We start from the raw sequence: 115343 nt of genomic DNA, 5'->3' as shown, positions 1-115343 counted from the left end.
TCTTTTGTTACGTGTGCGTGCGGCATCATAAGCTTTACGTGCGATACGTTCAACCTCGTAACGGTGGTAGTTCATCAGATCTGACGCAAAGGTGTTGTCCTCATTACGGTTTTTTTCACCAAAATACACATCACCTGTCAATTCACGGAAGAAAAGGATATCTGTACCTTGAAGAATTTCAGGCTTTAAACTCGAAGCATCCAATAACTCGTCGAATAAAAGGATTGGACGAAGATTTGCATAAAGACCTAGTTCTTTACGGATTTTCAACAAGCCTTGTTCAGGTCTTACTTTAGCAGAAGGATCATTATCATACTTGATATGGCCAATGGCGCCGAAAAGGATCGCATCAGAAGCTTTTGCTTTCGCTAATGTTTCATCAGGAAGAGGATTGCCCGTAGCTTCAATTGCAGTATGGCCCATGATAGCTTCATCAAAGCTGAATTCATGACCATAATTTTCACCGATTTTTTCTAAAACTTTTTTACCCCAAGTTGTTACTTCTTGGCCGATGCCATCTCCAGGTATGATTAAAATATTTTTCTTCATTGTATTTTTAGTATTGAGCTATCAGCGATATGTATATTGAAACTTTGGAAGATAGGCCTAAGCCCTATTGTATTGTCTTTATTTTTGACTTTTGATTTCCAGTGTTTTGTCGATAGCTTGATTCTTTTTTTATTTTTTTGTTCTTGTTTTCGAATTAATTGAAGTTATCCACATTTTTCATGTGGATAAAGCTTCTTTTTTGTGGATAACTTCGGATACAGCCTTTACTTCTCCTTTTTCCAACACGATTTTATTGTCAATGCACGTTGGTAGTTGTGTCTGGAAGTGCCCTACATAAATGAGCGTCTGGCCACTTTTACTGAGGTCATCAATGACATCGTTGAAATACTGGGTCTGCTCTTTATCTAAGCCTTGACAAGGTTCGTCCAAAATCAGCAATTCTGGATGCTTCACGATCGTGCGAGCCAATAGGACCAAACGTTGTTGGCCTAATGGTAACGACCCCAAGGTTTTGTGTTTAACCTCTTTAAGGTCAAAAAAATGGAGAATTTGCCCGAGCTTTTGCTGTTGTTCAAATCCTAATCGCTGGTATAGGCTCATGGAATCAAAAAATCCAGAAGCAATAGTCTGCCCAACGTTGGCATTCATATCATAGTACCAATGCAATTCTGGCGATATAATACCCAAATGTTCTTTGATATCCCAAATGCTTTCTCCAGATCCTCTTTTTTTGCCAAAAAGATGGATGTCGTTGGCATAGGCCTGTGGATGATCGCCGTTGATTAAACTGAGCAACGTGGATTTTCCTGAACCATTATGCCCTTGTAGCAACCATTTTTCGCCGGCTTTTACTTCCCAGTCAATATTCTTTAAGACTTGTTTTTCGCCATAGGAGATATTGATCTTGTTCATTTTTACCATGATCGGAGAAGTTACTTCAGGGGCTCGTTGCAGAAAATAGGGGAGTGCCTTTCTTGTGCGGGGCAATCCTCTGGATAACGCATTGCTATTTTGGCGAATAACAATCTTACCATGCTGGATCTCCGCAAAACGATTGATACATTCCGGTTGTTCGTCATCATTACTTATCAACAACAAGGTAACTCCTTTATCCGCAAGCTGATCGAAAATCTGATTGAGATCTTCCCGAGACTGTGCATCTAGTCCTGTATAAGGCTGGTCGATAATGAGCACCTGAGGTTGAAGCCACAAGGCCTTGATCAATTGCAGTCTTTTGTGTTCGCCACTCGAAAGTTCAATCAACTGCTGGTCTTTGAAATTTTCGAATCCAAAAATGTTCAGGTAAGAACGTACGTTTTCAAAAGAAAGCTGTTCTTCTTGCGCAAAATGTTTCAACTCAGCAAAAACCGTTAATGTATCGTTTTTTGCAAATTTGTTGTAGCGCTGTTGGTAATAGAAATTGCGATCGCCTTCAAGATTGGTAAATTGAAACCAATTGGAAACGTAGTGAATTTTTGCCGGCAGTGGGCTTGTTGGATTAAGGTGGAATGTGATCTCGCCTTCATACTTCAATTGCCCGGCAATCGCTTTTGCAAGTGTGGTTTTTCCTGTACCGCTAGGACCGCCTAAGATCCATTGTTGGCCAGGAAAAATTTGCCAATTTAAGTCTTGCAGTACGGTATCTTTACCGTACTGAATGGTTAAATTGGCAATATGGACGACAGGATCTACCATTGTCTGTTTGCTTCAAATGCTTCGATTGAATCTTTCTGGTTAAGGATAAAATCAATGTCATCATATCCATTGATCAAACATGATTTTTTGTATGGATTGATTTCAAACTCAAATTGATCACCTGTCTCTGTCAACATGACTGTTTGTTTTTCAAGATCAACGATAATCGCTGTTGTCGGATTTTGGTGCACCAATTCGAAGATTTTTGCCAAAAACTCTTCGGGTACCTGAATCGGTAATACACCATTGTTAAGGGCATTTCCTTTGAATATATCGGCAAAGAATGAGCTGATGACCACATCAAAACCATAGTCTTGAATAGCCCATGCAGCATGCTCGCGGCTTGAACCACAACCAAAGTTTTTACCGGCAACCAATATTTTTCCTGTATAGGTCGGGTTGTTCAATACAAAGTCAGTTTTGGGCTGATTGTCTGTATCAAAACGCCAGTCGCGGAATAAATTATCACCAAAACCTTCGCGCGTAGTTGCTTTTAGAAAGCGTGCGGGTATAATTTGATCGGTATCAATATTTTCGATAGGTAGAGGGACTACCTGTGACGTTAAAGTTTCAAATTTTTTCATTTTTTTCTGCTTAGATCAACTCTCTTACATCTGTTACTTTACCTGTTACTGCCGCAGCTGCTGCTGTCAAAGGAGATACCAGCATGGTGCGGGCATTCGGTCCCTGACGCCCTTCGAAATTTCTATTTGAAGTCGAAACACAATATTTACCAGCAGGGATTTTATCTTCGTTCATACCTAAACATGCCGAGCATCCTGGTTCACGTAACTGGAATCCTGCCGCTTCAAATATTTTATCCAAGCCTTCTTCTTTAGCTTGTTTTTCTACTTGTTTTGAGCCCGGTACAATCCATACTTCAACGTCTTGTGCTTTTTGCTTGCCTTTAACAAATGAAGCTACTTCACGTAAATCTTCAATACGGGAATTGGTACAACTTCCGATGAACACATAATCAACACGGTTGCCTAAGACTGTTGAGTCATCTTTGAAGCCCATGTAATCCAATGCTTTTTGGTACGATGGTCTTTCTGATTCCGCTTGTGCGCTAGTTGCTGGAATATGCTCCGCAATACCCATACCCATGCCTGGGTTAGTACCATAAGTAATCATTGGCGCAATGTCTGCAGCATCAAAAGTCAACACTTTATCAAAGATGGCATCTTCGTCAGAATACAATGTTTTCCAGTACGCTAGGGCTTTATCCCATTCCTCACCTTTCGGCGCGAATTCACGGCCTTCTACATAGTCGAAAGTGATCTGATCCGGAGCAATTAAGCCTCCACGTGCACCCATTTCGATACTCATGTTACAAATGGTCATACGTGCTTCCATGCTTAATGAACGAATTGCTGAACCGGCATATTCAATAAAGTAACCTGTACCGCCCGCAGCAGAGATTTTGGAGATGATATATAGGATGATATCTTTTGCCCCAACACCGTTTTGAAGGGTACCGTTGACTTCAATTTTCATTGTTTTTGGCTTCGACTGCAATAAACATTGTGTTGCGAAGACCTGTTCAACTTGAGAGGTTCCAATACCAAAAGCAATAGCTCCAAAAGCACCATGCGTGGAGGTATGACTATCGCCACAGACCATCGTTTTACCTGGTAGGGTGATACCCAGCTCCGGACCAATAACGTGTACAATCCCTTGGTATGGATGCCCCAAACCATATAGTTCAATACCAAATTCAGCACAATTTTTGGTGAGCATATCAACTTGATAACGGGATAGCTCTTCTTTGATCGGTAAATGTTGATTGAGTGTCGGTACGTTGTGGTCGGCAGTAGCTACCGTTTGCTTTGGACGAAAAACTGGGATTCCTCTTTTACGCAAGCCATCGAAAGCTTGAGGTGAAGTAACTTCATGAATCAAGTGGGTGTCGATATAAATAATATCCGGAAACCCTTCTTCACGCTTGACGACGTGAGCATCCCAAATCTTTTCTACTAATGTTTTTGACATTTTTTATTCTCTCTTATGTTATTTTTATATGAATCAAGGTGATATTGTAAATGTCTCAATATCACCTTGATTTCAATATACTAAATTACGAAATATTCATGATTTTTGGAGCATGTATAATCTCGTATGGACTTTTAAACAGTTTTGATCGCTTTCATTGCAGTCATCGCTTTACGCAATTTGCGACCAACGATTTCTACAGGGTGATCACGCAAAATTTCATTGATGACAACCAATTGTGCGTTATCAACTGCAGCATCTTTGTTGTCGTTAAAGTTTTTACCGACTAAATCCGTATCAACAGTTTTCATGAAGTCTGCCAACAAAGGTTTACAAGCTTGGTCGAATAGGTAACAACCGTATTCTGCTGTATCAGAGATAACACGGTTCATTTCGAACAACTTCTTGCGAGCGATTGTGTTAGCGATCAATGGTGTTTCGTGCAATGATTCGTAGTATGCTGATTCTGGTTTGATACCTGCTTCAACCATTGTTTCGAATGCCAATTCAACACCTGCACGGATGAAAGCAACCATTAGCGTATAGTTGTCGAAGTATTCTTGTTCGTTGATTTTAACATCACCAGCAGGTGTTTTTTCGAATGCAGTTTCACCTGTTTCGGCTCTCCATTTCAATAAATTTGCATCACCATTTGCCCAATCTTCCATCATGGTCTTGCTAAAGTGACCTGACATGATATCATCTTGGTGTTTTTGGAATAAAGGACGCATGATATCCTTCAATTCTTCTGAGATCTCAAATGCTTTTACTTTTGCAGGGTTGCTCAAACGGTCCATCATTCCGCTTACACCACCATGTTTCAAGGCTTCCGTAATCACTTCTACACCGTATTGTACCAATTTCGATGCGTAACCAGCTTCGATACCTTTCTCGATCATTTTGTCGAAAGACAAGATCGATCCTGTTTGCAACAATCCACAAAGAATTGTTTGCTCACCCATCAAATCTGATTTTACCTCAGCTACGAATGAAGATTTCAATACACCAGCCTTGTGTCCACCTGTCCCTACACAGTACGCTTTTGCTTCAGCCCAGCCTTTTCCTTGTGGATCATTTTCCGGGTGAACAGCGATTAAAGTAGGAACACCAAAACCACGAAGGTACTCTGCACGAACCTCAGAACCTGGACATTTTGGAGCAACCATGATGACAGTAATATCTTTACGGATTTGCATACCTTCTTCAACGATGTTGAAACCGTGTGAATACGATAACGTGGCGCCTTCTTTCATCAAGGGCATTACAGCGTTGATTACTGAAGTATGTTGTTTATCTGGAGTCAAGTTGATAACTAAATCCGCAGATGGGATCAATTCTTCGTAAGTGCCTACGTTAAAGTTGTTGTCCGTAGCGTTTTTCCAAGAATCTCTTTTTTGTTCAATAGCTTCTTTACGCAAAGCATAAGAAACGTCCAGTCCGCTATCTCTTAAGTTTAAACCTTGGTTCAAGCCTTGCGCACCACATCCTACGATTACGATTTTTTTACCTTTTAAAGCGTTTACACCATCCGTGAATTCGGTGTTGTCCATGAATTCAGCGTGACTTAATTGTTCTAACTGCTCTCTAAGCGGTAAGGTGTTGAAATAATTTGCCATTGTTTTACTTTCTTTCTGTTATGGGTTGTTGATTATTTATTTTAATTATTGTACTAATCTGCGTTGAGCCATTGCGTAACCGAAATGAACGTTATCGTGTCCTGATGTCAGGGCTATAACTTCTTCAATGGTATCCATTGGATAGCCATAGGTTGCTGTTGAAAAAGAGGTGATTTCTCCGAAAACACCGTTTTCATAGTCAGCAGCAATTTGCTCAATACTGCGGATTGCGATTTCTTTCAATTCATCAACCTCTGCTTGTTCAACAAAGCGGGTTGGCTTGGTGTCTTTTTTATAATCTTCGTTATAGTTCACCCAAGTCGTATCGGCCTTGATTCCTGTACGGACATAAACCAAAGTCTGTGTGCTGACGACAATGTGGGCAAAATTCCAGATGATATTGTTGTTAAATCCCGCGGGAATTTTGTTAAGCTGTTCAATGGAAAGACCGTCAAGTAATTCAATGAATTTCTGACGTGACTTTAAGATAAATTTAAATGTCTCTTGCATAATACTATTAAAGCTTACATCGTAAATACGTCATCTCTTTTGTCGAGATACTCGTTTTCTACAATTTCTATCGATGGTTCCTTGGCTTCAAACTGAACCAATTTGGAATGGAAACCTGCACTATCTTTAATGATGGCGATACGTGCGCCACGGACAAATTCGATCAAACCATATTTGGTCAATTCTTCTGTCAACTTATCGATCTCCTCGCGGTGACCTGCAGTTTCAAAGACGATATAGTCGTTGCGGATCACAACAACATTGGCACCATATTGACGTAGCAAACGTTCTACATATACCTTTTCATTGACCACATCGGCAGGGACCTTATATAAGGCTTGTTCTTGCCATATTACTTCATCATTGGTATTGTAGTAGGCTTTAAGAATGTCAATTTGTTTTTCTAACTGACGGCAAAGCTTACGCAGAACATCTTCAGCCTCCGTGATTACGATGGTAAAACGATGTATTCCTTCTACTTCAGAAGGGGAAGTATTCAAGCTTTCAATATTGATTTTTCTTCTTGAAAAAATTGTTGAGATCCGACCGATAAGACCGATTGAATTCTCTGTATATAGGGTGATGGTATATTCTTGTTTTTCCATGTTAAATTCTACTTTAAACGTATCTCAGATACCGATGTTCCTTGTGCAACCATTGGAAATACATTGTTTTCCTTACCTACCATCACTTCCAGTAGATATGCTCCGTCGTGATCAATCATGGTTTTCAGGGCACTACGTAGGTCTTTACGTTCCGAAATCTTCTGACCGTCGATGTAATAGCCTTTCGCTACAGCAACAAAATCAGGACTCGTGATATTCACGAATGAATAACGTCTGTCGTGGAACAATTGCTGCCACTGGCGTACCATGCCCAAGAATTCATTATTGAGGATCATGATTTTGACTTTTGCGCCAAATTGCATTATCGTTCCGAGCTCCTGGATCGTCATTTGTATACCACCATCACCGATGATTGCTACGACAGTTTTCTCTGGCGCGCCATACCAGGCACCGATTGCTGCCGGAAGACCAAAGCCCATCGTTCCTAAGCCCCCTGAGGTTACATTCGATTTGCTGTTGTTGAATTTAGCATAGCGACAAGTTACCATTTGGTGTTGACCGACGTCCGTTGTAATGATCGCATCACCGCCTGTCAATTCATTCAACACATGGATGACCTCACCCATGGTCATAATATCGGTTTGTGGGTGAAGTTCATTTTGGATGACTTCTTTGATTTCTTCTTTTTCAAGTTCACGGAATTGTGCAAGCCAAGCGGAGTGATTTGTAGCGTTTACCAATTCCGTCAGCATTGGAAGTGACTCTTTACAGTCGCCCCATACAGGTACGGTTGTCTGTACGTTTTTGTCAATCTCTGCTGGGTCTATATCCAAATGGATTACTTTTGCTTGTTTGGCATATTTGTCCAAACGACCTGTTACACGGTCATCGAAACGCATACCAATGGCTATTAAAACGTCACATTCATTGGTCATGACATTTGGCGCATAGTTACCATGCATACCCAACATCCCTACGTGAAGTTTATGATCCGTTGGAAGTGCACTTAAGCCCATGACAGTCGATGCCGACGGAATGCCAGTCTTCTCGATAAAAGCTTTGAATTCTTCCTCTGCTTTTCCAAGAATGATGCCTTGTCCAAAAAGAACAAATGGTTTTTTTGCTTTGTTGATTAACTCGGCTGCCTGCTCAACATATTCTTTACGAACTTGTGGTGCAGGTCTATAGCTACGTACGTGGTTGCATTTTTCATAACCGAAGTAATCGAACAATTGTAGCTGTGCATTTTTAGTGATATCGATCAATACCGGTCCTGGACGACCTGTGCTGGCAATATAAAATGCTTTTGCGAGTGCAGCTGGAATTTCAGTTGCGTCGGTGACTTGGTAGTTCCATTTGGTGACTGGTGCCGTGATATTGATGACATCTGTTTCCTGAAAAGCATCTGTTCCCAAGAGTGAAGCAAAGACCTGACCCGTGACACAGACGATAGGGTTACTATCGATCATGGCATCAGCCAGTCCAGTAACTAGGTTTGTTGCTCCAGGACCACTTGTCGCAAAGACGACGCCTGTACGACCTGAAGTTCTTGCATAACCTTGCGCCGCGTGGATCCCACCTTGTTCATGGCGCACTAAAATATGCTTCAGACGATCCGTATAATCATAAAGGGCATCATAGATCGGCATAATTGCGCCTCCAGGATAACCAAATACGGTATCAACTCCTTCGCTCAATAAGGCCTCCAATACAGCTTTCGATCCCGAAATTTGTGTCGGAGTTTGCTGCGCTGTAGCGGCCTTATTTTCTGTTATTTCCAGTGTACTCATTACGTTGATTTTTTTATTGTTGATTATTCAGTCTTTTTAGTATTTAGATATTAGATCTGAGACATTAAGCATCGATTGTTTAGGTCTTTATCTGCTTAATGTCTCTGTTTTTTATTTTCTACTGATCCGTTACGCAGCCTTCTGAGGCATCGGCAACAGTTTTAGCGTATTTGTATAAAACTCCTTTGTTAACTTTTAACGCTGGTTGTACCCAAGCGGCACGGCGTTGCGCGATCTCTTCATCGGAAAGTAGCACATTGATACTGTTATTTACTGCATCGATCTCGATAATGTCATCATCATGTACAAGACCGATTAATCCGCCTTTGTAAGATTCTGGTGTGATATGCCCTACGACAAAACCATGTGTTCCACCTGAGAAACGGCCATCGGTAATTAAAGCAACAGATTTACCAAGACCGGCACCAATAATCAAGGAGGTTGGTTTAAGCATTTCAGGCATGCCTGGTGCTCCAACAGGACCTTCATTTTTGATCACGACAACATCTCCTGGTTTGATTCTACCAGATGCAATACCGGCCACTAAATCATGCTCTCCATCGAATACGCGTGCAGGACCAGTGAATTTTTCACCTTCTTTACCGGAGATCTTGGCAACAGAACCTTTCTCTGCTAAGTTCCCATAAAGAATCTGTAAGTGTCCTGTAGCCTTGATTGGATCGCTCAATGGTTTGATAATCGGTTGGTCATATTCCATGATTGATTTAACATCAGCCAAGTTCTCAGCGACTGTTTTTCCTGTTACCGTAATACAGTCACCATGAAGTAAACCTTCATTTAAAAGATATTTCATGACAGCAGGAGTTCCACCAAATTGCTGAAGATCTTGCATCAAGTATTTACCGGATGGTTTGAAGTCAGCTAATACAGGGGTTTCGTCACTCATGCGTTGGAAGTCATCTTGCGTGATGTCTACGCCTACGGCTTTGCCTATTGCAATAAAGTGAAGTACAGCATTGGTACTACCACCCAAGATAACAATGGTACGTAGTGCGTTCTCAAATGCTTTACGTGTCATGATATCAGAGGGCTTGATATCTTTCTCAAGCAGCGTGCGGATATGTTGGCCTGCCTCTAAACATTCATTTTTCTTTTCTTCCGAGATCGCTGGATTGGAAGATGAGTAGGGTAAGCTCATTCCCAAGGCTTCAATTGCCGAAGCCATGGTATTTGCTGTATACATTCCGCCACAAGCACCAGCACCAGGGCAGGTATGTTTGATAATGCCTTCATAGTCTTCATCGGAAAGATTTCCGCAGATGCGTTGTCCCAATGCTTCAAATGCAGACACAATGTTTAATTCTTCACCTTTATAGTGGCCTGGAGCGATAGTACCGCCATATACCATTAAAGAAGGACGGTCTAAACGGGCCATTGCCATAATTGCACCGGGCATGTTTTTGTCACAGCCAGGAATAGAGATCAAGCCATCATAATACTGTCCACCACAGATCGTTTCGATACTATCAGCGATCACATCACGACTTACCAACGAATAACGCATCCCATCGGTACCATTGCTCATACCGTCACTGACGCCAATGGTTCCAAAGGTCAAACCTACTAAATCATTGTTCCAAACGCCCTTCTTGACAATTTGTGCCAAATCATTTAAGTGCATATTACACGTATTACCATCATATCCCATGCTGGCAATACCGACCTGTGCTTTGTCCATGTCGGCATCCGTAAGACCGATACCATAAAGCATTGCTTTTGCAGCAGGTTGCGTTTCGTCTTGTGTAAATGTACGGCTGTATTTGTTCATTGCGTTTTCGCCGTTAGATGATGACTTCATAATTTTCGTTCTCTAATACTAAATTTTTATATCTTCTTTGGATTGATGCACCTATGCTGTGTTCCCAGGCTTCTTTGTAGATGACATCATCGACTTGTTTGATTCCGATAATTTCTGCCGCAGTCCCGCATAAGAAAGCGCTGTCAGCAGTGTAAATATCTTCTACCGTCAATTGCTTTTCAATGACTTCAAAGTTTAATTTTTTACAGATGTTTTTTACAGTCTGACGTGTAATGCCCGGGAAAATATTCTTCACTGGCGGCGTATAGATTTTGAAATCCTTTTCGATGAAAATATTTTCACTGGATGCTTGGGCAACGTAGCCTTCGTGGTCGAGCATTAACGCTTCGTCGTAACCCTTCCTGATGGCTTCTGTTGTCGCAAGGATGGAGTTTACATATTGCCCAGAGATCTTTGAGTCAATTTTAAACGACTTTGGATTAGGTCTTTTGATATCAGAGATACATACCTTTAATAGGTTTTGACCAAGATATGGCCCCCATTCCCATGCTGCCATCATGATGGTTGCTTCGGTTGATGAGGTTAGGTGCATATTTGAACCGGTCAATACCAATGGACGTATATAAGCTTCTCTTAGGTTGTTGTTGGCCAAGAGCTCATAACAGATGTCGATCAGCTCTCGGTTGCTCCAACGATAGGGAATATTAACGGCTTCACACGATCTCTTTAAGCGATCGAAATGCTTGTCAGCTTTAAAGATACGTGGTCCATTGTGGGTATTATACGCACGTAAACCATCGAACACCGCATACCCATAATGCAGTGACTGTGCAAAGGGATCCAATGCTGCTTCGGAAGCTTTTACAAAAGCTCCATCTAAATAGATCAACGTGTTTTTATCGTAATATTTCATAACCCAAAATTTACCGAAGTATAATAGTTCCCTTTGTTGTGGTATTGGTGGTAAATCATGCTATCTCAAGCTTCTATAAAAACTTTCGATTTTCATTTCCTCAAGGTAGCAGGAATTACAATAATTGGCAATAGGCAAAGTGCTAATTTTGTATTTAGAATAAAATTTCATTAAATCTGTTTTTGTGAAATTTTATTTTTTAATAATTCGTTTTATTCGGTTTTATATTTTGTCAGTCGTATACCATATTTAAAATTGGTCTACAGGTGTAAAAAATTATTTTTTGTTACAATGGCCAATTTTCTTCCTAAAATGAAGAAAATGTCAAAAAAACTTTAAAAAAAAAGCTTCCGATATTTCTATCGGAAGCTTTTTAGATTTTATAAAATCGATTTGATTTAATCTCCGATAATTCCTTCAGCAAGCACGGTAATGACATTGTCTTTTGCTTCCACAACACCACCTTTAATGAACACTTCTTGTTCACCTTTACCTTGTTGAATAATTACTTTTCCATCTTCCAAAGTAGAAACAATGGCAGCGTGGTCTTTCAAAATTTGAAAAGAACCCGCAGTGCCCGGTACAGTAACAGAAGTTACTTCGCCTTCGAATGCTAATTTGTCTGGAGTGATAATTGTTAATTTCATTATTCTTAGATATAATCTAGATTAAACTGCTTCTGCTAATAATTTTTTACCTTTTTCGATAGCATCATCGATGTTACCTACTAAGTTGAAGGCAGCTTCAGGGTACTCATCTACTTCACCGTCAATGATCATATTGAAACCTTTGATGGTATCTTTGATGTCTACCAATACACCTTTTAAACCTGTAAATTGTTCTGCAACGTGGAAAGGTTGAGATAAGAAACGTTGTACACGACGTGCGCGGTGTACAGTTTGTTTATCTTCTTCAGATAATTCGTCCATACCTAAGATGGCGATGATATCTTGCAATTCTTTATAACGTTGAAGAATTTCTTTTACACGTTGTGCAGTATTATAGTGTTCGTTACCTAAAACGGCAGGAGAAAGGATACGTGATGTAGAATCCAAAGGATCCACAGCAGGGTAGATACCTAGCTCAGCGATTTTACGAGACAATACTGTAGTTGCGTCCAAGTGAGCGAAAGTTGTCGCTGGAGCAGGGTCAGTTAAGTCATCGGCAGGTACATATACAGCTTGAACCGAAGTGATTGATCCGTTTTTAGTTGAAGTGATACGCTCTTGCATTAAACCCATTTCAGTTGCCAATGTTGGTTGGTAACCTACGGCTGAAGGCATACGACCCAATAGGGCAGATACTTCAGAACCCGCTTGTGTAAAACGGAAGATATTATCGATGAAGAATAATACGTCACGGCCTTGACCTTCGCCATCACCGTCACGGAAGTATTCCGCAACTGTCAAACCTGATAAAGCAACACGCGCACGTGCACCAGGAGGCTCGTTCATTTGACCGAATACGAAAGTACATTTAGAATCTTTCATCAATTCGTGGTCAACAGTATCCAAAGGCCATTCGCCTTTTTCCATGCCTTCCATAAAGTGCTCACCATATTTGATGATACCAGACTCCAACATCTCGCGCAATAAGTCATTACCTTCACGTGTACGTTCACCTACACCGGCGAATACAGAAAGACCACCGTGACCTTTTGCGATATTGTTGATTAATTCTTGGATTAATACAGTTTTACCTACACCGGCACCACCGAATAAACCAATTTTACCACCTTTAGCATATGGCTCTAAAAGGTCAATAACTTTGATACCAGTAAAAAGTACTTCGGATTCAGTTGACAAATCTTCGAATTTAGGAGGTACGTTGTGGATAGGACGACCATTCTCTTTATTCAAATTTTGGATCCCGTCTATGGCATCACCAACTACATTGAATACACGACCTTTGATTTCTTCACCAACAGGCATTTTGATAGGAGCACCAGTATCGACAACTTCCATTCCGCGAACTAAACCTTCAGTTGCGTCCATGGCAATTGTACGTACACGATCCTGACCTAAGTGTTGTTGAACTTCTAATACAACACGTTGTCCATTTTCTTTTTGAATGTACAATGCATCGTAAATTTTAGGTAGATTTTCACTGTCGGCGAAGTTGACGTCAACAACTGGGCCGATAATCTGCGCTATTTTACCAATCTTGGGCATATTATAGGGACTAAATATTTATTAATCAATTTTATATAAGAGACATAAAAGGCCTCTTTTTTGGTCAGCAAAAATAAGGTTATTCGTTTTTAAAAACAAATAGAATTTGCAATTAAATTACAATTTTATTAATGTAGGTCAAAATGTTATCGATTGTAATTCTGTATGTTTCGATTTCTATACCTGCAAATATAGTTTTTCTCTTTTATCCGGCGATGTATTTTTGAAGTTTACAGCTTTACTTCGCTGAATCTTTTATTCGTTTAGGAATGGAACCTGATTAAATAAAATCGACCTGTAATGGAGTGCCTCTAGGATTCGTTACAGGTCGATCGAAATAAATCTGCTATTTTATGAAAAGCAGGACTAGATTTTTTTGTTTAATTCGTCCTGCAACTGGCGCTTGAGCAATTGTTCCTTTTCCATGGATTTTTTGCGGAAAGTAGCGAATTCCTCTTGCGATTGCTCGGCGGTTTTTTGGAATTCCACCGTGTCCACTTTCGCTTTCCGATAAGAAAATAAAAAGATAAATGCTGCTACTGCCAATACCGCAATGATCGTCCAAACAACAGTATTGTAAAAAGTTTTGGATGTATTGATTCCCAAGAAAGAGAAACTTTCTGTTTTTTCCTTCTCCTGTGCCAACTGATCCTTTAAAACCTGAATTGAATCTTGTAAAGTTTTGGTATTGGACGTATAGTTGCTTGAAGATGATTTTAAAGAGCTGATTTCCTTGTGGAGTTTTGCTACGGTATCAATTACATTTCGTTTCACAATATCAAGGTTGGTTTTTCGTACCATCTTGAAATCATAGTTGTTTTTCGAAATATAATTCAGGTGGTCAAATTGATTCGCCAAACTTCCTTTTTTTAATCCATCCGGACTGTACTTGAAGGCATTATCCTGTTGTGCTGCTGTAGTGGCGGGAGCCGCAGCAGGAGTTTGCGCCTTCAATAGCGTATGGGATGAAATAAATAAAATCGTAAAGAATATAAATGCTAATCTCAATTTGCTCATGTTGTTTATTTTATAAAATGCGTTAATCTAGCTTATCCTAATTGTAAAACTAGGATATACCTGTGATAAATATAAGGAATTATTGAAAAAACGAAAATGTTAAGTGAAATATATTCCAATACATACCTGATTTTCCGTCACTTTATTATGATTCGATCGACCAACTTGGCAAATACCGTAAAAAGGACATAATCTTTTCTTTATAGATTGCCGTGTTTAGTTTGAAATAGTAAGCTCCTTTTTTTGAGTTTTCCTTATCCTTTTCCTCCAGTTTGATGATGAGGTCTGAGGAAAGCAGTTTTCGGCTGAAATTGCGCTTATCCAACTCGATATTGTAAACGCCCTCGTAAAGTGCTGCAATCTGGGGAATCGTGAATTTCTCAGGCAGCAGTTCAAATAATATCGGATACAAGGCTGCTTTCATGCGTAGGCGGTGCTGTGCCGAAGCGATCATCTGATCATGATCGAAGATCAGTGTTGGATGCTTCTGTAATGGAAACCATTGAGCTTCGTAATCGTCACTGAGGATATGTTTATATTGCTGCGTATCAATCAGCGCAAAATAACAGATACTGACAACCCTGTCGCTAGGTTCACGCTTAGGTTCACCGAATACACTACATTGTTCCATGTATACATTTTCAAGTCCTGTTAACTGTTTGAGCACCCGGCTCGCCGCCTCTTCCGGACTTTCGTCAGATTGAACGAAACCACCCATCAGACTCCATTTATTTCTTTCTGGTTCGAAATCACGTTTAATTAAAAGTACTTCAAGGGATTCGCCGTTAAATCCAAATATGATACAGTCTACTGCCAAAAGGATCCCTGAATCTTTTTTATAATATTCCATCGTCTATCGTTTTATCTTTTTATCTGACACCACCCCATTTATTCCACGAGCAAAACTATGTAAAAAAGTAAATAGCTAAAAATAAGTATAATAATTGTCTGACACATCCCTTTAAAAGGGCTTTTATACGCCTATGTCAGGAATTCGGGTTAACCATAATTTGCTGCTATGAAGTTAGCTCTATTTTTTAAATATGAAAATTTTCTTTCATATTTAAAAAAATAAATGTTTATTTGACACTAATTATTTTTTCAAGGCGAACTTCAGAAAGGGGGGGATTGAAGAATAAGGCATTAGAGACAATTATAAGTTATAAACCAAATTCAGCAAAAATGAATAAATCGTATGTCATTGGGGTGGACTATGGAAGTGATTCGGTCCGTTCGGTATTGGTTGATGCTAACAATGGCGAGGAGATAGCTTCTTCTGTATTTTACTACCCGCGTTGGAAAAGAGGGGAGTATTGTGATGCTGCTTTAAGTCAGTTTAGACAGCACCCGTTGGATTATATCGAAGGCTTGGAAGCAACAATAAAAGATTGTTTGCTCAAATCGGAAATCGACAATATTGGCGCAGCTGTAAAAGCAATTTCCGTGGATACAACGGGATCTACTCCAGTTGCCGTAAACGCAGCCGGGGTTCCATTGGCGTTGTTGGACGAGTTTAAAGACAACCCCAATGCCATGTTTGTTTTATGGAAAGATCATACAGCTGTTGGAGAGGCCAAAGAAATTAACCTGCACAATCAAAATAGTTCGGTGGATTATTTGAAGTATGTGGGCGGAGTATACTCTTCGGAATGGTTCTGGGCGAAATTACTTCATGTTTTTAGGGCTGATGAAAAGGTCCGTGCCGCCACATATAGCTGGGTTGAGCATTGTGATTATATTCCTTTTCTATTGACAGGGGGAACACAGGTGTCTGCTATGAAGCGTGGGGTCTGTTCAGCGGGGCATAAATCGCTTTGGGCCGAAGAATTTGATGGCCTACCTCCAAATTCTTTCTTTTCAACACTTGATCCATTGCTGGATGGTTTGGTTGATCGTTTGTTTTCCGAAACATACACTGCTGATCAATCTGCTGGTCAGCTTTCGGAAGAATGGGCGCAACGATTAGGTCTTACAACATCAGTCGTTGTTGGTGTAGGAGCATTTGACTGTCATATGGGTGCAGTCGGAGGGCAAATTGAGCCATATTATCTGAGTAAGGTAATGGGGACATCGACCTGTGATATGCTAGTTGCCCCAAAGGAGGAAGTTCAGCATACGTTGGTCAGGGGAATCTGCGGTCAGGTAGACGGTTCAATTATACCGGGAATGATTGGTATGGAAGCTGGGCAATCGGCATTTGGAGATGCTTACGCTTGGCTGAAACAGGTGTTACTGTGGCCAACGAAAAATTTGATACAAGATATTGAAGAGATCGAAGCGCATACTCGTGAACAGTTGATGGCAACTCTGGAAGAGAAACTCTTGTTCAGTCTAAGTGAGCAGGCTGCATTACTTCCCGTAACGGCAACATCTGAATTAGCTTTGGACTGGCTCAATGGTCGTCGAACTCCGGATGCGGATCAATCCTTGAAAGGAGCGATTACAGGTTTGCACCTCGGAACAGATGCACCTCGGATCTTCAGGGCGATTGTCGAAGCGACTTGTTTTGGCGCAAAGGCTATTGTTGACCGTTTCGTGGAGCAGGGTATTCCGGTAAGAGGTTTGATCGGTTTAGGCGGAGTTGCAAAGAAGTCACCTTTTATTATGCAAATGATGGCCAATGTGATGAATATGCCTATTCGTATTCATAAAAGTGAACAGACTTGTGCCATTGGCGCAGCAATGTTCGCCGCAACAGCTGCTGGTTTATATGACCGGGTTGAGGATGCTATGAAGGCAATGGGGCAAGGTTTTGAACGAACTTACATACCTGAGGAAAAATGGGTAACCATCTATGCCGAACGCTATGAATATTACAAGGCTTTGGGAGCTTTCATCGAAGGAAAGGAATCGCTCGCCATTACTGTTTAACCATTCAAATTTTAATCATGTATAATTCAATTAAAGAAGAAGCCTACCATTGCAATATGCAATTGCCCCAGCTGGGATTGGTGCTTTTTACATTTGGAAATGTGAGCGTTGTCGATCGTCGTCAGGAAGTTTTTGCGATTAAACCAAGTGGGGTCCCATATGAAGAGCTTTCACCGGAACATATGGTGATTGTAGACTTCGATGGTCAGGTGGTTGAGGGGAATCTTCGGCCATCATCAGATACGAAAACTCACGCGCTACTGTATAAACATTGGAAGGAAATCGGTGGGATCACCCACACGCACTCCACCTATGCGACAGCATGGGCACAGGCGCAACGGGATATTCCCATTTTCGGAACGACACATGCAGATCATTTGACTGTAGATATTCCCTGTGCTCCACCAATGCACGATGAGATGATCGCCGGAAACTACGAGCATGAAACGGGGTTTCAGATTATCAATCACTTTGCCGAAAATAAGCTGGATTATAAAGAGGTGGAAATGATTCTGGTTGGTAACCACGCGCCGTTTGCCTGGGGTAAAACTGGAACAAAGTCTGTTTATAACAGTGCAGTATTGGAACAGGTTGCTAAAATGGCTTGGTTGACAGAACAAATCAATCCGAATGCGCCTCGATTAAAGCCTGCACTGATCAAAAAGCATTACGAAAGGAAGCATGGGGCCAACGCCTATTATGGTCAATAATTTTTAGTAATAAAAAATCTATAGCAAAAACTACAATTTAACATGAATATCAATTTAAAAGAGCTTGAGGTCTGGTTTATCGTGGGAAGCCAAGACCTATATGGTGAAGAAACCTTGCGACAAGTTACCCTACATGCTGAGGAAATAGCCAATTATTTACATGCCCAAGCAGCGATTCCAGTAGCGGTAAAATATAAACCGATCGTAAAAAATACGGACGAGATTTATGCAACATTGGCAGCCGCCAACAATGAAAAAAACTGTATTGGCGTTATTACTTGGATGCATACATTTTCACCTGCAAAGATGTGGATCCGAGGATTAAAAGCATTGCAAAAGCCATTGTTGCATCTGCATACACAGTATAACCAAGATATCCCATGGAATAGTATCGATATGGATTTTATGAATCTCAACCAAAGTGCGCATGGCGATCGCGAATTTGGACATATCGTTAGCCGCTTAAAAATAGGTCGTAAAGTCGTTACCGGGCATTGGCAAGATGCGGAAGTGTTGGAACGGATTAATGTTTGGGCACGTGCAGCCGCGGGATGGCACGACTGGCAGGGGGCTAAGTTTGCACGATTCGGCGATAACATGCGTTATGTGGCTGTTACAGATGGCGATAAAGTAGAGGCAGAGGCGCAATTTGGTTTCGCTGTAAACACCTATGCCATTGGTGATTTGGTAGCGGTTATCAATGCGAGTACGGAAGCGGAAATCGCGGCATTATTAGCGGAGTACGAAGCGACTTATGAACTTGCCGAAAACGTGAAAGCTGACGGTGAATATCGTGCTAACCTCATCGAAGCTGCTAAAATAGAAATTGGCCTACGGAAATTTTTGGAACAAGGAAACTTTAAAGGTTTTACGGATACTTTTGAGGATCTGCATGGGATGGTACAACTTCCGGGCTTGGCAGTACAGCGTTTAATGGCTGAGGGGTATGGTTTTGCCGGCGAAGGGGATTGGAAGACTCCGGCTTTGGTGCGCGCTTGCAAAGTAATGGGTGCAGGATTAGCTGGAACAACCGCATTTATGGAGGACTACACTTACCATTTTGATCCGCAGAATCCCATGGTACTTGGCTCGCATATGTTAGAAGTAGACCCCGCTTTAGCAACTGGAAAACCGCGTATAGAAGTACATCCGCTAGGAATTGGCGGCAAGGCGGATCCTGCCCGTTTGGTTTTCAATGGCCAGAGCGGAGATGCATTGAATGCCTCTTTGGTCGATATGGGAACGCGTTTTCGTTTGATCGTGAATAAAGTACAAGGTGTTGCTGTGGAAGAAGAGTTACCTAAGCTTCCTGTTGCGCGTGTGTTATGGAAACCGCTGCCAGATATGAAAACAGGCTGTAGTGCCTGGATTGTGGCAGGGGGGGCGCACCATACAGCCTACAGCTTGAGCTTAACACCCGAATACCTGGAAGATTTTGCACGTATTGCCGGACTGGAATATGTATTGATTGACGAGGATACTACGGTAGCGAAACTCGAAGATCAATTGAAATGGAATGAACTATATTATTTACTGAGTAAATAATAACCTAAGCCATTTATACCTGCTCTTCGGGTATAAATGGCTTATAGATAATAACCAATTTGGGAAATATGGAAAAATTTGCAACGGTAGATTACATCATCTTCGTAATTTACTTCTTTATTGTAGCCGGTTATGGCTACTGGATTTATCGTAAAAAGACGAATAGTTTAAGCAGTAGCAAGGACTACTTTCTGGCGGAGGGATCATTGACTTGGTGGGCCATAGGTTCTTCGTTGATCGCATCGAATATTTCTGCTGAGCAGTTTATTGGTATGAGCGGTAATGGATTTGAGGTCGGTATTGCTGTAGCCGCTTATGAGCTCATTGCTGCGGTAGCGCTAATTATTGTTGCGGTTTGGTTTATTCCGGTCTATCTGAAAAACAAGATTTTCACGATGCCCCAGTTTTTGAACAACCGATACAATGAAACGACGAGTCTCATTATGGCAATCTTTTGGTTGTTTTTGTACGTTTTTGTCAATCTGACCTCCATTTTGTATCTCGGGGCAATCGCCATTTCGAGTATGGCCGGAGGTGGCGACAGTTTCCACACCATTACAGTTGCTTTAGCTGTATTTGCCGTTATCATTACGCTGGGTGGAATGCGTGTTATTGGTTTTACAGATGTGATTCAGGTTGTTGTATTAATTATTGGTGGTATAGCAACGACCTATGTGGCATTGACCTTGGTCAGTGAACATTTTGGTTTGGGACAAGACGCCTTAGCGGGATTCAATAAACTGATGGAGGATTCGCCGGAGCATTTTAACCTATTTGTCGATAAACCTGGACCGGGTGCCAGTCAGGAAGATATCAATAAATATCTGATGCTGCCTGGAATAGGGATGTACCTTGCTGGGATCTGGATTGTCAACCTAAATTACTGGGGCTGTAACCAATACATCACACAACGCGCTTTGGGAGCTGATTTAAAGACCGCACGTACAGGGATTCTTTTTGCGGGATTTCTAAAGTTGTTTATGCCGATTATCGTCATGCTTCCAGGAATCGCTGCTTATGTGCTTTATAAAAATGGCGCGTTACAGCACGAAATGGCTCCTGGAGGGGTATTTCATGCCGATAATGCGTACTCGGCGATATTGGGCTATCTGCCAAATGGAATGAAAGGACTCGCGCTGGCGGCGCTTACAGCGGCTATTGTGGCCGGATTGGCCGGAAAGGCGAATAGTATCGCAACGATCTTCACATTGGATATTTTTAAAAAATACATCAATAAAGATGCGAGCGAAGCAAAAATGGTCTGGGTTGGAAAGATAACAATTGTGATCTCTATTCTACTTTCTGTTTTATTTACCTGGAATGATGCGCTGGGCATCGGTGGCGCCGGAGGATTTACTTTTATCCAAAAATATACAGGCTTTATCAGTCCGGGTGTTTTTGCGATGTTTTTGCTAGGTATGTTCTGGAAAAGGACTACGGGTGCAGCCGCCATTACTGGCCTGGTTACGGGATTTGCATTGTCGGTATTTTTCAACGAGTTTGCAACAAAAGTTTTCGGACCAGAAACATGGATCTATACGGCATATCTTAACAAAGCGGGCGTTTATGAAATTCCATTTCAGATATGTATGGGATTAGCATTTGTGTTTACGATGATCGCTATGATTGCTGTCAGCTTATTTGGACCAAAAGTTAATCCAAAAGCTTTTGTATTGGATCGATCGATGTTTAAAGTGGAACCGTCCGTATTGGCATTAATTGTTGTGACTTTATTGTTGGTGACTGCTATCTATGTGCGTTTTTGGTAGAAATGTTGCCATTTGAATAATTAAATGATTATGAACCATTCCTAATTAAAATTAGGAAGCCTCCATCGGACCGATGGGGTAAAACTTAATTGCAGATGAATAAGAAAATTATTATTGGTTTGTTGACTTGTGCTTCATTGGCTTATGGCTGCCAGTCTTCATCAACTCAAAGTAAACAAGCAGCGACCTTGGCTGACTCTACCTCCAACCAAGCTTTTGATAGCCAGATTGATGGTAAAGAAGTTAAACTATTCCATCTCAAGAATAACAGACTCGCTATTACATTGACAAATTATGGCGCACGCCTGGTAAGTTTAAAAGTGCCAGATAAAGACGGTAAATTGACTGATGTGATTTTGGGCTATGATTCGGCCAAAGAATACAAGGATAACTATAATAATTTTTACGGCGCAATTGTAGGGCGTTATGGGAATCGGATTGGCAAAGCGTCATTTAAACTGAATGGAGAGGTTTATTCTTTAGAAAAGAATGATGGCGAGAATTCACTTCATGGCGGTACCAATGGCGTTTACAATAAAGTGTGGGATGTCGTCAGTAACACTTCGACATCAATCACATTAGCCTATACCTCACCTGATAAAGAAGCTGGTTATCCGGGAACGGTCAAGATGGAGGTTACCTATACCCTGGAGGACAATGGTGCTTTGGCCATAGCCTATCAGGCGACAACAGATAAAGAGACGGTCTTAAATCTGACCAACCATGCTTATTTTAACCTCAATGGGGCCGGAGATTCTTCTATTTTGGATCATGAACTTCAAATTGATGCAAAGGCAATTACCGAAGTTGACAATACCTTGATTCCAACTGGAAAGAGTTTGCCTGTAGCGGGCACAGCATTCGATTTTACAAAACCTACACGTATTGGCGCTCGTATTGAAGATGAAAATGCACAACTGAAGATCGGAAAAGGCTATGACCATAATTTTGAACTAAACAAGAAGGATGGTTTTCAGAAGGTCGCACAGGTGTATGCTGCTAAAACGGGTATTGAAATGGACATCTACACAACCGAACCTGGTTTACAGTTTTACAGTGGTAATTTTATGAAGGATTCTGACCCTAAAGGGAAAGAAGGAAAAGTGTATCCATTCCGTTCTGCTTTCTGTTTGGAGACACAACATTTTCCAGATGCACCAAATCACCCCAATTTTACATCAACGGTGTTAAAACCTGGAGAAAAATATAGTTCAAAAACAACCTACCAATTCAGTGTGAAATAATAAAATCTATATGATGAAGCTAAGATTAAAATTAGGCGTTGTTTTTACGTTGGCCACTGGATTACTGTATGGACAGAGTAGTGTAAAATTAGAAACGCCGCAGCAGGAGCAGATTATAAGTCGACATATCTATGGACATTTTGCCGAGCATTTGGGACGCTGTATTTATGATGGATTTTATGTCGGGGAGAAAAATGACTCAATTCCCCACGCCGATGGCGTCCGGAAAGATGTTATCGAAGCCCTTAAGAATTTGAACATTCCCAATTTACGTTGGCCGGGTGGATGTTTTGCCGATACCTATCATTGGAAGGATGGAGTTGGGCCCAAAGCGCAGCGTCCTGCTATCGTAAACAACTGGTGGGGTGGCGTGACAGAGGATAATTCTTTTGGTACACACGATTTTCTCAACATGTGTGAATTGCTTGGAGCGGAACCTTATCTGGCGGGTAATGTGGGTAGCGGTGAGGTACAGGAGCTTGCCGACTGGGTACAGTATGTGAATTTTAAAGGAGAAAGCCCCATGTCGGATTGGCGACGAAAAAATGGTCGGCAGGAACCTTGGAAGGTAAAATTCTGGGGCGTAGGAAATGAAGCCTGGGGCTGTGGTGGAAATATGACCGCCGATTACTACACCGACATTTATCGCAAATACGCCACTTTTATGTCGGATTGGACCAATGGAAGTGGTTTGTATCGGATAGCATCAGGAGCTAACAGTGCAGATTACAATTGGACGGAGACACTCATGAAGAAAATTCCGAGCGGTTTGATGAAAGGCATGGGACTTCATCACTATGCAGTGATCAACTGGGATAATAAGGGCTCTGCGACCCAATATTCGGAGGAGGAGTATTTTAAAACCATGAAATCAGCTTGGTTTATGAATGAGCTCGTGGAAAAGAATATCGCCATTATGGACAAATACGATCCGAAAGGACTTGTGGATCTGATCGTAGACGAATGGGGGGGCTGGTATGCGGTAGAGCCTGGTACGAATCCGGGTTTTCTCTACCAACAAAATACCATGCGTGATGCCATGATTGCAGGAATGACACTCAATATCTTTAACAATCATGCTCGTCGGGTGAAGATGGCCAATCTAGCGCAGGCTGTGAATGTATTGCAGGCGGTTATTCTAACAGAAGGAAAGAATATGATTTTGACCCCGACTTATCATGTGATGGAAATGTATAAGGTACATCAGGATGCTAAGTTAATTCCTATTTCCCTGCAATCAACGGATTTTGAATTTAACCAGGAAAAAATTCCGGCCGTTTCGGTTTCAGCATCACAAGACAAGCAGGGCCGTACTCATATCTCCTTGGTAAATATTGACCCGAAAAAGAATAATAAGGTACGTGTGGATCTCGGTTCAGTGAAAGCTGCAAAAATTTCAGGCCGAATCCTTACTGCGGAGAATCTACGCGATTATAATTCCTTCCAAAAACCCACAACAATTAAACCTGTTGTGTACAATAAGGCAAAGGCAGTGAATGGTGCCATTGAAGTGGACATTCCGGCATTTTCAGTTATTGTATTGGAATTAATATAACAGCCAATTTTGATAGGGTTGTCATGTTGTGCTACCCTATTTATGCTGTTATAGCTGGTTTAAAAACCTGAAATGATAAATTATTGTTGAACAAATACATATAGGGATGAAAAGAGTAGTGTCGACACTGTTACTGTTAGCGAGCTTGGGCTCTTCAGCAATGGCACAGTCACCGATAACATTAAATATTGCATTGGATAAACCTACAGGCAAAATATCGCCGCATATGTGGGGCGTCTTTTTTGAAGATATCAATCTTGGTGCTGATGGGGGAATCTATGCGGAATTGGTAAAGAATAGATCATTTGAGTTTGATCAGCCTTGGATGGGCTGGAAAAAGCTTGAAAATGGCCCTGAGGGAACCTACCTGCTGTTAAACGATAGTAAACGTAAAGGCAACAAACGTTATTTAAGGATAAACAATGCGGCTAATCTGAAATTAGGGCTACAAAATGAAGGCTTTAGAGGAATGGGTGTGAAAGCGGGTGCAGCATATGAGTTTTCTGTACAATATCAAAATGCTGCTAAGGGGATGAAAATCCATGTTGAGTTGCTCGATCAACAGAATAAGGTTATTGGTGCAGCTGAACTTCCACTTGAACCCGTCGGATCATGGTCTGAAGCTGCAGTCAAATTTCCTGTCAACCAAACGACAGATAAAGCCAAATTAAATGTTTGGTTTACAGGGGCGGGTACGTTAGACGTGGATATGCTTTCGTTATTTCCAGTAGACACCTGGAAAGGGAGACCGAAGGGGTTGCGTAAAGATATGGTTCAGATGCTTGCCGATATGAAACCCGGCTTTATCCGTTTTCCCGGAGGCTGTATTGTTGAAGGGAAAGATTTGGCTAATCGCTTTCAATGGAAAAAAACTGTTGGACCAATAACGGAAAGGGAATTGATTATCAACCGGTGGAATACCGAATTCAGCCATCGGCTGACACCTGATTATTTTCAGACTTTTGGTTTAGGATTTTATGAATACTTTTTACTCGCAGAAGATATTGGAGCATCTCCAGTTCCCATTCTCAATTGCGGTATGGCCTGCCAATTTAATACCGGAGAACTTGTACCATTGGACGAACTTGATACCTATGTTCAAGACGCTTTGGACCTGATTGAATTTGCCAATGGCCCAACAGATACAAAATGGGGGAAATTACGGGCGGATATGGGGCACCCTGAACCTTTCCACCTCAAAATGCTGGGAGTTGGAAATGAAAATTGGGGTCCGCAATACATCGAGCGGTTGACCGTCTTCAAGAAAGCGTTAAACGAAAAGCATCCTGAGATCAAAATTATCGCCAGTTCGGGCACTGATCCCGAAGGAGATCGTTTTGACTTCTTAAATGATAAGCTGCGGGCGATGAATATCAATATCATTGATGAACATTATTACCGTCCACCATCCTGGTTTCTGTCTAGCGCCAATCGCTATGATAATTACGCTAGAAATGGGGCGAAAATTTTCGCAGGGGAATATGCTTCGCATACGACGCGACCAAACGGCCCAGGGAAAAGTACCTGGGAGGCGGCCCTCTCGGAAGCCGCTTTCATGACGGGCCTGGAACGAAATGGCGACGTGGTAGAGATGGCATCTTATGCGCCATTATTCGGTCATGTCGATGGCTGGCAGTGGTCTCCAGATTTAATTTGGGTGGATAACTTGCAGGTATATGGAACACCGAGCTACCAAGTACAAAAATTATATGCTACCAATAAAGGAACAAGCATTGTTCCGATCAAACGGGATGGTGAATTCGTAGCTGGCAAAGATAGCTTGTATGCTTCTGCAGTATATGATGAGACTTTGCAGCAGTTGATTGTGAAGGTCGTCAATTATACCAGTCAGCCAAGGCAGTTAAATTTAGATGTATTGACGAAAAAGAAATTGTCAGCGACAGCGCAAAAGATTACATTGTCTAATGTAGATCTGAGCGTGAGCAATAGTCTAGAAGAACCGTTAAATATTCGTCCAAAAGAAGAATCTATAACTTATAAGGGTAAAAATCTGATGGAAACGTTCGCACCCTATTCCTTGACCTTGATAAAATTGACCTTGAAATAAGATGAATATCCGCATACTCTTTTTTACTACCCTGATTCTATTTGCACATAACGTGTTTGCACAGGTAGAGGAATCGGATCTGGCTGCTTACCTGATGGTTTATTTTAAGGATGAAAGCCATGGTCTGTATGTTGCTGTCAGTCAGGATGGCTATTCTTTCACCGATATCAATAAAGGAAAACCGATCATTGCTGGCGATAGCATTGCACAGCAGAAAGGTATTCGGGATCCCTATATCATTCGCGGAAAAGATGGTTATTTTTATATGGTCATGACGGATTTACATATCTACGCACAAAAGAAGGGTTATAGAAATACGGAATGGGAGCGTGACGGAGTCGCATTTGGATGGGGTAACAACCGGGGTATTGTCTTAATGAAATCGACTGATTTAATTCACTGGAACCATACGGAGCTCTACTTGGAGAAAGCCTTTCAAGGTTGGGGAAATGTAGGCTCCTTCTGGGCTCCCGAACTCATCTATGATGATCGTACAGGGAAGATGATGATTTATTTTACGATGCGGTTTGGCAATGGACTGAATCAGCTCTATTACGCCTATTTAAATAAGGAATTTACAGCATTTGAATCAGAACCAGAGCTTTTGTTTCAATACCCCAAAGCAAATAAAAATTACATCGATGGCGATATTACGAAAGTGGGCAATAAATACCATCTTTTTTATGTTGCCCACGATGGTATTCCGGGCATTAAGCAAGCTGTTTCAGATTATCCAAATGGCCCTTATCAGTACGATGATCGCTTCTATGATCCTGAGCCGGAAGCATGCGAAGCGCCAAATGTGTGGAAAAGGATAGGGGAAGATAAATGGGTTTTGATGTATGATATCTATGGGATATCGCCCCATAATTTTGGCTTCAGTGAAACAACAGATTTTAAAAATTTTGTTGATCTAGGACACTTTAATGCAGGTAAAATGAAATCCACTAATTTCACTTCGCCTAAACATGGCGCTGTCATCCCAATAACAAAGCAAGAGTTGGAGCGCTTAGCGAAGCATTGGCAGTTTGATTTGTCGATGCAAAAAAAATAGTAATGTGCTATTTACAAATGAAATAACTTTTTTATGAATAAAAGAGAGTTGATATCCCTCATGGGAGTTGTTGGTTTGATAATGGCTGCCTTGTGTTCCGTATCGGCACAGGAATATAAAGCGGGACCATCGGAAAAAGATTTCGCGGGTTATCTATTTACCTATTTTAAAGGTAATGCAATTGCGGATGAGGCCGTATGTTTTGCGATTAGTACTGACGGTTATACATTCAGGGCACTGAACAATAATCAGCCCATATTGGATTCTAAACGCATCAGCAGTACAGGTGGCGTAAGGGATCCACATATTTTACGGGCCGAGGACGGAAAATCATTTTATATGGTGCTAACGGATATGACGGCATCCAAAGGATGGGATTCTAACCGAGCCATGGTTTTGTTAAAATCTACAGATTTGATCCACTGGGAGCATCATGTGATTAACATCCAACAACGTTATCAAGGGCAGAAAGACTTAAAAAGGGTTTGGGCGCCCCAGACTATATTTGATCCAAGTGTAGGTAAATATATGGTTTACTGGTCCATGAAATATGGAGATCAACCCGATGTGATTTATTATGCCTATGCTAATCGCGATTTTACGGATCTAGAGGGTGAACCTAAGGTGTTGTTCTTGCCTAAAAACGGTCAATCTTGTATAGATGGGGATATTATTGTTAAAAACGGCTTATTCCATTTGTTTTATAAAACTGAGGGGAACGGGAAAGGGATAAAACAGGCGATCACAGATTCATTGACTTCGGGGAAATGGGTTGAACAACCTGGTTATAAACAGGCAACAGCAGACGATGTGGAAGGATCTGGGATTTTTAAACGCAATCAATCAGACACCTATATCTTGATGTATGATGTTTATAAAAAGGGGAAATACCAGTTTTGTGAATCTCAGGATCTAGATCATTTTAAAGCAATAGATCAACAGATTGATATGGATTTTCATCCTAGACATGGCACTATTTTACCGCTTTCAAGAAATGAGTTGAATAAATTGATACAACATTGGGGAAAACCAGCTGATATCACATTGAACAATGTGAAAAATCCTATATTGGAGGGATTTTACGCGGATCCAGATGTATTGTACTCTAATAAGACAAAGAAATATTATATCTATCCAACGAGTGATGGCTTTGACGGTTGGGGGGGATATTACTTCAAAACCTTTTCTTCTACTGATTTGATAGCATGGAAAGATGAGGGAGTAATATTAGATTTAAAAAAAGATGTCCTATGGGGCAACCACCATGCCTGGGCGCCGACGATCACAGAGAAGAAAGTCAAGGGTGGGTATAAATATTATTATTATTTTACAGCAGCTCAGAAAATCGGTGTTGCAGTAGCAGACTCACCAACCGGTCCTTTTAAAGATTCAGGTAAACCGCTGATAGACTTCAAACCAAATGGCGTAAAGGGAGGCCAAGAGATCGATCCAGCTGTTTTCACTGATCCCAAAACCAATAAGAGTTATCTTTATTGGGGAAATGGTCATCTTGCTGTAGCCGAACTTAATAAGGACATGGTGACAATCAAGGAAAATACGATCAAATTATTGACCCCCGATAGAACATTCCGTGAAGGAACTTATGTCTTTTTCCGGAAAGGGATTTATTATTTCCTATGGTCGGAAAATGATACACGTAGCGAAAATTATCGGGTTCGTTATGGAACTTCAACCTCTCCTTTGGGACCCATTCAAATCCCCGAAGATAATCTTATCTTGCAGAAAGATGTTGCTCTTGGAATTTATGGCACGGGGCACAATTCGGTATTGCAGCTGTCAGGAAAAGACGAATGGTACATTGTTTATCATCGATTTAACTATCCCAAGGGAATTACGATGGGCGAAGCTGCTGGGTATAACCGGGAAGTTTGTATGGACAAATTGCTGTTTGGTACAGATGGGAAAATTCTTCCAGTCGTACCGAGTCATTAAAATGGGCCATTACCCAAAGAGGTTACTGGTGAATTTTACTTTAATCCCCAGCTGAAAGTTATTGATCGTTTTAAATATTTCCTTAATGGTTGCCTTTTCAATATTTGTCAAGCTGTCCATCGGTACATAATTGTTTGGGCTAAGTTTGGCTATCCGAATCTGATTTGCTTGATTTTTCAGGCGAATCGACATCAGATAGTAGTAAGATTGATGTAATTCTTCATATTGTTCCTGTGTGAAAATCCCCAATTCGAGTAACTGCTTGAGTCTTCCACCAGTATTTTCTTCATAAATTCGGTTTTTCAGGGCATATACACGAACCAAATCGACAATAGGTGTCATAGCTTTTTTGATGTTGAAGACTTCAGAGGATCCGATGGTTTGCGTTTTGATCGCCTTAAAAAATGTCAAGGGAGGTTCATACTGTAGAGCATTTTTTGCGATAAATGTAAAAAAACGCTCATTAGGTTTTTGTAATTCGACATTGAGGAACTCTTTAAGCTGATCTATAATATCTTGGTCGCCATATAATCGTCGGCAGTCAAAGAATGTAGAGAACTTAATTGCATTTTCGGGAATACTTTCCTCGATCCATTTTTTATAATTGTTTTTCCAATGTGATAGTGAATGTGTCCATTCAGGATTGCTGGCCATATATCCTCCTGTACAATAACTGAAACCTATTGTATTTAAATGATCAGATACACGACTTGCAAAATTCAAAAAATACGCTCGGACGAGCTCGCGTTGTTCATTGGCTTTATCTTCATAAATAATCGCATTATCCTGATCTGTCATCAGCGTTTGTTCTTTTCTTCCTTCACTACCAGTCACCATGAAGACAAACTTTGCCGGCGGTTCGCCCATCTCTTCGATTACTTTTTCGATTACTTTCAGTGCAATACTGTCCGCTACAGTTGTAATCACCTGATTGGCAATTTCGGCATTTACTCCTCTGCCGAGCAGTTGATGGATAATTTCTGGAACGTTGTTCCACTTTTCACGCAATTCGTCAAAAGTTTCTGCTAGTTTGACCGATTGAATAAATACGAGTGGCGATTGCCCTTGCTCACTCAATAATCTGTTACGGCTTAGGAATCCAACGTAATTTCCTTCTTTTTCAACGAGCAGGTATCTTGATTTCGTTCGGAACATTTTTAGTACAGCCTCATACAGGTAAGCTTGATCAGAGATACTAACAATTGGGTTGTCCATCACTTCGATAATCGCGCGGTCGACAGCGATTTGTTGCGCCACGACATTATCCCGCAAGGTCATATCAGTAGCATAGCCGATGATACCATTTTTGTCTTTGATAAACACACAACTTACCTTTTGTTTGGCCATCATCTTTGCAACCTCAAAAATGGGGGTTTCAGCGGTACAGGCAACAATATCTTTGTAAGTGATATGTTCTATCTTTCGCGAGTACAATTGATCCGCAGCAAAGTAGCTTTCCTCAAAAGAAGCTGGGGATTTTACAAAGTGTGAAAACTCCTCATCTAACATCCTTTTTCCAAAAGAATTGGTGAAAAAATGAAAGAACTCTTCATTGGCATTACAAAGCTCAATAAAATTTTTCCGCGGTAATCGATAGATGATTGTACCTTTTTTAGCGATGACAGATTTTAACGCTTTTGTTCGATTCAATAAGACTGAAATACCGCCAAAGCAATAAGGCATATGATGGATTTCGACTAATCGTTTATTATCTGAAGCATCTAAGAAAAATGTTTCGTATTCTCCTTCGAAGATTAAGTCTACTCCATCCATATCGGTAATATTCTGTCGATAGACCAAGGTGTCTTTGGAGAAACGATGTTCATAGAGTATATCGACAATACTTAGCTGAAGGGTTTCGGGCAATACCTGAAATGGTTGGGTCGATTTCAGTAAGGATAGGAGGGATTCGTTTTTTTCCATGAATACGGCATTAAAAAAGATTATCGAACTCAGTTTGTTGGTTTAGAATTTCTTGATCGGAGAGATCCTTTCGTTGGATCATTTCAAAATAACATTTCGCTGTGATCTCAGCATCTTTCTCCGCATCGTGTATATTTTCGGGAAGAGCCAGGAAAAGCGATTCATGTAATAATGAAAGCGGAAGATGGACCATATGTGGGTTTCTAACATACCTTTTGCTATGCAGCAAGGTGCAAAAGTATTTTAAGTCGCAAAATGGGAGCGGAAGATTGGAACGATAGAATTCAGCAGATAATACCTGCAAATCAAATGAAAGAAAATGCCCAACGATTTGCGGTTTATATTTTTTGATGTCATGACTCAGTTTACGCAACACCTCTTTTTTCTTTTCGCCGTGCTTCATTAAAAAAGGGGGAGTCAATCCGTGTATTTGCTCTGAAGCGGGACTGATTGGTATTAGCGGTTCATAAATATATTTATTTGTACGTTTAACTTCATTGCGTTCTTCGTCAAAAATAATCCAAGCCAATTGCAATATATGCGGCCAGTTGTCGCTGTCGGTGTACTTTTTATTCCATTTTTTCGGCAGCCCGGATGTTTCGGTATCTATGAATAACAAATATTTTTTCAAGGAAGTATTTATAATAAGTAACTAAAAGTAATCAAAATTTGCTGTAAGCATGTAGATGCCGCTTAAATAAATTATCTTGTATAGGGCAACTGTCTTGGTTATGTGGCATAACAGTGCATAACAGTTCCTCCCATCAAATCATTTAATTTAGTTTTTGTAATACCTAAAAAGATACACAATGAATGCTGTTTTCGGAGTTATATTCCATTTTATAGGCGGTTTCGCGTCTGGTAGTTTTTATGTGCCGTATAAGAAAGTGAAAGGCTGGTCCTGGGAATCCATGTGGATATTAGGGGGACTTTTTTCATGGGTGATCGTTCCGCCGATAGCGGCAATGTTGACGATCCCAAATTTTGTAGAAATTATCCAAGATACGAATAGTTCCATTGTAGGCTACACTTTTTTATTTGGATTACTCTGGGGGATTGGGGGACTGACCTATGGACTTGGTGTACGTTACCTCGGGGTATCTTTGGGAAGTAGTATCATTTTGGGACTTAGCATGGTGTTTGGATCCTTGATGCCAAGTATTTATTATTTTTTCAATAAGACTGCAGGCAAACATGGTATAGACTATTTTTTTACAACACATTCCGGTATTTGTATTCTCATAGGACTTTTGGTGTGTGTGCTTGGTGTGTTTTTATGTGGGAAGGCTGGAGTGTCAAAGGAGAAGCATTTATCTGCATTATCATCTGAAAGCAAGTCTGATTACAATTTTGGATTGGGTATCGTTGTGGCTATTATATCGGGGATATTAAGTGCTTGTTTCAATTTTGGAATAGAGGCTGGAAAGCCGATGGCTGATGTGGCTAACAACTTATGGAAGGCTACTCATCCAAATCAAGGAGAATTTCTCTATCAAAATAACGTCACCTATATTGTAATCCTTTGGGGTGGCTTTGTGACGAACTTTCTTTGGTGCCTTTACTTATTGTTTAAGAATAGAACTTTTGGGGATTATACAAAGTCCGATGTGCCAAAAGGCAAAAATTTCCTTTTATGTGCGATAGCGGGAATGACTTGGTATCTGCAGTTTTTCTTTTATGGTATGGGCGAAAGCCGTTTAGGAAATGGAGCCAGCTCCTGGATCTTGCATATGGCATTTATCATTCTCATTTCAAATGCTTGGGGTGTTGCACTCAAGGAATGGAAAGGTGTGGATCGTGCGACTTATCGTTCTATAATCGGAGGAATTGTAACCATTATCATCTCTATTTGCATCGTAGGGTTTGCAAAGACATTAGAAAATTAATATTTAAATAAATATAGAAGAAGTGAAAACGTACAAACATGTCAATTACTTATGGGACGATGAGAAAGCTCAGGCACTAAGCGGTGATGAAGTAGCTTTACTGTTATATCGTTCGAATATTTTAGGTGCAGATTTAAGGATCACAAATTATGGCGGGGGAAATACCTCGTGCAAAGTTCCTGAAAAAGATCCTTTGACAGGTGAAGAAGTGGAGGTGATGTGGATCAAAGGCTCAGGAGGTGATATCGGAACTTTGAAAAAATCCGGTTTGGCGGCTTTGTATCTCCAACGTCTACGTAATTTGGAAAATGTCTATCGTGGATTAGATCATGAAGATGAAATGGTTGAATTATTTAACCACTGTATCTATGATCTAGCGTCTAAAGCTCCATCTATTGATACACCACTGCATGGATTCCTGCCATTCAAACATATCGACCACTTACATCCCGATGCGGCAATTGCCATTGCCGCGGCCAAAGATGGAAAGACAATCACGCAAGAGCTTTTTAATGGGACCATCGGCTGGGTAGACTGGCAACGACCGGGATTTGATTTAGGCCTGCAGTTAAGAGCTTGCTTGGAAGAGAATCCAGGAATCCGAGGTATCATGTTAGGCTCTCATGGTTTATTTACCTGGGGCGATACAGCATACGAATGTTATGTTAATTCGTTGGATGTCATTGAAGCCTGTGCAGCATATCTTGAGCAGAATTATGGTAAAAAAGCACCTGTCTTTGGTGGACAAAAAGTGATTAGCTTGGGCAAGGAAGAAAGAACTGCACAAGCGGCCAAACTGGCGCCGGTTTTAAGAGGTTTCTGTTCCAGTGAGCGCCATATGATAGGGCATTTCACAGACGATGAACGCGTATTGGAATTTATCAATTCCAATGATTTAGCACGTTTAGCTCCACTTGGTACCAGTTGCCCGGACCACTTCTTGAGGACCAAAATCCAACCATTGGTGTTGAATTTGGATAAATCAGAAGATTTAGACAACGTTGAAGAGCTCAAAGCGAAATTGACGCCATTATTTGAAGAGTACCGTGAAATGTATGCACAGTATTATGAAAACTGCAAACATGAAAACAGTCCAGCGGTCCGAGATAAAAACCCGGTAATTGTTCTGTATCCAGGTGTAGGTATGTTCGCATTTGCGAAAGACAAACAGACTGCACGGGTGGCAGCGGAATTCTATACCAATGCAATCAATGTAATGAAAGGCGCTGAGGCTGTAAGCGAATATACCGCATTACCTCGTCAAGAGGCATTTGATATTGAGTATTGGTTGCTAGAAGAAGCAAAGTTGCAGCGCATGCCAAAACCCAAGGCACTTTCTGGAAAAATTGCTTTGGTTACTGGCAGTGGTGGTGGTATTGGAAAAGCAATCGCTAAAAAGATGGCTCAAGAAGGCGCTGTGATTGTCTTAAATGATATTAACGCAGAACGGTTGGAATCGAGTAAGGCCGAATTTGTAGGCGAATTTGGAACAGACTCGGTCATCGCTACAATTCTTGATGTAACCAATGCAGATTCTATCAAAGGTGCTTTGAAAGATGCGGCTTTAGCATTCGGTGGTATTGATATCGTCGTTAATAATGCTGGATTGTCGATTTCAAAAACAATCGAAGACCACACGGAGAAGGATTGGGATTTATTGTACGATGTATTGGTAAAGGGCCAGTTTTTGGTTACGCAAGGAGTGACGTCAATATTAAAAGGGCAGGCAATCGGTGGCGATATCATCAATATTGTCAGTAAAAATGCTTTGGTTAGCGGACCAAACAATACGGGGTATGGAAGCGCAAAAGGTGCCCAGTTGCATTTGAGCCGTTTATGTGCAGCAGAATTGGGTCCTGTGGGAGTGCGTGTAAACGTTGTCAATCCCGATGCGGTTATTTCAGATAGCAATATCTGGGCTGGGGGTTGGGCAGAAGGTCGTGCTAAAGCCTATGGCATTACTGTTGCGGAACTTCCTGCATACTATGCAAAGAGAACCTTGTTAAATGAGATTATCCTTCCACAAGATATTGCGAATGCATGTTTTGCTTTTGTGGGTGGATTGCTGAGCAAGTCTACTGGGAATGTGTTAAACGTTGACGGAGGCGTTGCAATGGCGTTTGTACGCTAATTTTTATATCTTTAGGTGTCGTGTTCAGAAAGGGAAAAATTAAGACGGCACCTAAAGAATTTTTAGACGATAACCAATAATATTATGATTCTTGATAAACAAATTATAGATCAGCACAATAACCAATTAGCGGAGAAACATACACGAGCTTTTGACTATGTATCGGCAGATATTTCAGACACAGAGGAAATCTTGGACAAACTCCAGAAATTTCAAATTGCTATCCCAAGCTGGGCATTAGGAACAGGTGGTACTCGATTTGGGCGGTTTTCCGGAGCGGGTGAGCCCGGAACTTTGGAGCAAAAGTTAGCGGATGTAGGCTTATTACACGCGCTCAACAAATCAAGCGGTGCTATTTCCTTACATATACCTTGGGATATCCCTTCGGATGCAGAAAAAATCAAATCATTGGCATCTAAACTCGGTATTGCATTTGACGCAGTGAATTCCAATACATTTCAAGATCAGACTGGACAAGAATACAGCTATAAATTTGGTTCGCTTCACCATGTCAATCCTAAAGTACGTGAACAGGCTATTGCCCACAATATTGAAGTTATCAATTATGGAAAAGCTTTGGGATCTAAATCTCTTACAGTTTGGCTCGCTGACGGTTCATCTTTTCCAGGGCAGTTGAGTTTTAGAGAGGCATTTCAAAATACATTGTCTAGCTTAAGTGAAATTTATAAGCACCTACCAGACGATTGGAAATTGTTTGTGGAATACAAAGCTTTTGAACCATATTTCTATTCTACAACTATTGGAGACTGGGGGCAATCCTTACTATTGGCCAATAAATTAGGTCCTAAAGCTTATACTTTGGTTGATTTGGGACACCATTTACCCAATGCTAACATTGAACAGATTGTTTCTCTATTGCTTATGGAGGGCAAGCTTGGTGGTTTTCATTTTAACGATAGTAAGTACGCTGACGACGATCTAACAGCGGGCAGCATTAAGCCATATCAGTTATTTCTGATATTCAACGAATTGGTCGATGGAATGGATTTGAATGGGATAGACCATGCGACAGGGTTGGGTTGGATGATTGACGCTTCTCATAACCTGAAAGATCCCTTGGTCGATTTGTTACAATCAGTTGAAGCGATTAAGATCGCCTATGCACAGGCTTTGTTAGTTGATCGCAAAGCATTGAAACAGGCACAGCAGACAAATGATATCGTGAAAGCTCAGGAAATCTTGCAAGATGCGTTTCGAACTGATGTCAGACCGCTTGTTGCAGAAGCAAGGTTAAGAAGTGGTGCTGCACTAAATCCAGTTCGATTATTCAACGAAGAAAACTTACGAAGTAAACTTATCGAAGAACGCGGAATAAATTCTGTAGCTACTGGTTTGTAACAAGGGAAAAGAATGAAGGGGAAACCAATACCAGTAGTTGCAATATTCGACGTCGGGAAGACGAATAAGAAATTATTTCTCTTTAATGAGCATTACCAGATTGTTTTTGAGAGGTCGGCTCGTTTTTTAGAAACTACCGATGAAGATGGCGATAGCTGTGAAAATCTAGAAAGTTTACGTTTGTCTGTTTTTGACTCATTACATGAAGTCTTTCGGAAAGGTGAGTTTGAGATTAAGGCGATTAATTTTACTTCATATGGTGCGAGTTTTGTCTACATTGATAAAGATGGGCGGCCTTTAACACCATTATATAACTATTTAAAGGAATATCCCAAAAAGCTGCTGGAGTCATTCTATGCACAATATGGTGGAAAAGATAGATTCGCATTGGAAACTTCGTCTCCGAGTTTGGGAAGTCTTAATTCTGGGCTACAGATCTATCGTTTGTTTAAATTAAAGCCAGCGCTGTTTAAGGAAGTCAAATGGGCATTACATCTTCCACAATATTTGAGTTATTTAATTTCAGGACAACCCTATGCCGATATGACAAGTATAGGTTGCCATACAGCATTGTGGGATTTTAAGAAAAATAATTACCATCAGTGGGTTTTTGATACAGGCATTTTACAAAAAATGGCACCTATCGTTCAAGGAGATCAGCTCTTCAGGGCAACTTTTCCAGGAAGTGGTTATCTAGTTGGAAGTGGGCTACACGATAGTTCTTCGGCTTTGATTCCTTACCTGCTCAATTTCCATGAACCTTTTGTGTTGATTTCAACGGGGACTTGGTGCATTTCATTCAATCCATTTAATACAGAATCTTTGACAAAAGATGAATTGAATCAAGATTGCTTGATGTATATGACCTATACAGGTCGGTCTGTAAAAGCATCGCGGTTATTTGCCGGTTATGAGCATGAAGAGCAAGTCAAACGTATTGCTCAATTTTTTCAAGTGTCAACTGGAAAATTCAAACAGATTGGCCTCGATTGGGAAATTATTGAAAAATATCAAGTGATGGAGGTGTCGGACCAATCGGATGCATTTGCTTCGATAGATTTGACACATTTCAATACTCATATTGAGGCGTATCATGTCTTGATGATGCATCTCGTAAAGGCTCAGATAAAAGCGACATCTTTGATTCTTCAAAAGAATGGTGTACAACGGATATTTGTAGATGGTGGATTTAGCCGTAATGTAATTTATATGACGTTATTAGCGCAAGCTTTTCCAAATAGTGAAGTTTTTGGTGCATCAATGGCACAAGCTACGGCACTTGGTGCAGCTCTGGTTATTCACGATCATTGGAATAAGCAGCCTATTCCAAATGACATTATTGAACTCCGTTATTTTAGGGCAGGCAAAAAAATACATTAATTTCAATAATAGGAATAAGAATTTAGTTTTTTTATTAGTTATCGTGAGAGGTCAGGCGATTTTTGCCTGGCCTATTTTTTTTGAAAGTGTCTGATGTTATTGGCTAGAAAGAACCTTCTGTTCGCTTTCATTGCTGTCGGTACCTGTGAAGTCATTTTCTAATATATCGGTAGGAGTGTATTTATATGGTTACGACCAGTTTTAAAAAATAAAAAGTTTCCAAACGGGGGTGAGGAAACCTTTTATTAAAAACCTAAAATTAAGAATAATTATACCAATTATTATATGATGATTAAAGGTGCGGAAAATTAGGCGATTAGCTGTCCTGAACTGTTGGCGAAAGGGAGGCACAGGTAAGCGCAGGGTGGTCTGACCAATTGGAAAAATTATATTTGAGTCTCCTAAATTAATAAAACTTAGAGATGAAGAGATTAATCTTAACGATCACATTTTTTATACAGGTCTGTTGCCATGTTTTATTTGCCGAACAGATTGTCAGGGAATTTCGCTTTGGTGGTACTAAGAAAAACCAGACTGTAATTTCTTTAAGGGAAGCACAAGCCTATAAGGATAAGCAAGGGTATGGTTTTGAATTTTCAACAGAACAAGATGTCAGGATTGATTCAAATAACAAAAGCCTTTTCAGCGAAAAGCCATTTTATTTTTCGGTAAGAGTTCCTGAAGGCAATTATAAAATTACGATTACCTATCAGGGTTTGAACGATAAGCCTTACCGCAGTACCGTACGTTCTGAATCCCGGAGGCTGCAGATCGAAAACCAAGAGGTATTACCTAATAAATCTTTCGATAGGACCTTTATTGTACATATCAAAGATCCAAAGATTGTTTCTGGCGAAACTGTAGCATTGAAGAAGCCAAGGGAGCTGCAAAAACTCGACTGGGATAATAAGTTGACTTTGGAGTTCCAGCAAACAAATTGTATTTCGACCATTCGAATCGAGTCGGTAAGCAATGTCGCGACTGTATTTTTAGCAGGGAACTCGACGGTAGTTAATCAAGAGGATGAGCCCTGGGCGTCCTGGGGACAAATGATTCCTCGATTTTTTGATGCAGGTGTAGCCATTGCTAATCATGCGGAATCTGGACTGGCACTAAGTTCGTTTTTGTCCTCAAAAAGATTGGAAAAAATTCTCTCTGTTGCCAAGCCTGGAGATTATTTATTTATTGAATTTGGGCACAATGATCAAAAGGAAAAAGGAGAAAATGCAGGTGCTTATAAGGGCTATAGTGATCGTTTACGTTATTTTGTACGTGAATTTCGGGCAAAAGGTGGCCTGCCAGTTATCTTAACCTCCACAGCACGACGAGCATTTGATGGACAAGGAAAACTGTTGCAGACATTAGGTGATTTTCCCGATGCGGCTCGGAAGGTCGCAGCAGAACTTCAGGTGCCTTTGATAGATCTTAATCAGAAAACGAGTTTGTTTTACGAGGCATTAGGAGTTGAGCAGTCTAAACAAGCATTTGTTCACTATCCTGCGCATACTTTTCCAAATCAAAAAAATGATTTGGCCGATAATACCCATTTCAATCCCTATGGTGCCTATGAGATCGCTAAAATGGTGCTCACAGGAATTAAAGAAAACAACTTGAAGATAGCAGACCATATCGTCGATTTTCAGGACTTTGATCCGCAGCAACCAGATGATTTTAAAACTTGGTATTGGCCGCCAAGTTTGATCAATAGTGTTATCAAACCAGATGGCAATTAATTTGTATTGATATAATGTTACGGTCGGGCAGTATTTGTCCGACCTTTTTTATGTTCTATTTGCTCATTTAGACAGGATAGTGCAGGTTGGTGGAAATGTCTTTTAGACATATATTTGTCACACCAATTATGAACCGCAAAAGGACAAACTTTCGCTTCATAAAACGTATTATTTGAAGTATCTCAACGAGCACTTGCCGTAATTTATTATTAACCAAATTATTGACCTAATACATTTACTATGTTATCATCCAAATTTAACCTATTTTGGATTGCACTATTGATTACGGTAGTGTCATGTAGGAAGGAAGCCTTTGACGCCTACTATGGTAGACCCGAATGGCTGGCAAGCCCAATTTACCAGCAGCTCGATTCAATGGGCGACTTTAAGAAGTACCTGAGCTGCATTGAACTGTCCGGCTATAAAAATACACTCGGGACTGCGGGTTCTTGGACAGTATTTGCACCCACTGATCAGGCCTTTGATCAATTTATGAAGGAAAATGGTATTAGTGATGTATCAAAGATCGATGCGAAACTGGCCGAGAAGATTGTGCGTTCTTCAATGATTTATGACGGTGAGCGACTTGAAAAGCTGAACGATTATTTTTCAGCAAAAGGTTGGCAGCAAGGTTTTGCTTTTCGGCGTCGATCTGTATACTATGACTTTGTTGAAAAAGAGGATTTAGGGAATGGCAAGATTAGACGGTTTGTCTCAGCAAATCGCGGCCCTAATGTAGCTTATGCAGCTACGGATAACAATAATAAACACATTAGCTATTTTTTTGATGCTTACATGAACCAGCGTGGTTTGGGTGCTATAGATTATCAGTCATTTTATCCTAACAGCAGCTATACGGGGTTGAACGTTGGATCAGCTGAAATTGATCCTGCAAGAAGCAATATCTCCGCAGAGAATGGCTATATCCATGTTGTGAATAAAGTTTTGATTGCGGAGAAGAGTATCGATCAATACCTCCGCGATAATACGAGTTACTCCACATTCAAATCAATTCTGGATTTTTTTGCCTCTTATACATATAATGCGGAGATAACACGGAAGAATGAGGTGCTTACCGGGGAAAAGGATTCTGTATTTGTTAAAGGATATGCAGGGATTGGTTTGGCGCTCAACAATGAAAATTATGCAAAGGAAGATCCCAACGATGCCCAAACCAATAATTTTTCGATCACGGTACCTACCAATGAGGCTGTAAGTAATTACGCTAAACGTGTATTGTTAAAGTATTACCCCCAAGGCACCACGTTAAAAGATCTTTTTTATACAAATCCTGCTGTCTTAACAGAATTTGTAAATTCTCATCTGTATAATACACAGGTGTGGCCATCCCAGTTCTCCCAAGCGCAAAACTTTGTCGGTGAACTACCTAAGGTGACAAAGGCCAATATCAAAGAGACAAAATTATTGAGCAATGGTGCATTTTATGGTATAGACGCGTGTCAACAGGCCAATGTCTTCCACTCCGTCTATGGCAATGTTTTATTGGATCCTAAATATAGCTTCATGCGTCGCGCATTGGAACGCATGAGCATGAATTTGACCTTAAAGATTCCAACCATTCGTTATATGTTGATCCTTGTATCGGATCAGAAGTTATATGAAATGGGCTTTGACTATGATGCCTATAATACCTCAGACCCGATCCGTTTTAATGGCGGAAATGGCACCCCGGAAATGCGAGAGGTGCTGATGGCTCATATTATTCCATTAGGAAACGATCCCTTGCCTGATTTAACGGGAAAGGGAATATTGGAAAGCTATGCAGGTGAGTATGTAAAGTTTAACCAGATGAAAATGTCTTCTAGCGGAACTTTGGATGGACCAACGGAAACACAGCAAATCCGTATTGATTCAATCAGCATTGGAAATAACCTTTCGGGGCCATTAAATGGAGTTGCGGTCTATCTTAACGGCGGATTGACTTCATCGAATACCAATATTGGATTTTATCTTAAAAATATTGGAGCGGATCAGACCTCCTCTCCATTCAATTCATTTTATAAATATCTTATTGCAAGCACACTTTATTCGGCTACAGATGGAGTTGTCAAAGGAATAGAACTCGGATTGAATTATACTTTGTTGATTCCTAATAATGAGGCAATCGCTAATGCAGTTGCAAACGGTGATTTGCCAACCGCTACAGCTCCTACGGCGCAAGCGGATATTGATAAGGTAACACGATTTATCCAATACCATATTGCGCGCAATTCATTTGCGATCGATGGAAAGAAGACGGGATTCTTTCAGTCGCTTTGTAAAAATGTAGACGGGGATGCCCAATCGATACAGGTTGCTGTCAACCAGGTTAATAAGTTGCAGGTGATGGATAATCTTAACCGAACCGTTGAAGCTGATGTCGTGCAGAGTAATCAACTTGGACAGCGCGTATTGATACATTCGCTCAAAGGATATTTAAAGCATGGCCTGTAATCTAACCGAAAACATGATGAAACAGATAAACTATTTGATTTTAATAGGGTGCATCGTATGGATGACTTTCTGGGGAGGAGGAGTTTACGCGCAAAATAATGCGGCTTTGCTCACCGGAAAGGTAACAGAAAAGGGAACAAAACAACCCATCGCCGGAGCAACAGTTGTCTTAAAAGATAATGATAACCGCACAATTGTCGGAACGACTACAGATGTTGAGGGGAACTATAGTCTTAGAGCTCGAATGCAAGGCTTGAAACTGGCGGTCTCCTACACGGGTTATAAATCTTCGGGTGCGATTGCTGTAGGGGATAGGAAAACAATCAATGTACAGATTGAATCGACAAATAATGTGATTGATGAGGTTGTTATCTCAAAGTCAAAACCTGTCAATGACGGTACGGGTATGGGGATTTCGAAAGAACGCAATACAGCAGCGATCTCAACGATTAGCATGGATGAGCTGTCCGAAATGCAATCAGTGTCTGTCGATCAAGCGTTGCAGGGAAGGTTACCAGGAGTGGATATCACGACGGTATCGGGCGATCCGGGGGCTGGAATGCAGATCCGGATTCGTGGTACGTCGTCTCTAAATGGAGCAACTGACCCGCTTATTGTAGTTGACGGAATGCCTTATGATATTACCATTCCGGACGATTTCAACTTTGCAACTTCTGATGATAATGCGTATGGGCAGCTTTTAAATATTGCGCCATCTGATATTCAGGATATCTCGGTATTGAAAGATGCTGCTGCAACTGCTGTTTGGGGGTCTCGTGGAGCAAATGGGGTATTGGTTATCACAACTAAACGCGGAACAGTTAGTGCTCCCACGTTGGGATACACTTTCAAAGGATCTATTTCAAAGCAACCTGAATCTATTCCACTATTGAATGGCGATCAGTACTCGACCTTGTTGTCTGAAGAATTCTATAATGCGGGTAGGGTCTTTTCAACGACAGATAATGCGCAGCAGTTCCAGTACGACCCGAATAATACCTATATATATCACAATTATAGTAACAATTCCAACTGGGTAGATGCCATTACACAGTTGGGGTATTTTCAAGATCATAATCTCCAGGTACGTGGTGGCGGTGAAAAAGCACGCTATCTGGCCTCAATAGGTTATTTTAATCAAGAAGGAACGACCATTGGAACAGGGTTAAATCGCTTGTCTGCTCGTATCAATCTAGATTATGTAGTTTCTGAGCGCATCGGCTTTCAGTCGGACGTTTCATATACCCATGTCGACAATGATAATCTTTATCATGCTAATGTACGGGATATCGCTTATCGAAAGATGCCAAATCAGGCCATTTGGGAATACGATGAATATGGGCACCTAACAGGTAATCTATTTAACCCTTCTTCTTCGGCGCAAGGATTTTATCCCACTACATATAACCCGCTCTCTATGGTTCAAAATGCGATTGGTAAACAATTGGGAGACATTCTACAGACACGGTTTAATGTGGATTATAAGTTGATACCTAATGCCTTGCGGTTTGTGAGTACCATGGCGTTAAATATTAGAAACAACAAAACCAAACTCTTTTTACCTCAGTTGGCAACAGGTCGGCCTTTTACGGAAAATACGGTGAATAAAGCATCGGATTCCGATTTGGATGAATTTTCATTGAGTACAAATACCCGGCTTTTGTTTACCCCTGCATTGGGCGACAATCACCAACTGACGGCCAATCTATCCTTTTTAACATCAGACTATCGCTATACGATCCAAGGGCTCAGTTCAACAAATACGGCGTCATCCTATCTGCAGGATCCAAGTGTTGCGTCGCGCACATTGACCGGCGACGCTAAATCTGTAACGACACAATCGCGCTCAATTGGAGCGTTAATCCAGGCAAATTATATGCTCAACAAAAAGTATGTTTTTGCCGCAAGTCTGCGTGGTGATGGCAACTCAAAATTTGGTCCTGATAATCGTTATGGATTATTTCCTGCTTTCTCTGCCGCTTGGCAGATCGGAAGGGAAAATTTCTTGAAAGATATTAACGCCATAAAAGATATTAAGCTAAGAGCAAGCTGGGGACGCAGTGGTAATGCTCCTCGACGTGATTATACTTATATCAATGTATATAGCACCAATGATTATGCTTATTTGGATGAAAACGGTGTCTATTCAAAAAATATAGAGTTGTCCGACTTAAAATGGGAAACGGTGACACAGCAGAATTTGGGTATGGATGTAGAGATGTTCGACTACCGTTTGATGTTTGGTGGAGAGATTTATAAAAATAGAACAACGGATTTAATGATGGACAATATTCAGATTCCGACCTACACTGGATATAGTGGACTGGCTATGAATGTTGGTACAATGGATAATGATGGCTGGGAAGCAAATTTTACCGTGGTGCCCATTCGTAATAAAAAATGGGATGTCAGTTTTACGTTCAATATTGCACACAATCAAAATGTGATCCGCGAGATATCACCGCTTTATCCGCGCGAAAATGCTAGATCATCATTAAAAAACAAAACATTTTTCACCTATTTCCAGGAGAATAATCCGTATGGATCTTTCTATGGATTTCGCTATTTGGGCGTTTACAAAGATCAGGAAGCTACCATAGCAAAAGATGCACAAGGAAATGCCATCGTGAGCCCAGACGGTGAGACGATTTATATGCGTTTTAATTATCCTACAGTCGATTATGTATTCCAGGCGGGCGATGCGATGTATGAAGATATCAACCACGACGGTGTGATTGATCAAAAGGATATTGTGTATTTGGGCAATAGCAATCCGAAGCTTACGGGTGGGTTTGGATTTAATGTGGGATATAATAAACGTTTGAAATTAAGCGCCTTCTTTAACTACAGACAAGGATCTCAAATTATTAATGGAACCAAAATGAATACGACTGATATGCTTGGGTATAACAATCAAAGCACGGCCGTGTTGCGCAGATGGCGTAAGGATGGTGACATTACAGATATCCCGCGTGCATTGTTTGGAACTGGATATAATTCTTTGGGATCCAGCCGATATGTCGAGGACGCTTCATTTTTACGTTTGCGTACAGTCACCTTAAAGTATGACTTTGCGAAAGAGTTCTTGCAGCGGTTTCACATCGAGGGGCTTGGCGCTTATTTGACCGTAGAAAACATATTTACGCTGACGAAGTATACCGGTCAAGACCCTGATGTTGCCGTAAAGTTAAAGGATGCATTTACTGTGTTAATGGATAATTCAATGACACCGCCATTAAAAACAGTTACACTAGGTATTACAGCACGTTTTTAAAACAAGGTTATGAAAAGAACAATTTTATGGAGTTTAGTTGCTGCGGGAAGCATTTTACTCAATTCTTGTAATAAATGGCTGGATTTACAGCCGCAGGATGGAATAACCCGTGCAGAATTTTGGAAAACAAAGGAGGATGTCCATGCCGCCTTAATCGGTATCTATTCTTCCCTTAATTCAGGACCTGTTGAACAGCAATTGTTCACGTGGGGCGAACTTAGGGCCGATTTAGTTGGGTTGACAAGTTATGCGACAGACGACAATCGGCTGGTAAAAAATTACAATATTTTAAGTACAAATCTAATAGCGGACTGGAGTGCTATTTATACCGCAATAAATAATTGTAATCTGCTGATTGATTATGCAGGTCAGGCAAAGCAGGCCGATCCTACCTTTACAGAGGCCGAATACAATACAGATTTGGGGGAAGCTTTAGCTGTCCGCAGCTTTTTGTATTTCTATTTAGTTCGCACTTTTCGAGATATCCCTTTAAAATTAAAAGGCACCTCCAAAGACACCGATATTGTTTCTGTAGGGCAGTCCACTGGCGATGAAGTGCTCAAGCAAATCGAGAAAGATCTCTTGCAGGCTTTGGATTGGATACCCGAATACCATGTCAATACTTCGGGTTACAATGCGACAAATACCGGTCGGGTGACAAGACCCGCGGTACGAGCGATATTGGCCGATGTATATCTATGGCTGGAACAATACGATAAAGTGGAAGAGCAGACCACAAAAATTTTAGAAACTGGACGATATAGTTTAATTGGCGCAGCACTGCCCGAAATTTTTGATGGTGGCACGATGGAAACGATTTGGGAGTTGAGCCATAAAAACTCCAGTGAAAATCCGATGTATAATATTGGCGTGACTGCACGTAGACCATTCACAGCCAATGTGGATATCTTGAATAATGAGATTTTTCCCTCCAACGAAGGGACAGATATAGATTTATTCGATAGTCGTGGAGAAGGAATCCTGTATGGTATGTCGGGAGATCTGAGAAAATACGGTACGGAATCACCCGACTACTACAATTTTCAGCTCTACCGCGTATCTGACGTCATGTTGATGCGTGCTGAAGCTCTGGCAGAGCTTGGGCGAGGGACGGAAGCATTGGCACTTCTGGAGGATTTGCGAACCAAGCGTAAAGCCATAAGAGCTACGGATCCGAATATTGAAGCGACAGATTTAGAAGGAATCATCCTATTCGTCTTCGCTGAGCGTGCACGTGAACTTACTTTTGAAGGTAAACGTTGGTTTGACCTTTTGCGCTTGGCAAAGAAAGATAATTATGCGAACATCAATGTGCTAGTAGATCTTGTAACGAAAGTTGTAGACGCTAATGTACGCCAATCGGCAATTAATAAAGTGCGCGATGTGGACAGCCATTATCTTCCCATTTTGGAAACTGAACTCTTCAAAGACAAACAGTTGAAGCAAAACCCATTTTACCTAAAATAGATCGTTATGAAAAGAAATTTTAGAAAACAATATTGGCTGATAGGGACATGGTTTGTCCTATCTGTTGCGCTTATATTTTCCTGTCAAAAAGAGAAATATCGAATTTCAACTTCAGATGAAGTGAATATTACAGGTTATTTGGAAGCGCATGAAACTGATTATTCCTTATTGACCGAAATCTTATACCGCTCGAAAACGGCGGGCTATCTAGGTGCGTATGGTACCTATACATTGTTTGCTCCCAATAATGAGAGCATTAATGCCTGGATCAAAGATAATGGAAAAACAGGATTGAATGATTTTACAGATGCGCAGCTATTGGATTTTGTCAAATATCACGTGGTCAGGGATACGGTAGGCAGTACACGTTTTACAGATGGGAAAATCAAAACAGCGAGCTTATTAGGTGAATATTTATACACAGATGTGCAAAATGGGATTTACCGAATTAATAAATCGGCAAAAATTATTAGATCCAATATTAGCTGTGGTAACGGCATTATTCACTCCATAAATAAAGTATTAGTTCCACCAGCACAGAGTCTTGCTGAATTGATAGGCAATAATCCTCGTTATTCCATTTTTGCCGAGGCTTTAAAAGAGACTGGGTTTTATGATACTTTATATTATCAACGCGGTGTAGCTGTGGCGGATGCTAAACGTTTTCAGACCGCTATTGTTGAGTCAGACTCCGTTTTGCAGCTACAGGGAATCAAAAGTTATGCGGATATGAAAGCAGCCTATTCACAGACTGGTGATGTAAAAAGCCATAAGGATAGTTTGTGGTTATATGTGGCCTACCATTTAAGCAACGATATCAAATTCTTGGAAGACATCGTTGCCGCAAATACGATCTATACTTTGGCTCCAAAAGAGATTATTTCAACCAAATTATTAGGTGCGCAGATCTTATTGAATGATGACGTGTTTAATGGGGTTCATGAAGCGGGTGCTGAAATCAACAGATCACAAAGCGATGTATTGGCGTCCAATGGTGTGCTGCATGAAGCGAAACAGCCATTTAAGATTAAGGTCCGCCAGCAGGTGCCCGTGTATTTTGATATAGCGACCTCTCCCGAATTAGTCAATGCACTGGGAAGCGCCTATTTTAATAGTTCCAAGGCATTGGTGGCAAATGGTGCGACCATTGCCAATTCTTTTGCCTTTAATAGTTTGACGGTTTCGACCATTGGTACGAACGGATATTACTATTATAAAGCCTTAGAAACGAAGCGCCCTTATGCAAATGGAGACCTCTTAAGTCTGTCGCTTTGCGCGAACAATAGTGCGCGAGCAAAATGGATTGAATTTAAGACTCCATATCTCGTAAAAGGACGGTATAAAGTCTGGATCTGTTATGCCCAGCATGGCGATGCCCCAGAGATTCAGGCGACGTTTAATCCTGGAAAAGGGGATGAACAAATCCTGCCCAATACGATCATATTGAATCAAAGTCTGACCGCTTCGGGCGTTAGCGACCTCGCGAATGCAAATGCGGATAATCTGATGCTGGCACAGGGTTACAAACGTTACATGGCAACAGTAGGCGATTACAATGCAAATAATATTACCGGTGGACTCAAGGCAAAATCGGGTAGTGAAGCTCCATTGAATGTTGGCCGTTTGGCCGGTATTATCAATGTCGAGACGACTGATCGACATGTCATCCGTTTTGAAGCGATCAAAGATAAGAAGTGTGGTAGCAATACCGTCTATCTGGATATGATCCAATTTATCCCCGCAGATGATCTTGAGCAGAACTACCCTAGATTTCATCAGATTTCAGGTGAACTTTTTTATAGACCAAAATAACAGGATACACAATTATGAAAGCTATAATTTATAAAATTTACCTAGTCGTATTGGGCATGTGTTTATTGTCTGCTTGTTCCAAAAATTGGGAGGATCATTTTGGAGGAGGTGATGCCGATGCTCAAAAAAACTTGTACACCATTATTTCCGAGCATGCTGAGTTTTCAACTTTTATGGACCTGCTCAATAAATCGGGCTATGGTGAATCGTTGAAAGCATCGAAAAATTATACCTTGATTGTACCAACTAATGATGCCATTGCTGCTGTACAGGATCAATATAATTTTTCCGATACTGCGGTGATCAAGAGTTTTGTAGGCTACCATATTATCAATTCGGTCTATAATGTGAATTCAGGAGCTGATACCGTAAAGGCATTAAACTTTCGTAATAAATATGTGGAGTTTACGCATGGCGCATTTGACGGTGTTGAACCTCTTCAGGGGAATCTGGTGGCGAGCAATGGACTGTACCATGTGGTAGGTCGTCCCCTAAAGCCTCTTCAGAATATATTTAATCTAGTACGCACCTTTTTTGCCGACACCAAGCAAATTGAGGCTGTAAATTCCTTTGATACAGTGTCCACAGAGGGTGATATTATATATTACAGGTATAGTCCGGTATGGTATACGGAAGTACGTCGCAATATGACGACTGAAAATAAGAAACACACCTATTTCGTCGTAGACGACGAAAATTTTGAGACCGAGTATGCTAAGTTAAGACCTTTCTATGCGACAGCCTATGAGGAAGGGAATACGCTCCGTCCCGACAGTACGACTACGTTTTTTGCTAAAAAGGCTTTGTTGCGCGATTTTATTGTAGAGGGGGAATTGGCAACGGATCAACTTACAAATAATCTGATTTCAATAGCGGGAACCAAATTTAGTCTTGACCCCACAAATATTATCTCGCGGACAAAGGCCAGTAATGGAGTTGTTTATCGTGTGAAGCGACTTGAGTTTGCATTAGCGGATCAGATCAAGGAAATCAAGGTATTGGGGGCAAGGCCCATCGGTTACAAGCAAACGGATAAGCGATCAAATACCTTTTTCAGGGAAAAGCGAGATAATGAAGGAAATTTATACAATGACATTGAAGTATATGATCATAAAGTTACTTCCTTTTATGTAAAGTATCGCGCTACAGGTATAAACGTCGCTAAATATAAAGTATACGGACGAGCAATTATGGGATTGGCTGGTGATCCGCAAACAGCAGCGTTTATCCAATATGTCTACTTTTTTGATCCGAAACTTATCTCGGTTAATGAGGTGGATTTATACAAACGTTCAGTCGTCAATAACTTGGGTGCAAACGATACGCGAATGACATTTGATGTACAGCCGCTCAATCACGGAGAAGTTTATTTAGGTGTGGTGACGCAAGACCAATATGGGAATCTGCCTTTGCTTGTTATGAGCAATGGTACCGGTCCTATTATTTTAGAATATCTCCGATTCGTCCCGATTATTCAATAACTAAGCAAAACGAAATGAGTTCGATCAACATAAATTATAAATTGGGTATTATCTTGTTTATTTCCACTTTGGGAGCGCACAGCAGTTGGGCGCAACAAGATACTGCCGCCCGCAATATACAACAACAAGGACAAGTTACTTCTGCTTATTCGGTTAAAGGTACTGTCTATGACAGCCAAACCAATAAACCCATCGCAGGTGCTCGTATAACTTACGGCAGTAACGTTGCAAAATTGACGGATAGTAAAGGAAATTTCCGCTTGGAGCTACCGGTTTCCAATGCAATTGTTGAAGTTTCTTTGGATGGATATATAGCTAAGCAGGTACCGGTACTGCTGGATAAATCAATGAAAGTGGTCCTGTACCCTGACGGGTATCGTTCTTTCTATAAAAAAACAGAGACAGTATTTGGTGATAATGGAGTTTTAAACAATACTGGCGCAGTCGATAAATTGGAACTCAATGCCTGGGAACAGAATTCTGAGACGGTCGTTAGCTATCTACAGGGCAAGCTAGCCGGAGTACAAGTAACCCGCCATTCAGGAACACCTTCTATTGGCGGAAATCTCAATATTCGCGGCTTGCAATCGCTGTATTCCAATAATCAGCCCTTATATATTGTAGACGGTATTGTGTATAATGCGGAGCATTTGAGTCCTTCTATAACGACAGGACATCTCAATAATGCATTGCAGCACATTGATGTGCGCGACATTCAAGATGTTACGGTATTGAAAGACGCTGTATCCGCTAATATTTATGGGGCCAAATCCTCCAATGGAGTCGTGGTCATTAATACAAACCATTCAAAAGAGTTGGCTACACAGATCGATTTGCAGGCAACAACAGGATATAATTTCCGTCCGAAACGTATTCCCGTCATGAAGTCTTATGCCTACCGAAGTTATTTGAATGACTTGTTAGCAACGAGTACGTACAGTGGTGAGGAAATTGCGAATATGCCTTTCAATAATGATAACCCAAAATTCGAAGAATATGCGAAATATCATAATGAAACGGATTGGCAGAAAGATGTGCTTAATAATACGGTCGACCAGAATTATTTTCTTCGGGTTACAGGGGGAGATAATATAGCACGGTATGCCTTGTCGGTAGGTTATAACAATGAACAGGGTGTTTTGGATAACACGAAGCAAAATCGCTATACGGCACGGTTTAACGGCGACATGAACCTGACCAAAAAATTAACTGCTCAGACCAATATCTCCATGGGTTATGGACAGCAAAGCTTGAAGGATCAGGGCTTATCACCAAAGACCAACCCTTTGTTTCTTTCGCTGATTAAGTCTCCATTTTTAAATACGCATGATATTGCTCCAGACGGCAGCATTTCACCGAATTATGCTGAAGCTGATTATTTCGGCTATTCCAATCCGATGCAAATCACACAAAATGGGATTAATAATAAAAAGGCCTATCGGTTTTTAGGTTCTTTGGTGTTCAACTATGCGTTCAATACAAATTTTAAGTTAAGTAACCTGTCTACCGTGACCTATGATAAAGCACAAGAGGACTTCTTTATTCCTAAAAAAGGAGTCGCAAAGGACACGGTAAATAATATGGAAGTTTATAGTCGTCTCGGTACGCAGGTGGCACGTTATTATTCGATTTCAAATGATTTGCGTCTGCAATATAATCAGGATCTAGGAACTCAGGGCCGATTGGAAGCTATTGGTGGAGTCCGGTACCACAAGCATGATTCGGAACAAGACTATGCACTAGGCTATAATTCGGCGACCGATCAGTTGGTCAGTATTGGTAACTCAACACCGGCATCTCGGGTTTATGGAGGGCATATCGGTAAATGGGCAAATATGACGGCCTATGCTATGGGTAATTTTAGCTGGAAGAATACTTATATCTTAAATGCATCCATATCGATGGATGGATCTTCCCGCTTTGGAGAAAATGCAAAAGGAGGCTTAAAGCTTGCAGATAAGGTATATGCAGTATTCCCGGCAGTTGGAGCTGCATGGTTATTGTCCAATGAGGATTTTTTAAAAGGAAATAGTACGATCTCATTATGGAAACTTCGGGCGAGTTATGGAATTACAGGCAATGATGATATTGGAAATTATGATGCGCGGCAGAATTACATCTCCCAGAACTTCTTAGGTGTCCAGGGACTTGTGCGCGATGGTGTTGCCAATCCTTATCTGAAATGGGAGAAAGTAGAAAAAATAAACGTTGGGACGGATCTTTCGTTGTTGAACGAACGCATCAATTTAGGCGTTGATATCTATCAAAATAGGACAAGTGATATGCTGGCTTATAATTCGGGGAATACTGTTTCGGGAATTAGTTACTACCTCTATAATAATGGTTCAATGCGTACACGAGGTATTGACTTCTCCTTGTTTGGACGTATTCTGACCGGTCCGGTCAAATGGGATGCCTCATTGACACTAAGTCACTATAAAAGTACGATCACAGATCTCCCCGAAACATCCTATACACAATATGCCGGTGGAACTTTTGTGAGCGAGAAAGGTGGCGCACCCAATGCCTTTTATGGGTACCAGTTCAACGGTGTCTATCATACCAGTGCCGAAGCTGCCGCTTCTGGACTAGCAATTTTAGATGCAACAGGTCATAAAATACCATTTCAGGCAGGAGATGGGAAGTTTACTGATCGTAACGGCGACAAGATCATTGATGATCGTGATCGAATGATCATAGGGGATCCCAATCCAGATTTGGTGGGCGGATTGAATAACAGCCTGACCTATAAAAATTGGAAATTCGGTGCATTGGTGACATTCAGCTTAGGCAATGATATTTATAACTATACACGGGCACAACTAGAGTCGGGAAGTACATTTTATAACCAGACAGAACTATTACAAAATAGATGGCGGGCGGAAGGCCAGGAAACTGATGTGCCTCGCGTTGCGCTCAACGATCCAATGGGAAATAGTCGATTTTCAAATCGATGGATAGAAGATGGTTCATATGTTCGGCTTCGTCAGCTTTCCGTTGAGTACGGTATTCCAGTAAATAAACGTATCATCAAATATGTCCGTCTATATGGTACTGCCAATAACGTGTTGACTTTTAGTAAGTATTTAGGTTATGATCCTGAATTTGCACAGTCTGCTGATGTTTTTCATCAGGGGGTTGATGTGACGTTGGAACCCATTGTTCGCTCTGTGCAGCTGGGATTGAGGATCGGTTTATAAAAATTTAATATACTATGTTTATCACATACAGAAAATATTCGAAATACTCACTCTGGGCCTTATTGGCCTGTAGCCTCTCTTTTACATCTTGTAAGAAAGCATTGGATTTCTCGCCCGAGGATAAATTGGACAGTTCAAAAATGTACAATACGCTTGCCGATGCTGATGCGGTAGTGCTTGGGATTTATGGACAAGTAGCTGGGCTAGGTGAACGTTATATTGTCCTGAACGAATTAAGGGCCGATCTCATGGACGTTACACAAAATGCAAATCCCTATTTGCAGCAAGTTTCCAATCATGAAGTAGCAGAAGATAATCCATATGCAGATCCATCTGCTTTTTATAAAATTATCTTCAATTGTAATGATGCCTTGAAGAACTTCAAGGTGATGGAGCGGCAGGGGAAGCTGAGCAATACCGAATTCAATCAGCGTTATTCTGACCTGGCTATGCTACGTGCATGGTTGTATTTACAATTAGGTATTCACTTTGGAAACGTCCCCTATGTCAAAAATACCATTGAAAGTGTTGACGAGATTAAAAGTTTGGAGAACTATCCGAAAACAACTTTCGATAATTTGGTTGATTCTCTCATTAGTGACACAAAAGACCTGCCTTATCAGGATCCGTATGCCTACCCAACAGGTAGCACATTAGTTTTTACGACAGATGGAGCGAGCACACAGAAGGTGTTCATCAGCAAGGCTCATGTCCTGGGCGAACTTTATCTTTGGAAAGGAAACTACTATGAAGCGGCAAAGAGTTATAAGCGATTGCTGTCTGCTGAAGACAATAACAGTAATATTGATTATCTGTTCAATTTCAACCGTGTTGGCTGGAGCTACTTTAATGTAAGTTTTGCGAGAGCCCAGGAAGGGTCATCTTTGGTCAATTCCTTAACAGCAGGGTGGCGAAGTATGTTTGCGCTATCGAACACGGTACGGGAATGGAATTCCGAATGGAATTGGTCTATTCCATATCACAACTCTTTTGCCCCTGGAAATCCTTTTATAGCGCTATTTTCTAAGTCAGGTAACTATGCACTTAAGCCCTCCCAAAAGGTGATTGATTTATGGAATTCACAGACCAATAATGCGGGTATTCCCTGGGATCCCCGGAGTAAGCTATCTTATGAAGTTGCTGCAAATGGTGATCCTGTGATTACAAAATTTACGGATAATTCAGGGGATTTATTAAGCTTGTTAAATAAAAGCGGTCGTTGGAATATCAATCGTGCGGCAGGGGCGCACCTGCGCTTTGCAGAGGCCGCCAATCGGGATGGTCAGGGACGCTTGGCCTATGCATTAGCAAACTGGGGGCTGATTAGTACCTTTTATTATGGCGCGTTTACGAATGCTGGGACAATTGCTCCGGGCAATTTTTTTGAATTGGAATCCGAAATAACTTATGAAGGATTTGGTACGAATCGGACCACTTTTGCCGAATCATCGCCCTATTATTTTGACGCACGCGACAATGCGAGTATCGTACGTGGGGTTTGGTATCGGAATTCGGGAATCCGTGGACGGGCTACCATGCCGCGTTGGCAGTTACCAGGAATTGAATATGGTCCGGGTACAGTAAGTGGTTACGGAAGCATGATGACCGCTTTTAATGTACCGCAAGCTGATCTGGAGGATAAGATTGTCGAAGAATCTGCTCTTGAGTTAGCCTTCGAAGGCGAACGCTGGTCAGATCTGATGCGGATAGCAAAACGCCGTCATGACCCCGCTTTCCTAGCCGATAAAGTCTATGAGAAATTGCTGAAAGCAAATAACCCGAAAGCTGGAGCAGTACGTAGCAAGTTAATGGATATGAACAATTGGTATTTACCTTTTAAATTGCGGTAAACCTGATATACGTTTGGATTATTGATTTAATGGTTAAAGGTCTGCTTTGTGCAGGCCTTTTTCTTTGATGTTGACCATGAGACAGCAGGATAGTGAATTCGAAACTCTTTAATATCATTGTGTGGAGATATTGCTCGTTAGCGGTAATCGATACTTACTGGGCTCTATCAACAGCTCATTCAAATCGTGTGTTTATCGTGAGACGAGTATGTAATCGTAACATGTCAATGACAGTGCAATCTTTTGATAATGCCATTTGCGTTTTATAAATGTAATTTTTACATTTATAAGTATTTCTGATTAATTATAACCAATGGAACGAGTTTCTTTAAGATTTAGAATCTACTATTTTTTTCTGGCAAAAACGATCTGCTTTTTTTGTCTATTTTGGATTTTCAATACGCCTGTATATGCTTATAATAGCAAGAGTTCAGAACCGGATTCGGCTTATTTCTTTGCTTATGCGAAAGAAAAGAATGCTGGCAGAGAAGGGCTATTATATGCCTGGAGTTTGGATGGTAAGCAATGGAACTCCATCGGGACAGAACTTGCCTTTGTAAAGTCAGATTATGGACGCTGGGGATCAGAAAAACGGATGATAAATCCTGTATTGTTTCCTCGAACTGGAGGCGGCTGGTCCTGTGCGTGGCAATTAAGTCCTGAAAGTGACGGTCCTTATGCATATACTTTTACATCCGATTTTTTCAATTGGGGCAGACAAGATTATTTTATTGCATTAAATGATTTGGATAAATCAATGGTGTCTTTTGTAAAAAAGAGTTTATTGGCTCGTGAGAATATCTCCATAAATGGCGAAAGTTTACGCGGAACCAGATTGAAAGTGTCATGGCCTGTCATTAAAGAGCTGATTAAGCATTATGATCTCGCGCTGCTTAAGCAAAAACAATGGTCCGAACGAAGCGTTGACGATGACGCCCGCTTCCCTGGCCTAAAGCCATTGGATGTCAAATTAACGCCGAAGGTAGGGCAAACCAAGTCCATCAGTGATATGTTGGTGGGTGTTTTTTTTGAAGATATTAATTATGCCGCAGACGGAGGCCTCTATGCGGAATTGATTCAAAATAGAGATTTTGAATATAAATTGAGTGATAAACAAGGCCGTGATAAAAATTGGAACGCGAAAACTGCTTGGCGTATGGATGGCTCGGGACAATTTCATATTGACAGCATCAATCCAATTCATCCTAATAATAAACATTATGCGAGATTGCAAGGTGAAGGTATCCTCAGAAATATAGGCTACGATGGCATTGCCTTGAATAAGAACGAACGCTATGATCTTTCGTTTTTCGGAAGGGGCACTGTTGGTAAAGTACCTAAACTAAAGATCCGGATAAGTACAAAAGACGGAAAAATCCTCGATGAGAAATCCGTAATTGTTGACGGTAAAAACTGGAAAAAATATCAATTGGTATTGACATCTAATGCCACTTGCAAGGATGCCGTATTGGAATTTGTATTTACAGACCGACAACAATTGGATCTAGATCTGATTTCTTTATTCCCTCAGCATACATTTAAAGGACGAAAAAATGGATTACGGAAGGATCTGACCGAGGCTATAGCTGCATTGAATCCCCGCTTTGTCCGTTTTCCGGGTGGCTGTTTAGCACATGGGGATGGAATTGAAAATATCTACCATTGGTCTAATACTGTAGGGCCGCTGGAAAGCCGTATGCCACAGCGTAACATGTGGGGATATCATCAAACCGTAGGCTTGGGGTATTACGAGTATTTTCAATTTTGTGAAGACATCGGTGCCTATGCTGTTCCTGTAGTGGCGGCTGGTGTACCCTGCCAAAATTCGGGTGCTCATGGTCACCCATTGGGTGGACAACAATGTGGTATCCCAATGGAAGATATGGATGACTATATCCAGGAAGTACTGAATCTGATTGAATGGGCCAATGGCGATAAAAATAGTACCTGGGGAAAGGTACGAGCTGCCGCGGGGCACCCCGAGCCATTTCATCTAAAATACATTGGTGTTGGTAACGAAGATTTAATATCGAATGTTTTTGAGGAGCGTTTTACCATGATCTATAACGCTATCCGTGGAAAATATCCCGAAATACAGGTTATTGGAACGGCAGGGCCATTTTTTGAGGGAACAGACTATGTAGAAGGTTGGAAAATTGCCGATAAATTGAATGTACCCATTATGGACGAACACTATTATCAGACACCGGGCTGGTTTATTCATAATCAAGACTTCTATGATAAATATGATCGCAGCAAATCACAGGTGTATTTGGGCGAATACGCTGCCCATATTCATGGGCGAGCGAGTACCTTGGAAGTTGCATTGGCTGAAGCGGCATATCTCACGGCATTGGAAAGAAATGATGACGTTGTTAAGATGGCCTCTTATGCGCCATTGTTGGCCAAAGATGGCTATACGCAATGGCGCCCCGATCTTATTTATTTCTCCAATACTGATGTAAATTTAACACCATCCTATTATGTACAGCAATTATTTGGGCGTAATAACGGAACCGAATATATTCCAGTAGAAACAGTTTATGCTAATGCTGACGTTGAGGTACAGAAGCGTGTGGCATTTTCTATTGTTAAAGATCCGAAAGATCAATCACTCATTGTAAAGCTGGTTAATATTTTGCCTGTTGCGGTCAATATACAATTGGAATTGGATCAACTCAATTTGAAGGGTGATACGGCTCTTGTCGCTCAGTTGACAGGGAAATTGGAAAGTAAAACGGCAAAACCCGAAGAAAAGACCATGTCCGTTGACAAGCTTAAAAACCAGCAATTACCGCCTTATTCGTTAACTGTCATCCGAATTCAGTCCGGTGCAAAATAGCCTCATTCAATTCATATGATATATCCAGCTTTGCAGAAGAAGTCTATTTTAGTTTTTATAAACCTCTGTTTGACAATTGTGCCCTTGTTTGCCGGCTCAGGCTTCAATCTGATCAAAAATAATCGGGCTGCGGATGTTTATTATGGTGGAAGAAATCCTATCATTGAAACCGCTTTGGAACTTTTGGATGCAGATGCACAACAAGTTGGTCAATCTGCTTTTAAACGAATCGACAATGCTGATCCTGGGGCGATTATCGTTGGAGAATTGCATGATCCAATAATTGGCAAATTGATAAAAGATTATCATATCCGCCTTCCTGAAATGGAAGGTCAATGGGAAATGTTTTGTTTGAAGGTGATTCCGATAGAAAAAGTGCCGACACTTTTAGTGATAGGATCTGATGCTAGAGGTACGGCATATGGAGTGATGGAAATTTCTAGAAGATTGGGCGTTTCTCCATGGAGTTGGTGGGCAGATGTGGTTCCCCTTAAAAAATCAACAATTTCTCTGCCCGTCGATTTTGAAGACAAGCAATTTCCTAAAGTGCAATTCCGGGGAATTTTTTTAAATGATGAGGACTGGGGATTGACACCTTGGAGCAGCAAAACCTATGAACCCGAAGCAAAGTTAGATGCAGGAATTGATCCAGCCAAAACAAAAAAAATGGCGACGATAGGGCCTAAGACCTATGCACGTATTTTTGAGCTGTTATTAAGGCTGCGGGCTAATTCAATTTGGCCAGCAATGCATGAAGTAACTGTTCCTTTCTATTTTGTCCGGGGAAATCGCGAAATGGCCGAAAAATATGGAATATATATCGGCTCATCTCATTGTGAACCCCTCGCTCGAAACAGTGCGACGGAATGGGATATCGTAGGTCGGGGGCCCTATAATTATTTGACAAATAAAAATGAGATTGTTGATTATTGGTCCAATCGACTCAAAACACTGGGGCAATCCCATAACATATTTACACTGGGTATGCGTGGGAAACACGATGGAGCAATGGAAGGCGTCAAAACAACTGCAGCTTATAAAGATGCGATCAATAAGGTCATTAAAGATCAAACGGATCTGTTGAAAAAATATGTCAATGCAGACCCCGCGCAGATTCCTCAGGTTGTTATACCTTATAAAGAGGTATTGGACGTGTATAGGGCCGGTATGGATCTTCCTGACTATACAACACTGATGTGGTGTGACGATAATTATGGTTATATCACCCACTTCCCAAATCCGATAGAAAGAAAAAGATCGGGTGGTAATGGACTGTATTATCATGTTTCCTATTGGGGACGACCACATGATTATCTTTGGTTGTCGACCATGAGTCCGGCGCTGATTTACCAGCAGCTTAATACAGCTTATCAACATGATGTTAAAAAAATGTGGATTGTCAATGTTGGGGATATTAAGCCTGCTGAATATCAGATTGAACTCCTGATGGACATGGCCTGGGATATGGACCAGGTACAGAAAATAGGCATCTACCAGCATCTGAATCAATTTTTGCAACGGGAATTTGGACATCGTTTGGCGAAGAAGATCGTGCCGATTATGCAGGAACATTATCGGTTGGCTCATATTCGAAAACCTGAGTTTATGGGAAATACACGTACGGAAGAAAAAGATCCAGCCTATAAAATTGTGAAAGACCTACCTTGGTCCGAACAGCAGATTAAAAAGCGATTGGTGCAGTATAAACATATTCAAGATGCAGCCACCGCAATTGAGGCTTCAGTCCCGTTGGATCGCAAGGATGCATATTTTGAATTAGTGCTGTATCCGGTTGTTGCAGCGGCAAAGATGAATGAAAAGCACCTTTATGCGCAGTTGGCACGTCATGGCAAAGCTGAATGGCAAAAAAGCCACGATGCATATGATAAAATCGTTTCCTTAACTGCGCAATACAATGCCTTGAATAAAGGAAAGTGGAAGGGGATAATGGATTATAAACCCAGAAACCTTGCCGTTTTCGATAAGATTATAGAAGAGAAAGCTGTTGCTCCACTGGCCAATAATGATCAGCCCGTCAAGCGGATTCCTGGTAGAGATCTAAAAGGCTCAATAGGATATGAAGGTTTGGGGTATGAAGGGCAGGCCGGAGCTATCCCATTGGATGTAGAAGCCAGTTATCCGCTCAAAGGGCTCAAGGGCGATTCTGTTACCGTTGTCATCCACTTACTGCCTACACACCCGGTCTCTTCAGATGATTTGCGTTTTGAAGTTTCTTTGGGGCAACAGCGTTCGCCTGCCATTTCTTATAAAACAATTGGACGAAGTGAGGAGTGGAAAGAGAATGTCTTGCGCAACCAGGCCATTCGAACGATTAAATTTAAGATAGCTTCATTGCAACAGGACATATTGCGTATCAAAGCGCTTGATGAGGGCGTAGTGGTCGATGAAGTAACACTATATTTGGATTAAAGTATTCGTTTCCTGCTCTATAATGGAAACTCGTTATAGACTTATTCATAAGATTATAAAAATGAAAAAACAATTTCTAGTCACGCTCCTCGTTATTTTAACTTGCCTCGTTAAGGCACAATCTTCTGTCTACCTTTTCTCTTATTTTATAGGTAATGGTGCTGACGGACTGCATCTTGCTTATAGTTTGGATGGTCTGAAATGGGAACCCTTGAATCAGGGAAAACCTTTCTTAATACCAACGGTGGGAAAAGATAGGCTGATGCGTGATCCCAGTATTTGCCAAGGCCCTGATGGCACCTTTCACCTTGTATGGACAACGGGTTGGTGGGATAAAATTATCGGATATTCTTCTTCCAAAGATCTTGTACATTGGACCGAACAAAAAGAAATTCCAGTCATGGTAGATGAACCTGATGCGAAAAATGCATGGGCTCCAGAGCTTTTTTACGACAAGGCGACGAAGGAATATTATATCATTTGGGCCACGACGATCCCTGGTCGACATAAAGAGGTACAGACCAGCGACAGTGAGAAAGGCTTAAACCATCGGATGTATAACGTCACGACAAAGGATTTTAAACGTTTTTCAAAAACCAAGTTATATTTTGATCCCGAATTTAGTGTCATCGATGCGGCTATTATACAAAAAGGCAATAAGGAATACATGATGGTGTTGAAAAATGAAAATTCTAACCCACCTGAGAAAAATATTCGGATCACAACAACAAAGCGTTTAGCGAAAGGATTTCCGACGACTGTCTCTAAGCCGATTACAGGAAATTATTGGGCGGAGGGGCCTGCTCCGCTGCAGGTTGGGGAGTATATCTATGTATATTTTGATAAATACCGCGACCACAAATATGGAGCTGTACGAAGCAAAGACGGCATCAACTGGGAAGATGTCTCCGATCGGGTGAGCTTTCCGAAGGGAGTACGTCATGGAACTGCTTTTACGATAAATCAAACGGTTTTATCAAATCTGTTAAAAGCAAACTGATAGCCTTGTTAATTATTGACAGGCTATCGTATTATGCTATAGGGTGAAACAGTGAAGTACAGGTTGCATATCGATAAATAGATGCTTAATTTCATTGCATGAGTTCGGCACTGAATCCGAATATATGCAGACATAGATAAATATTATTTAAGGGATAGTCATGACGGTTTTTCTATGCCAAGCCGCTGATTGAACGTTCCTCTTGGTTTTAAGAATAGACAATTCAATAAAAATAGCATGAAGAAAATCCTCTTTTCCTTTATTTTGGCAGGTATTGCGTTCAGCACACAAGCTAAAGTCACATTACCACATGTTTTTGGGTCGAATATGGTCCTTCAGCAAGGAAAACCAGTGGTGGTATGGGGGCATGCGGATCCTCAAGAGAAGATTGAAGTCAGATTGAAAGGTTTGATAAGGAAAACAGTGGCCGATCAAAAAGGAGCATGGAGTGTTACCTTTACTGCTCAAAAAGCAAGTTTTGATGCATTTACTATGGAAGTAAAGGGAGATAATACCATTTTGCTGAAAAATGTTGTTGTGGGTGAAGTTTGGCTATGTTCGGGGCAGTCTAATATGGAGTATACGATGCAGTTACATAAGGGTTATAAGAAGCCTGCTGTTGGAGTTGATCGGGCTGAGGAAGAATTGCGACAACCTGGAAATCCGAAAATTCGGTTATTCCTTGTTGCCAAAAAGAAAGGGCAGCAGGACGATGTGGAAACTAAAGGGTGGGAAGTAGCGGATCCGAATTCCCTCGCGCAATTTTCGGCTCCGGGTTATTTCTTTGGAAAGACCCTGCAACAACAGCTGAACGTTCCCGTGGGATTGATCAGTTCATCTTGGGGAGGTAGTAGGATAGAGCCCTGGACACCCTTGGAAGCCTATCAAAACTCCAGCACTTTTAAACAGGAAACCCGAAATGGGGAAACGAAAATTGAGCATGCTGTTGCCGGAGAAATGTATGAAGCGATGATCCGTCCACTGGCGCCTTTTGCGATGAAAGGATTTATCTGGTATCAAGGTGAAAGCAATCTGATGTTTGAGGATGCTCGTTACTATGCAAAACAAAAATTGCTGATCGATACCTGGCGTAAAAACTGGAAGGACAAAAATATGCCTTTTTACTATGTTCAGATTGCCCCTTATTATTATAGTAAAAGAAAGGATAAAACACAGCATAATGTAGAGGCGTTGCCTTGGTTTTGGGAGATTCAGACAAAATGCATGGACATTAAAAATTCGGGAATGGCTGTAGTCACTGATTTGGTCGACGACCTTTCTGACATACACCCCTCCTATAAATGGGAAGTAGGACGTCGCTTGGCATTATGGCCACTGGCATTTGACTATGGTCAAAAGAATATTGTTTTTTCAGGACCACAATATAAAAGTAAAAAGATAGTCGGAAATAACGTAATCCTGAACTTTAAGCATGTTGGCAGCGGATTGCAATGTAAAGGCGATCAATTGACCTGGTTTGAGGTTGCTGGAGCAGATGGTAAATTTGTACCTGCAGAAGCAAAAATTGAAGGTGATCATGTCGTTGTATCCGCTGCTTCGGTAAGATCACCAAAACAGGTTCGCTTTGGTTGGCATGAAACAGCGCGTCCCAATTTTTTTAATAAGGAAGGATTGCCTACTTTACCTTTTAGAACGGAGTAGTGTATTTCTGAGATCTTTCTTTCGAAATATTCACGCTTTTATAATGATCAAATTGTAATGCTGTTGCCATCTTAATAAAAGTGATTGTTATAAAAAAAGGTTTTCAAACGGGGAGAATGAAAACCTTTAAAATAACCAATTAATCCTAAATTTATGATAAAAAATATGATACTATTTTACTGGCTTTCCTTTGCTATAATAGCTTTTTTTATCTAAATCATACCAAAAGTAGGCACCGTCTAAATTGGGAAATAACCAATTTAATACAGCAAGTTTAGGTATACCGAATGAATTTGTCATCCTGTGCTGTTCTGTCTCAACAGTATCGCAGGGGGTGAATGCCAATATTGGCAACATAACCATACAGGTAAGTTCAGGATACTTAAGTGTCCTGAACTTTTTATTTTAGAGGTTTGCTAATTCAATGAATAAACCTATGCTTAAAATTCGAATTGTCTTCTTTGCTTTGATATACGTTATGATGGCACATAGTGCCTCAGCACAAACGATGAAGCAAATACACTATCTCTCAGGAACAGACAACGTTCATACGGTCAATTGGGACTTCTGGGTAACTGGGGGACGTAAGGCTGGAAAATGGGATAAGATTGCGGTTCCCAGTCATTGGGAACAACAGGGATTTGGGGCTTATAACTATGGTCGGGACTATGTGACCTATGGCAAGAATTTCATCTTTCACGATGAGAAAGGTTTGTATCGGCATCAATTTACTGTTCCAAAAAACTGGAAAGGTAAAAAAATAAGCCTTGTGTTTGAAGGTTCGATGACAGATACCGAAGTTAAGATCAACGGTAAGCTGGCTGGAGATATCCACCAAGGTGCTTTCTATCAGTTTAAGTACGATGTCACCGACAAGATAAGCTTTGACAAGGCCAATATATTGGAAGCGACTGTATCAAAAATGTCTTCTGATAAATCTGTTAACAATGCGGAGCGCCTTGCAGATTATTGGATTTTAGGCGGTATTTATAGACCTGTATACCTCGAGGCGACACCACAAGAGCATATCAGTTGGACAGCTATCGACGCCAAAGCAGATGGAACTTTTCGAAGCAACGTGCATTTAGAAAGTTTGTCTAAAGCCACAAATCTACAGGTGGAGATCAAAGATCTGAAGGGCAACCTGATCGCAAATCAGAAGTTCCCGATTATGGCGAAAGATTCGGTAAAATTGATCGAAATGAAAGTGGAAAAACCGTTATTGTGGACAGCGGAGACGCCAAACTTGTATCAGGTCACGTACACCCTATGGGATGGGAAGAATAAAGGGTATCAATCTCAAGATCGTTTTGGTTTCAGGACGATCGAAGTTCGAGAAGGAGATGGTATTTATGTCAATGGTGTAAAAGTGAAGATGAAAGGTGTCAACCGTCATGTATGGTGGCCCGAAACTGGACGATCTGTGAACGCACAATTGGATCTGAATGATGTTAAACTGATCAAAGAAATGAACATGAATGCGGTACGCTGTTCACATTATCCGCCAGATAGATCGTTTTTGGCCTATTGCGATTCATTGGGCTTATATGTTTTGGATGAATTGGCCGGATGGCAGAAGGCATATAGCACTGTTGTGGGTAAAAAGCTAGTGCGAGAAATGGTTATCCGAGATGCCAATCATCCTTCCATTATACTTTGGAGTAATGGCAATGAAGGCGGGCATAATAAAGAACTTGTTGATGAGTATAAAAAATATGATCTTTCGGCAAGAACGGTAATCCATGCACATCATAGACCTGGGAACGCCATCAATGGAATCGATTGCAACCATTATGAAGACTTTTATTCAACAAAAAAAATTCTGGAAGGGCCAAACATTTACATGCCGACTGAATTTCTCCATGCACAGGACGATGGCGGCGCCGCAGCAGGATTAGCAGATATATGGGAGTTGCACTGGAATGCCAAATTAGGTGCAGGCGGATTTATTTGGGATTTTGCAGATGAAGGTATCGTGCGTACAGATTTCAACAATGTGATTGATGTCAACCGCGTAAATGCCCCCGATGGAATCCTTGGGCCACATCGCGAAAAAGAGGGAAGTTTCTATGCTATTCGGGAAATCTATTCACCTGTACATATTACGATGAAGAAATTACCTGCCGACTTCAATGGAACTATTCCGGTGGAAAATCGTTATCACTTTACCGACCTAAAAGATTGCAGGTTTGAGGGTAAATTGATTACTTATAAACAGCCCTATGCCGAAGAAGCGGGGGTGGACTCGGTGTTGAATCTAAAGATAAATAGTCCTGTATTGGCTCCGACTCAAAAAGGAAACGTGCGGTTGAATTTACCGAGCGATTGGAAACAATATGATGCACTAATATTGATGGCAACTGACTCACATGGGGAGGAAATTTATACTTGGACATGGCGTATAAAATCCAATCAGGCTCTTACAGCTGAAATTCTACCTTTAAAATCTTCTACCGATGTTGAAGCGAAAGAGGACAGTGTAAATTATATTCTCAAGGCAAACGGAATAACAGCTTTTATCTCCAAAAAAACAGGATTATTGGTTGATCTGGCCAATGATTATAGCATGAAATTAGCTTTTAATAATGGCCCGGTGCTTATTGATGGACAGTCGGAGATGAAAAGTGCTAAACGTTGGCAGGATGGAAAAAATGAAGTTGTTGAGTTTATGTTTGATGGCAATCTAAGTTTTATCCGTTGGACGATGCGGCCAGACGGCTGGTTGAAACTTGATTATGCTTACAATATGAAAAAAACAGTGCCTTATGCCGGAGTAAGCTTCAACTTTCCTGAAAACTATATTATTGGGGCCAAATGGCTCGGTAATGGACCGTATCGCGTATGGAAGAATAGGATGCAAGGTGTCACCCTAAATACATGGGAAAAAATGTACAATGATGGAAAAGCCGGTATTGGTCCATGGGCATTTCCTGAATTTAAAGGCTACTTCTCCGATGTTAGCTGGGTACAATTCAATACAGTGCAAGGCAAGTTTTTGGTCGCAACAGATCAGGAAGATTTATTTGTGCGATTGTTCGAGTTTTACGGAATTTCCGGTCCTAAAGGATATCCGCAATTGCCGTCTGGAGATATTTCCTTTTTAGATGCTATTCCCCCTATTGGAACAAAACTGGCATTGGGAATTAATGGAAATGCTGCCGTGAATGGACCCGCGGGTGAGCTTAATCAAATGGATAAAAGGATTAACCGGACACTTTATTTTTACTTTGGGACCCCAAAAGGCGAAAAAGAAAATACACAATTTGTGATGCCTAAGGTTAATGTGTTGACTGATTAAAAGAATAATGCATAAAAAAAGGGCTTTTCTATGTTAATAGAAAAGCCCTTTTTTTATGGCGTAACCCTAATAGTATGTATTCTTTTCCATAATGCTTATTTAGGTTTCTTGAACCCAAAAAGGTTGTGCTTTATTCACTTTTATCACTATTCGTGTAGGAAAAATCATTGACGTATTTATTTTGAATAGCAGTTGATGTCGTTTTTTTAAGATGTACATCCTTCAATCGTATGGTCTGAATTGGAAGTTCGGGATTACCATTGATCTTCGAGACAAACTGACCTACTTCAGCTTTAATGTGGGAAAGATAGACATTCGTTATTGGAGTCAGTTTTTTTACTTTGGTTGGTACCAGGTTGCGCCATTGATAGAGCACATCCGTATCTATTCCAAGTATACCTTCCTTTACGTTTTGGGCTTTGATCTTTGAAAAATAAATGTTTTTAACGTAACCGCCCATTCGTTCATTGGTTTTGATGAAAAGTAGATGCATGAGCTTCTCATTCGGCAGTACTGTGCAATTGTTTACGTAAATATTTTCAATCCCTCCCGAGAGTTCACTTCCAACGGCAAGGAGCTGGTGACCGTCACGGATCTCGCAATTACGGATCACAATATTCTTTGTTGGCGTTTTCAACCGCCAGCCTTCGGGATTTCTACCCGACTTCAAGGCAATAGCATCATCCCCCTGGTCAAATACACAATTTTCAATCAATACATTCTGACTCATTTCTGGGTCAATTCCATCATTGTTATGCCCATGGGCGTAGATGTCGATGCCACGGATAAGCGCATCTTTCGTTAGGTAGAGATGCAAGGTCCAAAAAGGACTGTTTCGGATCTTGATATCTTCGACCCTCACATGTTGGCAACGGTTAAATTGAATAAACTGAGGTCTAAGGTTAGATGTGTCGTTGACCATGAGACGCTGTTCCACAGGCATCCCTTCTTGTGCCCAATTATAGAGATTTTTGATGCTTTCCATGTGCGGCTTTGGTCTCGGAAACCATTTCTCCCAAACAGTCAGATCTGCTTTTATGGTTCCCTTACCGGTAATGGCAACATTTGTCGCTTCGTATGCATAGATCAATGGCGAATAATTATAGCACTCAAGCCCTTCCCAGCTACTGTGAACAGCAGGTAAATAGTCTTTCGGGTCGCCCGAAAATAATAAGGTTGCTCCTGCACTGACATGTAAGTTAACATTGCTCTTTAGGTGTATTGCCTTGGTTGACCATTCTCCAGGAGGAATAATGATATTGCCACCCGATGTTGTCGCTAGCGCAATTGCCTTCGCGATTGCTGTGGTAGTACTTTCCTTGTCACCCTGACGTGCACCAAAATCGCGGATATCGTAGTTTTTACAATGCTCGAAATTTGGGACCTTAAATACTGGGATTTCAAAAGGAGCTTTGATTTTAATATCGTCTTGGTTGATCTTGCTGATCTGCGCGACGCTCAATCGAGTAAAAGCGATCGATAGTAAAATAAAGGCGAAGATTGATTTATATTTCATGTTAATAATTATTTCATGAGCACGCAAGCTCGGTTTGTGTTTTTTAAGGCCATATGGAATATCCAGTTTATTTTTCATCAGGAGGTCCTAAGCAATTGGTTAAAAACAATAAAGACTAAAAATAAGGAACAATCAAGGGGGAACCTAATTTTACCAAGCAGGACAGTACAAGGTGGTTTGGATATATTTTCTTAAGGATAAGGTATCACCAAATCCATATCAACTCCTGACTGCAAGCGGATTGTTAAAAAGGTGAGTGCATGGTGAATCAACCTCTAAAAGGTGGACTCAACGTGGACTCACTGTGCACTCAACGTGGTTACAGTTAGGAGTTGGTCATAAGTTGGTGTGGCGTTGGAGTTGAGAATTCTATAACAAATATATTACGAATGACGTTGAATCCCTGTTTTTAACCTTATTATACATGAAAACGAGCACTTTCTGACTGTATTGTCTGGTTTGTTCAGGATACTACAGGACGGCTCTTGTTAAAAATGTTGATACTTTTAAAACTAGCTACTTATTTAAGTATCCTTAAATACGCTAATCAATTCGAAGGCATTGTCTACACGTTTTAATTAAGCTGTAGACAAGCGGGGAAACAAGACTTAATAAAACTAAATATGATGAAAAAATTCTTTCGATTTTTACTCCTGCTTACATCAATTGCGATCTTGTCCAATGCACATGCGCAAGGAAAGTTTCCGGACGGAACAGCAATCTCAAAATGGTTCGAGACTGTAAAATCGACTGAGATCGGAACGCTCGGAAAGAAATTTCTCATCACGGATTTTGGTGTGGTCGCAGATAGCACCATCGTGCAAACTGCCAAAATCCAACAAGCAATTGATAAAGCATATGAAAGTGGAGGCGGTGTCGTCGTCGTACCTAAAGGGATCTATCTGAGTGGTTCATTATTTTTTAAACCAAAGACACACTTGCACTTGGAAGAAGGGGCTGTGTTAAAAGGAAGTGATGATATCGCAGATTTTGCGCTAGCGGAGACTCGAATGGAAGGTCAGACAGTGAAATATTTTTTGGCGCTTGTCAATGCGGATCAGGTGGATGGATTTACAATTTCGGGCAAAGGCACACTCGATGGAAACGGGTTGCGCTACTGGCGATCCTTTTGGCTTCGAAGACAGTTTAATCCACAATGCACAAATATGGACGAGATGCGCCCACGCTTACTTTATGTTTCCAATAGCAAGGACGTACAAATATCGGGCATTCGTTTGATCAATTCACCGTTTTGGACCTCACATTATTATAAATGTGAAAATCTCAAATTGATCGGTTTGCACATTTCGGCGCCAAAGGAACCTGTGAAAGCGCCTAGTTCAGATGCGATTGATTTGGATGTCTGCCGCAATGTATTGATTAAGGATTGTTACTTATCCGTTAACGATGATGCGATCGCATTAAAAGGAGGTAAAGGGCCTAAGTCCGACAAAGATCCTAATAATGGACCTAATTCAAATATTATTATTGAGAACTGTTTCTTTGGATTTTGTCATAGTGCACTGACTTGTGGTAGTGAATCTATTCATAGCTATAATGTGATTTTTAGGAACAATACCTTAGATAAAGCACGCAAGCTGTTGCAGTTAAAGATGCGGCCAGATACGCCACAGGAATATGAAAACATTTTGATCGAAAATGTAAAGGGAAATGTCAATAGCATGTTGTTTATTAAACCTTGGACCCAATTTTTTGATTTGAAGGGCGAGAAAGATATTAAAATGTCCTATGCAAGAAATATTGTCCTACGCAATATAGATCTGGATTGCGACATCGTATTCGATGTCCTCAATTCGGAACAATATGTGCTGTCGGATTTTACATTTCAAAATATGCACGTCCGTGCAGCCAAAGATCCAGCGATTCACAGGGAATATATTAGAAACTTTGTCCTAAATAATGTAACTGTTAATAATAAAAAGCAATAATAATATGTACCAGCATATTGCTGTGGCTTAGACCTTGAATTATGAAGACAAAACTTATTCTTTTGACCGGGGCGCTGATCGGTTCCCTAGCCGTTTCAGGCCAACGTAAAATGGAGTTTTTGGATCGGGGGATGGTGGGTGTAAAAACGACGGACAACGCTGTTTTTTTAAGCTGGCGTCTGCTTGGCACTGACGATTTTGATACGGCCTTTGCAATTTATAGAAAGGATGGGAATGGCAAGCAGAAAAGACTAAATACTTCACCTTTGACCAAAGGGACTAATTTTTTGGACGATCAGGTCGATTTGAATCAAGATGTTACTTACATTTTGGATATAGTAGCCGGAGGTAAAGAAAAAGAAGTCGCTAAATTGACCTTATCGAAAGATCAAAAAGTACAGCAATACTTAAATATTCCCTTACGTACTCCCAAAGGGTACACTCCGGGTGATATTTCTGTAGGTGATTTGGATGGCGACGGGACTTACGAACTGATTGTTCATCAGACGGGTGTTGGACATGACAACGCACACAATGGGATTACTTCGGAACCTATTTTTCAGGCATATAAACTAGATGGTACTTTTCTTTGGGAAATCAATTTGGGTAAAAATATCCGAGAAGGAGCACATTATACCCAATTTATGGTATACGACCTCGATAGTGACGGCCGTGCAGAGCTGGTCTGTAAAACGGCCGACGGTACGAAAGATGGACTGGGAAATGTCATTGGTGATGCCCAGGCCGATTGGCGTGATACCGTATTAAATTCGCGGACTGTTGGTCGCATATTGAAAGGACCTGAATATTTAACCGTATTTGATGGATTGACGGGCAAAGCCCTAAGCTCTGTAGATTATTTACCAGAACGTGGAGAGCTAAGTTCATGGGGAGATACAAATGCTAATCGCAGCGATCGATTTTTAGCTTGTGTAGCCTATTTGGATGGTGTACATCCAAGTGTTGTGATGACGCGGGGATATTATGAACGGACAGCTCTGGCAGCGTGGGACTTTAAAGATAAAAAATTAGTGAACCGCTGGGTATTTGATAGCAAAGTTCGTAAAGATCCTTATTCCGGACAGGGATATCATAATCTTACGGTCGCGGATGTTGACCAGGATGGCAAAGATGAAATTGTGTTTGGTTCGATGGTTATTGATGATAATGGCAAAGGTCTATACAGTACAGGACTGGGACATGGCGATGCGCTGCATGTCGGCGACCTAGATCCTGAAAGACCCGGCCTGGAGATCTTTGGAATCCATGAACTGAAAGGAGGGCGGAAAGGGACCGGCGTGGCTTTATTGGATGCCAAAACTGGCGCAATATTGTTTAAAAGTGCAATAGACCAAGATATTCCCCGCGGTGTTGCTGCAAATATAGATCCCGATCATAAAGGGGCGTATCTGTGGTGGCTGGGATCTAGCGATATGTACGATACCAAAGGTAATCGTGTCGGGCCGGCTCCGAGATCGACCAATTTTCTGATTTGGTGGGATGCCGATTTGAGCCGGGAACTTTTAAACAGTAACTATATTGAAAAATATAAAAATGGGAAAATAGAACGCATCTTTACGGGGATTGGAGCATCATCGATCAATGGAACTAAAAGTACACCTAACCTGAGCGCGGATATCTTTGGCGATTGGCGTGAAGAATTGATCCTACGTGCAGACGACAACCAAAGCCTACGTATCTATACAACAACGATCCCTACAACGCAAAGGGTATATACGTTGATGCATGATCCACAGTATCGCTTGAGCATAGCATGGCAGAATGTGGCTTACAATCAACCGCCACATACGGGGTATTATCTCGGTGCAGGTATGGATCGTCCAGTCAAGCCGAACATTCAGCTGGTTAAGTATGCCCATAAAAAATAGAAATTCGGAAGCGCGATTTGGATTTTTTGACTAAAAGAAATAGATAAGATAGCAAATGAAGCATACAATAAAATGGATAGGGATGGCACTGACAGCCGTTCTTTTGATATCCTTTGCAAAACAGCAAGATAGACCTACGATTTATCTTATCGGTGATTCGACCGTTAAGAACAGCAATAAGGAATATTGGGGCTGGGGTACCCTGATTCCTGAATTATTGGATACGACACGAATCCGTGTAGATAACCATGCAATGGCGGGGCGTAGTACACGAACATTTGTCAAAGAAGGAAGATGGGCAAAAGTTGATTCGTTGTTCAAGCCGGGAGATTTTTTATTGATTCAGTTTGGCCATAACGAGGGCAGTAAGCCCGATACCAGCAAACAAGGCTATCGGGGTGTGCTGCGGGGCATCGGTCAGGACTCCGTTGTGTTGGATTGGGGAAATGGAAAGAAGGAGACCGTGCACACTTACGGTGAAAACCTGCGTCGTTTTGTGATTGAAGCAAAGAAAAAGGGGGTAACACCAATTTTGTTATCCATGATTCCGCGCAACCAATGGGATAATCAAGGTAAGGTGAAACGAGCCGACAACGACTTTGGCTTGTGGGCTAGGCAGATTGCAGAAGAACAGGGCGTTCCCTTTTTGGATCTGAATAGTATTACCGCAGATAAATATGATCAGCTTGGTGCTGAACGGGTAAAATCCAATTATTTTCCAGGTGACCATACGCATACGAATAAAGCTGGAGCAAGAGAAAATGCATTGTCTGTTATCGAAGGATTTCGGAGGATTAAAAGCCAATTAGTACAATACATTAAATAAAAATGAAGATGAAATTGAAATTGTTGCCTTGGGCTGCGGTCCTTTTCGCTGTAATCAGTATGTCTTTTTTGGAAAAACAGCATAAACCGACCTTATTTATTATTGGTGATTCCACCGTAAAAAACGGACAGGGAAATGGGGCCAATGGACAGTGGGGCTGGGGAAGTTTGATCGGTCAGTATTTTAAATTAGATAAGATCAATGTCAAGAATCGTGCTTTGGGGGGAACAAGTACCCGGACATTTTATAACAATCCAAAGCTTTGGCAGAGGGTACTGGATAGCATACAGCCGGGCGATTTTGTCCTTATGCAATTTGGACATAATGATTCAAGTCCTATTGTGGATACGTTACGTGCTCGTGGAACGATAAAAGGAAATGGCGACGATTACCAAGAAGTGTATAATCCATTGCTGAAGCAACATGAAGTTGTCTATAGTTATGGTTTTTACTTACGTCGATTTGTGAAAAATATTCAAGACAAAGGAGCCACAGCAATTATTTGTTCACCTATTCCGCGCAATGCCTGGGAAGGAAACCAAGTGCGTAAATCGGATTATGCAACATGGGCAAAAGAAGCTGCACAACAGGCTAATGCGTTTTTTATCCCCTTGCAGGATCAAGTGATAGCCCAGTATGAAACATTGGGGAAAAAGAAAGTAGAAACAGAATTTTTTGATCCTAAAGATGCGACCCATACAATTAAAGCAGGTGCTTTGCTAAATGCTAAACTCGTTGCTGAACAATTGAAAGCACAAACCAAAATCGGTCTAAAGAAATTTATGTAGTATGATAAAATCTACTTTTCCGCTGGCGATCTTCTTTCTGCTCACAGTATTTACAGTCCGTGCACAGCAACGGCCCAATATTGTGTTGATTCTGGCCGATGACATGGGCTATGCCGATTTAGGTTGTTTTGGTTCCGAAATTCAGACCCCACATTTGGATAAAATGGCAAAGGAAGGTATTAAGATGACTAACTTTTATAATGCTTCGCGTTGTTGTCCATCACGTGCTTCTCTATTGACCGGATTGTATCCGCATCAGGCAGGTGTGGGCGATATGATGAACAAGCGTCCTTTTCCTGCCTATCAGGGCTATTTAAATCGAAACTCGGTCACATTGGCCGAACTATTGAAAAGCGCAGGTTATGGAACTTATATGGCTGGGAAATGGCATGTTGGACAGGAAAAAGAAAATTGGCCTCGGCAGCGTGGATTTCAGCGCTACTATGGGCTAATTGATGGAGCAAACAGCTACTTTGAAAACCGGCCTTATCGTCCCAAACAAACATTGACGATAGCTTTGGACAATGAGACGATCGTTCCGCCAAAAGATTACTATAGCTCGGATGCCTATACGGATTATGCGATGGCTTTCATTGGTGAGCATTTGGAAACGAAAAAAGAGGATCCTTTTTTTCTATACCTCGCTTTTCAGGCGCCCCACTGGCCTATACATGCCAAACCGCAGGATATTGCAAAGTATCGGGGTAAATATATGGAAGGCTGGGAGGCTATCCGTGAAAAGCGTTTTCAAAAACAGCAGCAGTTAGGGATAGTGCCACCAACGACCAAATTGTCTCCAATGGATACCACCTTGCGAAATTGGAATGATTGCAGCTGGGAAGAAAAAGTAAAATGGGATGAAAAGATGGCTGTCTACGCGGCGATGGTAGACGAATTGGATCAGAATGTTGGCCGACTGGTTGATTATCTCCAATCAAAAGGGCAATTGGACAACACTGTTTTTATTTTTCTCTCTGATAACGGGGCGAGCAATGAGACAATAACCAATGCGGGATTTACAGCAGAAATTAGAGCTGCGAATGAATTTCCTGCTAGTCATCCACGTTCTTTTACAGCTTATGGAATCGAAGGCGCTGCAGTGAGCAATACGCCTTTCAAAAAGTTCAAGCATTGGGAGTTTGAGGGTGGCAATGCAACCAGTTTTATCGCATATGGCCCCAAGTTTCTGCCTCAAGGAAAACAGTTTGATAGGCCAGCCCATTTGATCGATATCATGCCAACCTTAGCACAATGGTCGGGAGCAAACTATCCTAAAAATTATGCCGGTAATACGATTAAACCGATGGAAGGGGCCTCCTTGCTTCCGCTATGGAATGAGCAACAGAAGGATATGGATAGGGAAATTTGTTTTGAGCACGAAGGTAACAAAGCTGTGCGCAAAGGAAAATGGAAATTGGTCTCTTCCTATCCTGAAAATAGGTGGTATTTATATGATATAGAAAAAGATAGAAGTGAAACAGTAGACTTATCAGCCTCTTTTCCGAAAATATACCGAGAAATGGTTCAGATCTATGAAAACTGGGCGAAAAGGGTTGGTGTGATACCCTACGAGCAGCTCGCTCAAAAACCTTCATGATTTCGCAGACACCAACAGCAATGAAAGCAAAAGAAGGTTCTCTCTGGCCAATAAGATCAGACACTTTCAGAAAAAAAAGGAATTCCCGTTATGAATAATTATATAAAGAAAAACATGAAAATATTTAATACTTATACGACCACTTTATTGATTGCATTTTTCCTTTCAGCATGTTCATCGACGAAGAAAGTTGTCGAACAGAAGCCGGAATTATCTGCTGTAGATGTACTCCAATCGTTGCAGTTGACCAATCGTTATTTCATGAACAAATGGACAGATACAGGGAAACCGATCTACACCAACCGTTGGCGGCCGAGCAACATCTGGACCCGGGCTGTTTATTACGAAGGGCTCATGGCACTTTATCAGATTGATAAAAACAACGAATACTACAATTATGCAGTGGATTGGGGAAATAAACATGACTGGGGGATGCGCAACGGTTTAGAAACTCGAAATGCCGATGACCAGGCTTGTGGGCAAACCTACTTGGATCTCTATGAGATTGAAGCAAAGCCTGAGCGTATCCAAAAGATTAAAGCCAATATAGATTACATTATCAAATCTGGAAAAGTAGACGATTGGACTTGGATTGATGCCATACAAATGGCCATGCCAATTTATGCCAAACTGGGTGTAATGACGAAGGATCAAACTTACTTTGATTACATGTATAAAATGTATCATCATTCAAAAACACAGGAAGGTGGAGGCCTATATAATCAGACCGATAAACTTTGGTGGCGCGATAAAGATTTTGTTCCTCCCTACAAAGAACCAAATGGTGAGGACTGTTATTGGTCACGCGGTAATGGATGGGTGGTAGCAGCTTTAGTGAGGGTACTATCTTTAATTCCGGAAAACGAAGTACATCGAGCAGAATATGTAGCGGATTATAAGGCATTGATGGAAGCACTTGTTCCTATCCAAAGACCAGATGGATTTTGGAATGTCAGCCTGCATGATCCCAATAATTTTGGCGGACGGGAAACCTCAGGGACAGCATTATTTGTCTATGGTATGGCCTGGGGTATCAATAATGGTTTTCTAGATGCTAAAATATATCGCCCTGTTGTAGAAAAGGCATGGAAAGCAATGCTAGCAGAAGCGGTACACCCTTCTGGGTTTTTGGGCTATTTACAAGGAACAGGGAAAGAACCTAAGGATGGTCAGCCCGTCAGTTTTTCAAGTCAACCGGATTTTGAAGATTACGGTTTGGGTTGTTTTTTATTGGGAGGGACAGAGGTTTATAAAATGTTGTCAAGATAAGATGAAAAGGTTCCTGTTTATTTTTTGTTGCCTGCTGCTTTCATTCGGTACATATGCTCAAGCGGGGAGGAGGACTTTTAGTTTTAACGCTGACTGGCGTTACCATATTGGCGATGTTAGTGATGCTTCTGCTGAAGACTTCGATGATCGCGCATGGAAACAGGTTGCTCTGCCCCAAGCATGGAACGAAGATGAAGCTTTCACAAAAGCGATACATGACCTTTCGACAACTATTGTTTGGTATCGAAAAAAGTTTAGTATTCCCAAGGGAATTACTTCCGATAAGGTCTTTTTGGAATTTGAAGGGATTCGCTTTGGCGGAGAATTTTATCTCAATGGAAAATTTATTGGTCGTCATGAAAATGGCGTTATGGCAGCAGGACTTGATATTTCGGACCTGATTGATCGCGATCACGAAAATATCTTGGCCATACGTATAGACAATAGTTGGAGCTATCGTGAAAAGGCAACAAATAGCACGTATCAATGGAACGATAAAAACTTTAATGCAAACTATGGTGGAATTCCAAAAAATGTGTGGATCCACTTTACTTCCAAAATTTATCAGACTTTACCATTGTATTCCAATTTGAAGACTACAGGTGTTTATGTGTATGCGAAAAACATAAATATCCCTGAAAAGACAATGGATCTTTTTGTTTCTTCGGAGGTAAAGAATGAAACCCTGCAATCGCGTCTGGTCAACTTTGTTGCCGAAGTACATAATGCCGAAGGAAAATTAGTGAAAACATTTTCAAAAAAGTTCAACCTTCCTGCCAATCAAACACAACAATTGACCATGAACTCAACCATGAATCAGGTTAATTTTTGGAGCTGGGGTTATGGCTATCTCTATACGGTTACGACAAAAATTGTACAGGACAACAAAACTATAGACGCTGTAAAGACGAAAACAGGATTTCGAAAAACGGCTTTTAAAGATGGCATGGTCTATCTGAATGATCAGGTTTTGATGATGAAGGGCTATGCACAGCGTACAAGTAATGAATGGCCTGCTGTTGGTTTGTCTGTAGCACCTTGGTTAAGTGATTTTAGCAATGGACTCATGGTCAAGAGCAATGCCAATTTGGTTCGTTGGATGCACGTAACACCTTGGAAACAGGATGTTGAATCCTGCGACCGCGTGGGACTGATGCAAATGCTACCCGCAGGAGATGCCGAAAAAGATGTCCAAGGTAGACGTTGGGAACAGCGAACAGAGCTTATGCGTGATGCGATTATTTATTACCGCAATAATCCAAGTGTCTTGTTTTATGAGTGTGGAAACGAGTCTATTTCGGAAGAGCATATGGCAGAGATGAAAGCCATTCGTGATCAATACGATCCAGCTGGCGGACGGGCAATTGGCTCACGTGAAATGCTGGATAGTAAGCTAGCTGAGTATGGTGGTGAAATGTTGTATATCAATAAAAGTGCGCGTCATCCCATGATCGCAACCGAATATATGCGGGATGAGGCCTTACGTAAATATTGGGACGAATTGAGTTATCCATTTCATAAGGATGGTGAAGGGCCGCTTTATAAAGGCGTAGATGCTAGTGATTATAACAGAAACCAAGATAGTTATGTTGTTGAAGCGGTACATCGTTGGTGGGAATATTGGAAGATGCGTCCGGGCACTGGTGATCGCGTAAATTCGGGCGGTGTCAATATTATTTTCTCGGATTCCAATACCCATTTTAGGGGAAAAGAGAATTACAGAAGAAGTGGCGAAGTAGACGCCATGCGTATTCCCAAAGATGCTTACTTTGCCCACCAGGTGATGTGGGATGGCTGGATCGCTCCTGATCCAAAAGGCTTGTACCTTGTAGGACACTGGAACTATGCTCCCGGAACGAAAAAAGATGTATTGGTCGTTTCGGCCGCTGACCGGGTAGAATTAGCTGTGAACGGAAAAGTACAGAAAGAAGCGGAAAAGCTATACGACTTCCTATACCGTTTTCCAGCCATTGATTTTGAGGCCGGCGTATTGACGGCAAAATCATTCACAAAAGATGGAAAGTTGTTAAATAAGAAAGAACTAAAAACAACAGGTGAGCCTTACAAAATCCGTTTGACGGCGCAACATGGTAAAAATGGCTTATTTGCTGATGGTAACGATATGGTATTGGCAGAAGTCGAAGTGCTTGACAAAAACGGATTACGTTGCCCATTGGCTTCTAATACGATTGACTTTAAGTTGGATGGACCGATGGATTGGCGCGGGGGGATCGCCCAGGGGCCTGATAACTATATTTTAGCTACCTCACTTCCTGTGGAGGCTGGTGTAAATCGTGTATTACTTCGCACAAAGTACGATAAATCGGGGCGTGTGATGTTGAAGGCGACATCAAGTGGTCTGCTGTCAGATTCAACCGTCTGGACGGTGCAACCGCTCAAAACCATGGCGGATTATTTCGTCAAGGAATCCAACGAAAATTTGCCTTCATTTTTAGCGCGTGGACCAAGTCCTGCGAACCCCACATTGGTGCAACTGAAAAAAAGTCTCAAAATCCGTGCAGTTGCTGCTGGCGCCAATCAAGAGAAAGCATCACACTCTTACGACGACAATGAACTGTCGGATTGGGTCAATGACGGACAACTAGGTACCGCCTGGATTACATATACTTTGCAGGAAAAATCCGATATTGATGAAGTTGACCTGAAACTGAATAATTTTAGATCAAGATCTTATCCATTGCAGATTTTTGTGGACGAAAAACTTGTTTTTGACGGCAATACCGATGTGACATTAGGCTATTGTACCTTGTCATTTCCGCGCACAAGGGGTGAAAAGATAACAATAAAACTTAAAAATGCACCTTTTACCACGAGGGAAAACAATCAGGTTGAAATGGGGGGCAAGAAACTTGATGATGGTGTGGCCCGTAATGACGCGAATGCCAAAGGCACCTTGAGCATTATCGAAGCTGACATACATCAGGTAGTGGCCAATTAAGAAAATTTGTCGATCATAAAATAGTTGAAGACTTAAAAGAAATGGAGAAAATAGCATTTAAAATGAAATTGAAACCGGGAATGTCTGGGGAATATAAGCGGAGACATGACACGATCTGGCCAGAATTAATAACCTTATTACGCGAAAATGGGGTGTCTGATTATTCCATTTTTTTGGATGAGGAGACAGATACTCTATTTGCTGTTCAATATTTAGCAGGACATTCGTCACAAGAGTTGGGTAAGGAAGCTATTGTTCAGCAATGGTGGGATTATATGTATGATATCATGGAAGTACATGCCGATCATTCTCCAGTATCGGTCAGTTTGAAAAAAGTATTTCACATGGATTAGGCCAATTGTAACATGAAGAAAATTTATATATCATTAGTGCTTGCCTGTAATCTGTTGGCTGTCGGTCGAACGATGGCGCAGGATTTATGGCCAGCAGTTACCAAAGAAATGAGGCCTTGGACGCGTTGGTGGTGGCTCGGTTCGGCTGTGGACCGACCTAATCTCGAACGCGAATTAACCTTATTTGAAAAAAGTGGTTTTGGTGGAGTTGAGGTAACACCTATTTATGGCGCTAAGGGATTTGAATCCAGCTACCTGAACTTTCTTTCACCACAATGGATGAATATGTTGGGGGTAACAACGGATAAGGCCAATGCCTTGGGCATGGGAGTGGATATTAATTTGGGAACTGGTTGGCCATTTGGGGGACCTCAAATCAAAGAAAAGGATGCCGCTACCAAATTGATCCTAGATGAATTTGAATTAAAAAAAGGTGAAAAAGTCACGTTTCCCCTAAAACCTAAGGATCCTAAACAACATTATTTCTTTTTGCAGGCATTACGGGCATTTAGAGCCGACAATAGCGAGATTAATCTGGATGATCATATTTCAAAGACTGCTGGAACATGGGAAGCCCCTACCGATATTCGTTTAATAGCTGTCTTTTCTGGTAGAACAGGGCAGAAAGTCAAACGTGCCGCTCCGGGCGGAGAAGGATATACGTTGGATCACCTGGGGAAGCATTCTGTCGCATCTTATTTCAATAGATTTGCCGAAGCTTTTCAGGACAAACCATTGCATGTACGTGCTTTTTTTAACGATAGCTACGAAGTATACGGTGCGAATTGGACGGATGAGTTTTTGCAATCATTCGAACGGATAAAGGGATATAGGTTACAGGATCATCTCCTGGATTTTGCAGGTAAGGGCAAGAATGAAGCTAAAACAGCAGGCCTTAAATCGGATTATCGTGAAGTTGTGGATATACTACTTGCCCAGAATTTTTTGACCCCATTTACGGATTTTGCCCATCGCTTTAGTGCAGTCTCAAAAAATCAAGCCCATGGATCTCCAGGAAATCTGATTGATTTGTATGCGGATACAGATATTGCGGAGTGTGAAACCTTTGGATCCAGTAGTTTTGATATTCCCGGATTAAGACGGGATACTGCTGATATCCGTAATGTGGATCCAGACCCCATGATGGCGAAATTTGCGACGTCGGCGACAAATGTATATGGTAAAAAATATACTTCTTCGGAAACATTCACCTGGCTGACGGAACATTTTAAAACTTCTTTGTCACAAACGAAACCAGAAGTCGAACAACTATTCCTTGCTGGAGTGAATCATGTATTCTATCATGGGACAACCTATTCGCCGAAAAATGTACCTTTTCCAGGATGGTTGTTCTATGCTTCCGTTAATTTTGTTCCACAAAATTCGTTCTGGGACCACCTTACCGGTTTGAATCAATATATTACACGTGTGCAATCTATCTTGCAATCTACGCGTGCTGACAACGAACTGCTGGTATATTGGCCCATTTATGATATTTGGAATAATGCAAAGGGAATGGATAAGGCATTAAAGGTTCATGATGTTGACGAGTGGTTACATCCGACGCAATTTTATAAACAAAGTGTTCAGCTGCAGAAACGGGGCTATAGCTTTGATTTTGCAACAGATAAAATTCTGGCAGGAACTACAGTAAACGACGGGAAATTACAAACCTCAAAGGATGCGATCCCTTATCGGGCAATTTATATACCTGCCTGTCATTATTTTTCTGAAGTGACACTGCAGAAAATCCTGGAAATGGCCAACCAAGGCGCAACTGTCATCTTCCAGCAATTACCGCAAGAGATTCCTGGATATAGCCAATTAGAGGAACGCCGTACACTGTTCAATAAATTAATTGCATCGCTAGGTTTCGAAAAGGATAAAGCGAATCAGTATACAGCTTTTGGAAGAGGCAAAATCTATCTTACGACAGATGTCAATTCGGCACTCGAAACAGAAGAGATCGCACCAGAACGGATTAACCAAACAGGGTTGAAGTTTTCACGCAGAGCCGCTGGTAAGGACAGGTATTATTATTTGGTCAATCATAGTGGGCAGACCGTTGATCGTAACATTACACTAAATGTACAGGCTTCACATTATTCGCTGTTGGATCCTCAAACTGGGCAGACATATCAGTTGCCATCAGCTAACGGCAAAATACGGGTGCAGATTCCATCTGGCTATTCCTGGATAGTCCTTGCCTCAGCGCAACAGGCCGGAGAACCCTTTCGTTATCAGGACGAGTTAAACCAAGTGGCGCAATTGGATCGCAATTGGAAAGTGAGTTTTATTGCTGGTGGACCTGTTTTACCAAAGGCGAAAAAGCTCGATCAACTCTCCTCCTGGACAGATTGGGGAGACCAAGATGCTGTCAATTTTTCCGGAACAGGGGTTTATGAAACAACAATTTCGATCAATAAGGATCAATCAAAATCCTATCTACTGAAATTGGGTCGTGTTGCTGAAAGTGCAAAGGTCTATGTCAATGGAAAGGAGGCCGGTGTGTTATGGTCTATTCCGTTTCAGCTAGATATTACAACCATGTTGGTAAATGGTGAAAACAAGATTCGCATAGAGGTTGCCAATTTAATGGCAAACCGTATCAGCTATTTAGACCGTAAAAAAGTTGCCTGGCGAAATTATCATGAAATCAATTTTGTCAATATCAATTATAAAGATTTTGATGCAAGCGGCTGGAAACCCATGGAAAGCGGTCTGATTGGACCTGTTACCATTTGGAGTTATTAAAAGCAGTAAGCACTATTGAAAGCCTCGTATAAAACGAGGCTTTTTTTTGGACATTACTTTTTACAATTTTGATGGTTAAAATATACAAAACAGAGTGCGTTTTAAGTTTTTAAAATTTGCAATTGTCTGGTTATCATGTAAGTTCAGGACAGTTAATCAAATGAGTTCTTTTAAATTGATTTACCAATATAAATCAGATTAATAATTAAAAAACTCAGCCCATGAAAAACATAATGCGATATGGGGCCATTGTTGTGGCTCAAATGGCTTTTACACATGTATTGTACGCACAGGGGACACTGACGGGAAAAGTTGTTGATAATAAGAATCAGCCGATCAGTGGTGTTACAATCCAGGTAAATGGCAAAAATGAAGGGGCAAGCAGTCAAAATGGTGATTTCAGTATTCATGCAAAATCTGGTGACAATATTGTATTTCGTTCTGTGGAATACCAGCAGAAAGAAGTCCGTGTATCAACATTAGCATTTCTACGTGTTGAGCTGGTGCCGAAACAAGAGGCATTGGATGAGGTTGTCGTTATCGGCTATGGATCTCAAAAAAGAACTAATCTTATCGCACCGGTTTCTAAGTTTAATGCCGAAAATCTTGATGAACGTCCTATTGCACGTGTTGATCAAGCCTTGATCGGACAGATGTCTGGTGTACGGGTCAAGCAATCTACGGGTGTTCCCGGAAAGGGTTTAAGTGTACAGGTCAGGGGATCGGGATCTATTACTGCTGGTAGTGAACCCTTGTATGTCATTGATGGTTTTCCATTGTCAACGGCCTCGCAAAATGGCTCGGGAAACTATGCATCGGGAAATCCCTTGGATAATATGAACCCCAATGATATTGAATCTGTGGAGGTGCTAAAAGACGCATCTGCAGCTGCAATCTATGGATCCCGGGCCGCAAACGGAGTTGTTTTGATCACCACAAAACGCGGTAAGAGCGGCCAGGCTAAAGTAAGCCTCAATTCATATGTGGGCATCTCCGAAGCTTATAAAAAAATGGATATGTTAAATGGCGAGGAGTGGATAGATAGAGCGGTGGAGATGATTAATGCACAATGGGAAGCCTCAGGTACTGGAAGGCTGGCAAGCCAAAGTAATGCCGAACGACGGAAAATATTGGGACTTGCGGACGGGACATATAATACATCTTATATGTATGATGACCGTTGGCTGGAACCCGGGCATCCCGGGCTTTACCTTATTAATTGGCAAGACGAAGCGTATCGAAAAGGAGTGATCCAAAACTACCAGGTTGCTGCTTCGGGAGCGACAGAATTTGTCAATTATTATGTCTCTGGCAATTACCTTAATCAGCAGGGTATTGTGAAAGGATTGGATTATAAAAACTATACGGCCAGGGCTAACGTTGAGGTGAAACCGAATAAAAAATTCGCATTCGGTTTAAACCTAGCACCTACCTATTCTATCGGGAATGACCCCGGAGTGGAAGGAAAGGATAATATTATGCATCAGATTTATTCGATGTCACCTGTGCAGGATCATCCTGCTGGAACAGTAAACGTTTTTGACAATGAAAAATATCCTTGGAGCACTTCAACAAATGATCCCATTGCCAAATTGAATTATTATATCGGGGAAAACAAAATTTCACGTTTACTGGGGACAGTTTACGGACAGTACAATATCCTTGATAACTTCAATTTTAAGACTACGGTTAATTTGGATCAAACCGATAGCAGAAGTAATCGATTTCAGCCCTATACAGTTGGAGGAACTTTGGCTAACCGAACCAACAACCCGAATCAGGCTACCTATGGCTCCAACAGTGTGTATCGAAAGCAAACTTTTGTAAACGAGAATACGTTAAATTATCATCTCAATTTTGACAAACATGATATTACCGCTTTGCTGGGGCAAGCCTATAATTTTGATAAACTTGAAACTTCTTCCATCACCTCGCAGGGAGGTTATACCAATAGTTCTATAACAACTTTGAACGGTGCAGTTGCTACAGTTGCCTCAACAGGCGCAACACAAAGTGTCTTGCTTTCTTATTTTGGGCGTGTCCAATATGCCTATGACGGTAAGTATTTGCTTTCTGGAAGTATTCGTCGGGACGGCTCATCGCGTTTTGGATCCAATACAAAATGGGGTTGGTTCCCATCGTTGTCCATGGGCTGGCGTCTGTCACAGGAGAGTTTCATGAAACCAGTTACCTTTATCAATGAGCTGAAATTACGCGGAAGCTATGGTGAATCAGGGAATAACAATATAGGTGATTACAGTAGCATTGCCTTGTTGGGCTTTTATAATTATTCTTCAAATGGCCTTTCCGTTTCTGGACAGGCGCCAAGCAATATCATTAATCCGGATCTAAGATGGGAAAAATCGCGGACTTATGATGTGGGATTGGATTTTGGCCTTTTGGGTTCCCGCATTACAGGATCATTTGACTGGTATACCCGGAAGAGCAGTGATTTATTGCTAAATGTTCCTTCCATGCTTTCGACAGGTTTTTCTTCCTATTTGGATAATGCAGGAGAGGTGAAAAGTAAAGGCTGGGATTTAGAGATCACTTCCCATCAGGTCAGAAAAGCAGATTTTTCATGGTCTACCTCTTTTAATATTAGTCATAATTCCAATAAAGTAACAAAACTTGATGGTGAGCAAAAGGAGATTTTAATACCGTCCTCATTTGATATCCAGCATAGTCTTCTACGGATTGGCGAGCCGATGTATAGCATTTATGTCGTTAAACAAGACGGCATATTGACTCAAGCAGACATTGATGCTGGAGCTGCGTTGTATGGCAGCCAAAAGGCAGGTGATCCAAAGTATGTGGATGCCAATGGAGACGGTGTGATTGATGCGAATGACCGTGTGATTGTGGGGCATCCAAACCCGAGCTATGTATGGGGGATAACCAACAACTTTAAGTATAAAAATTTTGATTTGAGTTTTATGTTCCAAGGCCAGAATGGTGGTCATATCTATTCTTTATTAGGACGTGCCTTGGGACGCACCGGTCAAGGATCATCAGACAATGCGCTTGGATTTTATCGGGATAGATGGCGTTCAGAAGAGGATCCTGGAGAAGGTCGTGTTGGAAAAGCTTATTCAACTTTTGGACGGATTAAAAATACAGATTGGCTGTATTCGTCAGATTATTGGCGTTTACGCAACGTCACTCTTGGTTATAATATCAAAGACCTGAAATTGGGGAGTCAGTCAAAGCTTAGTTTAGTCCGTTTATTCGTGACATTGGAGAATTTTTGGGGAAAGGACAAATATGACGGGGGGGTAAATCCGGAATCTTCAAACACAAATCTAAGCGGAAGCTCTGATTATCCCGAGGCGGGTGATTATGGAGGCCTGGCAATTCCAAAGACAGTGACATTTGGTTTAAACGTAAATTTTTAGAACGATGAAAAAATTGAGTCTATTTTTTTTGATAGCAGGTCTATTGGGATCTTGCAAAATGGATCTGAACCAGCAACCAATTTCGAGTGCTACTTCAGATACCTACTTTAAGACAGCAAATGATTTTATTCAAGGATTGAACGCTATATATAACAGTACACGAGGATATCCTGATCGCCTGATGAATCTCTCGGAAACACGGTCGGATAATTTGTACGCAGTGTCGGACGGCGGAGTGCGTGATTGGGAAGGGATCAACAGTTTTCATAAAACGATTGCCAGTAACCCCTATGTGATAGAAGCTTGGCAAACAAATTTTAACGGCATCTTTCGTGTAAACAATTATTTGGAACAACTTGCTGCGAATGGTTCCACGGCTATTATCGATGAAAGCCTTCGCAATAGAATGGAAGGCGAAGCCCGGTTCTTACGTGCATTTTTTTATTTTGATTTGATTCGGTACTTTGGCAAAGTGCCACGGATAGACAAGGTGGTATCCGCCAGCCAAGCTAAAAGCATTGGTCGGAGTAACGTGGAGGAGTTGTATGCGTTGATTATTGAAGATCTGAACAAAGCAATTAATGCGCTACCTGCACCCAGTGCGTACGCTGCAGCAGATAAAGGCCGTGTCAATAAATACGCTGCAAGAATGTTGCTTGGCTTGGTCTACATGACACGATCGGGGCCCACATTGGGTGTTGAAGGTGCGGGTTTGAACAGCAACGAATGGGGGAAAGCGGTGGAGCAGTTCAACGAGGTGATCAACAGCAATGAATTTAGTTTGCTGACCAGCTATAATAGCATTTTTGATTACGGTAATGAGCGCAACAAGGAAGTGATTTTTAATATTGAATATTCAAGCGGCGCTAATCCTGTTGTTGGGGCAACATTTCCTTGGGTGCTTGTACCTGATAATTGGTTCAATTCACTCGGGCTAGCCACGCAAGGAGGCTTAACAATCAGGCCAGTATCTGATGACCTGCTTAAGCTGTATGATACTGGTGACAGCAGAAAGACGTTCAGTATTCAGCAAGGCTATATTTATGGCAATGTTGCTGAAACAAGATCATTTGTTAAGAAGTTTGTAGACCTTACCAAAGTGCCTGCAAACCGAATGGATTGGCCGATCAATTATATTGTATTTCGTTATAGCGATTTGCTGTTGTTAAAGGCGGAGTGCATATTGAATGGCACTTCTGGGAACATTCAAACGGATGTAGACGCGGTCGTCAATCAAATTAGAAAACGCGCCGGATTGACAACTGAGCTGACGAATGTCACTAAATCACAGTTGATGGATGAACGCAGAAGGGAGTTTATTGGCGAAGGGGTGCGATGGTTTGATCTTATCCGCAGTGGCAGTGTCGAATCGGTCATGAAAGCTTGGATCAGGAAAGAGGACGTCGCAAAGCAGATGTTAGATTTTCAAGTCAATTATGTCCTATATCCGGTACCACAGTCAGAACTAGACAATAGTCCCGGCTTGTATACACAGAATCCCGGATATTAATATCTTAATTTATTTAATCGCCTTTAGCATTTAAGGGCGATTTTTTTATTTTTGGCGCCAGCTAATGACAGGATTGAACAGGATGGTTATTACAAATCATCCTGTTACTTTTAACCAACATTATAAGCCTAAGGGGAAATCTGATTATTTTTTTAAGCCAGTCGTCCTATAAAGCAATAAGTAAAGATCATACAACATTTTCATTATCTCGTATAATGAAAACCGATTTTCACTACCGAAGATCAACAAGGGAAAGAATAAAATAATACCTAAATAATACTTTAATGATAAACTATTTAACAATTAGGTTTGATCATCATGTAAAGAAGTACACTTTTTTGCTATTTATGGCGATGCTGTGCACCTTGAATTTATTTGCTCAAACCACTAGGACTGGAAAAGTAAACGATGAAAAAGGTTTGCCTATCCAAGGTGTAACTGTACAGGTAAAAGGCAAAACTATGACGGCAAAGACCAATGCCGATGGGTCATTTACCATCAATGCACTGCCATCTGATGTATTGGCGTTTAGAAGCCTTGGTTTCGAATCCCAAGAAATTTCTGTGGGTAATCAAAATAACTTGAATGTAGTTCTAGCACAAAAGGTCGATGTCATGGAAGAGGTCGTGGTAGTTGGTTATGGCACGATGAAAAAGAAGGATGTGACGGGGTCAATTGCCAGTGTGGGTGAGAAAGAACTGAAGGCAATGCCTGTGAAAGATGCATTGCAGGCAATGCAGGGTAAGGTGGCTGGTGTTGATATCACTTCGAACCAACGTCCGGGAACAACAGGTAGTATAACGATAAGAGGTGTGCGATCGATCACTGCAGATCAGGGACCACTGTATGTAGTCGATGGGATGGTATTACAGGCCGGTGGCATTGACAATATTAATCCGAGTGATATAGAGACCATTGATGTCTTAAAAGATGCTTCTGCAACAGCTGTCTATGGTTCACGTGGTGCAAACGGCGTTGTTTTGGTGACGACCAAGCAGGGAAAAAAGGGACGTTTAATGTTGAATTATGCTGGTACGGCAACTTTTGAGAAAATGTATGATGTCACAGAGTACATGGATGCTGCGGAATGGTTGGATTATGCGCGTTTGGCGAAATTCGGAACGACGACACCTGATTATGCAAAGGATTTTTCTAGATGGGGATCTGTAGCTGCCTCATGGGCAAATATTGCTAAAGGTTGGACTAATAACAATACCGTATGGGATCCAAGCTTAGTCGGTAATTACGATTGGGCAGATCTTGGACGTAAAAATGCCTTATCTACCGAACATACTTTAAGCGTCTCAGGTGGAGGGGAAAACTCCAAAGGTTATGGTTCTTTTGGTTATCTCAAGCAAGATGCTACACAACCCGGTCAGAAATTTAATCGCTATACTTCAAAAGTAAGTTTTGAAGCTACACCAACAAAATGGTTTACCATGGGAGCTTCAATAAACACATTCTTCTCCGATCAAGATTATGGCTATAATTTCTCTAAATCTGTAACAGGTGCAGGTGACTATTACAGTGCTTTACGAGGTATGTTACCTTGGACAGTTCCTTATGATGACAACGGAAACTATCTGAGAAATCCTGCTGCGGGTGATATCAATATCATCAATCCAATTAATGAATTGGAATATAATACCAATCAACGTCAGACTTTTGGTGCGAATGGTAGTTTCTTTAGCCAATTGGATTTTGGGCAGATTTATGAACCATTGAAAGGTTTAAAATATCGGGTGCAATTTGGACCTGAATTTAGATATTACCGGTTGGGTTTAGCAAATGCAGCGGAGGGAATAAATGGTGATGGAAATAATGCGGTGACTTATTCAACAAACCGCAATTTAGCTTGGACTTTAGACAATTTGATCTATTACGACCGCGATTTTGGAACGGATCACCATCTTGGTATAACCTTGTTGCAGAGTTCTTCCAAGTATAATTCTGAATCAAGTAATATGAAAGCTACGGATGTGTATAGCGCAGAAGAATTATGGTATAATATAAATTCAGGAGGTTTTATCGGCAGTTGGGGAACAGGCTTATCTGAGCGACAAATGGAATCCTATATGGCTCGTGTAAATTATAGCTATAAGGACCGTTATATGTTAACTGCTTTTGTGCGTTGGGATGGATCTTCGGTATTGGCACCGGGGCATCAATGGAGCTCATTTCCTTCCGTAGCTGCATCATGGCGCATTGACCAAGAAAATTTTATGAAGGACGCTCGCTTTGTCAATACACTAAAATTGCGTTTGGGAGCTGGTATTGTTGGTAATGCCGCAATTGGACCTTATCAAACGAAAGGATTATTGACGCAAAATTTTTACAACTGGAGCGCGACGAATTCAACACCAGGATATGTTGCTTCAGATCCTTCTGCTGCTAATCCGCAAAAAATGGCCAATCCCGAATTGGGCTGGGAACGTACGACCCAATATAATTTGGGTATAGATTATGGCTTTCTAAATAACCGAATCAGCGGTGCTTTAGACATGTATAAAACGAAGACGAATGATCTGTTATTGGCCATGACGCTAAACTCTGTTTTAGGCTATGGGGCCACAATGGCAAATGTTGGTAAGACTTCAGGCTGGGGGATTGACCTTCAGATCAATACTGTCAATGTTAAGAATGATAACTTTCAGTGGAATACGACTTTAACTTGGTCCAAAGACAAGAATAAAATACTCGAATTGAATAACGGACGAAAAGAAGATTTAACCAATAACTGGATTGTTGGTCAGGAGATTCAAGTCCCTTATGATGTGGTTTACGATGGTATTTGGAAAACCTCAGAAGCAGAGGAGGCTAAAAAATATGGCGCTAAACCGGGACAGATCCGTGTGAAGGATATTGGTGGTCCAGATGGTGTGCCTGATGGCAAAGTAGATCGCAATTATGATCGACAAGTGTTGGGATCCTATCGTCCAAAATGGTCTGGCGGGATTATGAATACATTCACCTACAAAAACTTTGACTTATCTTTCTTTATTTTCTCGCGTTGGGGACAGACCATAAACGCTGGAGCTGCAACGTTGGATGGGCGTTATATGCAACGCAAATTGGACTACTTTATTCCGGGCGTTCATGAAGATGCTGAATATTATCAGCCAGGCTCAAATGGTGAAGCGGCAGATCCTTGGAACTCTTCCATGAATTACCGTGACGGATCATTTATCAAGCTAAGAAATGTAAGTTTAGGTTATAATTTTCCGAAAACAAAATTACAAAAACTTGGCATCAGTAATTTTAAGGTTTATGCACAGATTATGAACCCGGCGATTTTGTATTCAAAAGTGGATTTTCTGGATCCAGACTTAGCAAGTTATAATAATAATACAACGCAAGCCGGCTCCGCCATCACCACAAGAGGAGCAGTGATCGGCGTGAACATAGGATTTTAAGCAGCAAAAGGATTTAAAAAATTGACTCTCATGAAAAATTATAAAATATTAGTTGCTTCAATGTTAGGTGCGGCAGGATTATTAGTATTGAACGCCTGTAGTAAAGACTTTTTGAAAGAGGAGCAGATTACCATACCGGATACAGACTATTTTAAAACTCAGGCAGGGCTAGATGATTTAGCAACAGGTGTTTACTCCAAATTGAAATTTAAATATAATTATACCTGGGGGATGGCCCTGTTCAATCTAGGTGTAGATGAGTTTACAGATGCAAATAATGCTTCCCCAAGCTTTAATAGTTATAGTATGGATCTTAATCCTGCTGAATCAACTTATGGTGGTGGAAATATTCAGCCGGTGTTTGATAATATGTATAGCGGTATCGAATCGGCCAATACCCTGATTCAAAACGTACCCTTATATTATGATAAATCCAATGCCAATTATAATACACGTCTTGGCGAGGGATACTTTATGCGGGGATATTTCTACTTACAGCTGATTGTACAGTTTGGAGGTGTCCCCCTGAAATTGACCCCGACCGAAAAGGTTGAATCCTATTTTACTAGAGCTTCCGAAGATGCTTGTTTTGCACAGGCCATAGCGGATCTTGAGCAGGCTTATACGTTGTTGCCGGCTTCGGCGACAGAATTTGGGCGTGTAACAAAGTCAGCTGCAGCACACTATATTGCTAAAGCACGATTGACTCGATCGAGTGAGTTATATGCCGCTTGGAATTCAAAATATACCGCGGAAGACTTAGATGCTGTCATCAAATATGGAACGGAGGTCGCGGCGGCACATCCCCTGGTAGATGATTACGTAAAACTATGGGATTATCAAAAGGCCAATAGTGCTAACGAAAAAGTCTCGGAGGTTGTTCTGTCGGCACAGTTTTCGGACGACCAGGCAACATGGGGACGTTATGGAAATCAGATTCATCTTTACTACCCTGCTGTTTATCAAGATTTAGGAGGAACAAGCCGCGATATCTCCGGCGACCGTGAATTTTCTTATGCCCGTACCACAAATTATACGCTGGATGTATTTGACAGGGTGAATGATTCACGTTTCTGGAAATCCTTTATTACGATGTATGGCGCCAATAATACCGCTAATGCCCCTGTCTGGACTGCAGCTAATGCATCGCTTGGGCCTGAAGGAAGTGTTGTTGGAACGAAGCGATTTAAAGGTGGAGAGCTGGGTATTAAATACATTGTCAACAACGCTGGCGATACACGCTACAAAGCAGTGGCCGGTGATGCAACAGGAGTTCTTAAAAATGGCGTGATGCAGAACCCGCATACTTTTGTACGTTACTTTCAGGGAGAACCTCAAGCTTGGGTGGGTCAACATGGAAATAACGGATACTTTGGTGTTCAATCACGTTATGTGGCGCTTTCGAAGTTCAGAGATGGCTATCGGGTTAGTATAGCGTCTGCCAATGGTACGCGAGATGTTATTATGGCGCGCTCGGCGGAAGATGTCTTAATGGTAGCCGAAGCCTATATCCGTAAAGGTGAAGGTCAGTACGCGAATGCAATCCAGTGGATCAATAAATTGCGCAGTCGTGCTGGCTATAAAAACGGTGAAGACCGAGCGAAGAATGTCGACGGCGGGCAAGCCTACAAGAATAATTCCTATGCTGTTGGAAAGGGCGGCGGCTTTTCTGCGGAAGGAGCAATCTATTGGGAAGGAAATTCATACTACGAATCCAATAATGATATTGCGAAAACTACGGCCTCTTCCGAAACACAGATGCTGATCAATTCTGTCGCTGACATTTATAATTCAGCAGTTGATGCGCCAATCTACGAGAAATTGGGCGCAACAAGCAATGCACAGAAAATGATGGCATTTTTGTTGAATGAACGCACACGTGAATTGTGCGGTGAACTTTACAGATGGGAAGATTTGGCGCGCACCAAAACATTGGAAGCGAGATGGAAAGCCTTTAATGATGGTTATGTACGCGGGAATACAGTATTTAGTCCAAATACACATTACTATCGACCGATTCCGCAATCTTTCTTGGATGCAACAACCAATGAAAGTGGTGCCGCATTGACGCCTGCAGAAAAACAGGCTATGCAAAATCCAGGCTATTAATTTTTGATGGTAATAAACGTGAACCTGACCTACCTGTTCTGAATGGAATGGGTAGGTTTTTTTTTATCAAAATGTAAGCGATTGCAGGATAGCGCAGGATAGGGACTATTGCTAGTTTTGGTATCTTTCGGTTTGATTCTCATTACATTGGGAATCGGAATAAACCAAATTATAGATCAACGGAAGGGAAATGTTCACATGGATAGAAGAGTCTTCTTAAAATCAAATGCATTTTTGTGGGCGATGATGGTGTTACCTTTAGATACGACAGCTAAAAAGGGTATACTGGAGTCTCCTTATTTCAAATTGAAACCGATTGGAAGATCCTTACAATTGGTAGATTACTTTATTTGGTGCTCATCTCCGATTTGGGGCGACGATGGTAAGGTTCATCTTTTTTATTCACGTTGGCGAAAGGAAAAAGGGATGGGTGGCTGGATCAAAGGTTCCGAGATAGCGCACGCAGTTGCTGATTCTCCCTATGGAACATTCCAACATAAGGATGTTGTTCTACAACCTCGAGAAGGGTTTTGGGATAGTACAACCTGTCATAATCCACTGATAAAAAAGATAGCGGATACGTATTATCTTTTTTATATGGGAAATTCCAACGGAAAGACAGATACCAAAAGGATAGGCGTAGCAACGGCGAAAAACCTGGATGGACCATGGAAACGGCAGGATAATCCAATCTTATTGCCTGGCGTGGAGGGGGCATGGGATGATCATTGTACCACAAATCCTGCATTTCTAAAAGGTAACGATGGTAAATTTTGGTTGTATTATAAATCTTGGAATACTGCTGAATATCTGCGGGATAAAGGTCCTGTCAGAGGAAATCGAAAGTATGGATTGGCCAAAGCTGAACATCCCTTGGGACCATATGTGAAAGAATCAGAGCATCCGGTCATTGATTTTTCTGATCGTCCGCATAATGCACAGCTTGAAGATGCTTTCGTATGGAAACAGGATGAACAGTATTGTTTATTAGCAAGGGATATGGGGTTTTACAATCACGAAGATGGATTGATCTTAAAATCATCAGATGGCGTTAAATGGTCTGAACCGCAAGTGGCTTATCTAGGTTTATCGACCTATATTCAGGAACCGCCCCCACCAGCCAACTTGAAGCGCTTTGGCAGGCTTGAAAGACCTATGATCCTGATGGATAAAATAACGGATAAACCGCGTTTCCTTTTTGGAGCCACCCAAGGCGGAATAGCAGAAACTTCGACAGCCTTTGTATTTGAGATCGTGTGAAGAGTCTGCGATAATCGTGTTTAATTCGAGAAAATAACTGCAAAGTTTTGCTTCTGTATGTTGAAGATCGATACAAGTGAGCCGAATTTGACAGCTGATATAAACAAGTACAACCAGAAACAATTATAAGCCAATGAAAAAGATTTTTAGTATGCTCCTCGTAATTTTTGCATGCGTAGCAAGTCAAGCGCAACAAACATCCTGGACCAGTGCAAAGCAACCCTTAAAGGAAATTGAACAGCTTAAAAAGATCATTGTTGCTCCTACATTTGAAAAGAAAGATTATTCCATCGACGATTTCGGTGCTATTGGAGATGGCAGGACAAAAAATACTGTAGCCTTTAGAAAAGCAATTGAAACGTGCAATAAGCAGGGTGGAGGGCGTGTAATAGTCCCGAAGGGAGTCTATCTGACCGGTGCAATCTATTTGAAAAGCAACGTCAACCTTCATGTCAGCGAAGGGGCAACCGTACTCTTTAGTCGTGATAGTGCTGATTATCCGATGGTATTCACGCGTTGGGAGGGCATGGAATGCATCAATTTTTCTCCTTTCATCTATGCGTACAAAGAAGAGAATATTGCCATCACAGGAAAAGGATTGCTGGATGGAAATGCCGATAATGATCATTGGTGGTATTGGTGTGGTGCCCGAAAATATGGATGGCACGAAGGACGCCCTGGAGAACAAAAGCCTGCCCGGGCAATTTTGCATCAGCAGATGGCTGAAGAGATGGACCCGTATAAAAGAGTATTTGGCGAGGGCAATTTTCTTCGCCCCAATTTTGTGCAGCCTTATTTATGCAAAAATGTCTGGATTGCTGACGTCAAGCTGATTAATTCTCCGATGTGGAATCTTAATCCTGTCCTATGTGAGAATGTATTGATTGAAGGTGTGAAAGTGGTAAGTCATGGACCTAATAATGACGGCTGCGATCCTGAAGCAAGTAAAAATGTATGGATCAGAAATTGTTATTTTGATACCGGCGATGACTGTATTGCTATTAAATCGGGAAGAGATGAAGATGGCCGTACTATTGGTCGACCTGCGGAGAATCATATCATCGAAAATTGTGAAATGAAAGATGGTCATGGCGGCGTCGTTATCGGTAGCGAAATTGCAGGCGGAGCCAGAAATATCTATGCACTCAACAATGTCATGGACAGTCCAAATTTGGATCGGGCGCTACGGATAAAAACCAGTTCCAGCCGAGGTGGGATCATTGAGAACGTTTTTTTTTATAACACGGAAGTGGGGCAATATAAGGAAGCAGCTGTACGATTTAATATGTTTTATGAAAAACCCGGAAAACATATTCCAACGATTCGCAATATCTGGGTCGAAAACCTCCATGTTAAAGGTGGCGGAAAGTATGCTGTGCTCTCCACAGCATACGAATCTTCACCTATAACCGATTTTACGATGGTCAATTGTAAAATTGATGGTGTAAAAGAAGCGTTTAAAGTTGATTACCTCAAGAATGTCTTGCTAAAAAATGTCATTGTCAATGGAAAAGAAATCAAGTCTTTCGATTAACGTAACATAACCATCGACGGAAAGTATAAACTCCAGCGACTAAGAAGTAGCTACCGGTCATTAAAAAGATTTGCACATAGCTAATTCATGAAATAATTATTGATATGATACGAAAGTATTTGATTTTTTGCGGCTTGCTAGTTGGGACTATCCTGGAGATAGCTGTTGCCCAGTCAAAACATTGGCAAGATAACGACCGTGTACTGCATTATACCGAGGATAAAGGAGATTTCTTACTGGTGAATGGAAGATATCGATTTAATCGTGCTCTTTATGGTAATAACCTGGCATCCCGTGTAGAAGTAGGCGATTTACCTGAATTTGCACTGTACATGCCGGGGATGGCAGGGAACTTACAGTTTGTTCTCAGCAATAAACAGCAGCGAAAAAAAGTGATTGATGCCGATCATATTGAGACAAGGTATCGACCCGGAGCTATGTATTATCGCATCAAAGATGCTTTACTTGGAAATGGTTATATCGATATCGTTGTGATGGCGCAGGCCGATGCCGAAGGGATGATCGTAAAATTACAGGCGGCGAATATTAAACCGGATGCACATCTTTACGCTGTCTATGGGGGAGCTAGCGGAAAAACATTCAGTAGAAATGGCGACATAGGCGCAGATCCAGAATCGGGGTTTTATCTTCTTCCTGGATATTGTGAACATAATCAATATACACTGGAAAAAAATAGTTTTGGACTTAAGTATCAAAATAAGAAAAATGAGCCCCAATTTATTCAGGGTAGTTTTTCAGGACTCTCAGCACTGCGGATGTCAGATGCTACCGTTTTGGATGATCTCTCTAATCTGACGAAAACGGAGAATAAGGGTAGTCCTATCCTTGTCGGGAAATTTATGCTGACTAAAAAATCAAGTTATATTCAAATCGCTAAAGGGAAGCGTTCTGCTGCGGAATTTTCTGAAGGCTCATTAGAAAAGATTTATGAGCTGGCGGATCAGAAAAGGGTTTCGCTGGCTAGTCGGGTTAAAATAAACACACCGGATCGATACATCAATAATTTGGGGGCAGCGCTTTCGGTTGCCGCTGATGGAATTTGGGAATCGCCTACTTTCTTGCATGGAGCTGTGGCATGGCGTATGCGTTTGAATGCTTGGCGGGGAGCTTACACCGCAGATGTATTGGGATGGTATGACAGAGCGAAAGAACATTTTTCGAGTTATGCGAATTCGCAGGTTAGCGAACCCGCTGCTGGACGGGTGGTGATGGATACAACTTTGCACTTAGCTCGACATTTGGAAAAAATGGGTACTTCTATGTTTTCAAGCGGCTACATTTCTCGGAATCCAAATAATAATACGGTACCCCATCACTACGATATGAACTTGGTCTTTATCGATCAATTGTTGTCACATTTTAATTATACAGGGGATGTTGCTTATATCAAAGAGATGTGGCCAACGCTGACTCGGCATCTCAACTGGGAAAAGCGAAATTTCGATCAGGACAATGATGGCTTATACGATGCCTATTGTGCAATATGGGCAAGTGATGGTTTACAATATTCCGGTGGCGCGGTCACGCACACAACCGCCTATATGTACCGTGCCAATCAAATAATAGCCAAACTCGCAAAGGTAATAGGTGAGGATGCGACGCCCTACCAACAAGAAGCAAATAAGATTCAAAAAGCGCTAAAAGATCGACTTTGGTTGCAAAAGAAAGGTCATTTTGCCGAGTTCCAGGATGCGCTTGGCAATCAGCTTATACACGAAAATGCGGGTTTGTGGACCATTTATCATACCGCAGACGCTGCTATTCTAGATGATTTTGAAAGCTACCAAAATCTCCAATATGTAACTAATTATTTGCCAAAGATTCCTATTCATATCAAAGGACAGGAACAGCACGACCTGTATACATTGCCGACGACGACATGGCAGCCTTACACTTGGTCGGTCAATAATGTTGCTTTGGCAGAGAATCTACAGACAGCATTGGCCTATTGGCAATCTGGTCGGGCGGATGATGCCTATCAGCTCTGGAAAAGTAACCTTATGGAAAGTATGTATCATGGGATCAGTCCCGCCAACTTTCAGCAGCTTTCCCACTATGATGCATTTAGAGGCGAATTATACCGTGATTTTGCCGACCCAATTGGTGTAGCATCTCGTACATTAGTCGAAGGATTATTTGGCGTGCATCCACGTCTACTGGACAAACAATTGTTTCTTAAACCTGGTTTCCCATCGACATGGAATTTTGCACAGATTGAAATGCCGGAATGGAGTTATACGTATAAGAAAACTAAAACTGCTATTACATTTCAGATTAACACGCGTTATGCGATGCCCGTAAAACTTGCTTTGGAAGTTCCCGTAGATTTTACCCAGGTGAGTGCTGTTAAAGTCAATGGAAAAGAAGTCAAGTGGTCATTAAAATCTTCCGCTATAAATGGGGCATGTATTGTTGTTGAATCTGAAGCTGAGCGGAATTTCGACATCACGATAATGGGGGATGGTAAACTCGAAAAGATGGATACCAAAAATGTGGAGCAAGTATTCACCGATCAATGGGCTTTTCCATTACCTGCTAACACCCAATTGTTGGAAAGCTACGATCCTCAAGGAATTATCCAAAAGAAAGCCGGTCACAAATTTTCTTTTGTCCAGCATGAGCGGGTAGGAACCTTTTTCGTGAAGCTTCAGCAGGGAGTTATGGTTTGGTGGCAGGCAGTTGATATTCGGCTATTACCGCCTGTAAATTCAACTATTCTGCGTAAAGAGCGAAACTATTTTTTGACGATGGAAAACCGTTCTGCTCAGCCACAACAACTGGTAATTGATCATCAGGATTTTCAAACAGCCTTCAGCTTGAGATCAGGAGAAATAAAGAAATTGGAACTTCCCATCAATAGCTTTTCAAAGGGAACAAATAGCGTTAATCTGGTTGTGGGAACTTATCGCCAAACAGTAGATTATATCGATTGGAATATCGATGATAAACCTGATTTTTTAGCGGAAAATTTATCGAGTTATTACAACGCGCGTTTGACGGATATCTTCAAACAGAAATACCTTTCGCCAAGATCGGAAGGGCCAACCTTGCAGTTGCCTTGGCAGGGAATAGGCAATTGGTGTTATCCATTGACGACGGCAAATATTGACGACAGGGGAATCATGAAAAAAGGCAAGCAAGGGGATCTAATATACCTAGGTATTCCGTTTCAGCTAAAAAATGACTCCAAAAATGTGGTCTTTGTCAGTCAGTGGGATAATTATCCAAAAAGCGTCAAAATACCTTTAGCCGGCCAGGCCAGCAAAATGTATCTCTTGGTCGCCGGTTCAACAAATCCGATGCAATCCCAGCTTATCAACGCCAAGATTAAGGTCAATTATACTGATGGAATTTTTGATACGTTAGATCTCATCAACCCTATCAACTGGTGGCCTATCGAACAGGATTACCTCGATGATAATCACGCTTTTGAACTCCCCGATGAACGAATTCCTTACCGAATCAGTCTGAAGTCTGGAGAGCTTTATAAGGGCGGAACCTGGAGTCATTATACCGATATCAAGGGGTATAGCAATCGTGCCATTGATGGTGGAGCAGCTTCATTATTGGACTTGCCTCTAAACAATAAAAAGAAACTTCAATCAGTAGAGCTTATCGCCGTCGCAAACGATGCGGTCATCGGTCTGATAGGTCTCACTTTAATGCGATAGATAAATTGAGAATGTACTCCGGAATTTCCGGAGGAATCTTGAACACGAATATAGTATGCATAAAAATCCAATATAGATGAAAAAGAAGTTTAGTATTATTTTCACTTTCCTTGTAAGTGTTCTAAGCCCTATGTTAGTCCTAGCTCAACAAGGAACCAAAATTAATCGGGAAAATGTCGTTAAAAGGCACAATGTCTCCAATCATACCATGGATACATTAGCTTCGCTCACAGTCGGTAATGGGACCTTTGCCTATACGGTCGATGCTACAGGAATGCAGTCTTTTCCCATTTATTATAAAAATGGGGTTTCCTTGGGAACACAGTCCGAGTGGGGATGGGATTCTTTCCCCAATACAAAGAACTATAAATTCGAAGAAACATTAAAATCCTACGACTTTAACAGCGAAGGGCGGAACGCGCAATATAGTATCCAATTGAAAGAACCGGAACGCAATGCAGAAGCTGTAAACTATTTTAGGGAAAATAAACACCGTCTGCAATTGGGTAATGTGGGCTTGGAACTTTATTTGAAAAACGGGCAACGGGCAACTGCACAACATATCCAGGCTATTCGACAGGAGCTGAACCTTTGGACGGGTATTATCACAAGTGAATTTCAAATTGAAGGAGAACCTGTCTCTGTAAAAACGACATCGTATCAAAGCAGTGACCGCGTTGCAGTACATGTCGCTTCACCATTGATTGCACAGCAAAGACTGAAAATATTTGTACACTATCCTTACCCAAGCGGAAAATTTTTGGATGAAGGTACCAACTATGATCAGGTGAATGATCATAAAACAACGATCGTAGCTCAATCTGCACATGTTGCAGTAATAAATCATCAGTTGCAGGGAGCCAGTTACTTTACACAATTGAATTACTCACAGGGAACTTTAAAAAATACGGCTTCACACTATTTTGTGTACCAACCGGCTGCTACGCTTGGAGAATTTGATTTTTCATTTGCATTTGCGCCCACAAACAATTTTGATAAAAAGAGCGTAGGATATATTGATGCGGTAGGTGAAAGTGTAAGGTCCTGGAAGCATTTTTGGGAAAGTGGTGCTGCGGTTGACTTTGCGGGTAGCACAGATCCGAGAGCCAATGAGTTGGAAAGAAGAGTTGTACTCTCTCAATATCTGACAAAAGTACAATGCGGAGGAAGTAATCCACCTCAAGAAACAGGCCTCACTTTTAATAGTTGGTATGGAAAGCCACACACGGAAATGCATTGGTGGCATGCTGTGCATTTTGCATTATGGGGACGTCCTGAAATCATGGAAAAAACATTGGATTATTATTTTAGAACCTTTGAAAAAGCGAGAGAACTCGCAAAACGACAGGGCTATCAAGGGGTTAGATGGATCAAAATGTCCGATAACGAAGGGAATGAAAGCCCCTCATCGGTAGCTGCATTTTTAGTTTGGCAACAGCCACATATTATCTATATGACCGAATTGGCCTATCGGGACAAAAAGGATCTCGCTGTCCTAAAAAAATATAAGGATCTCGTATTTGCCACAGCTGATTTCATGGCCGACTTTGCAGATTATGATCAGGAAACGGGTCGCTATAATGTAGGCAAGGGAGTTATTCCTGCACAAGAAGTTTTCAAAGCTTCCGAGACGATGAACCCGACGTATGAGGTCGCCTATTGGGATTGGGCACTTCGTATAGCGCAACAATGGAAGGAGCGTCTGGGAGAACTAAGAGTGACCAAATGGGATCAAGTTATTGAAAAACTGGCCCCCTTACCAAGTAAGGACAACGTCTACTTGGCTACTGAAACTGCTCCCGATTCTTATACGTACGATCGTTGGATGACGGACCATCCCGCGGTACTCGGTGCATTAGGGATGGTTCCTGAATCACCGAAGCTAAATAAAACGGTGATGAAAAACACACTGGATGTCGTTTGGGAGAAATGGCATTGGGAAAAGACCTGGGGGTGGGATTTTCCCATGACGGCCATGAATGCTGCTCGTCTGAATCTTCCCAATAAAGCGCTGGATGCATTATTTATGAATGTCCAAACCAATACCTATCTCAAAAATGGACATAATTATCAAGATGGACGCCTGCGGATCTATTTACCAGGTAATGGTGGGGTGCTCGCGACCGTAGCGATGATGCTTGAAGGATGGGACGCTTCCAACAGTGATTTACCAGGGTTCCCAAAAGATGGCTCATGGGTTATAAAGAAAGAAGGATTTAAAAAAATGCCCTAATATGATGAAGAAAATAATATTACTATTGCTTTTGGGTTGTGGAACAGTATCGACGAAGGCTCAGGAGTTGCCCGTTAAGTCAACGATCGTACGTTCTTTAAGCAGTGTAACCATAACTTGTACAATCTTAAATATACACCTTCGTCCGAAACAAAAGAGGAATATTAAACTGTTCATTGAAAAACAGTAGTATGGTGTAGAATAATGAAATCGGACAGATTCTATACTATTGCAATAAATAATTTAGCTTACTACGTTGGAGAATGTATCCGTGAAAATGATGCTAAGGCGACAGGTCCTTTTATTATGGGCTGTGTAGAGGCTGGGTTTTGAAAAGCGAGTTTTAAGTATTTTTTTTAAATATTTATAAACAAATCGTTAATTTTATAATTAATAAAATCTAACAATGACCAATTCCGTAAATCAATTTTTAAAAACTTTAGAAATTAGCGATTTTTCTGCCACACCTAAGTATTTGCAATTGGCAAATACAATTATCGATGCTGTTAAAAATGAAACATTGGTCAGAGATGATATGCTCCCTTCTATTAATGAGCTCAGTGCATATCTGGAAATATCACGTGACACTGTAGAAAAAGCATACCGCTATCTTAAGAAAAATGAAATTATAGCATCTAATCCCGGAAAGGGGTATTATGTAAATAAAACGGATGTAGAATCCAAACTTAAGATAGCACTCTTTCTAAATAAACTAAGTGCCCATAAAAAGATAGTATACGATTCCTTTGCAAAAGAGCTGAGTGATTATGCCAACTTGGATCTATTTGTATACAATTCAGACCTATCGTATCTGAATACATTGTTGGGAAGCTTAACGAAAACATATGACCACTATGTTTTATTCCCCCATTTCAAAGAGGGAAGGGACAAAGCGCCGGATATCATTCGTAAGATTCCGGCAGAGAAACTAATGTTATTGGGTAAGTTTATCGAAGATGTGCCCGGAGATTTTCCTGCAGTCTACGAAAATTACGAACATGATATTTACTCCGCATTGGAGGAAGCTAATGAAGTGCTGAGTAAGTACAAAAACTTAAAACTTGTATTTCCTGACTATAGTGATTTTCCAAAAGCTATTATTAAGGGCTTTTATAAGTTTTGTCAACAATATGCTTTTGAACACGAGCTCGTATCCGACATTGATGAAGAGAAAGTAGAGAAAGGAACATGTTACATTAATATTATTGAAGATGATCTGGTGAAATTGTTGAACAAGGTTATTCAGAAAAAACTGGTTATAGGAAAAGATGTTGGTATCATTTCCTATAATGAAACTCCATTGAAAAAGTTTATCCTGAATGGTATTACAACAATATCAACTGATTTTGAAATGATGGGGCGATTGGCTGCCGAATTGATCAGAAGTAAATCAAAGGATCGTGTTGAAGTCCCATTCTATTTAAAGCTTAGGCCTTCTGTATAGACAAAAAAAACAGGCTAATCGTGCTGATTAGCCTGTTTTTTTTGATAAATATTTTCTAGCTCTTTGCGTATTATGATGCAATAATCAAAAAAGCAGCTAGTTGATTTTTATTTCTTTAACGTCTTCACAGGGAACAAATCAATAACACCTTTTGCAACCTTGCTGATGTTATTAATTGCTTTTTCTGGATTGTCAACATCGCCAGAACCACGTGCCTGCCAGATCACTGCGTTTGTTTTACGATCGATGGCTTCGATAATCAAATGGCCATAACGATAGCGTTCTTTTGCAACTGGGTAATAACCGCCGCCATAGTAATATGGTGAAAACCATGGACGGTACCAGCCCCAGGGGCCCCCCCAGCCGTAATAACCGCCGCCACCATAGACCAAACGGCTTTTATTGTTGACAATGGTAATATACCGAAATAGTAAATCAGGATTATCTTTAGAATATTGTAGGCCCTTTGCCTCCAGCGCGGTATTCGCGGCATCCAGGATATTGGCTTTGGCGATATCGTTGTCAAAATAAGACTTCGAAAGCGAGTCTACCGGAGGTAACCAGGCATAGGTCTTGAAAGGAGTAAAATCCATCTTTTCTACCCGAGTGGTATTGTATTGATAAGACGAACATGATGCGAGTGCGACGCAAAGCACCAAAAATAATAGAATCTTTTTCATCGTAGTAATTTATTTATCAACTGTGATGAATCTACCATGAGTATTTTGTCGCTGCATTGGACAACCACACTCATGATGGTTCATGGCCTATATGGAACTTATATTTATTTAACTAATTTGTTTTTATTTTTTATCCGCATACCTTTCAATTGTAAAAATAGTACAGTTGACGGTCTTCATGGCAATTGTTTTTTACCGTCCGGGATGCGATCATCCTTTTTGATTTTACAATCTATTACTTTAGACAAAAAACTATAAATATGGTTTAATCCGAATTGTAAAATTAATAAGGATATTTTGCCACCAACGGAATCTGCCTTCCTGGACCAAAAGCTTTTGGACTAACACGCAGGATAGGCGGAGCTTGAAAACGTTTGAATTCCGCATTATTAACCAATTTACAAACCCTTTCTACTAACGATTTTTCAAAGCCCATTGCTACAACCTCAGATCCTGCTTTCTCATTTTCGATGAGTTCAAAGAGGATTTGATCTAATAGATCGTATTCCGGTAGAGAGTCCGAATCTTTTTGATCTGGTCGAAGTTCCGCAGAAGGCGCTTTTTCAATGGTATTGACTGGAATGATCTCCCTTTCTCGATTGATATAGCGCGCTAAATCGTAGGCTTTGGACTTGTAAACATCACCGATTACAGAGATGGAACCTGCCATATCACCATAGAGTGTACCATATCCCACAGCAGCCTCACTTTTGTTGGATGTATTGAGTAAAATATTGCCGAATTTATTGGAAGCAGCCATCAAAATTACCGCACGTGCGCGCGCTTGAATATTCTCTTCAGTTGTATCTGGCTGCAGCCCTTCAAAAAGAGGAGCTAAACTATGTTCGAAGGCATTGGCAATATCTTTGATCGGAACGATATAATGTTTGCAACCGGTATTGTTGACGAGATCCATCGCATCTTTTATCGAATGGTCGGAAGAGTAGACCGATGGCATCAGTATGGCTAATACATTATCGGCACCCAGAGCCTCGCAGGCCAAAGCCGCAACTAAGGCCGAATCTAGCCCGCCGGACAGACCTAAAACCGCCTTCTTGAAACCAGATTTTTGAAAATAATCACGTAGCCCGAGGATCAATGCATCATGTATAAGAGCCATCTCAGCTATAGACTCTTTCGAAGAAGCTGTGGTGGAGGTGATATTTTGTTGATAATAGGTGACAAATTGAAGATCTTCTTCAAAGCTTTTTAGTTCAGCAATTTTTGTTCCTTCATTATTCAGGGCGATTGAGCGGCCGTCAAAGATAATATCCATGTGAGCGCCAATTTGATTGACATAAATTAGCGGTCTGCCAGACTTTTTTACCTGTTGGCTGAGGACCTTGATCCGTTCATCAAAATGGGTATAGGAAAAAGGGGATGCCGCAATATTGATGAGGAGGTCTGGATTTTCTTTTCTCAGCTCTGCCATGGGGTCACCAACGTAAGAGTTGCCCCCTTCGTCATCATCCCACAAATCTTCACATATGGTTAAGGCAATTTTTACGCCGTTCAACTCGATACAATCAAAACGTCTGCTGGGTTCAAAATAACGATATTCATCAAATACATCGTAATCGGGCAAAAGGCCTTTTTTAACAATGTTTCGGACTGCCCCATGCTCAATAAATACAGCGGTATTATAAAGCTCTTTGCCCTCAGGATCACTGTTTTTGACGGGGGCTCCGATGATACAGGCGATATCCTGACAATGAGCAGCGATTTGATGAATAGCTTCATCGCATTGACGTTTAAAGGCCTTACTCCGCAAAAGATCCTTGGCAGGATAACCACCAATCGCGAGTTCGGCGAAAATAATAAGATCGGCCGTTGCTTCTTTGGCCTGTTGGATCGCGCTAATTATTTTTTTAGTATTTGCTTCAAAATTACCGATATGGTAATTCAATTGTGCTAAAGCTATTTTCATATGCTATTAATCGTCTAACTAAATAAGATACCAATTGATGTCGGATCTTCTCACAAATTTATTTCTTTTTTTTGATACTCAGACCGCCCTTGGTCGAATAAAAGCGCTAAATTATCTTCCGATCAATTGAGGGGCATCGTATTACCAGCTATGGGCTGTAAATGGAATGAATGCACAGTGAGTTCATGTTGAGTCTATCTGTTGAGCTGCTATCGTTGTAGATGTATGTTTTTTACAACGCGGGACGGTATTGAATGTGCTAAATTGTTTTAACATAATTTTAACAACGTTAAATGCTGTTAAATTTCTTGACATGAAAGCAGATCTGTAGTACCTTTGATATATCAAAAGAAACGAAAGATATTTAAAAATAATATATAAAGAACTTTTCATAATTTAGGTTAATAATTGGTTAGGTAAAGCTCGGAGTTCCCCACTTCGAGCTTTTATTTTTTCTAGACACCTGTTTCAAGTGGTGTTTCAATTTCCTTCTTTGTTTAATTAATTTAAGGTGTTGTTTATGGATCATACTATTGTCGCACAACAGCGATCTTTTTGTTACGTAAGTATAGCTTCTACCCTTTTTTCTCTTTTATTTTTTTAGCGGCAAATTAGGATCAGATAGTGATCAAATTAACTCTTTTGACAGTGCTTGTTCAGTGATCGTTCAGTGCTTGTTCAGTGATTGCTCAGTGTAGACTGAATGATCAATGACTGATCACTGTTTAAAAAGCGATTGAAAATTGTTATTAGGTATAAGTTGATATGAAAATATATCAGTTTTAAGATCTATCTTACTTTTAAGTTTTTGGATAATTTTGCTAGCATATAAAACTATCGCCCAATAAACAGATTAATCGTTGAAAACCTCCTGAACTAAAAAGCTCCTAAAATGATGTCATTTTAGGAGCTTTTATACTTTATTGCTTTAAAAGGAGCGATAATTATTTTATATCCGTTACTTCAATTACAAAATCCAATGGCGAGTTTGCCGGAATAGTTCCCACAGCCTGGTTTTGGTATCCATAAAGGGAAGGTGCCATGATATGAATTTTACTGCCCTTTTGTAGACCTTTTTCTGTTAAGCCGCCTAATTTCATGTCACCGATTTTTTGCGGAGCAAATGCGAAGGTCCAAGCAGGAATAATAGTGCTGTAAAATGGATACTGATACCCCGTGTTTGTGATGATTTCAAATTCTTTGGCAGTATCAGTTTGATCAAATACACTTCCACTCAATAATTTTCCAACGTATTTTACAGTCGGTTTAAATTTTAAGTATTTGCCATTTAATGTGTCAACCACTTTATATTCATAGTTCCCTGTTCCTTCGGCAAGAATTTCATACCAAATTCCTGTTTCGCTGTTGTATTGTGCATCAGGGTAATTTTGGCTGACGTAATTTTTAAGTGTTACAGAATCCGTTTTAAATTGTGCATTCGCATCATAAACCGGCGCATCGTCGCTTTTGTTACAGCTGATAATAAGGAAAGCGATTGCTGCAATTCCCATGAATAGTGGTGATAACAGTTTTTTCATTATATTTTTTATTGGTTTTTCAAGGAAAAGCTATTTTCTTTATGAAAGTAGCTTTGCAAATGTATATTATTTTTTCTTCGTTAAAGGTTTTCGCTATAACAATTAACATTTTGATACAGTAATTTACACTTCTGAACGTCTACTTACAAAAAAGCCATTCTCACTAGGAGAACGGCTTCGATGAATGCATTGTTTTTATTTTTTATTTAACAGCACCAACAGCTTTTAGGTCGATGGTGTATACTACTGGTGTATTTTTAGGAACAGTTACCTTTTCGCTTCCTGTTGTATATTCTACTTGATCAAAAGAATAGTAAGAAGGAGCAATAAAGCTTATTTTGTCTCCTTTTTGCAATCCTTTTTGTAATAAACCTTCAAATCTTACATCTTGACCTTGGATATTAATAATGGTAGGAATAAATGCTTGCACCCATGCTTGGCCATAAGTTTTTATGGCAACGCGAATGTCGTCATAAACTTTAGGAACACCATCTGTATTTTTGTCGAACACAGTTCCATCCATCAGTTCGCCTTTGAAGTTTAAGGTTGCAGACCACGCGTTTGCTTGTGGACCATAATAGCCGATACTTCCTGTATAACTATATGGTGTTGAGTTATCTGTTGCAAGCTCTACTTTGTACCAGATTCCTGTAGAGTCGGAAAACCGTGCATTTTCTTTCCATTTGGTTTTGGCGTATTGCTCTAAAAGAGGTGCTTGTATTCTTAATAGGGAATCCCTGCGTGCTTTTTCTTTTCTAGCAGCTTCTATTTGTTGTCTATTCAATGCATCATAATCGATATTATCTTTATTACAAGCCGTAAAAAGAACCCCCAGACACAAAAACGCCATTAATAATTTCGTGATATTTTTCATAATTTCTTAAAGTGTGTATTAATTATAAAATCCAAAACGCAGGAATAATGGAGTTCGCTACAAGTAAATGTTAAATTATTCTAAAAAAACGGCTAACTCCTTTGAGTTCAGGTATTTTTGTCGTATACTTTTTAGGCGAAATTCGCTGTCAAAACGTAGGAGAGTTGGGAAGATCATTTTTCTTCCTTGTAGCAATTGCAAAGCTAAAGGATGGTATTGTCCTGTTTTCTTTCTTTTGCTTAAGGGCCTCCATATATTTTGGTCAAAAGCAATGTCTTGGATAGATTCTGCATCTAAATGAACGGCGTAGTAGCGCTCATTGATTAATTGGACAATCTCCTTTTTTGTAAAGATTTCCTGTTCCATTTTCCGGCAATAGCTGCACCAATCCGTATGAATAAAGAGGAGCGTTTCGCGCGGTGAAACAGTCAGGAGTGAATCCAGTTGTGCAAAATCAATCCAATTTATCCGCTCCTGTCCATGAGAACAGAGCGGATAAAAGAATAGGATCAATAGCACATATATTTTTTGGAAATGCTTCATATCCCAAATCCATGTTAATGAAAATGACCAACACGAAGGCCAAATGTATAAGTTCGAGGGCGTGTTGGACCGTAGATATAATCTGAATCACGTAGCGCTCCCTTGTCAAAGTCCTTCTGAAAAGCATTGAACATGTTTTGTACACCCCCAAAAATTTCAATGCTGAAATCTTTATGTATTGGAAAGGTATACCCTAGGCGGAGATTTAATTCCACAAAGTCCCGGGCATTTTTAAGGGTCATTACATCATTTTGGATGTGTGGAACAATCATTTTCCCCGTGTACACGCCCGTCAGATCGATCGCAAATTGTTTGGTCGCTTTCAGGTTGCTATTCATATAACCATAGATATTTGGCGTACGGACATATTTCTTGGTGAGGATGTCCTGCCCGTCTTCTTTTCCTGTATAGATGAGTTGGTCTTTTTTATAGCGTGAGCGCTGGATCGTCCCACCGGTTTGGAAAGAAAACCAGGAGGATGGTGCGATATTGATTTCAATATTGGAACCGTACACCCGGGCTCCTTCACCATTTTGCATTTCCTGGATAATCAATCCATCTTTTTCAGACGCCATGACGTTGACAAACTGATTGTTTAGATCCGTGTAAAATCCTTCCACGAGCAAACTTGTTTGTACATTTCCAAAATTTTTATTGTAGCTAAAAGAACCTGTATAGGCATTGGAGTATTCGGTTTTCAGATTTTCACCGATCAATACAAATACCTGGTTTCCGCCAATGGAAGTAACGTGCATGTCCTCATTAAATGCTTGTGGTGCACGGAAACCACGTGCATAGCCGCCTCTAAATTGAAGGTCTTTTGTGATATCGTATAAGATGGTCAACCGTGGGCTAAAGGTGCCGAAGCGCTGATCTGAGTTTCGGTTTATACCTGCGAGACTATATTTACCGTCAACATAGGTGTAATCGTATCGCGCTCCGATTAACGTTTTAAAATTGCTTAAAGGCTTCCATTCGTATTGGGCATAACTGCCTAGTCCTTTATTCTGCTGATCAATGATTCGTTTATACCCTGGTATTTCATCCTGGGTATTGTTGTATGAAAACTCCACTCCGGCCGTAAATACATCTCTTTCAAAATTGTAGGTATATTGTCCCCCGGCAACTAGCGCAATATCATTTGTTTTTCCATAGGCATTTGCTGCTAATGTGCTGTCCGCAAGGGTTGTTCCGCCCCCAAGACCGCCATAGTAGCTGTCGCGAACAGTTTTCTGTACAGAGCCATACAACGACATTTTTTGCTTATAATCTGTGGAATAGTGATCGTATGTGATTCCGCCAACAAGCGAACTGGTTTCCAACTGCTCGGTGATCTGCGTCAGGTGCGGTACTTTATCGAGTTGATCACCACCGCGGCGGAACTCATTCACGGTGCTAAAATCAACCGTTATCTTATCCAGGTCACTCGGTTTGTAAAATAGTTTTGTGCCGAACGTGGTGTTACGAAGTTTGGTTATTTCCGAAAAACCATCGCCATTTGCATCGTAAGCTTCCCGATTACGGTGCATACCGTAGAATGTGGCTCCTCTTTTGAGGTCTTCCGAAACGGTAGAGGTATTAAAATCCACTGTATTATCCCAGCTTTTGCCGCCAATGAGTGAATTGGTGGATTTTACCTGCCAGTCGTTTTCTACAGGATCTTTTGTAATAATATTGATTGTTCCGGCGATCGCATTGGCACCAAATAATGCCGAACCACCACTGCGCACAACCTCAATACGATCGATCATACTCGTTGGAATCTGATCCAATCCGTACACGCTATTTAATGCGGAAAATACCGCCCTACTGTTGATCAATATTTGTGAATAGGGGCCCTCGAGGCCATTCAGGCGGACTTGTGAAAAGCCGCAATTCTGGCAATTGTTTTCTACCCGTACACCCGGCTGATAATTCAATGTTTCCGACATGGCAACAGATTGTGTCGCATTAAATAATTTTGGACCGATGACATTGACAACCACGGGGGCGTCCTTACGTTTGACGCCATAGCGTGTAGCCGAAACAACAACCTCATCCAAATTGAGGTTGTCTTCTTCCAGTTGAATTTGCAAAGGCGACTTCAACGTGTCTAAAGAGATGACTTTGCTGAAGGAGCGATAGCCCACTGCCGATATATTTAAGGTTACTTTTTGCGTTGGTATTGCAGACAGCTTAAAGTACCCATTTGGATCAGATGTAGTTGCGAGCTTGCTGTTTTTTAAAGTCAGTGTACCAGAAGGAACCGCCTCATGGTTTTTGTTAAATAAGTAGCCTTCAAGTTTTGATTGGGCGTATATAGTGGATGTACCAGCCAGTAATGTGGCCAATAAAGTGTATTGCTTTAGCATCGTAATTTTATAAAAATTTTATAAATACAGGCCTCGTATAACATGATCTGTTCCTGGTTATGAACCGCGTTCAAGGCATTGCGTCTTATCGGAAGCAGGGTAATAGCTTGTTTCCGACAAGGTAATGTATGCCAATGAGCTCACTGAAACCATAATGACAGTATTCAGCGAAGGTTTTCGCTATTGTAACAGGGACAATTCTCAAAGAAGAGGCAAATAAAAATGGGATCAAAGCGGTATTTCATGCTGTCGTTCTGGAGCCAAGCGATTTAGCACATGCGTAATGTCTTACTTGTTTGCGCCAAGTTCGTTTGATCGTTATGGAACTAGCGACAGGCCTTCGAAATCTTTGATTTTTGGTTTATGCTAAGCTGGGGGGACCACGTAAGTGGTAATGATCGATCGTTGTGCTGATCGCCTCCGGACAAAATGAATTATAATGTTCTTCTTTTACTTCACGCGGAAGAGGAAGTTCAAGGACGGTAAATTCAGTTTGTACGTAGGTATTGTGATAGATGACATTGAGGTATTCGATTTGGTCATCTGTTTCTTGCGGTTTCTGTTTCTTGGTAAAATCATAAGGGTGGGTGTGCATGACAATTTCACCGGTTGATTTTACCTCTTTGTGCATAAAAACAACACCCGAAATAATAATCAGCGACATTAATACCAATTGGCAAAATGCGATAAGCTGACGTGGGGATTTCGTTGTTTTTCGGTACATAAAAAAGCGCTACTTTTTAGGGTAACGCTTCAAAAATACGATTTTATTTTGTGAGTATTCGTGATCTACCCATTAAATAAATATGAAATAGCTATATACTAAGCTTACAGTGCTTCCTGATTATTTAATCAGATGATTGTTGTCGTCTGGGAATACAACGGAAGGTTTGAACTGCTTAGCTTCTTCAAAGTCCATGGTTGCGTAGGAAATGATGATAACAATATCGCCTACTTGAACCAAGCGTGCCGCAGCACCATTCAAACAGATAATACCTGATCCACGTTGACCTGGGATGACGTATGTTTCAAGACGGGCTCCATTATTGTTGTTTACGATTTGAACTTTCTCGTTAGCGATGATATTTGCGGCATCCATCAAATCTTCATCTATTGTGATACTACCCACATAATTCAATTCCGCTTGTGTGACTTTAACGCGGTGAATCTTGGATTTCATTACTTCTATTACCATGGCGCAAAGGTAGGGCTTTCTGCTGAATTTGAAAGATTTGTCAATTAATTTGACAAATTATTCAGAATCATATTATCAATCAAACGGACACCTTCGACCCAGGCCGTGACAAGTGCGACATGCTGCTTGCTGAAATCGATGTGATCGAATTCTTTTAACGTTGAACTTTCACATAGCGCAAAGTATTCAACGCTAAGCCCATCGGTGTCTGTTAAAATCTGTAAGGCTTTGTCTTTTATTTCCGCTAGCGGGATAGCGTCATGTATATGATCTTTGACATATTGCAGGGAACGGGAGAGTGCCAAAGCCGTTCTTTTTCCAGCTTCACTTAAGCGCGCGTTTCTAGAGCTCAGTGCTAGGCCGTCTTGATCCCTAATGATAGGACATATCGCCAATTGAATCGCGAGATCCTTCATGGCTATCATGCGTTTGATAACCATGACCTGCTGAAAATCTTTCTGCCCGAAACAAGCAATATCCGGTTGTACCAATGTAAATAATTTATAGACGACCTGGGTGACACCTTGGAAATGGCCAGGGCGTTTTTCACCTTCCCAAATTTGGTCCAGTTCGCCAAGATCGAGATGCCAGACCTCATTTTTATCGGGGTACATCTCATCAACGCTTGGTAAGAAAAGGATGTCGCAATCGACGGATTCCAGTAATCTGATATCGTTTTCGATGGGGCGTGGATATTTTTCGAGATCTTTCGGATCGTTAAATTGTGTGGGGTTAACAAAAATGCTGCAAACACGAATATCACTGATTGGTTTTGCATAATTTAATAAGGACAAATGTCCTTCATGTAAAGCGCCCATCGTAGGGATTAGGGCGATTTTTTGACCTGTTGATCGGGCTTCTTGCAGGTATGCTTGGAGAGATGCTTTCGTTTTGAAAATTTCCACTTTGCTATTTAGTTTTTTGTTGGCAAAGGTGCATAATATTTTGGGAATATAAAACGATGATTAATAGTAAATTGCATAGTAAGTATTTTTTTCGTACCTTTGTAGACCGATTTTACTGTTCGAAAATAATAAATAAAAATAACTGGAGATGGCAAAAACGAAGATATTGTTTATTACTCACGAGATGTCGCCTTTCCTCGAATTAACTAAAATTTCTGAAATTACACGTCAACTTCCGCAAGCGATGCAAGAAAAGGGTTTTGAGATCCGGATCTTAATGCCGCGTTTTGGGAATATCAATGAGCGTAGAAATAGATTACATGAGGTTATTCGTCTTTCAGGCTTGAACATTGTTGTGGATAATAATGATAATCCGCTAATTATTAAAGTTGCTTCATTACCTGCGGCCCGTATGCAGGTGTATTTCTTGGATAATGAAGACTACTTTCAGCGTAAAAAAGTTTTTAGTGATGAGCATGGCGAATTCTTTGCAGACAATAATGAGCGTTCAGTGTTCTTCTGTAAAGGAGCGTTGGAAACTGTGAAGAAATTAGGATGGTCCCCTGATGTAGTACACTGTCATGGATGGTTCTCTGCTTTGGTACCGGCTTACGTGAAGACAACTTATAAAGACGATCCTACATTCAAGGATGCAAAAGTGATGTACTCTTTATTCAATGAAGAATTTAAAGGTACATTAGGTACAAAGTATGCTGAAATGGCGCCAGAAGGTTCCTTTAAAGCAGCGGATGCGCAGGTGTACGGTGATGGTAGTTATGAGGCTATCTATAAAGGTGCTTTGCATTTTACCGATATGGTGGTTGTCGCTGACGAAAATGTCAACACTGAAATAGTTGATTTTGCTCGATCAAAAGATATTCAGGTTTTTGAGCCTAATGGCGATCAGGACTACGATGCTTTTGGAGAAGTGTATGATCAGTTTGCGCCCGAAGAAGTAGAAGCGTAAGCTTTACTTGTCGAAGCGTTTCGAAAAACAAACAGACAATAATATAAAAAAGGCTATTCTCAAGGATAGCCTTTTTTTATGCGTCTTTTTTTTCCTCCGGTCGAACCGTTATTTCAATGATTTTCGTTGCGCTACCCGCTAGAAACCTTTTGTCGCGGTAAATATAGCTGCGAATTGTTATCTTCGCACTAATCTGTCATTGTGTTTAGCTATCCATACCAGGGGATCTCCGCGAAGATAAATCGGGTTTGATCTATACCTCATAGCTTAGGTTATCAAATAGCATACATTGGCTGTATTTTATTATATATAATTCGTGTAATGAAAATTAAGGTAGGATTTGGATTTGATGTCCATCAGATGAAAGAAGGTCATCCATTTATTGTAGGTGGAGTGCAATTGGAGCATCATGCTGGTGCCTTTGGGCATTCTGATGCCGATGTGTTGGTCCATGCGATATGTGATGCCATTTTGGGGGCCGCCAATTTAGAAGATATTGGCTACCACTTTCCAAATACAGATATGCGCTGGAAAGGCATTAGCAGTTTATTGTTGTTAAAAGAATGTATGGCGCTGATTGCTGCGAAGGGATATACGCTTGGCAATATTGATGCGATGCTGTGTCTGGAAGCTCCTAAGATCAAACCCTATATCCCACAAATGAAAGTTAAACTGGCTGAAGCAACGGGTTTGGATATCGACGACATCTCTATTAAAGCAACAACAAATGAAACGATGGGATTTATCGGTCGTCAGGAAGGGGTGGTTGCCTATGCGGTTTGTTTGATTGAACGCGCGTAGTTCGCCTCAATATTTTCACGTTTAAATTCTTGCTTTTGGCCCAATTAGTAATACCTTTGCCAAAGTAGGGATTCTTGGCACACTATCTGATAGAGTGAGCATTAATGTCTTAATTGAAATCTTTAAAGATCAAAATAATGCAGTATCCAAGTTTGCAAAACACAACTGTGGACGGAAAAATGGGCTATGCAATGCGGTCTTTAAAATGAATAATATTTACGTCTGAAATTTAGTAAATAGATGAAACGAGTATCAAAAAAAAATCAACTTACTGAGGCTGATGTCAAACGGTATACGTTCAATTTTTGGAAAATTATCGTCGGGATCGTCGCGATAGGTTTCCTTTTTATATTGAGTATACGTCTTGGCGTATTTGGAAAATTACCCTCCTTCAGTGATTTGGAAAACCCCAAAAGTAATTTAGCTTCCGAAGTTATCACGGAAGATCATAAGGTATTGGGAACCTATTATGTCCAAAACCGCTCCAATGTAAAGTATAGTGAATTGTCACCTTATTTGGTCAAAGCATTGGTTTCGACAGAGGATAAACGCTTTTATGAT

At 41.0% G+C, this 115343-nt stretch carries 74 protein-coding genes (2 of these 74 only partly in view); 48 read left to right on the top strand and 26 right to left on the bottom strand.

The window, feature by feature from the left end; genetic code table 11:
• From leuB to CBM24_RS24730, 14 genes are all read right to left on the bottom strand, one after another.
• Positions 1-549, bottom strand: the 5' portion of a protein-coding gene (leuB, locus tag CBM24_RS24795) for a 3-isopropylmalate dehydrogenase (protein ID WP_088163110.1). Its footprint begins 525 nt before the window's first position; only the first 549 of its 1074 coding nucleotides appear in the window; its start codon is at positions 547-549; its stop codon lies off the left edge, out of view.
• 177 nt (positions 550-726) lie between these two features.
• Positions 727-2205: an ATP-binding cassette domain-containing protein gene (locus tag CBM24_RS24790; protein WP_088163109.1), complete on the bottom strand. Its 1479-nt coding sequence runs from the start codon at positions 2203-2205 to the stop codon at positions 727-729.
• Complete coding sequence (gene leuD, locus CBM24_RS24785; RefSeq protein ID WP_075994369.1) at positions 2199-2789, bottom strand: 3-isopropylmalate dehydratase small subunit; 591 nt, start codon at positions 2787-2789, stop codon at positions 2199-2201. Before leuD ends, CBM24_RS24790 begins: the two co-directional genes overlap by 7 nt.
• A gap of 10 nt (positions 2790-2799) precedes the next feature.
• A complete protein-coding gene (gene leuC / locus CBM24_RS24780) occupies positions 2800-4197 on the bottom strand; it encodes a 3-isopropylmalate dehydratase large subunit (protein ID WP_088163108.1) in 1398 nt (465 codons plus the stop codon).
• 134 nt (positions 4198-4331) lie between these two features.
• Entirely contained in the window at positions 4332-5813 is a 1482-nt protein-coding gene (gene ilvC / locus CBM24_RS24775) for a ketol-acid reductoisomerase (RefSeq protein ID WP_088163107.1), read from the bottom strand.
• Positions 5814-5858: 45 nt separating this feature from the next.
• The gene (locus CBM24_RS24770; protein WP_220801573.1) at positions 5859-6323 is read right to left on the bottom strand and encodes a DinB family protein; all 465 of its coding nucleotides are present in this window, start codon (positions 6321-6323) and stop codon (positions 5859-5861) included.
• Positions 6324-6337: 14 nt separating this feature from the next.
• Entirely contained in the window at positions 6338-6928 is a 591-nt protein-coding gene (ilvN, locus tag CBM24_RS24765) for an acetolactate synthase small subunit (protein ID WP_070570155.1), read from the bottom strand.
• Positions 6929-6936: 8 nt separating this feature from the next.
• The gene (gene ilvB, locus CBM24_RS24760; RefSeq protein ID WP_088163105.1) at positions 6937-8679 is read right to left on the bottom strand and encodes a biosynthetic-type acetolactate synthase large subunit; all 1743 of its coding nucleotides are present in this window, start codon (positions 8677-8679) and stop codon (positions 6937-6939) included.
• Positions 8680-8797: 118 nt separating this feature from the next.
• Entirely contained in the window at positions 8798-10498 is a 1701-nt protein-coding gene (gene ilvD / locus CBM24_RS24755; protein WP_088163104.1) for a dihydroxy-acid dehydratase, read from the bottom strand.
• Positions 10482-11372, bottom strand: a complete 891-nt coding sequence (locus tag CBM24_RS24750; protein ID WP_088163103.1) for a branched-chain amino acid transaminase — start codon at positions 11370-11372, stop codon at positions 10482-10484. Before CBM24_RS24750 ends, ilvD begins: the two co-directional genes overlap by 17 nt.
• 398 nt (positions 11373-11770) lie before the next feature.
• Complete coding sequence (atpC, locus tag CBM24_RS24745; protein WP_046673737.1) at positions 11771-12019, bottom strand: ATP synthase F1 subunit epsilon; 249 nt, start codon at positions 12017-12019, stop codon at positions 11771-11773.
• A 21-nt stretch (positions 12020-12040) separates the two neighbouring features.
• Positions 12041-13543 (bottom strand): F0F1 ATP synthase subunit beta, encoded by a 1503-nt coding sequence (gene atpD, locus CBM24_RS24740; RefSeq protein ID WP_075994361.1) that lies wholly within the window; start codon positions 13541-13543, stop codon positions 12041-12043.
• A gap of 366 nt (positions 13544-13909) precedes the next feature.
• Entirely contained in the window at positions 13910-14560 is a 651-nt protein-coding gene (locus CBM24_RS24735; RefSeq protein ID WP_088163102.1) for a hypothetical protein, read from the bottom strand.
• 145 nt (positions 14561-14705) lie between these two features.
• Entirely contained in the window at positions 14706-15410 is a 705-nt protein-coding gene (locus CBM24_RS24730; protein WP_088163101.1) for an NUDIX hydrolase, read from the bottom strand.
• 332 nt (positions 15411-15742) lie between these two features.
• Between CBM24_RS24730 and CBM24_RS24725 the strand changes: the two genes are divergently transcribed.
• The 9 genes from CBM24_RS24725 (at position 15743) to CBM24_RS24685 (ending at position 29329) form a co-directional block, all read left to right on the top strand.
• On the top strand, positions 15743-17431 hold the full coding sequence (locus CBM24_RS24725) for a ribulokinase (RefSeq protein WP_088163100.1): 1689 nt from the start codon (positions 15743-15745) through the stop codon (positions 17429-17431).
• 17 nt (positions 17432-17448) lie between these two features.
• Positions 17449-18141: an L-ribulose-5-phosphate 4-epimerase gene (locus CBM24_RS24720; protein WP_088163099.1), complete on the top strand. Its 693-nt coding sequence runs from the start codon at positions 17449-17451 to the stop codon at positions 18139-18141.
• Between the two features lie 42 nt (positions 18142-18183).
• Complete coding sequence (araA, locus tag CBM24_RS24715) at positions 18184-19686, top strand: L-arabinose isomerase (RefSeq protein WP_088163098.1); 1503 nt, start codon at positions 18184-18186, stop codon at positions 19684-19686.
• Between the two features lie 68 nt (positions 19687-19754).
• Positions 19755-21455 carry a sodium:solute symporter family transporter gene (locus tag CBM24_RS24710; protein WP_075994355.1) on the top strand — a complete coding sequence of 567 codons (1701 nt, stop codon included), beginning with the start codon at positions 19755-19757 and terminating at the stop codon, positions 21453-21455.
• A 95-nt stretch (positions 21456-21550) separates the two neighbouring features.
• A complete protein-coding gene (locus CBM24_RS24705; protein ID WP_088163097.1) occupies positions 21551-22699 on the top strand; it encodes an aldose epimerase family protein in 1149 nt (382 codons plus the stop codon).
• A gap of 10 nt (positions 22700-22709) precedes the next feature.
• Positions 22710-24254: an alpha-N-arabinofuranosidase gene (locus CBM24_RS24700; protein ID WP_232475626.1), complete on the top strand. Its 1545-nt coding sequence runs from the start codon at positions 22710-22712 to the stop codon at positions 24252-24254.
• Between the two features lie 106 nt (positions 24255-24360).
• Complete coding sequence (locus tag CBM24_RS24695) at positions 24361-26322, top strand: alpha-L-arabinofuranosidase C-terminal domain-containing protein (protein ID WP_088163095.1); 1962 nt, start codon at positions 24361-24363, stop codon at positions 26320-26322.
• A 1-nt stretch (position 26323) separates the two neighbouring features.
• Positions 26324-27376 carry a glycoside hydrolase family 43 protein gene (locus CBM24_RS24690; protein WP_088163094.1) on the top strand — a complete coding sequence of 351 codons (1053 nt, stop codon included), beginning with the start codon at positions 26324-26326 and terminating at the stop codon, positions 27374-27376.
• Between the two features lie 33 nt (positions 27377-27409).
• Positions 27410-29329, top strand: coding sequence for a family 43 glycosylhydrolase (locus tag CBM24_RS24685; protein ID WP_198385994.1), 1920 nt, complete (start codon positions 27410-27412; stop codon positions 29327-29329).
• A gap of 9 nt (positions 29330-29338) precedes the next feature.
• Here CBM24_RS24685 and CBM24_RS24680 read toward each other — a convergent pair whose 3' ends face one another.
• On the bottom strand, positions 29339-31252 hold the full coding sequence (locus tag CBM24_RS24680) for a DUF294 nucleotidyltransferase-like domain-containing protein (RefSeq protein WP_088163093.1): 1914 nt from the start codon (positions 31250-31252) through the stop codon (positions 29339-29341).
• 10 nt (positions 31253-31262) lie between these two features.
• Positions 31263-31883, bottom strand: coding sequence for a 3'-5' exonuclease (locus CBM24_RS24675; RefSeq protein ID WP_157698585.1), 621 nt, complete (start codon positions 31881-31883; stop codon positions 31263-31265).
• Positions 31884-32061: 178 nt separating this feature from the next.
• Between CBM24_RS24675 and rhaT the strand changes: the two genes are divergently transcribed.
• The 17 genes from rhaT (at position 32062) to CBM24_RS24590 (ending at position 66511) form a co-directional block, all read left to right on the top strand.
• A complete protein-coding gene (rhaT, locus tag CBM24_RS24670; RefSeq protein WP_088163091.1) occupies positions 32062-33138 on the top strand; it encodes an L-rhamnose/proton symporter RhaT in 1077 nt (358 codons plus the stop codon).
• 22 nt (positions 33139-33160) lie between these two features.
• Positions 33161-35269 (top strand): bifunctional aldolase/short-chain dehydrogenase, encoded by a 2109-nt coding sequence (locus tag CBM24_RS24665; protein WP_088163090.1) that lies wholly within the window; start codon positions 33161-33163, stop codon positions 35267-35269.
• 84 nt (positions 35270-35353) lie between these two features.
• Positions 35354-36628, top strand: coding sequence for a TIM barrel protein (locus tag CBM24_RS24660; RefSeq protein ID WP_088163089.1), 1275 nt, complete (start codon positions 35354-35356; stop codon positions 36626-36628).
• A 12-nt stretch (positions 36629-36640) separates the two neighbouring features.
• Positions 36641-38008, top strand: a complete 1368-nt coding sequence (locus CBM24_RS24655) for an FGGY-family carbohydrate kinase (RefSeq protein WP_088163088.1) — start codon at positions 36641-36643, stop codon at positions 38006-38008.
• A gap of 422 nt (positions 38009-38430) precedes the next feature.
• Positions 38431-39741, top strand: a complete 1311-nt coding sequence (locus CBM24_RS24650; protein ID WP_088163087.1) for a rhamnogalacturonan acetylesterase — start codon at positions 38431-38433, stop codon at positions 39739-39741.
• Between the two features lie 240 nt (positions 39742-39981).
• Positions 39982-42195 carry a fasciclin domain-containing protein gene (locus tag CBM24_RS24645; RefSeq protein ID WP_088163086.1) on the top strand — a complete coding sequence of 738 codons (2214 nt, stop codon included), beginning with the start codon at positions 39982-39984 and terminating at the stop codon, positions 42193-42195.
• 13 nt (positions 42196-42208) lie between these two features.
• Positions 42209-45469 (top strand): SusC/RagA family TonB-linked outer membrane protein, encoded by a 3261-nt coding sequence (locus CBM24_RS24640; RefSeq protein ID WP_088163785.1) that lies wholly within the window; start codon positions 42209-42211, stop codon positions 45467-45469.
• A 9-nt stretch (positions 45470-45478) separates the two neighbouring features.
• Positions 45479-46936 (top strand): RagB/SusD family nutrient uptake outer membrane protein, encoded by a 1458-nt coding sequence (locus CBM24_RS24635; protein ID WP_088163085.1) that lies wholly within the window; start codon positions 45479-45481, stop codon positions 46934-46936.
• Positions 46937-46942: 6 nt separating this feature from the next.
• Positions 46943-48748: a fasciclin domain-containing protein gene (locus CBM24_RS24630; protein WP_088163084.1), complete on the top strand. Its 1806-nt coding sequence runs from the start codon at positions 46943-46945 to the stop codon at positions 48746-48748.
• Between the two features lie 14 nt (positions 48749-48762).
• A complete protein-coding gene (locus tag CBM24_RS24625; protein ID WP_088163083.1) occupies positions 48763-50229 on the top strand; it encodes a fasciclin domain-containing protein in 1467 nt (488 codons plus the stop codon).
• 14 nt (positions 50230-50243) lie between these two features.
• Positions 50244-53429, top strand: coding sequence for a SusC/RagA family TonB-linked outer membrane protein (locus CBM24_RS24620; RefSeq protein WP_088163082.1), 3186 nt, complete (start codon positions 50244-50246; stop codon positions 53427-53429).
• A 14-nt stretch (positions 53430-53443) separates the two neighbouring features.
• Entirely contained in the window at positions 53444-55279 is a 1836-nt protein-coding gene (locus CBM24_RS24615) for a RagB/SusD family nutrient uptake outer membrane protein (RefSeq protein WP_088163081.1), read from the top strand.
• 313 nt (positions 55280-55592) lie between these two features.
• Entirely contained in the window at positions 55593-58121 is a 2529-nt protein-coding gene (locus CBM24_RS24610) for an alpha-L-arabinofuranosidase C-terminal domain-containing protein (protein ID WP_088163080.1), read from the top strand.
• A gap of 15 nt (positions 58122-58136) precedes the next feature.
• Positions 58137-60551, top strand: coding sequence for a glycosyl hydrolase 115 family protein (locus CBM24_RS24605; RefSeq protein WP_088163079.1), 2415 nt, complete (start codon positions 58137-58139; stop codon positions 60549-60551).
• 61 nt (positions 60552-60612) lie between these two features.
• Positions 60613-61551, top strand: a complete 939-nt coding sequence (locus tag CBM24_RS24600) for a glycoside hydrolase family 43 protein (protein ID WP_088163783.1) — start codon at positions 60613-60615, stop codon at positions 61549-61551.
• A gap of 237 nt (positions 61552-61788) precedes the next feature.
• Complete coding sequence (locus tag CBM24_RS24595) at positions 61789-63213, top strand: sialate O-acetylesterase (RefSeq protein ID WP_088163078.1); 1425 nt, start codon at positions 61789-61791, stop codon at positions 63211-63213.
• Positions 63214-63721: 508 nt separating this feature from the next.
• Positions 63722-66511: a glycoside hydrolase family 2 protein gene (locus CBM24_RS24590; RefSeq protein ID WP_232475625.1), complete on the top strand. Its 2790-nt coding sequence runs from the start codon at positions 63722-63724 to the stop codon at positions 66509-66511.
• Positions 66512-66641: 130 nt separating this feature from the next.
• On the opposite strand, the gene CBM24_RS24585 is transcribed toward CBM24_RS24590, so the two are convergent.
• Positions 66642-68027 carry a glycoside hydrolase family 28 protein gene (locus CBM24_RS24585; RefSeq protein WP_088163779.1) on the bottom strand — a complete coding sequence of 462 codons (1386 nt, stop codon included), beginning with the start codon at positions 68025-68027 and terminating at the stop codon, positions 66642-66644.
• A gap of 623 nt (positions 68028-68650) precedes the next feature.
• Between CBM24_RS24585 and CBM24_RS24580 the strand changes: the two genes are divergently transcribed.
• From CBM24_RS24580 to CBM24_RS24490, 19 genes are all read left to right on the top strand, one after another.
• Positions 68651-69976 (top strand): glycoside hydrolase family 28 protein, encoded by a 1326-nt coding sequence (locus tag CBM24_RS24580; RefSeq protein WP_232475624.1) that lies wholly within the window; start codon positions 68651-68653, stop codon positions 69974-69976.
• A gap of 41 nt (positions 69977-70017) precedes the next feature.
• Positions 70018-71865 (top strand): rhamnogalacturonan lyase, encoded by a 1848-nt coding sequence (locus tag CBM24_RS24575; protein ID WP_088163076.1) that lies wholly within the window; start codon positions 70018-70020, stop codon positions 71863-71865.
• Positions 71866-71920: 55 nt separating this feature from the next.
• Positions 71921-72691 carry a rhamnogalacturonan acetylesterase gene (locus CBM24_RS24570; protein ID WP_088163075.1) on the top strand — a complete coding sequence of 257 codons (771 nt, stop codon included), beginning with the start codon at positions 71921-71923 and terminating at the stop codon, positions 72689-72691.
• An 8-nt stretch (positions 72692-72699) separates the two neighbouring features.
• The gene (locus CBM24_RS24565; protein WP_088163777.1) at positions 72700-73479 is read left to right on the top strand and encodes a rhamnogalacturonan acetylesterase; all 780 of its coding nucleotides are present in this window, start codon (positions 72700-72702) and stop codon (positions 73477-73479) included.
• A 1-nt stretch (position 73480) separates the two neighbouring features.
• A complete protein-coding gene (locus CBM24_RS24560) occupies positions 73481-75076 on the top strand; it encodes an arylsulfatase (protein WP_088163074.1) in 1596 nt (531 codons plus the stop codon).
• A 114-nt stretch (positions 75077-75190) separates the two neighbouring features.
• Positions 75191-76345: a glycoside hydrolase family 88 protein gene (locus CBM24_RS24555; protein ID WP_088163073.1), complete on the top strand. Its 1155-nt coding sequence runs from the start codon at positions 75191-75193 to the stop codon at positions 76343-76345.
• A gap of 1 nt (position 76346) precedes the next feature.
• Complete coding sequence (locus tag CBM24_RS24550) at positions 76347-79304, top strand: glycoside hydrolase family 2 protein (protein WP_088163072.1); 2958 nt, start codon at positions 76347-76349, stop codon at positions 79302-79304.
• Positions 79305-79345: 41 nt separating this feature from the next.
• Positions 79346-79657, top strand: coding sequence for an L-rhamnose mutarotase (gene rhaM / locus CBM24_RS24545; protein ID WP_088163071.1), 312 nt, complete (start codon positions 79346-79348; stop codon positions 79655-79657).
• Between the two features lie 12 nt (positions 79658-79669).
• On the top strand, positions 79670-82411 hold the full coding sequence (locus CBM24_RS24540; RefSeq protein ID WP_088163070.1) for a glycosyl hydrolase: 2742 nt from the start codon (positions 79670-79672) through the stop codon (positions 82409-82411).
• Between the two features lie 221 nt (positions 82412-82632).
• Positions 82633-85806 (top strand): SusC/RagA family TonB-linked outer membrane protein, encoded by a 3174-nt coding sequence (locus tag CBM24_RS24535; RefSeq protein ID WP_088163069.1) that lies wholly within the window; start codon positions 82633-82635, stop codon positions 85804-85806.
• A 4-nt stretch (positions 85807-85810) separates the two neighbouring features.
• Positions 85811-87316, top strand: a complete 1506-nt coding sequence (locus tag CBM24_RS24530; protein WP_088163068.1) for a RagB/SusD family nutrient uptake outer membrane protein — start codon at positions 85811-85813, stop codon at positions 87314-87316.
• Between the two features lie 284 nt (positions 87317-87600).
• Positions 87601-90729: a SusC/RagA family TonB-linked outer membrane protein gene (locus tag CBM24_RS24525; protein ID WP_198385992.1), complete on the top strand. Its 3129-nt coding sequence runs from the start codon at positions 87601-87603 to the stop codon at positions 90727-90729.
• A gap of 30 nt (positions 90730-90759) precedes the next feature.
• Positions 90760-92838 (top strand): RagB/SusD family nutrient uptake outer membrane protein, encoded by a 2079-nt coding sequence (locus CBM24_RS24520; RefSeq protein WP_088163067.1) that lies wholly within the window; start codon positions 90760-90762, stop codon positions 92836-92838.
• 198 nt (positions 92839-93036) lie between these two features.
• Positions 93037-94098 carry a glycoside hydrolase family protein gene (locus CBM24_RS24515; protein ID WP_088163066.1) on the top strand — a complete coding sequence of 354 codons (1062 nt, stop codon included), beginning with the start codon at positions 93037-93039 and terminating at the stop codon, positions 94096-94098.
• A gap of 133 nt (positions 94099-94231) precedes the next feature.
• A complete protein-coding gene (locus tag CBM24_RS24510) occupies positions 94232-95632 on the top strand; it encodes a glycoside hydrolase family 28 protein (protein ID WP_088163065.1) in 1401 nt (466 codons plus the stop codon).
• 104 nt (positions 95633-95736) lie between these two features.
• Positions 95737-99324, top strand: a complete 3588-nt coding sequence (locus tag CBM24_RS24505; RefSeq protein WP_088163064.1) for a DUF4450 domain-containing protein — start codon at positions 95737-95739, stop codon at positions 99322-99324.
• 76 nt (positions 99325-99400) lie between these two features.
• Complete coding sequence (locus CBM24_RS24500; RefSeq protein ID WP_088163063.1) at positions 99401-101557, top strand: hypothetical protein; 2157 nt, start codon at positions 99401-99403, stop codon at positions 101555-101557.
• A gap of 1 nt (position 101558) precedes the next feature.
• Positions 101559-101747, top strand: a complete 189-nt coding sequence (locus tag CBM24_RS24495) for a hypothetical protein (RefSeq protein ID WP_088163062.1) — start codon at positions 101559-101561, stop codon at positions 101745-101747.
• A gap of 216 nt (positions 101748-101963) precedes the next feature.
• The gene (locus tag CBM24_RS24490) at positions 101964-103001 is read left to right on the top strand and encodes a GntR family transcriptional regulator (protein ID WP_088163061.1); all 1038 of its coding nucleotides are present in this window, start codon (positions 101964-101966) and stop codon (positions 102999-103001) included.
• Between the two features lie 107 nt (positions 103002-103108).
• Here CBM24_RS24490 and CBM24_RS24485 read toward each other — a convergent pair whose 3' ends face one another.
• From CBM24_RS24485 to panC, 9 genes are all read right to left on the bottom strand, one after another.
• A complete protein-coding gene (locus tag CBM24_RS24485) occupies positions 103109-103681 on the bottom strand; it encodes a DUF4136 domain-containing protein (RefSeq protein ID WP_075994305.1) in 573 nt (190 codons plus the stop codon).
• Between the two features lie 283 nt (positions 103682-103964).
• Positions 103965-105608 (bottom strand): NAD+ synthase, encoded by a 1644-nt coding sequence (locus CBM24_RS24480; protein ID WP_088163060.1) that lies wholly within the window; start codon positions 105606-105608, stop codon positions 103965-103967.
• A 944-nt stretch (positions 105609-106552) separates the two neighbouring features.
• A complete protein-coding gene (locus CBM24_RS24475; protein WP_088163059.1) occupies positions 106553-107146 on the bottom strand; it encodes an FKBP-type peptidyl-prolyl cis-trans isomerase in 594 nt (197 codons plus the stop codon).
• Between the two features lie 202 nt (positions 107147-107348).
• A complete protein-coding gene (locus CBM24_RS24470; protein ID WP_088163058.1) occupies positions 107349-108020 on the bottom strand; it encodes a hypothetical protein in 672 nt (223 codons plus the stop codon).
• 75 nt (positions 108021-108095) lie between these two features.
• Positions 108096-108563, bottom strand: a complete 468-nt coding sequence (locus CBM24_RS24465) for a thioredoxin family protein (RefSeq protein ID WP_088163057.1) — start codon at positions 108561-108563, stop codon at positions 108096-108098.
• 14 nt (positions 108564-108577) lie between these two features.
• Positions 108578-110914, bottom strand: coding sequence for a TonB-dependent receptor (locus CBM24_RS24460; RefSeq protein WP_088163056.1), 2337 nt, complete (start codon positions 110912-110914; stop codon positions 108578-108580).
• Between the two features lie 361 nt (positions 110915-111275).
• On the bottom strand, positions 111276-111638 hold the full coding sequence (locus CBM24_RS24455) for a hypothetical protein (RefSeq protein WP_088163055.1): 363 nt from the start codon (positions 111636-111638) through the stop codon (positions 111276-111278).
• A 120-nt stretch (positions 111639-111758) separates the two neighbouring features.
• Positions 111759-112109, bottom strand: a complete 351-nt coding sequence (gene panD / locus CBM24_RS24450; protein WP_088163054.1) for an aspartate 1-decarboxylase — start codon at positions 112107-112109, stop codon at positions 111759-111761.
• 44 nt (positions 112110-112153) lie between these two features.
• Positions 112154-113014: a pantoate--beta-alanine ligase gene (panC, locus tag CBM24_RS24445; protein ID WP_088163053.1), complete on the bottom strand. Its 861-nt coding sequence runs from the start codon at positions 113012-113014 to the stop codon at positions 112154-112156.
• A gap of 148 nt (positions 113015-113162) precedes the next feature.
• Between panC and CBM24_RS24440 the strand changes: the two genes are divergently transcribed.
• From CBM24_RS24440 to CBM24_RS24430, 3 genes are all read left to right on the top strand, one after another.
• Positions 113163-113981, top strand: a complete 819-nt coding sequence (locus tag CBM24_RS24440) for a glycogen/starch synthase (RefSeq protein ID WP_070570107.1) — start codon at positions 113163-113165, stop codon at positions 113979-113981.
• A 321-nt stretch (positions 113982-114302) separates the two neighbouring features.
• The gene (gene ispF, locus CBM24_RS24435) at positions 114303-114782 is read left to right on the top strand and encodes a 2-C-methyl-D-erythritol 2,4-cyclodiphosphate synthase (protein ID WP_070570337.1); all 480 of its coding nucleotides are present in this window, start codon (positions 114303-114305) and stop codon (positions 114780-114782) included.
• Positions 114783-115022: 240 nt separating this feature from the next.
• On the top strand, positions 115023-115343 hold the beginning of the coding sequence (locus CBM24_RS24430; protein ID WP_088163052.1) for a transglycosylase domain-containing protein. 1950 nt of this gene lie beyond the right edge of the window; the window shows 321 of its 2271 coding nt (coding positions 1-321); its start codon is at positions 115023-115025; its stop codon lies off the right edge, out of view.

It is taken from the genome of Sphingobacterium sp. G1-14 (assembly GCF_002196555.1).
Classification (GTDB): Bacteria; Bacteroidota; Bacteroidia; order Sphingobacteriales; family Sphingobacteriaceae; genus Sphingobacterium; species Sphingobacterium siyangense.
Note: the sequence above shows the minus strand (reverse complement) of the source record. Positions and strands in the feature narration are given on the sequence as shown.

Excerpts from the sequence above, each read along its gene's own strand:
- CBM24_RS24790 (WP_088163109.1), bottom strand. The coding sequence starts at position 2,205 with ATGGTAGATCCTGTCGTCCATATTGCCAATTTAACCATTCAGTACGGT.
- leuD (WP_075994369.1), bottom strand. The coding sequence starts at position 2,789 with ATGAAAAAATTTGAAACTTTAACGTCACAGGTAGTCCCTCTACCTATC.
- leuC (WP_088163108.1), bottom strand. The coding sequence starts at position 4,197 with ATGTCAAAAACATTAGTAGAAAAGATTTGGGATGCTCACGTCGTCAAG.
- ilvC (WP_088163107.1), bottom strand. The coding sequence starts at position 5,813 with ATGGCAAATTATTTCAACACCTTACCGCTTAGAGAGCAGTTAGAACAA.
- CBM24_RS24770 (WP_220801573.1), bottom strand. The coding sequence starts at position 6,323 with ATGCAAGAGACATTTAAATTTATCTTAAAGTCACGTCAGAAATTCATT.
- ilvN (WP_070570155.1), bottom strand. The coding sequence starts at position 6,928 with ATGGAAAAACAAGAATATACCATCACCCTATATACAGAGAATTCAATC.
- ilvB (WP_088163105.1), bottom strand. The coding sequence starts at position 8,679 with ATGAGTACACTGGAAATAACAGAAAATAAGGCCGCTACAGCGCAGCAA.
- ilvD (WP_088163104.1), bottom strand. The coding sequence starts at position 10,498 with ATGAAGTCATCATCTAACGGCGAAAACGCAATGAACAAATACAGCCGT.
- CBM24_RS24750 (WP_088163103.1), bottom strand. The coding sequence starts at position 11,372 with ATGAAATATTACGATAAAAACACGTTGATCTATTTAGATGGAGCTTTT.
- atpC (WP_046673737.1), bottom strand. The coding sequence starts at position 12,019 with ATGAAATTAACAATTATCACTCCAGACAAATTAGCATTCGAAGGCGAA.
- atpD (WP_075994361.1), bottom strand. The coding sequence starts at position 13,543 with ATGCCCAAGATTGGTAAAATAGCGCAGATTATCGGCCCAGTTGTTGAC.
- CBM24_RS24735 (WP_088163102.1), bottom strand. The coding sequence starts at position 14,560 with ATGAGCAAATTGAGATTAGCATTTATATTCTTTACGATTTTATTTATT.
- CBM24_RS24730 (WP_088163101.1), bottom strand. The coding sequence starts at position 15,410 with ATGGAATATTATAAAAAAGATTCAGGGATCCTTTTGGCAGTAGACTGT.
- CBM24_RS24725 (WP_088163100.1), top strand. The coding sequence starts at position 15,743 with ATGAATAAATCGTATGTCATTGGGGTGGACTATGGAAGTGATTCGGTC.
- CBM24_RS24720 (WP_088163099.1), top strand. The coding sequence starts at position 17,449 with ATGTATAATTCAATTAAAGAAGAAGCCTACCATTGCAATATGCAATTG.
- araA (WP_088163098.1), top strand. The coding sequence starts at position 18,184 with ATGAATATCAATTTAAAAGAGCTTGAGGTCTGGTTTATCGTGGGAAGC.
- CBM24_RS24710 (WP_075994355.1), top strand. The coding sequence starts at position 19,755 with ATGGAAAAATTTGCAACGGTAGATTACATCATCTTCGTAATTTACTTC.
- CBM24_RS24705 (WP_088163097.1), top strand. The coding sequence starts at position 21,551 with ATGAATAAGAAAATTATTATTGGTTTGTTGACTTGTGCTTCATTGGCT.
- CBM24_RS24700 (WP_232475626.1), top strand. The coding sequence starts at position 22,710 with ATGATGAAGCTAAGATTAAAATTAGGCGTTGTTTTTACGTTGGCCACT.
- CBM24_RS24695 (WP_088163095.1), top strand. The coding sequence starts at position 24,361 with ATGAAAAGAGTAGTGTCGACACTGTTACTGTTAGCGAGCTTGGGCTCT.
- CBM24_RS24690 (WP_088163094.1), top strand. The coding sequence starts at position 26,324 with ATGAATATCCGCATACTCTTTTTTACTACCCTGATTCTATTTGCACAT.
- CBM24_RS24685 (WP_198385994.1), top strand. The coding sequence starts at position 27,410 with ATGAATAAAAGAGAGTTGATATCCCTCATGGGAGTTGTTGGTTTGATA.
- CBM24_RS24680 (WP_088163093.1), bottom strand. The coding sequence starts at position 31,252 with ATGGAAAAAAACGAATCCCTCCTATCCTTACTGAAATCGACCCAACCA.
- rhaT (WP_088163091.1), top strand. The coding sequence starts at position 32,062 with ATGAATGCTGTTTTCGGAGTTATATTCCATTTTATAGGCGGTTTCGCG.
- CBM24_RS24660 (WP_088163089.1), top strand. The coding sequence starts at position 35,354 with ATGATTCTTGATAAACAAATTATAGATCAGCACAATAACCAATTAGCG.
- CBM24_RS24655 (WP_088163088.1), top strand. The coding sequence starts at position 36,641 with ATGAAGGGGAAACCAATACCAGTAGTTGCAATATTCGACGTCGGGAAG.
- CBM24_RS24650 (WP_088163087.1), top strand. The coding sequence starts at position 38,431 with ATGAAGAGATTAATCTTAACGATCACATTTTTTATACAGGTCTGTTGC.
- CBM24_RS24645 (WP_088163086.1), top strand. The coding sequence starts at position 39,982 with ATGTTATCATCCAAATTTAACCTATTTTGGATTGCACTATTGATTACG.
- CBM24_RS24640 (WP_088163785.1), top strand. The coding sequence starts at position 42,209 with ATGATGAAACAGATAAACTATTTGATTTTAATAGGGTGCATCGTATGG.
- CBM24_RS24635 (WP_088163085.1), top strand. The coding sequence starts at position 45,479 with ATGAAAAGAACAATTTTATGGAGTTTAGTTGCTGCGGGAAGCATTTTA.
- CBM24_RS24630 (WP_088163084.1), top strand. The coding sequence starts at position 46,943 with ATGAAAAGAAATTTTAGAAAACAATATTGGCTGATAGGGACATGGTTT.
- CBM24_RS24625 (WP_088163083.1), top strand. The coding sequence starts at position 48,763 with ATGAAAGCTATAATTTATAAAATTTACCTAGTCGTATTGGGCATGTGT.
- CBM24_RS24620 (WP_088163082.1), top strand. The coding sequence starts at position 50,244 with ATGAGTTCGATCAACATAAATTATAAATTGGGTATTATCTTGTTTATT.
- CBM24_RS24615 (WP_088163081.1), top strand. The coding sequence starts at position 53,444 with ATGTTTATCACATACAGAAAATATTCGAAATACTCACTCTGGGCCTTA.
- CBM24_RS24610 (WP_088163080.1), top strand. The coding sequence starts at position 55,593 with ATGGAACGAGTTTCTTTAAGATTTAGAATCTACTATTTTTTTCTGGCA.
- CBM24_RS24605 (WP_088163079.1), top strand. The coding sequence starts at position 58,137 with ATGATATATCCAGCTTTGCAGAAGAAGTCTATTTTAGTTTTTATAAAC.
- CBM24_RS24600 (WP_088163783.1), top strand. The coding sequence starts at position 60,613 with ATGAAAAAACAATTTCTAGTCACGCTCCTCGTTATTTTAACTTGCCTC.
- CBM24_RS24595 (WP_088163078.1), top strand. The coding sequence starts at position 61,789 with ATGAAGAAAATCCTCTTTTCCTTTATTTTGGCAGGTATTGCGTTCAGC.
- CBM24_RS24590 (WP_232475625.1), top strand. The coding sequence starts at position 63,722 with ATGAAGCAAATACACTATCTCTCAGGAACAGACAACGTTCATACGGTC.
- CBM24_RS24585 (WP_088163779.1), bottom strand. The coding sequence starts at position 68,027 with ATGAAATATAAATCAATCTTCGCCTTTATTTTACTATCGATCGCTTTT.
- CBM24_RS24580 (WP_232475624.1), top strand. The coding sequence starts at position 68,651 with ATGATGAAAAAATTCTTTCGATTTTTACTCCTGCTTACATCAATTGCG.
- CBM24_RS24575 (WP_088163076.1), top strand. The coding sequence starts at position 70,018 with ATGAAGACAAAACTTATTCTTTTGACCGGGGCGCTGATCGGTTCCCTA.
- CBM24_RS24570 (WP_088163075.1), top strand. The coding sequence starts at position 71,921 with ATGAAGCATACAATAAAATGGATAGGGATGGCACTGACAGCCGTTCTT.
- CBM24_RS24565 (WP_088163777.1), top strand. The coding sequence starts at position 72,700 with ATGAAATTGAAATTGTTGCCTTGGGCTGCGGTCCTTTTCGCTGTAATC.
- CBM24_RS24560 (WP_088163074.1), top strand. The coding sequence starts at position 73,481 with ATGATAAAATCTACTTTTCCGCTGGCGATCTTCTTTCTGCTCACAGTA.
- CBM24_RS24555 (WP_088163073.1), top strand. The coding sequence starts at position 75,191 with ATGAAAATATTTAATACTTATACGACCACTTTATTGATTGCATTTTTC.
- CBM24_RS24550 (WP_088163072.1), top strand. The coding sequence starts at position 76,347 with ATGAAAAGGTTCCTGTTTATTTTTTGTTGCCTGCTGCTTTCATTCGGT.
- rhaM (WP_088163071.1), top strand. The coding sequence starts at position 79,346 with ATGGAGAAAATAGCATTTAAAATGAAATTGAAACCGGGAATGTCTGGG.
- CBM24_RS24540 (WP_088163070.1), top strand. The coding sequence starts at position 79,670 with ATGAAGAAAATTTATATATCATTAGTGCTTGCCTGTAATCTGTTGGCT.
- CBM24_RS24535 (WP_088163069.1), top strand. The coding sequence starts at position 82,633 with ATGAAAAACATAATGCGATATGGGGCCATTGTTGTGGCTCAAATGGCT.
- CBM24_RS24530 (WP_088163068.1), top strand. The coding sequence starts at position 85,811 with ATGAAAAAATTGAGTCTATTTTTTTTGATAGCAGGTCTATTGGGATCT.
- CBM24_RS24525 (WP_198385992.1), top strand. The coding sequence starts at position 87,601 with ATGATAAACTATTTAACAATTAGGTTTGATCATCATGTAAAGAAGTAC.
- CBM24_RS24520 (WP_088163067.1), top strand. The coding sequence starts at position 90,760 with ATGAAAAATTATAAAATATTAGTTGCTTCAATGTTAGGTGCGGCAGGA.
- CBM24_RS24515 (WP_088163066.1), top strand. The coding sequence starts at position 93,037 with ATGGATAGAAGAGTCTTCTTAAAATCAAATGCATTTTTGTGGGCGATG.
- CBM24_RS24510 (WP_088163065.1), top strand. The coding sequence starts at position 94,232 with ATGAAAAAGATTTTTAGTATGCTCCTCGTAATTTTTGCATGCGTAGCA.
- CBM24_RS24505 (WP_088163064.1), top strand. The coding sequence starts at position 95,737 with ATGATACGAAAGTATTTGATTTTTTGCGGCTTGCTAGTTGGGACTATC.
- CBM24_RS24500 (WP_088163063.1), top strand. The coding sequence starts at position 99,401 with ATGAAAAAGAAGTTTAGTATTATTTTCACTTTCCTTGTAAGTGTTCTA.
- CBM24_RS24495 (WP_088163062.1), top strand. The coding sequence starts at position 101,559 with ATGATGAAGAAAATAATATTACTATTGCTTTTGGGTTGTGGAACAGTA.
- CBM24_RS24490 (WP_088163061.1), top strand. The coding sequence starts at position 101,964 with ATGACCAATTCCGTAAATCAATTTTTAAAAACTTTAGAAATTAGCGAT.
- CBM24_RS24485 (WP_075994305.1), bottom strand. The coding sequence starts at position 103,681 with ATGAAAAAGATTCTATTATTTTTGGTGCTTTGCGTCGCACTCGCATCA.
- CBM24_RS24480 (WP_088163060.1), bottom strand. The coding sequence starts at position 105,608 with ATGAAAATAGCTTTAGCACAATTGAATTACCATATCGGTAATTTTGAA.
- CBM24_RS24475 (WP_088163059.1), bottom strand. The coding sequence starts at position 107,146 with ATGAAAAAACTGTTATCACCACTATTCATGGGAATTGCAGCAATCGCT.
- CBM24_RS24470 (WP_088163058.1), bottom strand. The coding sequence starts at position 108,020 with ATGAAAAATATCACGAAATTATTAATGGCGTTTTTGTGTCTGGGGGTT.
- CBM24_RS24465 (WP_088163057.1), bottom strand. The coding sequence starts at position 108,563 with ATGAAGCATTTCCAAAAAATATATGTGCTATTGATCCTATTCTTTTAT.
- CBM24_RS24460 (WP_088163056.1), bottom strand. The coding sequence starts at position 110,914 with ATGCTAAAGCAATACACTTTATTGGCCACATTACTGGCTGGTACATCC.
- CBM24_RS24455 (WP_088163055.1), bottom strand. The coding sequence starts at position 111,638 with ATGTACCGAAAAACAACGAAATCCCCACGTCAGCTTATCGCATTTTGC.
- panD (WP_088163054.1), bottom strand. The coding sequence starts at position 112,109 with ATGGTAATAGAAGTAATGAAATCCAAGATTCACCGCGTTAAAGTCACA.
- CBM24_RS24440 (WP_070570107.1), top strand. The coding sequence starts at position 113,163 with ATGGCAAAAACGAAGATATTGTTTATTACTCACGAGATGTCGCCTTTC.
- ispF (WP_070570337.1), top strand. The coding sequence starts at position 114,303 with ATGAAAATTAAGGTAGGATTTGGATTTGATGTCCATCAGATGAAAGAA.